This window comes from Paenarthrobacter sp. (genome assembly GCF_031180005.1).
Classification (GTDB): Bacteria; Actinomycetota; Actinomycetes; order Actinomycetales; family Micrococcaceae; genus Arthrobacter.
Map to the genome: position 1 here is coordinate 1 of NZ_JAPSHI010000002.1, position 112,947 is coordinate 112,947.

114 protein-coding genes (1 of these 114 only partly in view) are annotated in these 112,947 nt (G+C 61.3%); 60 read left to right on the plus strand and 54 right to left on the minus strand.

Annotated elements, in window-relative coordinates; all coding sequences use genetic code 11:
• The 13 genes from RIF72_RS02290 to RIF72_RS02350 all read left to right on the plus strand — a co-directional run.
• Positions 1-464: hypothetical protein (locus RIF72_RS02290; RefSeq protein ID WP_309073244.1), on the plus strand; the 464-nt coding region annotated here is incomplete at its 5' end.
• Positions 465-555: 91 nt separating this feature from the next.
• Positions 556-867, plus strand: coding sequence for a hypothetical protein (locus tag RIF72_RS02295; protein WP_309073245.1), 312 nt, complete (start codon positions 556-558; stop codon positions 865-867).
• A gap of 141 nt (positions 868-1,008) precedes the next feature.
• Positions 1,009-1,338 (plus strand): hypothetical protein, encoded by a 330-nt coding sequence (locus RIF72_RS02300; protein WP_309073246.1) that lies wholly within the window; start codon positions 1,009-1,011, stop codon positions 1,336-1,338.
• Complete coding sequence (locus RIF72_RS02305) at positions 1,335-1,520, plus strand: hypothetical protein (RefSeq protein WP_309073247.1); 186 nt, start codon at positions 1,335-1,337, stop codon at positions 1,518-1,520. Before RIF72_RS02300 ends, RIF72_RS02305 begins: the two co-directional genes overlap by 4 nt.
• Complete coding sequence (locus RIF72_RS02310) at positions 1,517-1,678, plus strand: hypothetical protein (protein WP_309073248.1); 162 nt, start codon at positions 1,517-1,519, stop codon at positions 1,676-1,678. Before RIF72_RS02305 ends, RIF72_RS02310 begins: the two co-directional genes overlap by 4 nt.
• Positions 1,675-1,836 (plus strand): hypothetical protein, encoded by a 162-nt coding sequence (locus tag RIF72_RS02315; RefSeq protein WP_309073249.1) that lies wholly within the window; start codon positions 1,675-1,677, stop codon positions 1,834-1,836. Before RIF72_RS02310 ends, RIF72_RS02315 begins: the two co-directional genes overlap by 4 nt.
• Complete coding sequence (locus RIF72_RS02320) at positions 1,833-2,096, plus strand: DUF6221 family protein (protein WP_309073250.1); 264 nt, start codon at positions 1,833-1,835, stop codon at positions 2,094-2,096. Before RIF72_RS02315 ends, RIF72_RS02320 begins: the two co-directional genes overlap by 4 nt.
• A gap of 56 nt (positions 2,097-2,152) precedes the next feature.
• On the plus strand, positions 2,153-2,332 hold the full coding sequence (locus tag RIF72_RS02325) for a hypothetical protein (protein ID WP_309073251.1): 180 nt from the start codon (positions 2,153-2,155) through the stop codon (positions 2,330-2,332).
• Positions 2,333-3,842: 1,510 nt separating this feature from the next.
• The gene (locus RIF72_RS02330) at positions 3,843-4,379 is read left to right on the plus strand and encodes a sigma-70 family RNA polymerase sigma factor (protein WP_309073252.1); all 537 of its coding nucleotides are present in this window, start codon (positions 3,843-3,845) and stop codon (positions 4,377-4,379) included.
• Positions 4,366-5,307 carry a hypothetical protein gene (locus RIF72_RS02335; protein WP_309073253.1) on the plus strand — a complete coding sequence of 314 codons (942 nt, stop codon included), beginning with the start codon at positions 4,366-4,368 and terminating at the stop codon, positions 5,305-5,307. Before RIF72_RS02330 ends, RIF72_RS02335 begins: the two co-directional genes overlap by 14 nt.
• A 13-nt stretch (positions 5,308-5,320) precedes the next feature.
• Positions 5,321-5,755, plus strand: coding sequence for a sigma factor-like helix-turn-helix DNA-binding protein (locus RIF72_RS02340; RefSeq protein WP_309073254.1), 435 nt, complete (start codon positions 5,321-5,323; stop codon positions 5,753-5,755).
• A complete protein-coding gene (locus RIF72_RS02345) occupies positions 5,742-6,692 on the plus strand; it encodes a hypothetical protein (RefSeq protein ID WP_309073255.1) in 951 nt (316 codons plus the stop codon). Before RIF72_RS02340 ends, RIF72_RS02345 begins: the two co-directional genes overlap by 14 nt.
• 406 nt (positions 6,693-7,098) lie before the next feature.
• Positions 7,099-9,354: a glycoside hydrolase family 3 C-terminal domain-containing protein gene (locus RIF72_RS02350; protein WP_309073256.1), complete on the plus strand. Its 2,256-nt coding sequence runs from the start codon at positions 7,099-7,101 to the stop codon at positions 9,352-9,354.
• A 17-nt stretch (positions 9,355-9,371) separates the two neighbouring features.
• Here the strand turns inward: RIF72_RS02350 and RIF72_RS02355 are convergent, their stop codons facing one another.
• The 11 genes from RIF72_RS02355 to RIF72_RS02405 all read right to left on the minus strand — a co-directional run bounded on the left by RIF72_RS02355 (position 9,372) and on the right by RIF72_RS02405 (position 19,293).
• Positions 9,372-9,605: a hypothetical protein gene (locus tag RIF72_RS02355; RefSeq protein ID WP_309073257.1), complete on the minus strand. Its 234-nt coding sequence runs from the start codon at positions 9,603-9,605 to the stop codon at positions 9,372-9,374.
• Complete coding sequence (locus RIF72_RS02360) at positions 9,598-10,836, minus strand: glycosyltransferase (RefSeq protein WP_309073258.1); 1,239 nt, start codon at positions 10,834-10,836, stop codon at positions 9,598-9,600. Before RIF72_RS02360 ends, RIF72_RS02355 begins: the two co-directional genes overlap by 8 nt.
• Positions 10,837-10,950: 114 nt before the next feature.
• Positions 10,951-11,865 carry a diacylglycerol kinase family protein gene (locus tag RIF72_RS02365; RefSeq protein ID WP_309073259.1) on the minus strand — a complete coding sequence of 305 codons (915 nt, stop codon included), beginning with the start codon at positions 11,863-11,865 and terminating at the stop codon, positions 10,951-10,953.
• A gap of 245 nt (positions 11,866-12,110) precedes the next feature.
• A complete protein-coding gene (locus tag RIF72_RS02370) occupies positions 12,111-13,097 on the minus strand; it encodes a cyclase family protein (RefSeq protein WP_309073260.1) in 987 nt (328 codons plus the stop codon).
• Positions 13,094-13,336, minus strand: a complete 243-nt coding sequence (locus tag RIF72_RS02375; RefSeq protein ID WP_309073261.1) for a hypothetical protein — start codon at positions 13,334-13,336, stop codon at positions 13,094-13,096. Before RIF72_RS02375 ends, RIF72_RS02370 begins: the two co-directional genes overlap by 4 nt.
• Positions 13,337-13,346: 10 nt before the next feature.
• Positions 13,347-14,684, minus strand: a complete 1,338-nt coding sequence (locus RIF72_RS02380; RefSeq protein WP_309073262.1) for a TRAP transporter large permease subunit — start codon at positions 14,682-14,684, stop codon at positions 13,347-13,349.
• Between the two features lie 76 nt (positions 14,685-14,760).
• Positions 14,761-15,552, minus strand: a complete 792-nt coding sequence (locus RIF72_RS02385) for a DUF1932 domain-containing protein (protein ID WP_309073263.1) — start codon at positions 15,550-15,552, stop codon at positions 14,761-14,763.
• Positions 15,553-15,567: 15 nt separating this feature from the next.
• On the minus strand, positions 15,568-16,200 hold the full coding sequence (locus RIF72_RS02390) for a methyltransferase (protein WP_309073264.1): 633 nt from the start codon (positions 16,198-16,200) through the stop codon (positions 15,568-15,570).
• A gap of 48 nt (positions 16,201-16,248) precedes the next feature.
• Positions 16,249-17,250 (minus strand): tripartite tricarboxylate transporter substrate binding protein, encoded by a 1,002-nt coding sequence (locus RIF72_RS02395; RefSeq protein ID WP_309073265.1) that lies wholly within the window; start codon positions 17,248-17,250, stop codon positions 16,249-16,251.
• Positions 17,251-17,287: 37 nt separating this feature from the next.
• Positions 17,288-18,790, minus strand: a complete 1,503-nt coding sequence (locus RIF72_RS02400; protein ID WP_309073266.1) for a tripartite tricarboxylate transporter permease — start codon at positions 18,788-18,790, stop codon at positions 17,288-17,290.
• Between the two features lie 2 nt (positions 18,791-18,792).
• A complete protein-coding gene (locus tag RIF72_RS02405) occupies positions 18,793-19,293 on the minus strand; it encodes a tripartite tricarboxylate transporter TctB family protein (protein WP_309073267.1) in 501 nt (166 codons plus the stop codon).
• 122 nt (positions 19,294-19,415) lie between these two features.
• Between RIF72_RS02405 and RIF72_RS02410 the strand changes: the two genes are divergently transcribed.
• From RIF72_RS02410 to RIF72_RS02420, 3 genes are all read left to right on the plus strand, one after another.
• Positions 19,416-20,216 (plus strand): IclR family transcriptional regulator, encoded by an 801-nt coding sequence (locus RIF72_RS02410; RefSeq protein WP_309073268.1) that lies wholly within the window; start codon positions 19,416-19,418, stop codon positions 20,214-20,216.
• A gap of 358 nt (positions 20,217-20,574) precedes the next feature.
• Entirely contained in the window at positions 20,575-21,675 is a 1,101-nt protein-coding gene (locus RIF72_RS02415) for a ferredoxin reductase (protein WP_309073269.1), read from the plus strand.
• A 13-nt stretch (positions 21,676-21,688) separates the two neighbouring features.
• The gene (locus RIF72_RS02420; protein WP_309073270.1) at positions 21,689-22,840 is read left to right on the plus strand and encodes an acyl-CoA desaturase; all 1,152 of its coding nucleotides are present in this window, start codon (positions 21,689-21,691) and stop codon (positions 22,838-22,840) included.
• Here the strand turns inward: RIF72_RS02420 and RIF72_RS02425 are convergent.
• The 3 genes from RIF72_RS02425 to RIF72_RS02435 are packed head-to-tail and all read right to left on the minus strand — an operon-like array spanning position 22,821 to position 25,077.
• A complete protein-coding gene (locus tag RIF72_RS02425) occupies positions 22,821-23,360 on the minus strand; it encodes an acyltransferase domain-containing protein (RefSeq protein WP_309073271.1) in 540 nt (179 codons plus the stop codon). The two genes, RIF72_RS02420 and RIF72_RS02425, sit on opposite strands and share 20 nt — an antisense overlap.
• Entirely contained in the window at positions 23,357-24,235 is an 879-nt protein-coding gene (locus RIF72_RS02430) for an ABC transporter permease (RefSeq protein ID WP_309073272.1), read from the minus strand. Before RIF72_RS02430 ends, RIF72_RS02425 begins: the two co-directional genes overlap by 4 nt.
• Positions 24,232-25,077, minus strand: coding sequence for an ABC transporter ATP-binding protein (locus RIF72_RS02435; RefSeq protein ID WP_309073273.1), 846 nt, complete (start codon positions 25,075-25,077; stop codon positions 24,232-24,234). Before RIF72_RS02435 ends, RIF72_RS02430 begins: the two co-directional genes overlap by 4 nt.
• A gap of 1,654 nt (positions 25,078-26,731) precedes the next feature.
• On the opposite strand from RIF72_RS02435, the gene RIF72_RS02440 reads away from it, so the two are divergent.
• The gene (locus tag RIF72_RS02440) at positions 26,732-27,874 is read left to right on the plus strand and encodes an ABC transporter substrate-binding protein (RefSeq protein WP_309073274.1); all 1,143 of its coding nucleotides are present in this window, start codon (positions 26,732-26,734) and stop codon (positions 27,872-27,874) included.
• A gap of 406 nt (positions 27,875-28,280) precedes the next feature.
• On the opposite strand, the gene RIF72_RS02445 is transcribed toward RIF72_RS02440, so the two are convergent.
• The 3 genes from RIF72_RS02445 to RIF72_RS02455 are packed head-to-tail and all read right to left on the minus strand — an operon-like array spanning position 28,281 to position 30,915.
• Positions 28,281-28,853 carry a flavin reductase family protein gene (locus tag RIF72_RS02445; RefSeq protein ID WP_309073275.1) on the minus strand — a complete coding sequence of 191 codons (573 nt, stop codon included), beginning with the start codon at positions 28,851-28,853 and terminating at the stop codon, positions 28,281-28,283.
• A 2-nt stretch (positions 28,854-28,855) separates the two neighbouring features.
• Positions 28,856-29,902 carry a methionine synthase gene (locus RIF72_RS02450; RefSeq protein WP_309073276.1) on the minus strand — a complete coding sequence of 349 codons (1,047 nt, stop codon included), beginning with the start codon at positions 29,900-29,902 and terminating at the stop codon, positions 28,856-28,858.
• A gap of 20 nt (positions 29,903-29,922) precedes the next feature.
• A complete protein-coding gene (locus RIF72_RS02455; protein ID WP_309073277.1) occupies positions 29,923-30,915 on the minus strand; it encodes a DUF1852 domain-containing protein in 993 nt (330 codons plus the stop codon).
• Between the two features lie 120 nt (positions 30,916-31,035).
• Here RIF72_RS02455 and RIF72_RS02460 point away from each other — a divergent pair, with 120 nt between their 5' ends.
• Positions 31,036-31,977: a LysR family transcriptional regulator gene (locus tag RIF72_RS02460; RefSeq protein WP_309073278.1), complete on the plus strand. Its 942-nt coding sequence runs from the start codon at positions 31,036-31,038 to the stop codon at positions 31,975-31,977.
• A gap of 67 nt (positions 31,978-32,044) precedes the next feature.
• Here the strand turns inward: RIF72_RS02460 and RIF72_RS02465 are convergent, their stop codons facing one another.
• A complete protein-coding gene (locus RIF72_RS02465; RefSeq protein ID WP_309073279.1) occupies positions 32,045-32,182 on the minus strand; it encodes a hypothetical protein in 138 nt (45 codons plus the stop codon).
• A 32-nt stretch (positions 32,183-32,214) separates the two neighbouring features.
• On the opposite strand from RIF72_RS02465, the gene RIF72_RS02470 reads away from it, so the two are divergent.
• The gene (locus RIF72_RS02470) at positions 32,215-32,583 is read left to right on the plus strand and encodes a Fic family protein (protein WP_309073280.1); all 369 of its coding nucleotides are present in this window, start codon (positions 32,215-32,217) and stop codon (positions 32,581-32,583) included.
• Between the two features lie 830 nt (positions 32,584-33,413).
• Here RIF72_RS02470 and RIF72_RS02475 read toward each other — a convergent pair.
• Both RIF72_RS02475 and RIF72_RS02480 read right to left on the minus strand, forming a co-directional pair.
• Entirely contained in the window at positions 33,414-34,781 is a 1,368-nt protein-coding gene (locus tag RIF72_RS02475; protein ID WP_309073281.1) for an MFS transporter, read from the minus strand.
• A 117-nt stretch (positions 34,782-34,898) separates the two neighbouring features.
• Positions 34,899-36,464, minus strand: coding sequence for a helix-turn-helix domain-containing protein (locus RIF72_RS02480; protein WP_309073282.1), 1,566 nt, complete (start codon positions 36,462-36,464; stop codon positions 34,899-34,901).
• Positions 36,465-36,631: 167 nt separating this feature from the next.
• Between RIF72_RS02480 and RIF72_RS02485 the strand changes: the two genes are divergently transcribed.
• The 14 genes from RIF72_RS02485 to RIF72_RS02550 all read left to right on the plus strand — a co-directional run bounded on the left by RIF72_RS02485 (position 36,632) and on the right by RIF72_RS02550 (position 48,836).
• Positions 36,632-36,943 carry a pyrimidine/purine nucleoside phosphorylase gene (locus RIF72_RS02485; protein ID WP_309073283.1) on the plus strand — a complete coding sequence of 104 codons (312 nt, stop codon included), beginning with the start codon at positions 36,632-36,634 and terminating at the stop codon, positions 36,941-36,943.
• Between the two features lie 497 nt (positions 36,944-37,440).
• Positions 37,441-38,382, plus strand: a complete 942-nt coding sequence (locus tag RIF72_RS02490) for a 3-carboxyethylcatechol 2,3-dioxygenase (protein WP_309073284.1) — start codon at positions 37,441-37,443, stop codon at positions 38,380-38,382.
• Positions 38,379-39,239, plus strand: a complete 861-nt coding sequence (locus tag RIF72_RS02495) for an alpha/beta hydrolase (RefSeq protein WP_309073285.1) — start codon at positions 38,379-38,381, stop codon at positions 39,237-39,239. Before RIF72_RS02490 ends, RIF72_RS02495 begins: the two co-directional genes overlap by 4 nt.
• A gap of 5 nt (positions 39,240-39,244) precedes the next feature.
• Positions 39,245-40,039: a fumarylacetoacetate hydrolase family protein gene (locus RIF72_RS02500; RefSeq protein WP_309073286.1), complete on the plus strand. Its 795-nt coding sequence runs from the start codon at positions 39,245-39,247 to the stop codon at positions 40,037-40,039.
• Complete coding sequence (locus RIF72_RS02505) at positions 40,032-40,484, plus strand: nuclear transport factor 2 family protein (protein WP_309073287.1); 453 nt, start codon at positions 40,032-40,034, stop codon at positions 40,482-40,484. The genes RIF72_RS02500 and RIF72_RS02505 overlap by 8 nt, the downstream gene beginning before the upstream one ends.
• The gene (locus tag RIF72_RS02510; RefSeq protein WP_309073288.1) at positions 40,481-41,233 is read left to right on the plus strand and encodes an aldolase/citrate lyase family protein; all 753 of its coding nucleotides are present in this window, start codon (positions 40,481-40,483) and stop codon (positions 41,231-41,233) included. Before RIF72_RS02505 ends, RIF72_RS02510 begins: the two co-directional genes overlap by 4 nt.
• A complete protein-coding gene (locus RIF72_RS02515) occupies positions 41,230-42,873 on the plus strand; it encodes a bifunctional 3-(3-hydroxy-phenyl)propionate/3-hydroxycinnamic acid hydroxylase (protein ID WP_309073289.1) in 1,644 nt (547 codons plus the stop codon). Before RIF72_RS02510 ends, RIF72_RS02515 begins: the two co-directional genes overlap by 4 nt.
• A 125-nt stretch (positions 42,874-42,998) precedes the next feature.
• Positions 42,999-43,994 carry an ABC transporter substrate-binding protein gene (locus RIF72_RS02520; protein WP_309073290.1) on the plus strand — a complete coding sequence of 332 codons (996 nt, stop codon included), beginning with the start codon at positions 42,999-43,001 and terminating at the stop codon, positions 43,992-43,994.
• A 72-nt stretch (positions 43,995-44,066) separates the two neighbouring features.
• Positions 44,067-44,927, plus strand: a complete 861-nt coding sequence (locus RIF72_RS02525; protein WP_309073291.1) for an ABC transporter permease — start codon at positions 44,067-44,069, stop codon at positions 44,925-44,927.
• Positions 44,924-45,697 (plus strand): ABC transporter permease, encoded by a 774-nt coding sequence (locus RIF72_RS02530; RefSeq protein ID WP_309073292.1) that lies wholly within the window; start codon positions 44,924-44,926, stop codon positions 45,695-45,697. Before RIF72_RS02525 ends, RIF72_RS02530 begins: the two co-directional genes overlap by 4 nt.
• Entirely contained in the window at positions 45,687-46,523 is an 837-nt protein-coding gene (locus RIF72_RS02535; RefSeq protein WP_309073293.1) for an ABC transporter ATP-binding protein, read from the plus strand. Before RIF72_RS02530 ends, RIF72_RS02535 begins: the two co-directional genes overlap by 11 nt.
• Positions 46,520-47,221 carry a TetR/AcrR family transcriptional regulator gene (locus tag RIF72_RS02540; protein WP_309073294.1) on the plus strand — a complete coding sequence of 234 codons (702 nt, stop codon included), beginning with the start codon at positions 46,520-46,522 and terminating at the stop codon, positions 47,219-47,221. The genes RIF72_RS02535 and RIF72_RS02540 overlap by 4 nt, the downstream gene beginning before the upstream one ends.
• Positions 47,218-47,931, plus strand: coding sequence for an SDR family oxidoreductase (locus RIF72_RS02545; RefSeq protein WP_309073295.1), 714 nt, complete (start codon positions 47,218-47,220; stop codon positions 47,929-47,931). The genes RIF72_RS02540 and RIF72_RS02545 overlap by 4 nt, the downstream gene beginning before the upstream one ends.
• Positions 47,932-47,960: 29 nt before the next feature.
• Entirely contained in the window at positions 47,961-48,836 is an 876-nt protein-coding gene (locus tag RIF72_RS02550; RefSeq protein WP_309073296.1) for a VOC family protein, read from the plus strand.
• A gap of 18 nt (positions 48,837-48,854) precedes the next feature.
• On the opposite strand, the gene RIF72_RS02555 is transcribed toward RIF72_RS02550, so the two are convergent.
• Positions 48,855-49,559: a GntR family transcriptional regulator gene (locus RIF72_RS02555; protein ID WP_309073297.1), complete on the minus strand. Its 705-nt coding sequence runs from the start codon at positions 49,557-49,559 to the stop codon at positions 48,855-48,857.
• Between the two features lie 125 nt (positions 49,560-49,684).
• Between RIF72_RS02555 and RIF72_RS02560 the strand changes: the two genes are divergently transcribed.
• Genes RIF72_RS02560 through RIF72_RS02575 form a run of 4 tightly spaced genes read left to right on the plus strand, consistent with a single transcriptional unit; the run spans position 49,685 to position 55,559 of the window.
• Positions 49,685-50,527 carry a fumarylacetoacetate hydrolase family protein gene (locus tag RIF72_RS02560; protein ID WP_309073298.1) on the plus strand — a complete coding sequence of 281 codons (843 nt, stop codon included), beginning with the start codon at positions 49,685-49,687 and terminating at the stop codon, positions 50,525-50,527.
• A 20-nt stretch (positions 50,528-50,547) separates the two neighbouring features.
• Positions 50,548-52,143, plus strand: a complete 1,596-nt coding sequence (locus tag RIF72_RS02565) for an FAD-dependent monooxygenase (protein WP_309073299.1) — start codon at positions 50,548-50,550, stop codon at positions 52,141-52,143.
• Positions 52,144-52,161: 18 nt separating this feature from the next.
• Positions 52,162-54,144 carry an NAD(P)/FAD-dependent oxidoreductase gene (locus tag RIF72_RS02570; RefSeq protein WP_309073300.1) on the plus strand — a complete coding sequence of 661 codons (1,983 nt, stop codon included), beginning with the start codon at positions 52,162-52,164 and terminating at the stop codon, positions 54,142-54,144.
• Positions 54,141-55,559 carry a carboxylesterase family protein gene (locus tag RIF72_RS02575; RefSeq protein ID WP_309073301.1) on the plus strand — a complete coding sequence of 473 codons (1,419 nt, stop codon included), beginning with the start codon at positions 54,141-54,143 and terminating at the stop codon, positions 55,557-55,559. Before RIF72_RS02570 ends, RIF72_RS02575 begins: the two co-directional genes overlap by 4 nt.
• A gap of 335 nt (positions 55,560-55,894) precedes the next feature.
• Here the strand turns inward: RIF72_RS02575 and RIF72_RS02580 are convergent, their stop codons facing one another.
• On the minus strand, positions 55,895-56,905 hold the full coding sequence (locus tag RIF72_RS02580; protein WP_309073302.1) for an Lrp/AsnC ligand binding domain-containing protein: 1,011 nt from the start codon (positions 56,903-56,905) through the stop codon (positions 55,895-55,897).
• Positions 56,906-57,099: 194 nt separating this feature from the next.
• Here RIF72_RS02580 and RIF72_RS02585 point away from each other — a divergent pair, with 194 nt between their 5' ends.
• From RIF72_RS02585 to RIF72_RS02595, 3 genes are all read left to right on the plus strand, one after another.
• A complete protein-coding gene (locus RIF72_RS02585) occupies positions 57,100-58,662 on the plus strand; it encodes an AbgT family transporter (RefSeq protein ID WP_309073303.1) in 1,563 nt (520 codons plus the stop codon).
• Positions 58,663-58,702: 40 nt separating this feature from the next.
• Positions 58,703-59,971, plus strand: a complete 1,269-nt coding sequence (locus tag RIF72_RS02590) for a M20 family metallopeptidase (RefSeq protein ID WP_309073304.1) — start codon at positions 58,703-58,705, stop codon at positions 59,969-59,971.
• 1,148 nt (positions 59,972-61,119) lie between these two features.
• Positions 61,120-61,425, plus strand: a complete 306-nt coding sequence (locus tag RIF72_RS02595; protein ID WP_309073305.1) for a DUF3040 domain-containing protein — start codon at positions 61,120-61,122, stop codon at positions 61,423-61,425.
• Between the two features lie 77 nt (positions 61,426-61,502).
• Here RIF72_RS02595 and RIF72_RS02600 read toward each other — a convergent pair whose 3' ends face one another.
• The 4 genes from RIF72_RS02600 to RIF72_RS02615 form a co-directional block, all read right to left on the minus strand.
• Positions 61,503-63,122 carry a polyketide antibiotic transporter gene (locus RIF72_RS02600; protein ID WP_309073306.1) on the minus strand — a complete coding sequence of 540 codons (1,620 nt, stop codon included), beginning with the start codon at positions 63,120-63,122 and terminating at the stop codon, positions 61,503-61,505.
• Positions 63,119-64,024 (minus strand): ABC transporter ATP-binding protein, encoded by a 906-nt coding sequence (locus tag RIF72_RS02605; RefSeq protein WP_309073307.1) that lies wholly within the window; start codon positions 64,022-64,024, stop codon positions 63,119-63,121. Before RIF72_RS02605 ends, RIF72_RS02600 begins: the two co-directional genes overlap by 4 nt.
• Positions 64,025-64,204: 180 nt before the next feature.
• Entirely contained in the window at positions 64,205-65,548 is a 1,344-nt protein-coding gene (gene nhaA / locus RIF72_RS02610) for a Na+/H+ antiporter NhaA (protein ID WP_309073308.1), read from the minus strand.
• Between the two features lie 92 nt (positions 65,549-65,640).
• Positions 65,641-67,467, minus strand: a complete 1,827-nt coding sequence (locus RIF72_RS02615) for a BCCT family transporter (RefSeq protein WP_309073309.1) — start codon at positions 67,465-67,467, stop codon at positions 65,641-65,643.
• A 385-nt stretch (positions 67,468-67,852) separates the two neighbouring features.
• On the opposite strand from RIF72_RS02615, the gene RIF72_RS02620 reads away from it, so the two are divergent.
• Positions 67,853-69,130, plus strand: coding sequence for a glycosyltransferase (locus tag RIF72_RS02620; protein WP_309073310.1), 1,278 nt, complete (start codon positions 67,853-67,855; stop codon positions 69,128-69,130).
• Between the two features lie 47 nt (positions 69,131-69,177).
• On the opposite strand, the gene RIF72_RS02625 is transcribed toward RIF72_RS02620, so the two are convergent.
• From RIF72_RS02625 to RIF72_RS02635, 3 genes are read right to left on the minus strand one after another with little or no spacing between them, the layout of a single operon-like run.
• Positions 69,178-69,945: an SCO1664 family protein gene (locus RIF72_RS02625; RefSeq protein WP_309073311.1), complete on the minus strand. Its 768-nt coding sequence runs from the start codon at positions 69,943-69,945 to the stop codon at positions 69,178-69,180.
• Positions 69,945-70,475 carry a DUF3090 domain-containing protein gene (locus RIF72_RS02630; protein WP_309073312.1) on the minus strand — a complete coding sequence of 177 codons (531 nt, stop codon included), beginning with the start codon at positions 70,473-70,475 and terminating at the stop codon, positions 69,945-69,947. The genes RIF72_RS02625 and RIF72_RS02630 overlap by 1 nt, the downstream gene beginning before the upstream one ends.
• A gap of 24 nt (positions 70,476-70,499) precedes the next feature.
• Positions 70,500-71,192 carry an MSMEG_4193 family putative phosphomutase gene (locus RIF72_RS02635; protein WP_309073313.1) on the minus strand — a complete coding sequence of 231 codons (693 nt, stop codon included), beginning with the start codon at positions 71,190-71,192 and terminating at the stop codon, positions 70,500-70,502.
• A gap of 80 nt (positions 71,193-71,272) precedes the next feature.
• Between RIF72_RS02635 and RIF72_RS02640 the strand changes: the two genes are divergently transcribed.
• Positions 71,273-72,313 carry an AAA family ATPase gene (locus tag RIF72_RS02640; RefSeq protein WP_309073314.1) on the plus strand — a complete coding sequence of 347 codons (1,041 nt, stop codon included), beginning with the start codon at positions 71,273-71,275 and terminating at the stop codon, positions 72,311-72,313.
• A gap of 55 nt (positions 72,314-72,368) precedes the next feature.
• Here RIF72_RS02640 and RIF72_RS02645 read toward each other — a convergent pair whose 3' ends face one another.
• The 5 genes from RIF72_RS02645 to RIF72_RS02665 form a co-directional block, all read right to left on the minus strand.
• Positions 72,369-72,773 (minus strand): heme-binding protein, encoded by a 405-nt coding sequence (locus tag RIF72_RS02645; protein WP_309073315.1) that lies wholly within the window; start codon positions 72,771-72,773, stop codon positions 72,369-72,371.
• 54 nt (positions 72,774-72,827) lie between these two features.
• Positions 72,828-73,787, minus strand: a complete 960-nt coding sequence (locus tag RIF72_RS02650; RefSeq protein WP_309073316.1) for a D-glycerate dehydrogenase — start codon at positions 73,785-73,787, stop codon at positions 72,828-72,830.
• Complete coding sequence (locus tag RIF72_RS02655; RefSeq protein WP_309073317.1) at positions 73,784-74,983, minus strand: aminotransferase class I/II-fold pyridoxal phosphate-dependent enzyme; 1,200 nt, start codon at positions 74,981-74,983, stop codon at positions 73,784-73,786. The genes RIF72_RS02650 and RIF72_RS02655 overlap by 4 nt, the downstream gene beginning before the upstream one ends.
• 252 nt (positions 74,984-75,235) lie before the next feature.
• On the minus strand, positions 75,236-76,255 hold the full coding sequence (locus RIF72_RS02660) for a DUF808 domain-containing protein (RefSeq protein ID WP_309073318.1): 1,020 nt from the start codon (positions 76,253-76,255) through the stop codon (positions 75,236-75,238).
• Positions 76,256-76,379: 124 nt separating this feature from the next.
• Entirely contained in the window at positions 76,380-77,159 is a 780-nt protein-coding gene (locus RIF72_RS02665; protein ID WP_309073319.1) for a type 1 glutamine amidotransferase domain-containing protein, read from the minus strand.
• A 105-nt stretch (positions 77,160-77,264) separates the two neighbouring features.
• On the opposite strand from RIF72_RS02665, the gene RIF72_RS02670 reads away from it, so the two are divergent.
• The 9 genes from RIF72_RS02670 (at position 77,265) to RIF72_RS02710 (ending at position 87,588) form a co-directional block, all read left to right on the plus strand.
• Positions 77,265-77,393: a hypothetical protein gene (locus RIF72_RS02670; protein ID WP_309073320.1), complete on the plus strand. Its 129-nt coding sequence runs from the start codon at positions 77,265-77,267 to the stop codon at positions 77,391-77,393.
• 186 nt (positions 77,394-77,579) lie between these two features.
• On the plus strand, positions 77,580-78,647 hold the full coding sequence (locus RIF72_RS02675; RefSeq protein WP_309073321.1) for a LacI family DNA-binding transcriptional regulator: 1,068 nt from the start codon (positions 77,580-77,582) through the stop codon (positions 78,645-78,647).
• A gap of 79 nt (positions 78,648-78,726) precedes the next feature.
• Positions 78,727-80,400: an ABC transporter substrate-binding protein gene (locus RIF72_RS02680; protein ID WP_309073322.1), complete on the plus strand. Its 1,674-nt coding sequence runs from the start codon at positions 78,727-78,729 to the stop codon at positions 80,398-80,400.
• Between the two features lie 88 nt (positions 80,401-80,488).
• Positions 80,489-81,466 (plus strand): ABC transporter permease, encoded by a 978-nt coding sequence (locus RIF72_RS02685; RefSeq protein ID WP_275779180.1) that lies wholly within the window; start codon positions 80,489-80,491, stop codon positions 81,464-81,466.
• A gap of 10 nt (positions 81,467-81,476) precedes the next feature.
• Complete coding sequence (locus RIF72_RS02690) at positions 81,477-82,403, plus strand: ABC transporter permease (protein ID WP_309073323.1); 927 nt, start codon at positions 81,477-81,479, stop codon at positions 82,401-82,403.
• Entirely contained in the window at positions 82,400-83,362 is a 963-nt protein-coding gene (locus tag RIF72_RS02695; RefSeq protein WP_309073324.1) for an ABC transporter ATP-binding protein, read from the plus strand. The genes RIF72_RS02690 and RIF72_RS02695 overlap by 4 nt, the downstream gene beginning before the upstream one ends.
• Positions 83,359-84,453 (plus strand): ATP-binding cassette domain-containing protein, encoded by a 1,095-nt coding sequence (locus RIF72_RS02700; RefSeq protein WP_309073325.1) that lies wholly within the window; start codon positions 83,359-83,361, stop codon positions 84,451-84,453. The genes RIF72_RS02695 and RIF72_RS02700 overlap by 4 nt, the downstream gene beginning before the upstream one ends.
• The gene (locus RIF72_RS02705) at positions 84,450-86,000 is read left to right on the plus strand and encodes a glycoside hydrolase family 32 protein (RefSeq protein WP_309073326.1); all 1,551 of its coding nucleotides are present in this window, start codon (positions 84,450-84,452) and stop codon (positions 85,998-86,000) included. Before RIF72_RS02700 ends, RIF72_RS02705 begins: the two co-directional genes overlap by 4 nt.
• A 163-nt stretch (positions 86,001-86,163) precedes the next feature.
• Positions 86,164-87,588, plus strand: coding sequence for a glycoside hydrolase family 32 protein (locus RIF72_RS02710; RefSeq protein ID WP_309073483.1), 1,425 nt, complete (start codon positions 86,164-86,166; stop codon positions 87,586-87,588).
• A 37-nt stretch (positions 87,589-87,625) separates the two neighbouring features.
• On the opposite strand, the gene RIF72_RS02715 is transcribed toward RIF72_RS02710, so the two are convergent.
• The gene (locus RIF72_RS02715; protein WP_309073327.1) at positions 87,626-89,149 is read right to left on the minus strand and encodes a SulP family inorganic anion transporter; all 1,524 of its coding nucleotides are present in this window, start codon (positions 89,147-89,149) and stop codon (positions 87,626-87,628) included.
• Between the two features lie 186 nt (positions 89,150-89,335).
• Between RIF72_RS02715 and RIF72_RS02720 the strand changes: the two genes are divergently transcribed.
• Positions 89,336-89,719, plus strand: coding sequence for a MerR family transcriptional regulator (locus RIF72_RS02720; RefSeq protein WP_309073328.1), 384 nt, complete (start codon positions 89,336-89,338; stop codon positions 89,717-89,719).
• A gap of 72 nt (positions 89,720-89,791) precedes the next feature.
• On the opposite strand, the gene RIF72_RS02725 is transcribed toward RIF72_RS02720, so the two are convergent.
• Positions 89,792-91,078 (minus strand): hemolysin family protein, encoded by a 1,287-nt coding sequence (locus RIF72_RS02725; RefSeq protein ID WP_309073329.1) that lies wholly within the window; start codon positions 91,076-91,078, stop codon positions 89,792-89,794.
• 195 nt (positions 91,079-91,273) lie between these two features.
• On the opposite strand from RIF72_RS02725, the gene RIF72_RS02730 reads away from it, so the two are divergent.
• Entirely contained in the window at positions 91,274-91,957 is a 684-nt protein-coding gene (locus RIF72_RS02730; protein WP_309073330.1) for a hypothetical protein, read from the plus strand.
• 110 nt (positions 91,958-92,067) lie between these two features.
• Here RIF72_RS02730 and RIF72_RS02735 read toward each other — a convergent pair whose 3' ends face one another.
• The 14 genes from RIF72_RS02735 to RIF72_RS02800 all read right to left on the minus strand — a co-directional run bounded on the left by RIF72_RS02735 (position 92,068) and on the right by RIF72_RS02800 (position 101,530).
• Positions 92,068-92,376, minus strand: a complete 309-nt coding sequence (locus RIF72_RS02735; RefSeq protein WP_309073331.1) for a hypothetical protein — start codon at positions 92,374-92,376, stop codon at positions 92,068-92,070.
• Positions 92,377-92,396: 20 nt separating this feature from the next.
• Entirely contained in the window at positions 92,397-92,867 is a 471-nt protein-coding gene (locus RIF72_RS02740; RefSeq protein ID WP_309073332.1) for a GyrI-like domain-containing protein, read from the minus strand.
• Positions 92,868-92,968: 101 nt separating this feature from the next.
• Positions 92,969-93,337 carry a DUF5655 domain-containing protein gene (locus RIF72_RS02745; protein ID WP_309073333.1) on the minus strand — a complete coding sequence of 123 codons (369 nt, stop codon included), beginning with the start codon at positions 93,335-93,337 and terminating at the stop codon, positions 92,969-92,971.
• Positions 93,334-94,500: an ABC transporter permease gene (locus tag RIF72_RS02750; RefSeq protein WP_309073334.1), complete on the minus strand. Its 1,167-nt coding sequence runs from the start codon at positions 94,498-94,500 to the stop codon at positions 93,334-93,336. Before RIF72_RS02750 ends, RIF72_RS02745 begins: the two co-directional genes overlap by 4 nt.
• Positions 94,497-95,669 carry an ABC transporter permease gene (locus tag RIF72_RS02755; protein ID WP_309073335.1) on the minus strand — a complete coding sequence of 391 codons (1,173 nt, stop codon included), beginning with the start codon at positions 95,667-95,669 and terminating at the stop codon, positions 94,497-94,499. The genes RIF72_RS02750 and RIF72_RS02755 overlap by 4 nt, the downstream gene beginning before the upstream one ends.
• Positions 95,670-95,671: 2 nt before the next feature.
• Positions 95,672-96,628, minus strand: a complete 957-nt coding sequence (locus tag RIF72_RS02760; protein WP_309073336.1) for an ABC transporter ATP-binding protein — start codon at positions 96,626-96,628, stop codon at positions 95,672-95,674.
• 24 nt (positions 96,629-96,652) lie between these two features.
• The gene (locus RIF72_RS02765) at positions 96,653-97,123 is read right to left on the minus strand and encodes a pyridoxamine 5'-phosphate oxidase family protein (RefSeq protein ID WP_309073337.1); all 471 of its coding nucleotides are present in this window, start codon (positions 97,121-97,123) and stop codon (positions 96,653-96,655) included.
• The gene (locus tag RIF72_RS02770; protein WP_309073338.1) at positions 97,098-97,610 is read right to left on the minus strand and encodes a hypothetical protein; all 513 of its coding nucleotides are present in this window, start codon (positions 97,608-97,610) and stop codon (positions 97,098-97,100) included. The genes RIF72_RS02765 and RIF72_RS02770 overlap by 26 nt, the downstream gene beginning before the upstream one ends.
• 149 nt (positions 97,611-97,759) lie before the next feature.
• A complete protein-coding gene (locus tag RIF72_RS02775; protein ID WP_309073339.1) occupies positions 97,760-98,710 on the minus strand; it encodes a polysaccharide deacetylase family protein in 951 nt (316 codons plus the stop codon).
• Positions 98,707-100,152 carry a DUF4389 domain-containing protein gene (locus tag RIF72_RS02780; RefSeq protein WP_309073340.1) on the minus strand — a complete coding sequence of 482 codons (1,446 nt, stop codon included), beginning with the start codon at positions 100,150-100,152 and terminating at the stop codon, positions 98,707-98,709. The genes RIF72_RS02775 and RIF72_RS02780 overlap by 4 nt, the downstream gene beginning before the upstream one ends.
• 2 nt (positions 100,153-100,154) lie before the next feature.
• On the minus strand, positions 100,155-100,289 hold the full coding sequence (locus RIF72_RS02785; RefSeq protein WP_309073341.1) for a hypothetical protein: 135 nt from the start codon (positions 100,287-100,289) through the stop codon (positions 100,155-100,157).
• A gap of 1 nt (position 100,290) precedes the next feature.
• Positions 100,291-100,737 (minus strand): universal stress protein, encoded by a 447-nt coding sequence (locus RIF72_RS02790; RefSeq protein WP_309073342.1) that lies wholly within the window; start codon positions 100,735-100,737, stop codon positions 100,291-100,293.
• Positions 100,737-101,204 carry a flavodoxin domain-containing protein gene (locus tag RIF72_RS02795; protein ID WP_309073343.1) on the minus strand — a complete coding sequence of 156 codons (468 nt, stop codon included), beginning with the start codon at positions 101,202-101,204 and terminating at the stop codon, positions 100,737-100,739. Before RIF72_RS02795 ends, RIF72_RS02790 begins: the two co-directional genes overlap by 1 nt.
• Positions 101,201-101,530, minus strand: coding sequence for a DUF3040 domain-containing protein (locus RIF72_RS02800; protein ID WP_309073344.1), 330 nt, complete (start codon positions 101,528-101,530; stop codon positions 101,201-101,203). The genes RIF72_RS02795 and RIF72_RS02800 overlap by 4 nt, the downstream gene beginning before the upstream one ends.
• Positions 101,531-101,656: 126 nt before the next feature.
• Here RIF72_RS02800 and ppsA point away from each other — a divergent pair, with 126 nt between their 5' ends.
• Positions 101,657-104,080 carry a phosphoenolpyruvate synthase gene (gene ppsA, locus RIF72_RS02805; RefSeq protein WP_309073345.1) on the plus strand — a complete coding sequence of 808 codons (2,424 nt, stop codon included), beginning with the start codon at positions 101,657-101,659 and terminating at the stop codon, positions 104,078-104,080.
• Positions 104,081-104,534: 454 nt separating this feature from the next.
• Here ppsA and RIF72_RS02810 read toward each other — a convergent pair whose 3' ends face one another.
• The gene (locus RIF72_RS02810) at positions 104,535-104,843 is read right to left on the minus strand and encodes a hypothetical protein (RefSeq protein WP_309073346.1); all 309 of its coding nucleotides are present in this window, start codon (positions 104,841-104,843) and stop codon (positions 104,535-104,537) included.
• Positions 104,844-104,887: 44 nt separating this feature from the next.
• Here RIF72_RS02810 and RIF72_RS02815 point away from each other — a divergent pair, with 44 nt between their 5' ends.
• Both RIF72_RS02815 and RIF72_RS02820 read left to right on the plus strand, forming a co-directional pair.
• Positions 104,888-105,334, plus strand: a complete 447-nt coding sequence (locus RIF72_RS02815) for a universal stress protein (protein ID WP_309073347.1) — start codon at positions 104,888-104,890, stop codon at positions 105,332-105,334.
• 1 nt (position 105,335) lies between these two features.
• Positions 105,336-105,779 carry a pyridoxamine 5'-phosphate oxidase family protein gene (locus RIF72_RS02820; protein ID WP_309073348.1) on the plus strand — a complete coding sequence of 148 codons (444 nt, stop codon included), beginning with the start codon at positions 105,336-105,338 and terminating at the stop codon, positions 105,777-105,779.
• 87 nt (positions 105,780-105,866) lie between these two features.
• Here RIF72_RS02820 and RIF72_RS02825 read toward each other — a convergent pair whose 3' ends face one another.
• Positions 105,867-106,730 (minus strand): universal stress protein, encoded by an 864-nt coding sequence (locus tag RIF72_RS02825; protein WP_309073349.1) that lies wholly within the window; start codon positions 106,728-106,730, stop codon positions 105,867-105,869.
• A 353-nt stretch (positions 106,731-107,083) separates the two neighbouring features.
• Positions 107,084-107,446, minus strand: coding sequence for an SPW repeat protein (locus RIF72_RS02830; protein WP_309073350.1), 363 nt, complete (start codon positions 107,444-107,446; stop codon positions 107,084-107,086).
• A gap of 230 nt (positions 107,447-107,676) precedes the next feature.
• Here RIF72_RS02830 and RIF72_RS02835 point away from each other — a divergent pair, with 230 nt between their 5' ends.
• Positions 107,677-108,375, plus strand: coding sequence for a response regulator transcription factor (locus RIF72_RS02835; RefSeq protein WP_309073351.1), 699 nt, complete (start codon positions 107,677-107,679; stop codon positions 108,373-108,375).
• Positions 108,376-108,379: 4 nt separating this feature from the next.
• Here RIF72_RS02835 and RIF72_RS02840 read toward each other — a convergent pair whose 3' ends face one another.
• Positions 108,380-110,095 carry a GAF domain-containing sensor histidine kinase gene (locus RIF72_RS02840; RefSeq protein WP_309073352.1) on the minus strand — a complete coding sequence of 572 codons (1,716 nt, stop codon included), beginning with the start codon at positions 110,093-110,095 and terminating at the stop codon, positions 108,380-108,382.
• A gap of 154 nt (positions 110,096-110,249) precedes the next feature.
• Between RIF72_RS02840 and RIF72_RS02845 the strand changes: the two genes are divergently transcribed.
• The 3 genes from RIF72_RS02845 to RIF72_RS02855 form a co-directional block, all read left to right on the plus strand.
• The gene (locus RIF72_RS02845) at positions 110,250-110,720 is read left to right on the plus strand and encodes a pyridoxamine 5'-phosphate oxidase family protein (RefSeq protein ID WP_309073353.1); all 471 of its coding nucleotides are present in this window, start codon (positions 110,250-110,252) and stop codon (positions 110,718-110,720) included.
• A 118-nt stretch (positions 110,721-110,838) separates the two neighbouring features.
• The gene (locus tag RIF72_RS02850) at positions 110,839-111,906 is read left to right on the plus strand and encodes a zinc-dependent alcohol dehydrogenase family protein (protein WP_309073354.1); all 1,068 of its coding nucleotides are present in this window, start codon (positions 110,839-110,841) and stop codon (positions 111,904-111,906) included.
• Positions 111,907-111,915: 9 nt separating this feature from the next.
• Positions 111,916-112,947 carry the 5' portion of a heavy metal translocating P-type ATPase gene (locus RIF72_RS02855; protein WP_309073355.1) on the plus strand. It continues 897 nt past the right edge of the window, so only the first 1,032 of its 1,929 coding nucleotides appear in the window; it begins with the start codon at positions 111,916-111,918; its stop codon lies beyond the right edge, outside the window.

Below are 112,947 nucleotides of genomic sequence, written 5' to 3' on the forward strand. Positions count from 1 at the left end.
GGGCTGACGCGAGGGTAATGGGGGACAGCCTAGTGGCTTTGGTGTACAGGGTTCGGATGCCTGACGGGGTTCCTGCGCGGACTGATGGTGTGGATATTTGGGTGGATGATCGCCTGGATGAGATTGGCGTGAACTGCGCCGTGGCTCACGAGATGGTCCACATTGAGTATGGTCATTCGACGTTGCAGTCTGAGGCTGTGGAGATGGCTGTCAGGTATGAAACCGCGAAACGACTCTTGCCGTTGGACAAGATTGTGGGGGTTTGTAAGAACGGCAAGAACCTTGGAAGCATTGCGCGTGAGCTTGGTGTGACGAAGCAGGTTCTTATGGACCGCGCCGCCACGCTGACTGATGAGCAGGCGAGGGTTGCGGGGTGCATGGCGTGTCATTTGTGCCCCGCAATCCAGGCCCGCTACTCAGGCCACCCTGTTGGTTTGCGCCGGCCCCAAATGATCGCCGCCTGAACCTACTTTGATTCTGCTGGTTTCTACTTACAAATCAAGTAGGTTCGCGGTAGACTCTGCTGTAACAACCCCCAATGAGCAGAGGATACAGATGAGCGACACTGACTGGGCAGCTCGCGAGGAGCTGACTGAGATTATCGGCTACACGATGAATAACAACTTCCAGGATCCATCGGGCCGGACTGCTGATGCTGTTCTGGCTGCTGGTTACCGTAAGCCACGGCGCATCACGACGCGCAAGGAAGTTGAGGCTTTGCCTGTTGATACTGTCCTCCTAAGCGACACCATCGCATATCAGAACTGCGGCGACGACCTTTGGGCGGCTGCCGGTCGGTTCTACGGTTCAACGCAGATCACCCTACCTGCTTACGTGCTGCACGAGCCAACGGTTCACGCAGCATGACCGTCCCTGAAGAAGCGGCTAAGCCCGAGACTCACTGGTTGGTGAACCGCGATTTCGGGTGGGCTTGCCAAGGTTGTGACTGGACCAGCGCGAAGCTGGACTTTGACAGTTTCCGAGCTGCGCACGAGAGGCCCGACACAAATGTCCCCTTCTGAGATTAGTGACGAAGCGGTAGAAGCGGCGGCGAAGCGTGCTTGGTTGGATAGCGAGTTAGGGCGGCGCTCGTGCGAGTCATGGGCGGCGTTAGACCCGCTTGAGCAGGCCACCTACCGCCTGTACGCCGCAGGAATACTCAACGCTGCTGCCCCGTTCATCGCCGCGCAAGCACCCTCGGTGTCACCAAAGGTGACGGGCAACACTCCGCCAGGACAGATCCGTGAACTACTCAAGCACCTTGACTCTTGGGAGTCGCAGGAGCATAAGACTGTGACCATCGCTTACCTTCGCCGCCACTTCAAGGACGCAGCATGAGCGCGTTTGTGGTGTTGTGGCTGATAGTCGGGGCGTATCAGGTGTTCGAGGCTCTGCGGGCCGCGCATGCCCTACTGGTCACTCCTAGCGCGGTGACAGTCACCTTTCGCTGGTCTTTCCTAGTGCTCGCCGCAGCAAACGCCAGCCTCGGAACCCTCTACCTCACAGGAGCCATCCGATGAGCCGGTACGAGTTCGTGGACTGGACGCCTGCTAAGCACCCGGCAATCACGGTCGATCCGAAATGGACCCCCCGAGCGCGCCGCAACCTCGCATTCCTACTCAACATGAAACTCCGCAAAGTCGGAACAAAGTACATCCACAACGGAGGCAAGCGATGACCACGTACCATGTTGAGCCGGTGAATGACCTGATCGAACACTTGGACCATGACTGCCCGTGCGGACCCGATGTGGAAGCAGTGTTCCGTGAAGACGGGTCCAACGGCTGGCTCATCACCCACCACTCACTCGACGGACGCGAAAGGAACGAGACATGAACATAACCGAGTTCCTTGAAGCCCGGATTGCTGACGATGAAGTTGACGCTGCACGCGATTCGGCAGAAATGGAACGCAGCACTGTGAGCATCCAGTACGACTGTGACACTCAGGCACGATTCACCCCGGCCCGTGTTCTTGCTGAGTGTGCGGCGAAACGGGCACTCATGGAACTCTATGAGGACGAATGGGAACTACACATTCAACTCGCGTCCGTTTACTCTGACCATCCGGACTACCAGCAGGAATGGGCGATATGAGGAACGCTGCGATCCGACGTAAGCACGCGCGAGCCGAACGGTTATGGGTCAGGTTCATGACACAACCACAACGGCTCATCATCCCTGACTACCGAGACGTGAACACGGAAGCGTTGCAAGAGAACCGCATGTGGGTTGTGCCGCCAGCGCAAGTCAGGCAACTCTCGGACGTGGCAGCCAAAGCCATGGTCACCAGGCCGCCCCTGATGCGAGACCCGCAAGCAAACATGCTCTGACGCACTAAGCGGACATCCTGGCCCTCACCAAACGGTGGGGGCCTTTCGCGTAACAAAGGGGGCGGTTGTCGGCGTCAACGAGTGTTGTCGGGTGCAAAACCGCCTGTTGACGGCTGTTGACCGCGTAACCAAAAAATGACGCTTTGAGTAAACGTTGAACACTGTGGACACATCATAGCCCCCGGATTCTAGCCAAAAACCCCTAGAAGTAGGGGATCGGCGGTGGGTTCGAGTCCCACCTCGGGCACAGCATACCCCCTCGTCAGAGGGGGTATTTGCTTCAACGTGTTGACAATCGTTGACACGAGTCTCTGATGTGTGGTGCCGGCTTGTGCCTGGCCGCCGGTTAGTCTGTTCAATTGTGGGGGAGCGGGTTCAGGGGGTTGGCTGGTTGGCCCTCCGCTGGCGTTGACTGGAGCTCTGTGTTCCTCTCTTGGTTCGTCCGGTAGGTCGTGGTGTGCCTACACCTCTTCATGGGTAGGGGACTGAGCGCAACATGACTTCGAAGTCCTGTGTCAAAAATTCCAGCTTGGGCTCGTTCCTGGAGTGAAGAGAATTGGCTGGACGGTGCTTTGTCAGGCCAAAGTCGGTGTGAACAGTGTCCACACTTAAATCTTCTTTCTTCTGATTGATTGCGGCCGTTCCCATGTCCCTCCTCCTGCCTTCATCTACTCATCGCATGTGAGTGGCCATAGCGACATGACGCAATTCGCAAGCGAACCACACGTCTACGGCATGAGAGTTCAGTGGCTGCGTCGGACGAGGTGCATTCGAATTGGTCTCCTCCGTGTCACCGACGCGAAACTTGAAATAGAGACGTGAGATCGGACGCGGATGACTATTCCGAGCGGTGCCTCCGGAGCGCTTCCGATCCTAACCTGAGGTCGGTTTCCGTCGATGACACGACGTCAGGTTGAGGTGGAGTTCAAGCTGATAGCAGGACTCAAGTTTGCATCGAGTTCGCCGATTCTCGCTTCAAGCCTCCGCGGCTTGCCTCTTTCAGTACCAAGTTCCGGAGCAGATCAGTCCGTTTGTCTTTACCGCTGCCAGCGACCTCTCCCCTCAGCAAGGGGCGGTCACGGTTCTGCTGAGCGATGCAGTGACCATAGAACGAAGTCGCGTTTGGGGTCGCGAAGGCTCCCCGATGAGTCGCTGATGGTACTTCTGTTCCAGTGGCACTTGAAGGGGAGATCGACAAGGGTGTAAAACGCTGGCATGACCGCGCTGTCTCCGAAGGGGAGGAGTGCATCCTTGCCCTGAGTCTGGGAGGCGATCTCCGCAGTATTCAAGGCTCAGAAAGGTTGTATGCGCAGGGAGGATTACCCTCTAGGCCCATAGCGAAGCTGGCGGTTGTACTGGAAACTGTAGCCGTTGTGCGACGGGCTGTAGACGCATTCGCCGCTGTGAACAGGATCAAGTTTCTGTCCGTTGGCTGTAAGAATTCGTGGATTGGCGGAAACATGAGGGTTTATAGGGCATTCTACGATGATTCAGTGATCGGGGCAGCGTCATGTTGTTGCAGCGGGAAGCGGAGTTCATATCTCTCCACGCAGCCCACTACGAACGTGTTTTGCACTATGTCCTCCGCCGCGTCGGTGATTTGGAGGTAGCCAAAGACCTCACCGCGGATGTTTTCCGAATCGCGTGGCAGAAATCCAGGCACGAGCACACGACTGAAACGGCGTGGCTGTTCACCGTCGCCCGAAATGTCATTGGCAACGAGTACCGGGGCAGGCGGCGCCGACGCGAGCTGATTCTCAAACTTGCTGAAGGGGTTCGCTCTGAAGCTGCCCCCGCCGGAGGCAGCGTGGAGGCCGCCGTCGCGGAAACGCTGGGCAAACTTCGAGCCAAAGACCGGGAGATTCTCATGCTTCATTTCTGGGACAAGCTCTCCATTCCGGAGATCGCAGCGGTCTCTGGCTGCACGGAAAACACCGCTGGAGTCCGACTTCACCGTGCCAAGCGGGCGTTCGAGGCAGCCATGCCCGCAGAGCTCAGAGGCCGTCCGACGGACAAGACAGGTAGGCGTTCCCATGGACAGGATTGACGAACTGCTCGAAGCAGCCAACCCCGTACGTCCATCAAATGCCCCCCGGCTGGATGCGCATACAGAGTTGCGGGCAGCCCTCGACGGCGCTCCTGGACTGGATGCTGCCGGGCAGGACTATGTTGATGCGGCGGCCCGGATCCGTCAGGGCAAAAGCTCCCGGAGGCCTTGGACTGCGGCCATCGCCGTCGTGGTGGCATCCCTGCTGGTGATCGCCACCGTCGTATTGACCCAGGTCCTGGCTCCGTTAACCCCCGCGCCACCGGCGGGAACCTCTTCCCCGACGACGAGCGGTGCCGCTATCGGATCGGACCAGTGGAGGGTTGTCCGAATGCCAACGACCGAGGAAGGTGGAACGGCTGGCCCGCAAATAGAAATCGATGTGGCCCCGGGTTTCGTGGTCAGCAGCGACGTTCCCAACGAAAGCTACGACTCCCTCTCCACCAAAATCCTGCCGGATGGGCCAGGCGAGGACGTTCTTGCACAGATCTACTACGGAAAGGTTTTGCCCCAGCGCGATCCCCAAGCCTGTGTTGCCGCATCGGAGGAGTACGTGGAGCTGGACAGCGTTCCCGTCGATGTCCCAGTCCAATTGGCAGCTTCCGGCACGGCGATACCCCGATTCGTCTACCGCATCGTTCAGGGGACGACCTTGAAAGCCTCCTTCGGATTTACGTCCCTGCCGTCAGGGACCACGTCGGACTCGTGCACTGAGTTCCACCACATCAACTCCACCCCGGAGGGGACGATGCTTGCGGTCTCGGACCACTACCAGTTCAACGGGTTGGCCCCCGGGTGGCTGTCGACGGCAACAACTTCGTTGACCCCGACCTTCGCATCCCTGGAGGAAGCGCGGGCATTCATGGCCACGGAGCAATACCGAACCTACAAACGGATGTTTACGTCCGTTCGCATCGTGCAGCCGTAGGGAGAGACCAGCCATGCGCTCCGAAGCTGATTTTCAAAGGCTCAGCCTGTTCCTGGCTCGTCGAACAGGGGACCCCGACTACGCCCAAACCCTCGCCATGGACTCGCTCCGATGGGCCAGCGGTCAGGAACAAGCAGGTGTAGATGTGCCCTTCGGGTCGCTCCTGGCGGTCTCCGCAGGCACGGCCGCGGCAGCCATCGCCGACAGAGACAAAGCCTTGGCCGGGCAGAAATCCATGGCAGGCATCGTCGCTGGCCTACCCCGGGAAGAACGGGAAGTGCTCCGATTGATCTACTGGGACCACCTCAGCATGGGCGAACTCGCCGATTTCCTGAACTGCACGATGGCACGCGCCGGCGTTCTTCTGCACAAGGCCTACCGGCACGCTCAGCGTCGAGCAAAGCGGCTTGGGAACGACCTCGAAAGCTCTCCTGATGAACCCTACTGAGCAACAGATAGCTGACGCCGCCCCACACACAGAACCACCAACGTTCCCAGCTGACCCCACGGCGATACCGGCAGACGATGGAATAGAAACCGTCGGGTTCAATCCCGCAGGCCCAACGGCCCGGAAGACACTGCCATGGCGGGGGATCACGCGCGCGATCTTAGCCGCCGCACTCTTCGTGGCAGGCGTGCTGGCCGGATCGGCCACGCTTGCTCCGGCTCCCACGCTGGCCTCCGTCCAAGCAAGCCGTGAGTCAGGCGAGGACCTATCGCCTGACAGGACATCAGCTGAAGTCACCGGAGTACAGGAATGGCGCACTGCGGCGCTGCTCATACCGTGGGCGGATTCTTCAGCCTCGGTGGAGGCAACGATTGAACTTCCTGCCACCTGGACGGTGGAACGGCATGCCCCCTCCCCGGATTTTCCCGGACTGCACGCCACCGTCGCAGACGAATCAGCTCTACCTGTGGCCCCCCTCTACCTCGGGCCCACGCCCGAAACACACGCATGCCCCCTGCAGCCCGGCCCTGGGCTCCAACTGCAGCAGAGAGATGTGACTACCGGGGCGGAACTACTGGACCCGGCATTGGCTGCAGCGTCCGCCTTTGGGCTTTCGCCGGGGCTACAAGCGAGGGGATTCTTTGGACTCGTGTCGCGGACGTCGGCGAACAAGGCATGCCGAGAGGGCCCGCAGTCCTCAGCGACAGCAATCCTCAGATTCGGCACCGTCTTAGGGCATGAGGGACGTGCACAAGCTGAAGCTGCCCCCAACAGCAGCTATGCACGGATGTTCTCTTCGGTGGAGGAAGCGAAGCAGTACATGAGGTCCCAGGAATTCAGCATCCTCGAACGAGTCATCAGCTCGCTAAGGATCTCGGTCCCGGTGGACCAGTCCCGACTTTGGCAACAACCAGTGAACCGGCATCCTTCGAACTGACATGTACATCAATCCATGCCAGCCACTGAAACAAAATCATGATGAGCTACTGCGTGGCCAGAGCCCCGCCGCCAATTTCCCGACGGGCCTGATCATCAGTTCCTGCGATGCGTCCGGTTGGATCGGGTCAGTCCGCTGAGGTCGTTCAGTGAGGTGGAATCGAGGAAGCCCGCGACTTCAATCGATCCGTCGAGGCGGACCCGGATGTCGACCCTGTTGCGCACAAGTTCCGGACGATAATGCTCGTACAGGGCTACTGCAACTTGAGACTTCAGTCGTTACGGCCTCTGATGTCACCGCGGCGTCAGCCTGGCATTGCAGTCGTGTCTGGGGTTGTCGGTGGAACGCTTACCCAGGCAAGGATGGGCAGCGGGCGAGCGCACTCAGAGGGTGCAGACTTTAGTACATGAAGATGACTGCGGGACGACGGGCAGTGCCAACGCAAAAGCTGGCTTTATCGGAGACGGCGACGGCGCAGGGCAGTGTTTATGACGATGCCGTCCGGGCAGTCCGAACGGGTGAGCTCACCGCGGACGTAGCGGCGAACCAGCTGATCACCATGATGACGGATGGGGAGATCCTCGGGCTGCTTGACGGCGACTCCCCCAGGTTGGTGCTCCCGTTCATCCCGATCCTGCTGGACAGGCTGCCGTTCGTGGCCGGGGCGGTCCCGCGGCTCGGCATACCAGGCATTCGGTTCAGCGACGGGGGCCGCGGCGTAGTGATCGGCGCCTGCACGGCTTTCCCGGTCACAATTGCACGGGCAGCGACTTGGGATCCATCGCTGGAAGAACGCGTCGGGGTCGCCATCGGTCTGGAAACCAGGGCGCGGGGAGCGAACTACTCGGCCTCGGTCTGCGTGAACCTGCTTCGCCACCCAGCATGGGGCCGGGCGCAGGAGTGCTACGGGGAGGATCCGGTACTCACAGCCCGGATGGGATCGGCCCTAACCCGAGGTGTCCGGGTGAACACGATGGCGTGCGTGAAGCACTTCGCGCTCAACTCGATGGAGAACGAGCGCTTTGAGGTGGACGTGGCGGTGGACGAACACGCATTGCACGAGGTTTACTTGCCGCACTTCAAAGCGGTCGTTGACGCCGGTGCAGACTCCGTCATGAGTGCCTACAACCGTGTGCGCGGCGAGTACATGGATGTAAATCGAGCCCTGCTCACGGACATTTTGAGGCGCGAGTGGGGCTTTTCCGGGTTCGTCACGAGCGACTGGGTGTTCGGGACGCACGACGCGATGGGCAGCCTCGAGGCGGGAATGGACGTGGAGATGCCGCTCCGGTTGCTGCGCGCCCGCGCGCTGCCGGCGGCGCTGCGCCACGGTGACTTGGCCCGCGCCACAGTGCTGGAGTCCGCACGCCGCATTCTGCGCACGTGTATGCTGCACGCCGCGGCCCGGGACTCGGCGGTGCCTTCCCGCGCCGTCATCGCCTCTCCGGCCCACCGTGCGCTTGCCCATGAGGTCGCTACGGAGTCGATCGTCCTGCTGAAGAATGAAGCCGTCGGTGCAGCGCCGGTGCTGCCGTTGGCTCCAGCTACTCGGCATCTCACCGTGATCGGACGACTTGCGGCACAGACGAACCTCGGCGATCATGGCTCCTCCCGCGTAAGGCCCCCCTCCACTGTCTCGCCGCTTCAGGGCCTGCGGGAGGCGCTTCCCGGGGTCCGGATCACCTCTACCACCGGCAAGAATGAGCGGCGGGCAGCAGCGCTGGCAGCCGCGGCGGAGACGGCCATCGTCGTCGTCGGCCTGGACCAACACGACGAGGGCGAATCCGTCGTCACCGGAGGTGTTGACGTGGGTGTGCTCGGTCGGGAATTGGGTTCAGGACCTCTCCGTCGGTTGCTCATCGGACTCGCACACCTGGCTTCCCGCTTCGTCCGGGGTGGCGACCGCAGCTCGCTCAACCTGCGCCCCTCGGACGAACGGCTCATCCGTTCGGTGGCCGCCGCGAACCCCCGGACCGTCGTCGTGCTGATCAGCGGGAGCGCGATCCTCACCGAAACGTGGCGGGACCGCGTGCCGGCGCTCCTCTTCGCCTGGTACGGCGGTATGGAGGGCGGCCGCGCGCTGGCGAGCGTGCTGACCGGTAATGAGGAGCCAGGCGGACGTCTGCCTTTCGTGCTGCCAACGGACGCCGCGCACCTACCGTTTTTCGACTCCGCGGCAAAGGCCGTTGTCTATGACGACCAGTGGGGTCAGCGCAGGCTCGACGGCGAGGGGCATAGGCCTGCGTACCCGTTTGGATTCGGCCTGGGCTATACCACCATCGAGCACCGACTCATTGCCCACACGTTCGACGACTCAGGCGGCCATGCGGACGTGCTCGTAACAAACAAGGGTGGCCGCAAGGGCTCCACCGTCGTTCAAATCTACGCCGCAAATGTGTCCCTCCGCAGACCTGTGGCTCAGCTCCTGGGCTTCCGGAAGGTAACCCTGCAACCCGGTGCAGAAACCACTGTGAGGGTCGTTTTGGATGCGGGACCCACCCTGCAGCGCGATCCGAGCACACGGCGCTGGTCTCCCCGTTTGGGGGAGTGGGTCCTGCAAGCGAGCCAACACAGCCCGGACAGCTGGGAGAACGCCGGCCGCTTGCGATGTACGGAGGGTCTGATGGACCAGGAGGGTATTTCAGACGCCAAGCCGGTTTGATGTCCGGACGGCGCCTACTACCCGGGAAGATCGCGGGACGGCGCCAAGGGCCGTTCGACACGGACCGGCAGTTCGTGGTCGCCCCGCAGCATGGCGCGGATCAACCGGCGTTCCTCCCAATGGAGAAGCAGCGACGCTCGGCCGTGGCGCAGGACCAAGTCTCCGTCCGACGTCGTGTACCGCTTTTGCAGGTCCGCCAACTCCTCCTCTTGCAGCAGTGCAACCGTGCTGCCCGAATCTTGGTCAACCAAGCGGACCAATGAGGTAGGCCCCGTGAGATCTGTTGCGACGAAGCGCTCCTCGCTGGCGGCAAGAATTGTCCTTTGCGCTGCCCGTGTTACCACCAGCGGGCGGGATGGCCCACCCCAGCAGAGCGCTTAGTACGTCGGCCGCAGCATCGGGGCGTCCTGTTCTCTGCGCCGCCGCCTGCATCATCTGTAAGCGGCCGGGTTCGCGCAGCACTTTATCGATTTTCCAGCCGATGGTTGCCGCTGCGTTGCAGCGGACGGCTGCCCCCTGCTCCATGAGGTAATCGCCGTTGCGAACTTCCTGACCAGGGATCGGGTTCACAAGCACCATGGGGAGCCCCGCAGCCATGCACTCCGACGCCGACAGGCCGCCTGGCTTGCCCACGAACAAATCTGCCCGTTGCAGTAGCTCCGGCATGTCGGTCGTGAATCCGAGCACGGTGTAGCGGTCACCAGCCGACGCGACGAGCGTCTCGATGCGCTGACGCAGCGCATCATTGTGTCCGCAGACAACCGTGGCCGTGAACGCCGAGCGCATATGCATCGTCTGCCGCACCACCGAGACTGCGTAGTCGCCACCTGTCGCGCCGGCCGAGATGAGCAGCATCGGTGGCTTGTTGGCATCGCGTACGGGCGCAGGACTGAGTTGCTTGTTAATCGGGATTCCAGTGGCAGCCACACGGTCGGGAGGAAGGCCGAGCGCCATCAATTCCACTTTGCCCTCTTCCCTGGCCACAAAGATCTTGTGGAAGGCGCCCGTGAGCGACAAGCCTTGGAAGTCATAGTCGGTGGTCACCACAGCTGTTTTCGCATCGACCACGCCACGAAGAAGCAGTGAGGCCAACAGCTGTGCAGGGAGGAAATGCGTGCATACAATCGCGGTGGGCCGGAACCGCTTGATGGCACTGACAACTGGACTGGCGTTCACCCGCGTCCAGGGATCTATGGGCCCACGGCGCCGGAACGGCGGGTTGCTGATGTCGTAGCCCCACTCGACCAGCCACGGCAAGTCCTCCACCAGGACGAAGTAACCCTTACCCAGGAGAGCGCGGTAGAGAACGCTGCTCACCTGCAGCACGTCCAGCACCTGCACCTCGGCGATGTCATCGCGTGCGTCACATGCGTGCTGCACCGCCGCCGCAGCGCTGTTATGCCCTGATCCCACGCCTGCGGACAGGATGAGTACGCGCTCTCCGCTGGCGGTGGCCTTGGTTCGTGCCGACGTTGTGCGCATGAGGAGAGGCTAGCAGGCTGCATTTCCGTGGGGGGCGCGAGTAGCTGTGGACTTCTGGGCCGCGGAGCCCAGCAGTTTTTCTTCCGGGATCAGGCAGTGGTACCGCCAGTAGCGTCAGATGGTTGTAAGGGCGTGTCTGGCGCTTTCCACGAAAATCTGGGTGTTGGCCGGAACGTGAACTACTTCTCCATCGATCTGGCAAGGAATGGCGTTTCGCGTCGTGAAGGAATAGCTGCTGACGCTGGGCTGTCGTCCGAGGCCCAAAGTCACCGCTCGCAGCGTCATCAAAGCCATCCGCCAGCGACCGGAGTGGGGCAATGTCACTACTTCGAATTGACCATCGTTGGGATTGTTCTTCTCGCTTACCGTTCCGTATTTCGCCATGCGGGAGATGATAGCCAGGACAAGACTGTCGAACTGTGCAGTTGCTCCGTCTGGCCGCTCAAGCTCAAACGGCTCCAGGCCTGACAATGTTCTGGTTACGGAGAAGAGCTCACGAATCTTGCCCTTCCCGCCCTTCTCAATTCCGATTGCCATCAAAGGGGTCAGCCCGAAACCTATATAGGAGTGGGCGTACTGGATTTGATCCGCTCCTTCTCCACTCAGGGTGATGCGCAGCAGATCCATACGACGGACCGAACCATGACGGACAGCTTCCGTCAGCTGCCGTACCGGCATGCTCCTGAAGTGGTCGTTGGCGTTGCCAGCGGGTAGAACCGTACACACTGCGCGCGTAGTTGAAACGTCCATGACGCCGTTGACCACCTCGTTGTATCCGCCGTCGCCGCTGACGGAAATGATGAGCGGAGATCCCTTACTGGCCGCTGAACGGGCAAGGTCGCGGGCGTGCCCCGCGAAAGCCGTTGGCTGTATCTGAACTTTCATATCAGGCAGCGCGGCGAGCAGTTCCTGCTCAAGGACTTCGATCCGCGCTCCCATTCCGGGTCTGGCCGGATTGAAGATCAGGACCGCTCGGTCAAAGTGTGGTGCAAGGCCGTCAGTCACCACCTCGTGTCCCTCCAAAGTCACTTGCAGCTACTAACCGCTTATCGGTGGTGAATAGCTCCTACTGGTGTCGGTGTCGGTACTGCACATGGGTTTCTAGCCTAGGCAAAGGAGGAAGTGTGGACAATTCCCCAGCGGCGCCTGCGGAACATTGCAGCTCACGCGATCGTCCGCTGAGCACGCTAAGCCGGCCAGGTTGCCGATCAGCACCCTTACGGCAAACCGAACGGAGGTCACTGCATCAGACGTAGCGCACCCGGATCTTTGCCTCAGACCAGCGCCGTTGCGTTGGCAGGTGAGCCTGTGGCTCCGATGATGTTGAGGGGCTTGACGCTGACCAGGGCGTCCCAGCTCCCTGTGGTGCGCATGTGCCGGCTGAGGGGACCCAGCTTCCAGAGTTCGCCGAGGGGCATACCGAGTTTGGCGAGCAGTTGCTGGTGCATCATGCCGTGATCGTTGGGTGCCGTGTGCTTGAAGGGACTGTCGGGAACGGCGGGAAGGCACTCCACGGCAAAGTTGTCGGCCGCCACGAGGGCAAGCTGGTTGTCCCACGCCCACGCCACGAATTCTTCGGATTGGGCGATACCCGTGGCTCGGCGGCTTTCCCGCAGATCCTGCTTATGGCCGTGGGACAAGGCCAGGAACCATTCGCACCAGCCGGTGTGGAGCATGAGGATGTCGCCTGGTCGGAGGGTGACGGACTGCTCTGCCAACGCCGACTGGATCAAATCCAGGGAGAGCGGTTCCCCGGCGGCGTGGTGGATCGGCGCTCCGTGGGCTGACCGGTAGCCGTCAAGGTCCACCAGCACGCCGCGGCCCACGATGGGTGCCTCGGCCCAGCCTTGTATCCCCAGTTCCGGTGTTCCTTCTCGCACGAGATCATCCGGGGTGCCGTTGTAGAAACCGACGTCGTCCGCCCTTCGGTGCCTGAGCCCGTCGATCTGCGTAGAGCCCTGAAGGTAGTAGCCGTCCAGGTAGTCGTCCCTGTGGGCAGGGTGCGATGAATAGATCGTGTGGTGTGGGGCGCTGCGCTTCAGCGACATCCCGGGGTCGAAGGCGTCCGCGGGATAGTCCAGGCCAAAGGCCGTCCCTGTCCGGACGCAGTCCCGCGCCTGTAAAACGGCGTGCGGGTTGATGAACGACGGCGTCCCGCGGGTCTCCTCGGGGAACAGCCCCCAAGAAGTGCCGGCCAGCTTCCCGTCCCGTCGGAGCAGTTCGGCGAAGGTTGGATACTCACCGTTGAAGGTATTCGTCACAGGGTCCGGGCCTCCTCGGGTTGGCCCTGCTTTTGATGGCGTTTATAGCTGAGGAGGAAACCGGCGATTGCGCAGATGGAGGCGGCTATGCACATCGGGTCCTTCAAGGAATCGTTGAGGAACGTTAACCACTCGCTGTTGCCCACTATGAGGGCGATGGCTTGTCCCGCCACGAACACCACCCCGCCCACGAGCAGGGCAGCGAGAGTGAGGACGAAGATGGTTTGGATGAGTTTCACGGGAGCTTCCTTAGATGGGCAGGATGCCGAGGATGATCAGGACTCCGATGCCCAGCAGCGGAAGTGCGTAATGGGTCAGCAACCGGGCGAACGTCGCGATGGGATTGACGTCGGCGATCCCGCAGGCAACATAGAGGGGCGCACCTCCGGGCGGAACAGCGGCTTCACACGATGAAAAGACCAAGACGGCGACGGCGGCGGTGGTGGCCGGGACACCGGCCGCTACCAGCGTTGCAACGCCAACGGTCCCGACGGCGGCCATGGTCGCCGTCGCGGAAAGGGGCGCAGCCACGGCGATCACGATCAATCCAATAAGGATCGCGAGCAGCCACAACGGCAGGTTCATCCGATTGAGCAGCGCGGTCATCTGCTGCGGCAAACCGGTAGCTGCGAGGGCGTTGGCACCGGCAAAGGCGAACACCACGGTGATTCCGACAACGCCGAACCTGGGGGCGGAACTCTCCAGGAGCTTCCACCAATCCCGTCCTCCACGCGGCAGGCGCTTCCAGCCGAGCAATGCCCCGGTGATGATCAGAACCACGGGTATCCAGACAATGACGCTGACTGACTTGGTGATATCAGCGCCTATCCAGTCGGACAACGCCGTGGCGATGGCCCCGGAGGTGATGATCAACGGAATCGCCACCACGACGAAGAGCAGCAGGGTGGCCCATCCCTGGCCGAAAGCCGTTTTCACCGTCAGTCTGTGTGCCGCGTCCAGTGGTGCCATCCCACTTTTGCGGATCAGCAACCACGTGACGATCAGCCGGTGCAGGAAGCACCACAGCCCACCGAACAACAACGGCAGCACAAGATCGTTGATGTTCAGCAAGGGTCCCACGGTGGCGGATCCCACCAGGACGAACATGGAGGCGCTGAAGGGAAACGTGATGCCCATCCCGGCGTTGCCGGCCACCAGTGTGGCGGCTGAGGGTTTGTCCAGCTTGGATTTTTCCATCCAGGGAATGGTCACCGAGCCGACGGTGGCTGCGATGGCTGCCTGGTTGTGGACCACTCCTCCCAGTCCGGCGGAGGCCACGGTGGACACCCACGCGGGCCCACCTTTGACCCCGCCAATCAGGGAGTTCAGCAGGTCGATGAGCCGATCCAGCACACCGGACTTGTCCAGCAGGTATCCCATGAACACGAAGGCCATGGTGGCGTATACGATCTCATCGGTCATGGCCGAGTAGAGCGCTGTCCAACCGATTTCAAGGGCAGCGGCTCCGGTGAAGGGGAGCACTACCAGGAAGCCGATGATCATGGCTTCGCCGACGCTGCGTTTGATGAGGGTTGTCCACAGCAAGATGACGGCCAAGTAGGCGCCGAGGGCCCAAATGCCGATCATGATGCTGCTCCTGAAAGAAGGTGTGCTGGGGAGTGGTTCACCGGTTGTCCTGTCCTGATTCTTCCCGATGCCCGCTTCAGCGCAAGGGCGCGGCGGCTTCCGCGCGTTCGGAAGCCATACGGGTGAGGGCAGCGGCCGAGGCTGTGGTCATCTCTGCAGGAACCTGCAGGTCGGATGACAGGTAGTCGGCAGTGTCCTGCATTTCCTTGGAGCGGCGCTGGGCGTGTTTTGCCGTGCCAGTGAGGAACCGGTCTATCACCGCTTGCCCATCACCAGCCAACTGCCGCCCGATCTGGCCGCGGATCCATTCTTCAAGTCCGGCAGCCCGTCCAGCCGTCACGGCTTCAACCACCACGGAGGCCAGGCCTTTCATCAGGACGCTGCGGAGCAGCTTGTGAGACATTGCCGCTCCTGGCTCACCGTCGGCGATTTCGACGTCGGCACCCAGCGGACGGAGCAGGTTAGCCACGGCGGCAGATCCGGGTCCGCTGACCATGAGCGGCGTTTTGGCGCCTTGGGTGGGGACGGGGCCAAGGATGGCTACATCGGCGAAGAGGGCTTCACTTGGGAACTGTCCGAGTTCCCGCATTACGTGCGGCGAGGACGACGTGAAGTCTGCGTAGCAGCTTCCTGCCGGCAACACAGGCAGACATTCCTGGGCCACGGCCCGGGCTGCTGCAGCGCCTGTGAGCACCAGGACGATGTCCGCATTTGCGCAGGCTTCCGCAGCCGTGGCGGCCCGGGTAACGCCGGCGGGGGTGTTTGGGGCGACGGGGTCGAATCCGTTGACCTGGTGCCCCGCGGCAACCAGGGCGGCCGCGTAGGTGGCTCCGGCCTCACCGAGGCCGATGACTGTGCAAGCTGTCATGTTTGTCTGTCCTTCTTACTTGGCCCGGTCCGCGATGATGGCGGCCCTGCGGTTTGTTTCGTCGGCGAATACGGCCTCGGCTGCCTCGGCGACGTTCGCTGCCTGTTCGCGGGGGATGATGACGACGCCGTCGGAGTCGCCGATGATGATGTCGCCGGGCATGACGGGTACTCCGCCGAAGGAGATGGGGGTGCCCAAACGGGAAGGACCGTTCTTGTAAGGACCAGCGGGGGTGGTGGCCCGGGCGAAGACCGGCATTCCGATTTCACCGAGAGTTTCGGCGTCCCGGGCAGCCCCGTCCAGTGCGAAGCCGGCAATGCCGAGATTGATGGCACGTTCCCCGATGAGTTCTCCCAGCAGGGCCCGGGACTCGTCTCCGCCACCAGCGACGACGATGACGTCGCCGGGGCGGGCGAGCTGCAACGCGCGGTGGATTCCTTGGTTGTCTCCCGGGCGGGTCCAGACCGTGAAGGCCGGGCCTGCAATGCGGGCGCCGGGCCAAATGGCCTGGATGGCCGAGTCGGCAACGCCCAGGCGGTCCATGGCGTCGCCGATGTTCGCTGCCGGGAGCTTTGCGAGACGTTCCAGGACGTCTCGCTCGGGGCGGGGGAAACCGGCGTCGAGGTCTTCAAGGACTGGAGTTGTCATGATGAGGTTCTTCCGTGTGGGGTGGCGGGGGTCGGAGAGCGGTTTGAATCAGTCGGTTTTCTGAACCAGTGGGAGGACCTTCTTGAAGTCCTCTTCCTGGCTTGCCCAGAATTCCTGGTAGTCCTTGCCGGAGAGGTAGCTGGTCTGGAGTCCGAGGTCTTCCATCTTCTTGACTACAGTGGGATCCTCGATCGCTTTTTGGAAGGCGGCCTCCAGCTTGGTGGCTACGGCGTCCGGCAGTCCCGCTGGGGCGGAGTAGCCGCGGACGGTACCGGCTTCGATGTTGTAACCGGATTCCTTGAAGGTAGGGACGTCCGGAAGGGAGGGGGCGCGTTCGGCCGTCATGACGCCCAGTACCCGTGCTTTACCCTGCTTGGAAAGGTCGGTGACATCGCTGACATTGGCCACCAGAATGTCCACGTGCTTGCCGAGGAACGCGGTGGTTGCTTGTGAGGCGCCCTCGGAGAAGTGCACTGGGGCAAATTCGGCGCCGGTGGTTTCCTGCAACTGCGCCATGGCGAAGTGCTCTCCTGTTTGCAGGCCGGTGGTGCTCGCGGTCATGGACTTCGGGTCAGTCTTGGCGGCGTCCAGGAGGTCCTTCAGGTTCTTGTAGGGGCTGTCCGGCTGCACGGCAATCACGGTGGGATCGATGACCTGGCGTCCCAGGGGTTGGAAACTTTCGCGCGTGTATTTCGCACCGCGTGCCGGGTCCAAGGGCGAGACGACCACGGACGGGGACCCTGTGGCGCCGATGGTGTAGCCGTCGGCCTTGGCGCTGGTCAGCTGGGTGTAGCCGATCTGCCCGCCCGCTCCGGGCTTGTTGATGACTTCAACGTTGGTGCCGAGTTCTTTCTCAAGAATTGGCTGGACCAGGCGGGCGGCTGTGTCTACGGCCCCGCCGGAGGAGAAGGAGACGATCAGCTCGATCGACTTGCCCTTCCTGGGGAAATCGTCCCCGGCGTTGTTGGCGGCGCCTGCGTTGGCGCCACAGCCGGTGAGTCCGATGAGGGCGGCAGCAGCGAAGGCTGCCGCGATGCGTGTGCGGGTCATGGTTCTTCTCCTTTGAAGGGGGTGTGGCAGGGGGTGTTTACGTTTCGGGATCTTCGTTGAGGGCTTTGGGCTTACGGAGCTTGAGGAGCGGGCTCAGGATGATGAGAACGCCGACGCCGATCAGGACCATCGAGATGGGGCGGTTGACGAAGATGCCGAAGTCTCCTTGCGAGATTTCCAGGGACTCCCGAAGTGACCGTTCCATCAGCGGTCCCAGCACAAGCGTGAGGACCATGGGAGCCAGCGGAATATCGAGGTGTCGCAACGCCAGGCCCAGCAGGCCGAAACCGATCATCACGAAAACATCGAAGACATTGAAGTTGATGGTGTAGGCGCCGATGACCATGAAGAGCAGGATCAAGGCGGTGAGGATTGAGGCCGGGACTCGAAGGATTGAGGTCCACAGGCCCACCAACGGGACGTTCAGCAGGAGCAGCAGCAGGTTGCCAATGAAGAGGCTTGCGATGATTGCCCAGGCAATTTCCGAGTGCTCCGTGAACAGGGTCGGCCCCGGCGTCAGGCCTTGCTGAAGGAAGGCGCCCATCAGTACAGCGATGGTTGGCGAGGCTGGGATGCCCAAGGTGAACAAGGGGATCAGTGCAGCGTTGGCGTGTGCGTTATTGGCGGTTTCCGGGCCTGCGACACCTTCGATCGCTCCCTTGCCCAGCTCGTTGCGGTGCTTGGAGAACTTCTTTTCGGCACCGTAGGCCAAGAGCGAGGACACTGATCCGGTCATGCCGGGGATCAGGCCAAGGCCGAAGCCGATGCCCGTTCCGCGTGCCATGGACGGTCCGCTTCGGCGCCACTCCGTTCCGGTGGGGAGCAGGGAGCGCAGGCCTGGTGCATGGACGGCAGCAGCTTTGGAGTCTTTCCGGTAGGACAGGATTTCGGAGAGGCCAAACACTCCCACGATCACGGCTACAAAACTCACGCCGTCCAGCAGGTTGTCGGAACCGAAGGTGAAACGGGGTGCGCCGGCCACGGGGTCGATGCCCACCATGGAGATCAGCAAGCCAAGGGCGCCGGAGATGAGGGCCTTGACCATGGACTTGCCGGCCAAAGCCACCAGCAGCGAGATGCCGACCACCATAAGTGCGAAGAATTCCGGGGGACCCACCAGCAACCCCAGCTCGCCGAGGGGCTTGGCGGCGGCCACCAGGCCAAGTGTTGCGATGGTACCGCCAACAAAGGATCCGACGGCGGCGATGGTTAGGGCCGCGCCTGCCTTGCCGATCTTGGTCATGGCGTAGCCGTCGATCGTGGTGATGGCTGAAGCCGCCTCGCCGGGGGTGTTCAGCAGGACACTGGTGATGGTTCCGCCGTACGCCGTGCCGTAGAAGATGGCGCACAGCATGATGATGGCACCGGTGGCATCGAGGTTCATCGTGAGGGGGATGAGCAAGGCGACGCCGGCCACGGGGCCGATGCCGGGAAGCACGCCGATGATGGTGCCGAGGAGGCAGCCCAGGAAAGCGAAAATCAGGTTCTGCCAAGTCAACGCAGAAGCGAAGCCGTTGGCCAGTTCGTTGAGGGTATCCACGGTTAGAGTCCGATCGAGTTCAGGACGGAAATTCCGGCGGTGGGCAGGGCCACGTTGAGGCCATAGTTGAAGGCGTAGAAAGCGCCGACGCTTCCCGCCAGGGCGATGATCAGCGATGAGATCCAGCCGCGACGGCCGCGGATTTTCAGGTGGTACATCAGGAAGATGAACATGCTCAGCTGGAAGCCGATCAGGTCCATGACCGCGGCCAGCAGCGCAAGGCTGACGACGACGGCGATCACCAGGCCGCGGTCGACGCCGCTGGCGGTTTCACTTGGTTGGCGTAATTCCTGGACCAGCCAAATGGCGGACATGGCAACCAACAGCCCGCCCATCGCGAAGGGGAACATCCCGGGGCCCGGTCCGAGGGACGTCCACAATCCCAAATCGAGGGAGCTGACCAGCACGTAGACGCCGACGACGACGAACGCGCCGATCCCTGCCAACACTGTGGGTGCAACGCGGGTGCGCTGCGGCTCGGTCATAACTGACTCCGTTGTCATGGTCTTCCTTCTTACGTTCCGTGGTAGTTCATTTCATAGAATGAAAGAATATTGCGTCTGAAGAAATAGTGACAGGAGCCACATCTGATGTCAAGCGCAAGGAACTTACATACAATGAAAGAATGACCGTGAGCTCAACGCACTCCGCCAGTTCAGCCGAAGATGGCCCTAAGGCGGCCAACATGCGCTCGCTATCAAGGGCGCTCGAGGTGTTTGCCGAGCTGCAGCGGGCAGAGCGGCCTCAGCGATTGAGCGATCTTGCAAGGACCTGCGGCATGAGCCTGCCCACCACGCTTAGGATCCTCCGCGTCCTCCAGGATTTCGGCATGGTCAGCCAGACGGACAAGACATACCGGGTCGGGCCGGCGGTTCTCCCTGCGGCCCGAAGCTTCCTGGAAAATGATCCCCTGGTGGTTGCGGCACGGCCCATTCTGCAGCAGGTTGCCACGCAGACGGCCCGAACCGCGTCCTTGTACACCCGCCTTGGCTTTGAGCGCATCCTGGTGGCCCGGGTGGACGGCGATTCGCCCCTCCGTTACGACCTCCCTTTGGGTAAACGGCTGCCACTCACGGTGGGCGCCGCCGGAAAAATTCTCCTGATGTCCGCTTCCCCCGAGGAGCTGCACCAGGTGGCGTTGGCTGCCTCCGCCTCGGGCCACGAAGAGGCTGGTTTCTCTGCCGACGATTTGCAGGCACGACTGCCCCTTCCGGGTGAGGATTTTGCCTATTCCGCCGACGAGCGCGCCACCGGCGTCTTATCCGTCGCGGTGGCAGTCCCCAACAGGACCGGCCGTCCGAGTGAATCGATTGCCCTGACGAGTCCGGTGGAGACGGCCACTGAAGCAGAGCTGAAAGCAAGCGTTCCGGAACTCCGGCGAGCTGCCGGCCGCCTGTCAGAACTACTGATGGGGTCTGTGTACTAATCCCAGCCGGCGGGTTCCCGAAGAGGGCCACTACTCTCGAGTAGCGCCGCAAGGAAGTGGGCAGTGCTTCTCTGGATCACCGCATTCGGGTTTGCATGGAATCCGGTGGACGTATTACTGTCTTGCTACTAAACCGGTATGGGCGACAGAAGCCCGGAGAGGAGGAGCGCATCACCGCTGACCAATCCAAGCACCACGTCCCATTTCCGTTGAAAGCCCCTCCCGGGGGGCTTTCCCTATGTCTGACAGTAATTCGGGGGCGAAGGGTATCGTAAGCATGCTTATGATATTCGGTAGTTTGGATGTCCCGACAGATTCGGTCGGGGTCTTGGTTCTCTGTCGTTGTGAGGAGTAGTCCATGGTCAGCTTTCGGCCCCTGGCCCGCATCGCCGCGGTTTTGACCACCCCACTTGCGCCGGAAGACGTTCTTGCCCTGTTCAATCCGGTGTATTCGTCCCGGCAGTTACGTGGGATCGTGACCAGGGTCGTCCAGGAAACTGCGCAGTCGGCCACTATTTTCTTCCGTCCCGGCCGCGGCTGGCACGCCCACCTCGCCGGTCAGTGGGCGAGGATTGGTGTAGAGCTGAACGGGGTCCGCCAATGGCGCTCCTATTCACTGAGTGCTCCAGCCGGCGAGGACCCGGCCATTACGGTCACGGACGTTGGATCCGTTTCAGGGACCTTGGTCCGCGACACCAAAGTCGGTGACGTCCTCTTCCTGGCTCCGCCTCAGGGCGACTTTGTCCTCCCGGAGCACCCGCGTTCGCTCCTAATGCTCACTGCGGGAAGCGGCATCACACCCGTCATGTCAATGATTCGCACACTTGTCCCAAGCCGCCCCGACGCAGACGTTGTGCTGATCCATTCCTCCCGCGACGAAGGCGACAGTATCTTCCGCGAGGAACTGGCTGAACTCGCTGATCAATTTCCCAATTTCCGCTTGGTGCAGTGGCACACCAACGGCCGCGGCCGCTTGAACTTCACGTCCACGGCCATCATGGAAGAGGTCTGCCCGGACTGGCGGAGCAGGGCAGCTTATGCGTGCGGCCCTGAGTCTTTCCTGGATGACGCCGAAGCCATGTGGAACCAGGCCGCGTTGACTGCCGCCGCAGCATCAGGGACGAAAACAAATAGTGGAACAGGGCACGGCTCGCTCACTATCGAAAGATTCAGCACCGAGCTCCTGGGAGGCGAAGGCAGCGAAGGGGGCGTGGTTACGTTCGAAGCTTCTGACCGCGAGGTCATGGCCGACGGCGGGGTCCCCATCCTCGACGTCGGTGAGGACGCAGGGGTGCTGATGCCCAGCGGCTGCCGCATGGGCATATGTCACAGCTGCCTGACTCCCTTGCTCGCCGGAAGAGTCCGCGACCTGCGCACCGGTGAGATTCATGGGGCGCCCGGGGAACTCATCCAAACCTGTGTCTCGGCAGCCGCCGGGCCCGTCAACCTGGAAATCTGAGGAGCACAACCGCATGTCAGAAGTTTCAACCAAAAGCTCTGCCGCCGCCGTCGGACTTAAGACACGTCCTGGTGCGCTCGCCGATGCGGGCAGGCCTACGGTGCGGCCTCCGGCGGCCGCGCACCTGAGCGACGATCAAGTGGCCCAACTGGGCCGCGAGCTCGACGCGCTCCGTGACGAGATCCTTGCCAAGCGCGGTTCCAGCGACGCCGCGTACATCAGGCGCATGATCAAGATCCAGCGTGGGTTGGAAATCTCTGGTCGTGCTGCGCTGCTGGTGGGCAGGAACAAGGCCGCCTGGTTCACCGGCACAACATTCCTCAGCATGGCCAAAATCCTGGAGAACATGGAACTTGGCCACAACATCCTCCACGGCCAATGGGACTGGATGCGTGACCCGGACATCCACTCCACCACGTGGGAGTGGGACTTCGTTACCCCGTCGCGGTCGTGGCAGCACACGCACAATGACCTTCACCACCGCTGGACCAACGTGGTTGGCAAGGACCGCGACGTCGGTTACAACCTTCTGCGCATGGACCCCGATCAGGAGTGGAAACCCTTCAACCTGGGCAATCCGATCTACAACGCCCTGCTCGCGCCCGTTTTCGAATGGGGTATAGCCATCTATGACCTGGAGATCCCCGAGTACAAAGAGGGCCTGAAGTCGAAGGCGGCGATGAATAAGGACCTTAAAGCGTTGGGTCGGAAGGCGCTTAAACAGTTCGCCAAGGACTATGCAGCCACTCCAGCTTTGGCCATGCTGTCGGGTTCGGGGAAGCAAGCCCTTTACGGCACGCTCGCTGCCAATGCCATCCGCAACGTCTGGGCCCATGCGGTCATCTTTTGCGGCCACTTCCCCGAAGGAACGGACACGTTCACCGAAGAAATGGTGGAAGGCGAAACCCGCGGCGACTGGTACGTCCGTCAGATGATCGGCTCCGCCAACATCTCGGGCCCGAGGTTCATGCACCTCATGACAGGGAACCTGTCGCACCAGATTGAGCACCACCTCTTCCCCGACCTTCCCTCCAACCGGTACTCCGAGATCGCACCCAAGGTCCGCGACATTTGCGAACGTTACGGCCTGAAGTACACCACGGGACCGTTGCTGAAACAGGTCGGCTCTGCGTGGGCTAAAGTCTTCAAGCTCGCCCTGCCTTAGCTCTGCCGCTTGAGCGCCCGTCCGAGGCGCGCTGCCGCTTCCTCGAGCTTCGGGGCTGGAACGTTCCCATAGGCCAGGCGTAGATGATCGCCTCCACCAGCGTGGAGCTGTGCGAGTCCTGCCTGTTCCGCAATGCCACGAGATCGCTGGACAGTTTGATGCCCTCTGCCAACGGTATGTATCCACCGGCCATCGCCGCTGACAGCGCCCCGACGCTGTGTCCGGCCACTGCATGGGGCAGGTTACCGCCTACGCGGGTCCACACCCGCCACGCGGCGATGCTGGCCGCGACGAGCGTCACCTGGGTTTTTTCGGTTTTACCCAGTTGCTCCGGGGACGAATCCCAGGCCAGTGCCCGGACATCCATGCCGAGGGCATCGGAGCATTCATCGAAGACCTCGTCGGCCTCCGGGAAGTTCTTTGTCAGGGCTTTGACCATTCCTGGGCGCTGGCTGCCTTGGCCCGGAAACAAGGCGACGGTGGACTCGAGGCCTCCCCACAGGTCCTCGTTGCCGGTCACCGTATACGCCGACCGATTCGCCAGGAACCGAGTGCGATGAAGACGGCAACCATTCCAAGGAGAACGGAGGTCGCCAGTGTGTTCGTCACGGCAAGATCGCCGACTGAAGCTGTGATGCCGTAGAACGTCTGGACTGCGTCAACGGCCTGGTCTTGGTTATTTGTCAGCGCTTCGAGTGCCTGCGACGTGTAAGGCTGGCGGATCAACATGGCTGATTGCGCGAAAGGAAGTGCGTTCAGGACATTGACCACACCGGCGGGCAGGGTGCCGGCCGGGATGTAAGCGCCGGCGAGGAAGCCGATGATGGTTCCAACGATGGTGCTCAGAGCTGAGAAGGCGGTGCTGGACTTGATGAACGTGACGACGAAGCTGGACAGCGCCGCAAACGCCGCAGATGAAACCAGGACGACGGCGGTGCACTGCCCAAGCTGGGCCCAGGTCATCAACGGTTCCCCCCGAAAGAGAATGTACAGCTGACCTACGAGGATCACCACAGCCGTCATCATGACAGAGATAACGAAGCTCGCGATCAAGTAGCCGAGGATCATGTTCGTCCGCCTGATGGGGGAGACGAGGAAGTCGCGGAAACGCCCGGTTGATGCATCGTCAACGAAGACGTTGAGGGCGGCCAGTCCGGTGGTGAGGGTGGTGATCATCGTGATGCCTGCAAAGACCCAGGCGTTGACGAAAGCGCTGATTTCCGAGCTGCTTGCATCAGGGAATTTTGTCTGCAGGTTATCCACTTGGAGGTTGCCGAGGAACAGGGCGTAAAGGGCGATGAGGATCAGCGCTGAGAGCAGTGAGAAAAATACCCCGGCTCTATCGCGGAAAAAGATCATCAGGTTACGGCCACTGAGAATCATGACGCTGTTCACGGTTCGCTCCTCTTGGCTGTCAGGGCAAGGAAAACGTCGTCCATGCGTCCGTGCCGGAACTCGAAGTCGTGGACGCGTTCCGCGCCCATATTGAGCAGGTGCCGGGCTTGCTTCGAGTTGTCTACCTCCACGCGATAAACGTCGTTATCGAGTGTCCAGTTCAGGTCGGCGTTCTTGCAGTACTCCGTGAGGAATGCGTGATCATCGGTGGTGACGGTGAGGATGCTGTTGCTGTGCTGTTCACGCAACTGCGCAGGTGTTCCCTGGGCGACCAACTTTCCGGAGTCGATGATTGAGACTTGGTCCGCAACCTCGGTTTCTTCCATGTAGTGAGTCGTGAGGAAAACGGTCAGGCCGTCGTCGTCGCGAAGCTTGTGAATGGTTTGCCAGACTTGTTCCCGGCTTTGCGGGTCCAAGCCAGCCGTCGGCTCATCGAGGAAAAGAATCTCAGGCCGGTGGATGAGAGCGCGGGCGATGTCCGCCCGGCGCTTCTGACCGCCGGAAAGCCGCCCGTAGTACGGCCTCTCGAGGAAAGATTCCAGGCCAATAAGGTTGGCCAGTTCAGCTATGCGTTGGGTCCGTTCGGACTTTGAGAGCCCGTAAAAGCCTGCTCGGATGTTGAGGTTCTGCCTGACCGAGAGTGTTGGATCGAGAAGCGACTGCTGGAATACGACGCCAATCTTGCGTCGGATCTCATCGTCGTCCCTGCCCACCGTGTGACCAGCGACCTGGATGCTGCCGCTGTCGAATCCAAGTGTGGTGGTGATGCAGCCGATGGTTGTGGACTTACCGGCACCGTTGGTTCCCAGGAAAGCGAAGATGGATGCGCGCTCCACGTCCAAGGTCAAATCCTGGACGGCATGCACTGGGCCATATCTCTTTGTAAGATTACTGATCTTAATGACGTTACTGATCACGCATAGCCCCCACTGTGTGCTTTGAAACAGTTCGCTGGGGCAAGAAATGTCGCCCCCGTTCGACAAAGTAACCACAACGTACCCGACGGATAAGTGTGCTGCAAAACGGCATCTTCGCGAGGTGTGCGCGGTGGATGCCAAGCAACCGGGAGTAACCTGGCAGTTAGAGCGTTGTAGCGAACAGTCGCTGCATTTTAGTAGTGGTGCCATTTTGGAATAGATGATGGAATGCAAATGTAGACGCTGCGACCCGGCGCTTATCCACCCATCTTCGCAAATTTCTCGCAAGCGTGAGTTTCTCGATAAGTTTGTGCAGTTCGGCCCAACCTGTGACTGGCAACGGCCTCGCAATGCTTGAGGGCTGGTGCCTTGCCTGGGATGCCTTTGTTAGCGGGGCTCAGCTCCCGCGAGCGGCGATCTTCGAACCCTCGTAAAAAGAGGATGGGTTTTCAAGGTCTTAATATTCGGCTTTTTGAAGGAGATTGACTGTGTGCACTTCTGTCATTTACAGGACAAGTAACTCAAACGGTTGGGTAAAGCCGCTCAGTTTGCACCGTTGTCGAGCCATGGCAGGCCTTTTCGTATCAACGAATGTGGACGGCGACGTATCCCCTTGCATCGCCACTTGGTCAGCCATTGGTCCCGACAACCCAGCAGATCAACTCCAATCCGGGATTTCTTCCGGCGTGGACATCAAAATTAGAAACTTGTGCACTAATCAAAGGTGTACATGATGTGAACAGTGATCTTTCAGCCCGCAACCGCTACACATATGGACTGGTCGGGAATCCTCTCCCAGAGCCGATTCCCCCAGCGTGGGGGAGCAGTGGCCCGACCGCGTCCTGCTGATCAGCTTTTACTGCAAAGCTTAGGCGTCGACCTATGCACTGCATCGCTCGACGGCGGTGCCGAACTCAGCAAGGGTGCCCAGGCGGCGCGAAGCCACGGCATAGAGGTCAAAAGCCGAATCCTCGAGAACGCCCTCGCGTATCGATCAGCGGCGAAGCGACAACGTCACAATCGAAGCCGCCCGCCCATGCTACTCAAGCGCCATTGAAACGCGCCATTGAAACCTCGGAAGCTCTGAAAGCCGAAGGGCTAAGGGCTGGGCATTACTCAAGTGCCCGATGGTGCATGCGGAAGTCGCTAACGAAACCCTTGACTTGCTGGATCTGGCCGCGCAGCAAGGCGTTCCCTCAACTGTCGGACGACCCGCCGCTCGTCGACGAGTTTAGCGGCATGATCCGACGGGCCGTCAGGGACTCCGCGCTTACTTGGCTGATCGTTCCGTCCGCCCCCTGCGAATGACGTTTCTTGTCTCTATGTGAAGCTGCACGACAATGCGTTAACTCACGCGTACACGCGTTACCGGTGATGTCCCTCCCGTTGCCACGATGCAGCGAGCTACGTAATCTCGAGCATGCATCGGCTCTGAAGAAGAGCAAACTCTGCCGCATGAGGATCCCTTAGGACGTCTTTGCTTTCCGCGTCCGCTGGGTGTCGGCGGGTCATCCCCAGCATCCTCACCATCTCCGTTCATGGCCTGGAGCTTTTGCAGGCCAGCCTCTCGCAAAGGAATATGTCCGTGTCTTCACCCCAAGACAACTCGTCCACCCGCATCGTTGCTGGTGAGACCGCGCCCAAGCCCAAACGCCGCCGTGCCGTTGAGATCGCGCTGGCCGTTGGCCTGGTCCTGCTGATCGGTGCAGGCGCTGCAGTAGCTTCCGCAGTTTCCCGCGGCAATGAGACTGCGCCGGTTCCCACGGCGTCACCCGCCGCTGAGTTGAAGCTTGGCTATTTCAGCAACGTGACCCACGGCCCGGCGCTGGTGGGCACCAGCCAGGGCATCATCGCCAAGGAACTTGGCGATACCAAGCTCAGCACCCAGGTCTTCAACGCCGGCCCCGCCGCGATCGAAGCCCTGAACGCCGGCGCCATCGATGCCACATACATCGGCCCGAACCCGGCCATCAACTCCTATGTCAAGAGCAACGGCGAGTCCATCAGCATCATCGCCGGTGCCGCAGCCGGCGGTGCCCAGCTCGTGGTCAAGCCGGAGATCAACTCCGCAGCCGACCTCAAAGGCAAGGTCCTGAGCTCCCCGCAGCTCGGCGGGACCCAGGACGTGGCCCTCCGCGCCTGGTTGGGTGACCAAGGATTCAAGACCAACACCGACGGCAGCGGCGACGTCAACATCAACCCGACCGAAAACGCCCAGTCGCTGAAGCTCTTCACCGACGGACAGCTCGACGGCGCGTGGTTGCCGGAGCCGTGGGCGTCCCGGCTTGTACTCGAGGCCGGAGCGAAGGTCCTGGTGGACGAGAAGGACCTGTGGGAAAACGGCGACTTCACCACCACCATCCTGATCGTGAACAAGAAGTTCGCTGCCGAACACCCTGAGACGGTGAAGGCTCTTCTGAAGGGCCATGTGGAATCCGTGAACTGGCTCAACAGCGCTTCGGCTGAGGAGAAGGCCACCACCATTAACGCTGTCCTCAAGGACACTGCAGGCAAGCCCCTTCCGGCGAACGTGATCGAACGGGCGCTGCGGAACATCAAGTTCACCACCGACCCGCTGGCCGGAACGTACAACAAGCTCCTCGAAGACGGCGTCAAAGCGGGCACCACCAAGCAGGCCGACATCAACGGAATCTTCGACCTCCGCACCTTGAACGAGGTTGAAGGCAAGAAGACCTCGGCCGCAGGTCTTGGCCAGGACTAAGCAGCAACAGGCTGGTCCGCTTCCGTTCATCTTCATGGGGGGATGGACGGGCCCTGCGGCGGTCTGCACCGCTCCGGATCACAATCTTCTTCTGTGAAGCGTAGTTGGAGTTTGTGACGTGCTTTCAGTCGTGCATGTTCTTGACGATTCCGTGAAGAAAGCTCGTACTCTCTCCAATGGGAAGACAGCGACGGGAATTCTCAGGTTTGGATCGAGGGCTTTCCAGACTTCAGACACCAGAGACTCCCATGCGGACTCGATCCTGACCACCGCGGGGTTGCCGTCCGGTTGTGGGTCGTCCAAATCACCAGAGTAGGTCTCCGTTTTTAACGAGGACGACGGCGGGAGTTGCCCTCCCGCCGTCGTGCGCCGTTCGGCGTGCCGCCCAGCATTGTTGGCGCGGCGCTTAGCCTTCGAGCTTGGAGTGCTCGCCCAGACGGTGCCATGAACGGTTGTGGTAGACCAGAGCGTCGCCGGGTTCGCCCGCTGGGACGTCACGCATCACGCGGGACTCCAGGGCGTGAACGGCGACGATGGTGGAGGTCCCTACCTCCATGCGATTGATGACGGCGCAGCGCACCCAGGCGCGGACATCGTCATATACCGCTTCGCCGGTTGCAAGGGCCGACCAGCGGTGTGTCTGGTTGAAGCGGTCGGCGCCGGGGGTCGCTCCAAACTTCGCCAAGTCGACGTCGTGCGCGTCCAGCAGGTGCACCACGACGGTTTCAGCGCGCGAAAGCACCTCGGACGCCGAGGACAGTGCCGAGACCGAGAAAATCAGCAACGGAGGTTCCGCACTCACTGACACCACCGACGATACCGTCAGCGCCACCGGTCCTTCGCCGGCATCCGCCGTGATGACGGCGACACCTCCCGGGTGGCCACGGAACAGTGCTTTGAATTCGTCGGCCGAGAGGGAGGACGGGAAGCTTTGCTTCGGATCCCCGAGCCAAGTGTCCGGGGGGTAGGCGTGAAACATCGTTAGGACACCCTGGGGGCGGAGCGGGCGAGTTCCTCGCGAACGATTCTCGTCCCTGCGCTGAGGGCACTGAGCTTGGCCAGTGCGACGTCGCGGGGGAACGGGGCCATGCCGCAGTTGGAGCTGGCAATGAGCTTGTCCGCATCGACGAACTGCAGGGCCTTGCGGAGGGTGTTGGCGACGTCCTCCGGGGTCTCGATGGTCTCGCTTGCGACGTCGATGGCCCCGAGCATGACTTTCTTGCCGCGGAGGAGCTCGATGAGGTCCATGGGCACGTGGGAGTTCTGGGATTCCAGCGAGATGATGTCGATGCTGGAGCTCTGAAGCAGCGGGAACGTTTCCTCGTACTGCCGCCACTGTGAGCCGAGCGTCGCCTTCCAGTCATTGTTCGCCTTGATCCCGTAGCCGTAGCAGATGTGCACGGCGGTCTCCGCACGCAGTCCTTCTGCCGCTCTCTCAAGCGCAGCCACGCCCCAGTCCTTGACCTCTTCGAGGAAGACGTTGAACGCGGGCTCGTCGAACTGGATGATGTCCACGCCGGCCGCCTCCAGTTCTTTCGCCTCCTGGTTCAGGATCGCAGCGAACTCCCAGGCCAGCTTCTCGCGGCTCTTGTAGTGGTCATCGTAGAGCGTGTCCACCATGGTCATGGGACCGGGAAGAGTCCATTTGATCGGCCGGTCGGTGGTTGCGCGGAGGAACTTTGCGTCTTCGACGAATACCGGCCGCTCGCGCCGCACCGCTCCGACGACGGTCGGCACGCTCGCGTCATAGCGATCGCGGATGCGCACGGTCTTGCGCTGTTCAAAGTCGACCCCGCTGAGATGCTCGATGAAGGTGGTGACGAAGTGCTGGCGGGTTTGCTCGCCGTCGCTGACGATGTCGATGCCGCGTCGGCTCTGCTCATGGATGGCGATGCGCAGCGCATCCTGCTTGCCCTCGAGAAGTGTGTTTCCGTCCAGCTTCCACGGGGACCAAAGAGTCTCCGGCTGTGCGAGCCACGATGGTTTCGGCAGGCTTCCGACAACAGTGGTGGGCAAAAGTGTGTTCATGGTTGACGATTCTCCGTGGGTCAGTTGACGAGAGCGGGGTATTTGGCGGTCCACTGGTCCAATAGATCCTTGTGGGGCGTGATGAAGTGTTCCTCCGTGTACTTCGCCTGAATGACCGCGAGCTGACTACGCTCGACGCGGTCGTAATCGATCTGGGTCCGCGAGTAATCCTGCTCTCCCAGGCTCGGCTGGTAGACGACGGCGGCGGCGGAGTTCGCGTTGTAAATTTCCGGGCGGTAGATCTTCTGGAACGTCTCCATGGTGCTGATCGTGCCGATGAGCTGCAGGTTGGAGTAGTCGTTGAGCAGGTCGCCGCGGAAATAGAAGGCGAGCGGCGCAACGCTGCCGCGTGGCATGAAGTAGCGGACCTGCAGCCCCATCTTTGCGAAGTAGGCGTCCGTCAGTGAGAACTCGTCCTGCTGGTACTCGACGCCCAGGACGGGGTGATGGTTCTCCGTTCGGCGGTACGTCTTGGTCGTAGAGACGCTGATGCACACCACTGGCGGCTGCGGGAAACGTTCCTGGCATGCCGGGGAATCGAGGAATTGCTGGAACAGTTTGCCGTGCAGATCGCCGAAGTCCCCGGGAACGGTGGGCTTGCCTGCCTCCGCTGCTGCCGCTGGCAGTACCACGCTGAAGTCGAAGTCACGGACGTAGGAGGAGAAGTTGTTCCCCACGATCCCTTGGTGGCGGACGCCATTCAACTGGTCCACGATCTGGATGTCGAGAACCTCGAACAGGGGGAACTCTTGATCCGTACCTTCCGCAGTGAACTCTATCTGCACGGAAACGATCTCAAGCTCGAGCGTGTAACGGTCCCGGTCCGGGTTGTCCCAGCTGGCAAGATCGTTGAAGCGGCGCCGAATCATGGTCAAAGCGTTGCGGAGGTTCTCCTGGCGGTGCTCGCCGCGTGCCAGGTTGGCGAAATTCGTGGTGATCCGCGAGCCTTCCGACGGGGAGTAGTCCTCGTCGAAGGGGGTCGTGGTGATGCTGAAGGTGAAGTCGTCTGCCATGTGCTGCCAATCCGTTGATCGGCCGGAGACGGCCTTTCCGAAGGGGATGTATCCATGGTGCAGCCTATGGCGGGGTATCAGGTAACTAGTGGTTGCTATGCATTGATATAGAATCTGCCTATGGCCCAGATTTCGAGCGGATTGACCCTGCAGCAGCTCCGCTACTTCATAGAAGTTGCAGCGGAGGGGTCGATCTCCGCGGCTGCTGATCTTCTCTACGTAGCGCAGCCGACAATGTCTGCTTCGATGAAGGACCTTGAGGCCCGGGTTGGCCGTGCGCTCCTGGTTCGCTCCGCCCGCGGGGCCACCCTCACCGCTGACGGGGTAGAGTTCCTCGGCTACGCGAGACAGGTCGTCGAGCAGTTCGCTCTCCTCGAGCAGCGCTACCTTGGCAGGCCACCCCGGCGACGTCTGCTCGGGGTGTCAACACAGCACTACTCGTTCGCGGTGGACGCCTTCGTCCGGATGGTCAAAGCCACTGACGTGGCCGAATACGAATTCTCGCTCCGTGAGTCCCGCACCTGGGACATCATCGAGGATGTCCGGACGCTCCGCAGCGAGATAGGCATCCTCTACCGGAATGATTTCAACCGGAAGGTCATCGACAAGCTGCTCCGGGAATCCGGGCTCGCGTTCACTCCGCTTTTCCTCGCCGATCCGCACATTTTCATTTCACGGAACAACCCGCTCGCCACAAAAGAGCGTGCGACCCTCGACGATCTCGCCGGCTTACCGCGGCTAACCTTCGATCAAGGTGCGAACAACTCCTTTTACTTCGCGGAGGAGATTCTCTCCACCATGTCCAGTAAGCAGGAGATACGGGTCTCTGACCGTGCCACGATCTTCAACCTCATGATCGGGCTTCACGGCTACACCATTTCGACGGGCATCATCAGCGGGCAGCTCGACCCAGAGATCGTCGCCATCCCGCTCGACGTTGACGAACGCATCGAGATCGGCTGGATCGGCCACGCAGCGATCCCGCTCACCGACCAAGCGCAGCACTACCTCAGGGAACTACGGGCCGTCGTCACCGAGTTCGGCGTAGCGCTACTCGACTGACCGCAGTTGAACGCGAGGGTCTTTACCCCTTCGGGACTGAGGGCGGCATGACCTTCGAGATCCTGCGCTAAAGTTCTTGATTTCGGCTCGATACTGATGCGCGGAAACCGGCAAGACTGATTTCTTGCAGGGTGCCGAGCTTGTCTTGCATCGCCACGCGCGCCGGCGTGAGATCAGTGCGGGCCTTGATTTCGTCATGGGCCATGACGCCGAGCTGTTGACCCGCCTTGAGGACGCGTGACCGCGTACCTCGACATTGAGGATGCACTGCAGGTAATCGACCGGTACGGGTTCCACATCCGCGACGTGGGCCTGCTCGCCTCGGCACTGGCCAGGCCGGCGACAACAGTCATGGGTGCTGAGGCCTATCCGGAGTTGGCGATGAAGGCGGCCGCGTTGCTGGAGTCGGTGGCCCGCTTTCATCCGCTCATTGACGGTTACAAGCGCAGCGCCTGGACGCTCATGGTCCTGCTGTTGTGGATCAACGGCTACCGCCACGACTTCACGACGGACGAGGGGTTCGACCTTGTGGTCGGAGTCGCCGAAGGAGCTGTTGAATTGCGGGACTCCGCCGTGCTCATTTCCAAGCATCTGGTCTCGCGCTAGCTCCGACTGCTGTCCGGCCAAAGCCATTGAAGCAGTGGGATGGGGGTGTGGACACTGTCCATACTTTGTGTCTCGGACCGGGTCGTACCGGAGCCGGATTGCCCGGATTCCGCATGTTTCCGCAATTTCCAAGTATCTTCAAGGCTCAGAATCCCGTTCGAGTTCAACCTCGGGCACAGCACACCCCCCTCGTCAAAGGGGGCTATTGCTTTAACGTGTGTAAATTCTGGGTGGTCAGGTCCCACTGACACTGGCGCGGGGTGTGCCTGGCGCCGCGGGTCGCCTGTCTGGTTGTGGGGGAGCGGGTTCAGGGCCTTGGCTGGTGGACCCTCCGCTTGCTTTGTGCCGGTGTCAGGCGGTCCTCTCGCAATTCGCCGGGCAGGTCGTGGTTGGCCTACACCTCTTCATGGGTAGGCATGCAGGTCACGCCATGACCTTGTGAACCACTCAGGGACCACATTTTCGACTGGATCGTCCTGTGAGGAAGGGCCAAGGCATCTTTGTTCTGCCTGATGTGGTGCGTGGAGTCTCCCCACCTCAGTATTCTTCTTACTGAGCAGCATGGATTCAGCTCTGTGTGCCTAACACCCTTCTACTGCCTGGTCTGCGCAATATGATTGCGCCTGTGTGTCAGCAGCCTTGGGTGACTGCGGTGTTGCCCCTCTGTGGGCGCGGCCGGCTGGTGGTCAAATGCTGGTAGCGGAGGACTCATGCGAGCGGCAATCGACTGCCTTTCCCCTGGTGTGCGGCGATGGCCGGACAGCGCTCCTCAGGGGTGCTGTCCGGCCTTTGCTCGGTGGTTACTAGAGGGCACTTTGCGGCGTGACTGGTTAGACCGAAGAGATAGATGGCCTGTTCACGTCAGCTTGCTCGTCGGCGAGGGGGCTACGTGCAGTTTCCGCGCTCATCAGCAAGCCCACCAGGGACAGTACGCCGATACCCATCAGGAAGAACGCCGGCGAGCTGGGGTTGCCTGTCGTGGCGATCAGCCAGGTGCCGATAAGCGGCGCTACGCCGCCAAAGAGCATGGCGCCGACGTTGAACGGCAACGCGAATCCGAGGTAGCGCGAGCGGGTGCCGAACAGTTCGGTGAAGAAGGAAGGAAACACTGCATCGTTCATGGCGAAGAACATGAGCGAGACGATGAGGACCGCGGAGGCGAGGACCACGCCTCCGAAGGAAAGCAGGGTCATGATCGGGTAGCTCAAGACGATGAAAGCGATGCTTGAGATCATCAGGGTGCGCTTACGTCCGATCCGGTCGGACAGGCGCGCGGCAAGGGGGATGAAGATGATGTGCGCCACAAGGCCAATCGTGACAACCAGTGTTGCGGTCGCTTCGCTCATTCCCGCCTCCTCGATGAGGAACGAGGGCGTGTAGCTGAGCAGGAGGTAGTAGGCGCCAGCGTTGAGCGACATGACGAGCAGTGCCTTGAACATCGACGGGAGGCTTTTACGGGTCTCGGACCAGCGGTTGGAGGTCGGAAGCTGATCAACTGCGTTCTGACGCTGCATTTTTTCGAGTTCCAGCACCCGGCGGAACTGCGGGGTGTCTTCCAAACGCAGGCGAAGCCAGAGGCCGACGATGCCGAGCGGGCCCGCGATGAGGAACGGGATCCTCCAGCCCCAGTCCTGCATGAATCCCGGTGAGGTGCTGGCGTAGAGGATGGTCGCCATGAGCGAGGCTGCCAGGAACCCGGCGGCAGCTGCGATGGGTACCACACTGGTGAGCAGTCCGCGCTTGGCGGCGGGGGCGTACTCGGCGACGAAGGTGCCTGCGCCGGCGTATTCGCCGGAGGCTGAAAAGCTCTGTGTTAGGCGGAGCAGCAGGAGCAGGATGGGTGCTGCGATGCCGATGGTGGCGTAGTTCGGTATGAATCCGATGAGGAAGGTGGCTCCGGACATGAGGATGATGGTCGTGGCGAGGATGCTCTTACGGCCGATTTTGTCTCCTAGGCTGCCCCAGACGAAGGCCCCGAGCGGGCGTACGAGGAACGATAACGCGAAGACTGCGAAGGTGCTCATCAGGGCAACAGCGCGGTCCTCCGGGGGAAAGAAAACTATTGCGATGGTGGTCGCGAGGTAGCTGTAGCTGGCGTAGTCGAAGTACTCCAGCAAGGTGCCGAGCCCGCTGGCGATGACGACTCGGCGGAGTATGGACCGGGGGACGGAATCTGTGGTGGCTACGGTGGTGGGCATGATGTCGTTCCTCATTTGAGTACCGGATCTTCGCGGTGGGTCCGCAGGATGTGACGACCATCATGGCAGCTAACCTCAGCCCGGAATATGGCCTCAGCGGAGAACTCCCAATGATAGTTATGGCCCTGATGGTGAAGTACCTGCGCTGTCGCGGAAGCCTCGGACTTTCAGGGCGAGCCAGAGCTCGGTTTGTGCATCGATGCCGTCCAGGTCGTGACCGGTGATCTGGATGATCCGCTGCATCCGGTTCCGCACTGTGTGCCGGTGGACTCCCATACGTTCGGCTGTCGCTTCGACGGATCGGCGCTCGAGAAGCCAGGTGTGCAGCGTATTCAGGAGGGCTTCGCCTCCGCGCGAGTTCTCGATGGGGGCGAGGACAGCGATGGAGAAAGCCTCCAGGTATTCGGATGGAGCGGCGCTGATCAGGAACTCGTGCGAGGCTCCGTCGACGTACTCAATCGGGGTGCCCGCCCGGCGGCTGGTCTCCAATGCCAGGGTTGCCTGCCTGATGCTGCGGGCGGAGTGCTCGGGAGCGCCCCTGGTGCCGATCCCCGTGGGGACGTCAAGGCCGTAGTCAGCCAGAGCCTTTCGGGGGTCGACGGTTGCCAGACATTCGACTATGCGGTGACGGTGCCGTATGAAAGGGGCGGCGAGGACGACCGCGAGGTCGTCGATGAGCACTTCCGCATGGGTCTCATTGCGCGCTTCGATGCTCACGCCCCGCAGCGGGCCTGGGTCTATGCCGATGCTCCGGAGGAATGTCCGGGCGCTGCCCGGCTCCGTGAACGTCAGGAGGCGCGCAAACCGTTCGGCGCGCTTACGGCGCGCAGATTCGTCGAGGAACCACACGCGTTCGAATTCGAGCGCCAGCAGCGAACGCAGTGCCGGCGCGGCGAGCTCTGCCGTCTCCTGGCCTGTCGGGATACGGACGCAGAACCCCCGGACAGTGTCATTGCCTGCGAACGGGAAGACCTCGACCGTCTCTTCTACGCCGGCGGATGTTTCGTCGGGACCGGCGACCAGCTCGGTGGCTGACACGAGGAGTTGTTCTCCAAGTCGTGGTGCTTCACGGCCGGCGAGGCGTTCGCTCAAGGGCGCGAGCAAGGTCGAAGGAAAAGCCGAGCTTCTGGCCATGACCCTCCCAAGACGGTCGAATACAGCCACCGGCTCCTCGGTCCGTTGCTGCCAGCCGGACAGCAGGTCCCCAAACGAGCCGCCGCGGGCCACAATTGCTGTGATCTCCATCTGCAAGTCGAGCGGCCGTCTGAGCGCTTCCCGTTGTCCTTCCGCGTGCAGGACGGCGATGGTGTGGGCCATTCGCCCGAAGTCGGCGATGTCACCGGTCAGCAGTGGGAGGTCATACTCGCTTGCCAGGGCCAGCACCTGCGCCGGGAGGCGCTCGAAAGCTGCTTCTGTGCCGAGGCCAATGATGAGCCCTGAGACACCCGCGTCCGCCGCTTCTGACAGAAGAACCTTCCAAGCGATCCAGTCCTCGCCGATGTGCCGCCCGCTGGTCAGGACTATCTCGCCGCCGTGGAGCTTCGGTAGTGACCCGTTCCGCTCGATGGAGATCGGGATTCCAGCGGCTCGTTCAACGCGGCTGCCCCCATGCATCACCGTCAGGCCTAGGCTCGGTGTGGTGGCCAGCTTGGCTACCGTGAACGCCTTCGATTCATATGCCATGGCCCCATATTAGTCAGGAACTGCACAAAGATCTGTACACTGCGGCCACTATTCTCTCTGCAAAGAGTACGCCCCGGCGATGGTCTGGGAAGGGTGGCTTCAATAGTGTGATTCGCAGCAGGCCGCACCAGCGAGCCGAAGACCGCAACTGCGAATGGGAGCATGTCATGATCGGCCAGAACGAGTACTTCGAGGGACAGGTACGAAGCCTTGAATTCAAGAACGAGCAGGGAAACTTCACCGTCGGGGTGATGGAGCCCGGTGAATGGAAGTTCGAAGCTCCCGTCAAAGAATGGATGCACCTTGTCCGCGGAACCTGGGACGTGCAGCAACCCGCCGGTCAGGGGGAGTGGACAACCTACAAGGAAGGCGAACGGTTCGAGGTCCCGGGTGGAACCGACTTCACCGTCCGCATAAAGGACACCGTTGCCTACCTCTGCCCCTACACCGGAGAATTCCTCGGTCACTTGGACATGTAGCATTCCCAACTGCCTGAGTACTGACACAAGTGAATATGTGTTGGACTGACCTCAACAAAAGGAGCCTGGCGCCAAGCCGGGCTCCTTTTAGTTGCGTCCGTTCTGCACGGTCGTCCGCCTGTTCGGAGACGAGCTGATCGTCGGCCGAGCATGCCAAAGCAGACCAGCTTGCCGATAAGCACCCATATTTCGGGTATTGGAAGTTTCACATCTGGATCCTTGAGGCGCGCAGCCCAGGCCCGGAACGGGCTTCCGACTCTATCCTGTCCGCCGACGGGCATGTGGAGTAGTGGAGGAGCGGATTCAGGGCGGTGGCAGACCATGCTCATGCCATCAGAGTGAAGCGGCCGCGCCTGAACAGCAGCTCGCGGCGGTTTCCGGAACCAGAGACGCCTTTAGAGCCCAAGCCACTTCATCATCTCTTGCGAATGCTGAATCTAGAATCTACACTCTAGGGAAGCGGCCAAGTGTGGCCGCTGTCACTGAGAGGGAAAGCAATGTCGCTTGCGCTAGCCGCGTTGTCACACGCGCCGTCATTTGGAAACGTCGATCCGGGTGGAACGATTTTCGCGGAAATCAATGATGCCCTGAGCGAGGTCCGGTCATTCGTAGAGGATTTCGCACCAGATGTCACCGTGATTTTCGGCCCCGATCATTTCAACGGCGTTCTGTACTCGATGATGCCGCCGTTCGCGATTGGCGCCCAGGCTGTCGGTGTTGGTGACTACGGGACCTCCGCAGGTCCCCTTCCGGTCGACTCGGAAGTGGCGCGCCAGTTGCACGCGTTGACCCTGGCCCAAGGGATTGACATATCCCGTTCCGAGCGACTCGAAGTAGATCACGGTGTCATGCAGCCGCTGGAGTTCCTTTTCGGCTCAGGATTCACGCGCACGTTCGTCCCCGTCTTCGTGAACGCCATCGGCAAGCCGCTCACGCCCATGGCTCGCATCCGACTGATGGGTGAGGCGTTGGGTCGGGCTGCGCAGCAACTCGAAAAGCGCGTGCTCCTAGTGGCATCCGGTGGACTGTCGCACAACCCGCCGATTCCGGAGTATGACGGCTCCCCCGAACCTGTCCAGCAGCGCTTGGTCTCCTACTCGCCGTCGATAGAAGACCGCGCAGCCCGCGAAGGGAAGATCATCCAAGGCATTCAGGCGATCGCCGACGGACGCGCATCGAGTGCACCTCTTAATGAGGAATGGGACCAAAAGCTCCTAAAGGTCTTCCGTTCGGGTTCACTGCATGAGGTGGATGCTTGGGACAACGATGAATTCATCGCCGAGGGCGGAAGCGCCGCCCACGAGATGCGTTCCTGGATCGCGGCGTTCAGCGCACTCTCGACGGCGGGCGACTACGACATGGTGGTGGACCGCTACTGGCCCGTGGAGACGTGGGGTGCCGGATTCGGTATCACAGCGGCAATCCCTCACGGCGCATGACCCAGGTGACGATGTGGGGAGAGATTGCCGATCTGCCCCACACTCTTGACTACCTGCAGGTGGGAGAGTGGCGCACCCGCGTTCTGACGGTTGGCGTGGGTGAGCAGACCTTGATTCTCCTCAACGGCACCAGCGGTCACATCGAAGCGTGGACCCACAACATACGTGCCCTGGCGAAGCAATACCGTGTGATTGGCTACGACTATCCCGGCCATGGCTATTCGACGTTGGCCGAAGCTGACCTGGAGATTCCCCACTACGAGGCACACCTGCTGGAGCTCCTAAATGTGCTTCAGTTGGACAAGGTGCACCTGCTCGGAGAATCGCTGGGAGGATGGATCGCCATCAAGTTCGCAGCGCACCACCCTGAACGTCTGCACAGCATCGTCCTGAGTGCACCCGGTGGCCGAATGATTGGTCCGATGTCGATGGACCGCGTCAGCCCGGTGAGCCGGAAGGCCGTGGAGGAACCGACTTACGAGAACGTCAAGGCACGCCTCCAAGTGGTTATTCACAACCCGGAGCAAATTACCGATGAGCTCGTGGAGGTAAGGCGATCCGTTTACGCCCGGCCCGACTTTATCAAGTCCATGGAACACATCATGGCGCTCCAAGTTCCCGATATCCGGGCCCGAAACCAGGTCACCGAAGAGGACTACGCAGCCATTTCCGTGCCCGCATTACTCGTCTGGACCGACCACGAGCCGACGGGTGGCGTAGCTACCGGGGAGACCTTGGCCGCTGCCATACCGGACGGCGAGTTCGCACTGATCCGCAACGCTGCCCACTGGCCACAGTGGGAAGACCCCATGACTTTCAACGAGAAAACACTCGACTTCCTGCGCAGAAAGGCCTGAGTCAGATGTCGGACATCATTACGGAGATCGCTGGAGATCTCTACAAAGCGCGCACTTTGCGCACCCCTATTGAGTTTGTGCGCCATCGCTTGCCTGACAACGACAAGGATGCGGCTTACCGCATTTCGGAGTTGGTGACGCAACAGCGCGAAGCCGCGGAAGGCCGCCGTCGTGTAGGCCGAAAGGTTGGCCTGACCAACCCGATCGTTCAGAAGCGGGCCGGAGTAGATGAGCCCGATTATGGCATCATCCTGGACAACATGACGTTTGAGTCGCCCATCGAAAGGCCGGCGTCGGACTATTTCCATCCCAAGATCGAAGCTGAGATCGCCTTCGTCCTGAAGTCCGACATTCTGGATTCGGACTTGGCCTCAGTCGAAGCCGCCATCGATTACGTCACGCCCGCAATGGAGCTCGTGGACAACCGCTACTTCAGCTACAAGATGGGCATTGTTGACACGATCGCCGACAACGCCGCGTGTGAAGGCATCGTGACGGGATCAGTTCGCGTGCCGTACGGAGAGATCGACCTTAAAAAAGTCGAGATGGTCTTGTACCGCGGTGAGGAAGAACTGACCCGTGGCATCGGTGAGAACGTCATGGGGAATCCCGTCCACGCGATCCAGTGGCTGGCAGAGACTTCCCTGAGGATCGGCAAGCCACTGCGGGCCGGGGAGATCCTGCTTTCAGGGTCCATTGGCCTGATAGTTGACTGGGATCCGAATATCACTTACACCGCCAAGTATTCGCACGGGCTCGGAGATGTTGTTGCACATTTAACGGAGGCCGTCGATGCGTGAGGTCACCGTCGAAACCCGTGTAGCGATCGAACATCTGGTTGCGGAACTATTGTGGCGGCTCGATCATGGCAAGGCCGACACCACGTGGGAGCTCTACACCGAGGACGCAGTCACCACAGGACCGCTGGGGGTCATGGATGGTCGGGAAGCCATCAAAGCCTGGGGTGAACGCCGCGCGAAAATTACGGGCGTCGTGGGACGGCACCTCATTGGTGGGACTCGGCTGGCTTGGGTGAATGAGGAACTTCACGGCTGGACCCAATACATGACGTTCCGCGATTCATCTGACAACCCACTGCTGCCGGCAAGCGTCGGCGAATTCCGTGAGGTTTACCGGGAAGTCGACGGGGAGTGGAAGATCGCACGGCGCGAGATCGGCCCCATTTTCGGTGGAATGAATGCCGCAGCGCACGCTAAGCGGCTCACGGAAAGCACTGCAGAATGAAGTGGGACAGCCTAGGCGGGCAGCCGCCGGTGCTGCTGCATCAGGCGCTCCCGTCCCTGTCGGTGACCGAGTGGGCTCTGGCCGCGGGCTACGACGGCATGGTTGTAGATCTCCAGCACGGAGAAGTCGGATTGGAGGCAGCCTGCACTATGTTGCGCGCTGCGCCGAGGGGGTCGGCATACAGCTATGCCCGAGTGGGCGGCTTGGACCCAGCCCCTATCCTGCGGCTGCTCGATAGCGGTGCGCGCGGCATCATCGCTCCGACCATAGAGTCCGGGGAACAGGCTCGAATGCTGGTGGAAGCAACCAAGTATCCCCGAGTGGGGAACCGGAGCCTCGGCCCCAGCCGCCCCAACCTATACCCGGGCCAGTCCTACACCGAGGCGGGAAACCTGGCGGTGTCCACGATCGCCCAGATAGAGACAGTTGCCGGCGTCGAGAACGCGGAAAGCATCATCGCCACTTCGGGACTCGACTCGATCTACATCGGGCCAGCTGATCTGGCAGTCTCCTACGGACTCCCGGGAAGAGGAGACTGGGAGGACGGGCCGGTGCGCGACGCAATAGTGCATCTGTCCACGTTGACAAAAGCGCACGGCGTGACGCTGGGCATCTATTCGGGATCCAGTCCCTATGCAGCTGACCTTCTAGGCCGGGAGCTCGTCGATTACGTGGGCCTCGGCATCGACCTTGTCTTCGTCAACCGCGCGGCCCAGGAATCCATCAAGACCCTGAGGGGCACAAAATGAGCGACCGCAAGGACGTAATTATCATCGGAGCGGGCCCCGTGGGCCTGACGCTCGCCAACCTCCTTGGCCAGTTCGGCGTCAGCACCGTAGTTTTCGAAAGCCGCGATGAACTCATCGACTACCCACGCGCTGTGGGCATCGATGATGAGGCGCTGCGGACCATGCAGACCATCGGGCTGGTGGACAAGGTACTTCCGCACACCGTCCCGGACCAGAAGATCCGAATTGTCAATGGCGACCGAAAAGTACTGGCGGAGATCAACCCCACGACGCGTGAGTTCGGTTGGCCCCGCAGGAACGGCTTTATCCAGCCACTGGTGGACAAGGCGCTCCTTGAGGGCCTTGAACGGTATCCGCACGTCGACGTGCGCTTCGGTTCCCAAGTGCTGGCCTTCGAATCGGATTCCGACGGGGTGACGGCCACGGTCAGCACGGCGTCGGGCGAAGAGAGGGCGACCGCCAGCTACGTCGTCGGCTCTGACGGCGGCCGCTCCCTGACCAGGCAGCACCTTGGGCTGGCCTTTGAAGGCGAAACGCGCTCGACCCGCGGACTTGTCATCGACGTCGCCAATGACCCCATCGGGACTCCACATGCAGTCTTTGGTGGGGATCCTAGCCGTGGATACGCCACGCTTAGCCTGCCGCATGGCATCCGCCGCTGGGAATTCACCCTTTTCGAGGGTGAATCGGAAGAGGTGGCAGAGGACGATGCGTTCGTGTTCGCCCTCCTTGCACCGCATGTGCCTGACCCCGCCGGTCTCAACATCATTCGCCGCCGGGTCTATGCCCACCACGCTCGTGTTGCGGAGAAGTTCCGGGTAGGACGATTCCTGCTGGCCGGGGACGCCGCCCATGTCATGCCGGTGGTGGCTGGCCAGGGTTGGAATTCCGGCATCCGGGATGCCCTGAACCTGGCGTGGAAACTCGCTGCAGTGGTTCAAGGGAAAGCCAGCGACGAGTTGCTGAATTCCTACGAAACTGAGCGGCGTGAACACGTCAAGGCCATGGTGGCGTTGTCATTGAATATGGCGAACCTCGTCACTGACCACAACAGGCTGCGGACGGCGGTGCGCGACATGGCCGCTGCGGTTGTCGACAAGCTGCCGAAAGCTCGTGCACGTCTGAACAGCCAAGGCTACAAGCCGATGCCCAAATACGAACACGGCGTAGTGGTTCCGTCCCGGCTCCCCACGTGGAAGTCACTGCCGGGCCGGGACGATGCACCACGAACGGTAGGCACCTTGTTCCCTCAGCCTACGGTTCGGAACGAAGAGGGCCGTTCGGTCCTCCTGGACTATGCAACCGGCCAAGGGTGGCGCGTGATCATGTGGAATAACGATCCCATGGCGTTCGTGAGTGAGGCTGAGGCTCAGACATTGGCAGGCCTTGGCGGAATCATGATTCAGGCCGTACCGGCCTCTCAGCTTCCATGGGCGAAGGATGCGGCCGCGCCCGGGGTGCGGGTGGTAGGCGATGAGAGTGGCAATCTGAAGTCCTGGTTCGACCAACGGCCCTTCTCTGCGATCATTGTCCGCCCTGACCATGTGGTGGCCGCAGAGTGTCTAGCCCAGGAACTGAATGAGGTCCTTAAACAGGTCTTCAGCGTGGCAAACGTCACGCCTGCCTACCAAAACGCATAGTAGCTAAAAGAATGCATAATCTGTTGACAAAGGCATTATCTCGAAATACTGTTGCTGCAACTCGCCAGTACAAGGCGGTAGGCGGGAAGGCCCGCGCAGCGTTCACTCAAGGGAGAGCGAATCTTATGAACATCAAACAAACCCGTGCAACGGCCGTCGGTGCCTTGGCCCTTGCACTGACACTCAGCGGTTGTGCTTCCGGATCGGTCGATGGCAGCAGTTCCACAGCGGGCCCGAGCGGCTCCGCCGGGCTCACCAAGGTCACCTACGGCATCTTCCCGTCCAATACCGTTGCGGCCCTCCAAGTTGCCATCGACAAGGGCTACTTCGAAAAGCAGGGCATCGACCTTGAACTGGTGGTTGGCGCAGGCAGCAGTGCGGCACAATTGCCCGCGCTGGCCACCGGGGAGCTCGACTTCATGCTGGCCAGCCCGGTCACGGCCCTAACGGCCACCACGCAGGGCCTCGACGTCCGCATTGTTGACGGTTTCACTCAGAACGACCCCAAGATCGTGGAGGACTCCACCGCCGTAGTTGTTGGCGCCGGATCGAACATCAAGACTGCCCGTGATCTGGAAGGCAAGAAGGTGTCGGTCAACGCGCTGGGCAGCATTGGGGAAATCGGCATCCGTGAAGCCGTGGCCAAGGACGGTGGGGATCCGAAGAAGGTGACTTTCGTCCAGCTGTCCTTCCCCGAGGTTGCAGCACAGATCGAAGCCGGCCAGATTGATGCAGGGATGGCGGGTTCGCCTTTCATGCAGCAGGTCATGGCTAAGGGTGGCCGGGTGGTCAGCGACTTCATCCACGATACGGGCCTGGGCGCCAATGAACTTGTGACGATTTCCAGCGGCAAACTCGTTGAAAGTGACGCTGACATGGTCAAGAGGTTCTCGGCGGCCATGGATGAGGCATTGCCGTTCCTGACCGAGAATAATGATCTGATCCGGGAGGCAATGCCAGCAGCGCTCGGCACCGATCCGGCCGCCGCGAAGAAAGCGCAGCTCTCCCTCTACAGCTCGGACGTTTCGAAAGAGACCATCCAGTTGTTCGCGGACCTGCTCGTAAAGTACGGCATCGTGAGCACCAAGCCTGACGTCGACAAGGTGATCTGGAAGCCGTGAGCCCGACGTCGGGGGACGCGCGACTGCCCCCGGCCGCAAATTAATCGCAACAACTGAGAGCAGAACAAAACCGTGGAAACGCAAACTCCAACCCTGAGCAGCGTGTCTGTGACCGCCCTGCCTACACGGGAGCACAGAGTGCGTCGTGCTGCCCGGTGGACTGCTGTCGGGCCCTACGTCCTGGGTGTCGCCGGCATCCTCGCCGCACTCATTGTCTGGGAACTCTTCTCAGTCTTTGGCCCGGTCAGCCAGCACCACCTGCCACCGCCGTCAGTGGTGCTTCCAACATTCCTCACCAACTTCGCCTTCACCCAGTTCTGGCTGACCGTAGGCCAGACGATGTGGGCATGGTTCCTTGGGCTCGGTATCGCTACCCTGGGTGGTGTCGCAGTTGGCCTGCTCATCGGTTCAAGCGCTTTCCTGCGGTCCGCAACGCACACTACTATCGAGTTCCTCCGGCCTATTCCGGCCGTGGGTCTGATCCCATTGGCTGCGCTGCTGTTCGGGCCGAGGATCGGCGCCGAGCTGTTGATCGTCGTTTACGGTTGCTTCTGGATCGTCCTCATCCAGGTCATGTACGGCATCACCGACATTGACAAGGTGGCAGATGACACGGTGCACACGATGAGGATGACATGGCTGCAGCGGGCCCGCCACCTCGTGCTACCCACGCTTTTGCCGTACCTGATGACCGGCATTCGGATCGCGGCCACAGTAGCTCTGATCCTCGCGATCAGTTCCGAGCTCATCGTCGGCACTCCGGGGATCGGCCGTGCGGTGGCGCAAGCCCAACTCAACGACAACCCGCCAGCCATGATCGCCCTGATCCTTACCTCCGGCCTTCTGGGCATTCTGGTAAACCTGATTTTTCGCTTCATTGAGCGCAAGGTGCTTTTCTGGCACAGCTCAGTCCGTTCGGAGGTGGCGGCATGATCGTGCTCAAACGTATTGGTATGTGGTTCGGCCTTCCGGCCATCCTCATCGCCATCTGGTGGGCGTCCACCGCCCAAGGTGTTAACTTCTTTGTTCCCAAGCCGGACAAGCTGGCCAGCACTTTCGTCAACGTGTGGCTCAGCGAAAAGTTCTTCACGGACGTTGTCCCCAGCATGGTCCGGCTCCTCATCAGCCTCGGCATCTCGCTGGTGCTCGGGGTGTCGCTGGGAATTGCGATTGGCTTGTCACGCACGCTGCGGTGGCTTCTTGAGCCACTGCTCGAGTTCATCAGGGCCATACCATCTACCATTCTCATTCCGGTCCTGCTCCTGCTGATCGGAATCAATGACACGATGAAGGTCACGGTCATCGTTCTGGGCTGTCTGTGGCCCATCTTGCTCAATACCGTGGAAGGCGTCCGATCCCTGGATGAAGTTCTGAAGAATACAGCGCTCGTCTACCGGCTTCGTGGATTTAACCGCATCCGTTACCTGGTGCTGCCAGGGTCCTCACCACTCATCATGGCCGGCATGCGGCATAGCCTTGCGGTGGGGCTTATTCTCCTGGTTGTCTCCGAGATGTTCGCTTCGACCGATGGCATTGGCTACTCGATTATTAACTTCCAAAACCGCGTCGCGATTCCCGAAATGTGGAGCGGCATAGTCCTCCTGGGCATCATTGGGGTGCTTCTTTCGATAGCATTCCAAGCGATTCAGAAGCGCGTTTTGGGATGGTACTACGGTCTTAAGGAGGCCTCGAATGACGGCTAACAAGTCGGACGTCCGACTCAGTGTCCAGCAGGTGCGCAAGGTCTACGGCGTAGGCTCCCGAAACGAAGTGGAGGCCGTGCGGTCCCTTACTTTCGATCTGCACGCCGGTGAGTTCGCGTGCTTGGTGGGGCCTTCCGGCTCGGGCAAGACCACGCTGCTGAAATGCATCGCCGGCCTTCTCGATCCGACCTCGGGCGAAGTGGTGCTCGACGGTCGGCGCGTTGCCGGCCCCGCTGAAGGCATGGCCGTGGTCTTTCAGGAGTACAGCCGCAGCCTGTTCCCTTGGCTGAGTGTTGAAGACAACGTTGAACTGCCGTTGAAGACATCCGGCGTGCCAAAGGCCGAGCGCAAAGTCCGTGTCAGCGAGGCGCTCGAGGCCGTCAGTTTGTCTCACGCGACCAAAAGCTACCCATGGCAGCTCTCCGGCGGCATGCAGCAGCGCGTCGCGATTGCACGCGCTGTCGCCTCCAACCCAAGCGTGCTTCTCATGGACGAGCCCTTCGCAGCGGTCGACGCGCAAACTAGGGGAGAACTCGAAGACCTTGTACGGGACGTCTGGAAGCGCCTGGACATGACCATTCTGTTCGTGACCCACGACATCGATGAGTCCGTGTACCTCGCGGAACGGGTGCTGGTGCTTTCCAGCTCACCGACCATCGTCCAGGCAGACATCCACATCGACCTCCCGGACGTACGTAGCCAAGCTGACACCAGGTCCCTTCGCCGCTTCGGCGAACTGCGCCATCAGGTGTATGAGGAAGTTCAGTTTGCCAAGACCAATCCTGGTGGCGAACGGACCACAACCCGTGGAGAGTTGCACGCATGAGCCCCCGCGCAAGCGCTGACGTCAGCACTAATGGAGCCGTTAAGCCGGAGGCGGGTAAGCGTCGCCGGGTCCACCAGTCCACTCCGGAAAATGAACGCGCCATCCTGGAGGCAGTGCTTCAGCTCGCGGTCAAGGTGGGCTACGAAGGCACCACCATGGCCGAGGTGGCACGGGTGGCCGGGCTGCCGATCGGCTCGGTCTACTGGCACTTCGAAAACAAAGAAGGCTTGTTCGCCGCGCTCATCGACTACTGCTTCGAACATTGGAAGACGCGTCACCGCGGACCGGAAAACAGGGCCATTCTCCGCACGAGCATCGCCGGATCTGCAGCTAACTCCGCCAACCCGGAGAACGCGCACGAAGCATTCTGGATCATCGGCTTACTGTTTGCGTTGGAGAAGAGGCTGGCGGGGAACGCTGCACGCCAGAAGTATCTGGAAGTGCGCGAAGAGATGTACGAACTCATGGTTGAGGCAGTCACTCCGGGTCTCCCCGCCGCAGCCTTGAGCGCGAAACCAGACCTCGCCCGCAAGGTTGTCATGCTGGGCCGCGCACTGACGGACGGCTTCTACATCTCGGCCTCCGCAGGAGACGAGATCGACTTTGCGGAGGCGGCAGAGCTCTCGGCGCTGGCTATGGAGAAGCTCGTACAGCACTACGCCGATCTCGGGGCCTCGGCCGACGCGGACCAACCGTGAGCGGTTCGGACCGCGCAGCCCTGGTGATCGGCGGCGGCCGCGGCATCGCAGGCGCCGCCATCCGCGGTCTGGCGGTTGATGGGTACGGTATTGTAGCGCTTTCTCCTTCCGGAAGCGCGATGGATCTGGCCCACAGCCTGGGCGGGGTAGGAATCAAGGGTTCCAATCGTTCCGTTGCGGACCTGACAGCGGCCGCGGACTTGGCGCTGACCACCTATGGACGTATCGACGTCGTGGTTAACAGTTCCGGACACGCAGCCAGAAAGCCGGTGCTGGAGATCACCGACGAGGAATGGGCGGAAGGCTACGAGATGTACCTGCTCAGCGTCATCCGCATGACTCGAATCGTCAGCCCTCATATGGTTGCGGCAGGCGGCGGGGCGATAGTCAACGTCTCCACCAGTTCCCCGTATGAACCCAACCCAAACTATCCGGTGTCGGGCACATTTCGTGCGGCACTGGGTACATTCACCAAGTTGTACTCCGACGAGTACGGGCCATCTGGAATCCGGATGAACAACGTCCTTCCGGGCTTCACGAAAGAGGATCCGGCCACAGTGCCGGGGGAATGGACCACCCGGATACCTTTGCGCAGGGCTGCCAGCACCGAAGAGGTGGCCCGAGTCATCCGATTCCTCGCCAGCGAGGAATCCAGCTACATCACAGGCCAGAACATCCGAGTGGATGGCGGCGCGTCCCGCTCCGTATAGAAGCCGGCGCTGAAAGAAAGGTTCTAACTATGACTCTTGGTGTGATCGCCGAAATGGGCTATCTCGCGATGCGGACCCGCGACTACGATGAGTCGCTGGAGTTGGCTACTGACGTCCTCGGTCTGCGCATGACACTCAACAACGACGACCGGGCCTATTTGTCCGCAGCGGACCGTCACCACGAACTCGTCTACGTAAAGGGCGAGGAGGACGGTATCGACCACATCGGCCTTGTCGCGGACAGCGCAGAGGGTTTGGAGATCATCCGCAAGCGCCTCGAGGCCGTAGGGTTTCCGATCCTCACGCGGAGCCCAATGGAACGTGAAATAGGTGAGGGCTTCGCTGTCATGGGCCCGGAGGGGTATGTCTATCACGTCTACGTCGGCATGAAGACCTTCCGTCATGGTCCAGCGTCCTTCGGACCGGACCGCTACGGCCACATCAACATCCACCCCCAAAATCCGACGGCGATGAAGGACTTCCTGGTGGAGTTCTTCGGCTTTAAGGTATCCGACGTCATCGGTAAGGACTTCGGGTATTTCCTGCGCTGCAACCCTGACCACCATGGCATCGCCCTCATCAAGGGCCGCGGCACACTGCACCACCATGCATGGCAGACGCAGTCTGTGGCGGACCTTGGGCGCCTGGGTGACCGTCTGTTCGCCAAGGGACGCCGACTGATCTGGGGTCCGGTACGTCACGGTGCAGGCCACAATATTGCCGCCTACTATGTGGAGCCCAACGGCACCGTGGTGGAGTTGTACACGGACCTTGAGCAGATCCATGAGATTGATCGTCCGCCCATCGAGTGGAGCCAGGATGACCGCACATGGTTCAACCGGTGGGGCGTCTACAACGGCGAGGATTTCCGCTCACATGGAGTCTTCCCAGTCTCGTTGGGCTAAGCGGCTGCCGTGCCGTTCCTACTCTTGCGACGGCGCGGCCTCTGCGGCGGCGCGGAATTCAGCGTCTTCAATGACGTCAATGGTCCTCATATAGTGTTCACGCAGCAGTTTGGTGGCCGCCGGCGCATCCCTCGCGATGGTCGCCTCGAGGATCGCACGGTGCTCGGCCTCGATGTCCCGGGATTGGGCGCGCCTGTCCGGAGCGGTCCAGAGTCGGTAAAGGGCGGTAGCCTCGCCCAAGGTGGCTGCGAAGTCCTGCAACAACGGGATGGGGCAGGCTTCCAGCAACTTTGCGTGGAACGCCTGGTGGGCCAGGAACCATTCGACCGAGATGTGGTTTGGGTCCTCACTGGTGCGGCGTGGGGTCCGCTCCAGGCGGTGGTGGACCGCAAGAAGATCGGATTCCCAGGCAACGTCGCCCTGTTCGATGGCCAGAGTAAGGCCATACTCCTCCACACGGCAACGAAGTTCACCCAAGCCGCGCAGTTCTTCCAACGTGTATTCGGAGACGAAAAAGCCTCTGTTGGGACGGAACTGCAGAAGTTTTTCACCAGCCAAACGCACTAGTGCTTCACGGATGACGGTGGAACTGGCGCCGTACCGCTTGGTGAGCTCACCAATCTGGAGGTTTGTACCCGGGGCCCACTGGCCGGCAAAGATGTCGGCTCGTAACTTGCCCCGAACCACTTCGCTGATGGTTTCTGCGTTTGCTTGTCGTGCCATGAAAACAAGACTACACATACGCACTAAGGCAGGTAAAATATATTCTTGACTCAAGAATGCATTCTTTGTATAGTTCAAACACCGGCAAGCCGGAGGCAATGACGCCGGCACTCGAAAGGATTCACATGCGCTACGCAAGCTACTTGAACCAGGAAGGCCAGCCCACGTGGGGTCTTGAGGCCAACGGAGAGCTGTTGGACCTTGGTCCCAGTGGCGCCAACGTCAGCCCTTCGCTGCAGACTGCCATCCAGGAAGGCGTGCTGTCAGCTCCCATGACATGGGACAAGGCGCCTGCCCAGCCGGTCGAAGGAACCACCTTCCTGCCGGTCCTTTCCACTCCCGGAAAGGTCATCTGCATCGGCGTTAATTACCGCAGCCACCGCGAGGAGACCGGGCGGGACGAGGTAGGCAAGCCCACCGTCTTCGCACGCTTCTCCGACACCTTGGCTGCCCATGGCGCAGACCTGCCGATTCCCGCAGAAAGCTCCATGTATGACTACGAAGGCGAAGTCGCGCTGGTGATCGGAGCTCACGCGAACCACGTCAAACCGGAAGACGCTTGGAATTACATTTCCGGCTACGCCGCGTTCAATGACTTCAGTGCCCGCGACTGGCAGCGTCACACCGGTCAGTGGACCCCGGGCAAGAATTTCCCGCTCAGCGGAGCCTTCGGCCCGTACTTCATGGCCGCCGAAGAAGTCGGTGACGTCACCGAGCTCGTGGTGGAAACCCGTGTTAACGGCGAGGTCCGGCAGCGTGCCGCCGTCGCTGACCTGATCTTCGACATCCCCGCCATCATTGAGTACGTCACCGCGTTCACGCCGCTGGCACCGGGCGACGTCATTGTCACCGGCACGCCCGGCGGTGTAGGGCTGTTCATGGAGCCGCCCACTTTCCTGGTTCCCGGTGACGTCGTTGAGGTTGAGGTCGGCAAACTGGGCACCCTTCGCAACGTCCTCGTTGCCTAAGGATGCGTGGAGGTAACGCCATGGAGGACTTCGATGTTGCGGTTGTGGGAGCCGGGCCGGTTGGACTGACGGCGGCGCTGTTGCTGGCCGACGGCGGTGCACGCGTTGTGCTGCTCGAAACCGCCAAGGTGCCGATGGACTTGCCGCGGGCCATCAGCATCGCCGACGAGACCTTCCGGACGATGGACCGGTTGGGCCTCGCGGAAGCGCTGAAAGCGGAATCGCTCCTCGGAACCGGCAGCCGCTACTTCGGGCTGAATGACCGGCCCCTTGCGTCGTCTACGCCTGTTCCCTCCCGCATCGGGCATCCTGCCAAGTCGCAGTTCGACCAGCCCGTGTTGGAAGAACTGCTGTGGAACAAGGCACGCAACCACCAGGGGATCGAATTCCTCGCCGGTGCCCAGGTGACTTCCACCAGCCAGAACGCCGATGGAGTAACAGTCGGATTCGAATCCGGCGCCGGAGCGGGCACTGTCAAGGCCACATGGCTGGTCGGGGCTGACGGCGGGCGCAGCTTTGTCCGGGAGAGCCTGGGCATCGACCTGGTGGGTTCCACCCAGCAGGAACGATGGATTGTGGTGGATCTGCTTAACGTCCCCGGAGCACGCGAGCCCTTCGCCGAGTTCCACGGCAACGGCACCCGTCCCTACGTTCTGGTTCCGGGAATCAAGGGCCGCCTCCGCCTTGAGTTCATGCTTTTCGATCACGAAGACGCGGACGAAATGACGACTCCGGAGAAGATCCTTGAGCTCTCCAGGCCCTTCCACCCGGAGCTCCGCACGGAGGACGTCCGGCGTGCCGTGGTCTATGTAGCCCATCAGCGGCTGGCGCGGACATACCGTTCGGGCCGCGCCTTCCTGATCGGAGATGCGGCACACCTGATGCCTCCCTTCTCCGGACAAGGACTGAACGCAGGCCTGCGGGATGCCTTGAACCTGAGTTGGAAGCTGCTGGAAGTGCTCCGCGGCGTGGGCACGGACCGCCTCCTATCCACTTACGAGTCCGAGCGACGCACCCACGCGGCCAAGATGGTCAAGGTTTCGCGCCGGACCGGTGCGGTAGTCATGGCGGTCGGCCCTTTCCGGACCAACCTTCGGGATACTGTTTTCCGCACGGTCAGCCTGATTCCCGCTGTGCACCGGTACCTGGGGTCTATGCGGTTCATCACGGCGCCGGACTACCGCAACGGTGTGGCGATCAAAGCCGATCGCGACGTTGATCGCCGGGTCGCGGCTTGGGTGGGTCTTGCCCTGAGCCAACCGTCCGTAGTTGACCAGGACGGATCGGCGGCACCTTTGGACTCGTACCTGGGGAGCGGATGGGCGCTCATCACCCTTGGAGCAGGCAGCACCGGAACAACGGTGGGCGACCAGTTCTGGTCCTTGCTGGGCGCTCGCCGGATCAGGCTGACGGGGAACACCCACGCGTCGCGCCGGGACAGTGATGAGCAGGTGCTGGTGGATGCGGGCAACGGTCTTGCGGTCCCGGGATTGGCCACACCCCACACCGTGGTCGTCCGTCCCGACCGTTACGTCGCTGCCGTGTTCACGGACCAGAGTGAGCCGGCCGTGATAAACAAACTGCGTTCATACGTCGATCCGCTGTCGCGGCCCTGACGAATCAAGGAGGAAAAGATGCCCAGCATGCAGGACATTAGGTCTGAGACAACGCGGTTTGACGACCTCTACTGGGAAGCAAGCTCAGAGCCGATCGTCGAGGACGACGTCGAACTGGAGGAGATCGTCGCTCGGGCGGAACTTCCTGTGCTGCTAGCTGCACTTGCGGCGGCGCTGGGCGATCCCTCTTTCCTTGCCAGCGATCTGCGGCCTCCGTTGACCCTGGTGGATACCCAGCCCCATCCCCACGGGGGAATGTCACCAGAGCAGCAGGATCGTGCCAGGGCGCTGGCTTTGGAGGGCTTGCGCCAGCTGCGGGATAAGGCGATCACCAGTGTTGACTTGCTGGAAGACAGCGCCGTGTCCGCCCTCCTCGGCTTCCTTACAGGCCGGCGTGAGCACTGGTACCCGTCGCTGAAGCATGAACTTGACCTCGCCCCGGACAAAGGCCGAGCTCCCGGGTGGGATTTTAACGAGGTAGCTGCCGGCCGTGATTTCCCAGTACTGATCATCGGTGCAGGAATTGCCGGGATCGCCGCGGCCTACCGGTATTCGCAGGCGGGCGTGCCCTTCACAGTCGTGGAGGACGCACCCACCTTGGGCGGGACCTGGGCCAAGAACACCTACCCGGGTGTCCGTCTCGATACCCCAACGTTCGGGTATTCGTATTCCTTCGCCCAGCGGGGTGACTGGCCCCACCAGTTCGCCGAGGGCGCCGACGTCCTTGACTACGTCCGGGACGTGGCCGAGCGCGCAGGCGTGGTGGAATGCATCGAGTTCTCCACTCGTCTTGTCCGCTTGGTGTGGGACGATGAATCCCGCACCTGGCAGGCGACCACCCGCCACAGCGGCGGGCAGGAGCGGGTCCGGACCTTTGCCGCCGTCGTAAGTGCGCTTGGCCAACTGGACCGGCCCAACATCCCCGACTTCCCGGGCGTTGAGCTGTACCGGGGGGTGACCATGCACTCGCAGGAGTGGTCGCACGACGTCGATTACCGGGGGAAGCGCGTGGCGGTCATTGGCACCGGGGCCAGCGCTTACCAGATTGTGCCCGCCCTGGCTGATGAGGTTTCCGGGCTGGTGCTCTTCCAGCGCAGCGCACCGTGGATGCTGCCGGCACCTAATTATCACGACGGCGTCAGCGAGACCTTCACATGGTTGCGGCGCAAGGTTCCGCACTACGCACAGTGGTACCGCCTGTGGGTGACGCTTCAAGGCATCCCCGGCCGCATGCACACCGTGACCGCCGAGGACGGATGGCAGGGTGCGCCGCTGAGCGTTTCTGCCAAAAACCAGGAAGTCCGGGAGGTGTTGATCGAGCGCTTGAAGGAGCAGTTCGCGGACCGTCCGGAACGGCTGGAGAACGCCATCCCCAACTATCCGCCGGGAGCGAAACGGATGCTGCGTGACAACGGAGTGTGGGCAGCTGCCCTCAAGTCCGCGCGTACCACTGTGGTCACCGCCGGGATTGATGGGTTCTCTGAAAACGGGATCATCGACAACGCAGGCGTTGAACACGAGGTGGACATCGTCGTCTTCGCCACCGGCTTCAAGCCTTCGGAGTACCTCGACGAGGTGGAAGTGATTGGCCGTGACGGTGTGGAGATCCACGATTTCTGGAAGGGCGACGCCAGGGCCTATAACGGCGTCACCGTCCCTGGTTTCCCCAACTTCTTCCTGATCTATGGTCCCAACGTCGGGGGCGTCGTCGCGGGAAGCCTGCACTTCATGATCGAGCGGGCCGTCGAGTTCTCACTGAAGGCCGTCCACGAGGTCCTGCAGCGCGGCGCCTCCGCGATCGACGTCAAGCCGGCGGCGCTGGACCGCTTTGTGAAGTGGGTCGACGCCGGAAATCGCCGGATGGCGTGGGGGCAGCCCTACGTGAGCAGCTGGTATCAGAACGCGCGCGGCCGAGTTTCCCAGGTATGGCCCTACACCAACGTGGAGTACTGGGAAGCAACCGAGACGGTCAAGGCGGACGATCACGAGTTCTTTGCATGACGGTTGTGGTGATCGACACCCCGGCAGGGCAAGTCCGGGCGGGTCTCTGCGCAGGAGTAGTGGACGCGTCCGGACTTCGTTACGGCGCGGCCTCCGCGCCCCGCACGGGTGAGGTTTCCAGTGTGGTTGCTGGTGAACCACAAGCCCGTCCCGCCGCATTTCCGCAGCGGCCGGGCATGTTGGACGAGGTGCTTGGCACTGCGCTAAGCGAACTTGAACAGCGTGAGGATGCGTTCACCTTGCGGATCCAGGCACCTGCCGGTGCCCAAGGGCTGCCCGTGCTCTTCTTCATCCCTGGAGGCGGTTTCACCACCGGTTCCGGGGAGTGCCGGTGGTACGACTCCCCGGACTTCGTGCGGAACGGCTGCTTTGTTCTGGTGACGGTCAACTACCGGCTTGGGGTTGCCGGGCACTTAGGACCGCTTGGAGATCCTTCGGAATCCACCAAACCTGTGCGCGATCTACAAGCCGCACTGGCTTGGGTACGGGAGAACATCAGTGCCTTTGGTGGAGACCCCGCGAAAGTCACCTTGGCCGGGGATTCTGCCGGTGCCTGGTACGCCTATGTGCTGAGCACGGATCGGTTGGTGCGTGGTCTGGCGGCGCAAACCCTGTTGATCAGCATGCCCCGCTTGGCGCCTTTGCCCGTAGAAGTTTGGCTTAGCCATCGTGCGGCTGTTTTCGAGGCGTTGGGACCGAGTCTGGAGACTGCGCCTGTTCGCGCGCTTCTGGATGCCCAAGAGGCTGCGAGGGCAGGGCTCCGGGCGTTCCCGTACAGGCCTGCGGAGTCTGGGCAGGCTCCCGGCGACCTGGTGAGATACGCGAATTCGGTGCAAAGGATCCACACCAGTGCCCTGCTCATTATCACCACCGGCGAAGAATCCGCGGCGTTCCTGCGCAACCAACCGCGGCAGCAGTTCTCCGATGAGAGCGTGGACGGGTTCCTTGAGCGAACCTTCAAAGACCCGGCCCGGGTCGCACAAATGCTGCTGGCCGAAGGTGAACAGCCCGACGCCTACCTGCGGATGGTTCGAGCCGCGACACTGGCCCAGTTCCGCCTCCCCGCGTTGGAGATCGCCGCGAACTCACCTGTGCCGGCCCAAGTGGTCCGGTTCGACCACCGAAGCGGACTCGATGGAGCCTACGCGGCGCACTGCTTCCCGCTCGCCTTTATCTTTGACGGCACCGATCGCTGGCGGGATTCTCCGATGATGGTCCACGCCTCGGAGGCAGAAACCGCGAGGGTGACTGCTTCGACGCGCGAGCTGATTTCCCGGTTCCTGTATCGCGGAGTTGCTGAAGACAGCCGGTATGAAGCCAGGGCTCCGCAGTCGTTGATCATTGATGCCGATGGCGTGCGGTGGGAGCTGGCGCCGGAGGCGGAGCTGCGGGTAATTGGGCGCTGGAAGACGTGAAGGCGGGTCTGCCGGGTCCCCTCCGCGGTTCGGGTGGTGGCTTTCCAGGTCCTGCTTATGGAGCGGGTTCAGGGTCTTGGTTGTTTCGCCTTCTGCGTGCTCTGTACTGGTTGTAGGTTCTCTCTGGGTTCGTGGGGATGGTCGTGTTTGGCTTACACGTCTTCATAGGTAGGGGTAATGATTGCTTCGAGATCCTGCCCGCCAACCTGGTACGGGGCCGCGGCTGGTGAGCGTGAAGTGCTTCGGCAACCTCCTCGGTGACGGGAGCTTTCGGATGGGCAAGCATTGCCATGGAACGACGCTCCTTCATAGTCATCCAAGGAAGGCGACCGTCATCATCCGATGGGCACGTAGCTCACGTGCCGGCCAGCGTCGTCGAGTATGTGGCCCTGGAGCTTTGGGATCTTAGGGACGATCCAACGGTCGCGTACGTGGACTGGCGGGTTTAACGCAGCAAGTCGGGCCTCTACTTCGTCCAATTCCTGCAGGCCACGCAGGCGAAGGGTGGCCATGAGGTTGTGTTCTCCGCTGACGGACGCGCACATACGCACCTGTGGATAGGCGGTAAGGATCTTGGCTACGTCTTCCAGTCGGTCCTGTTCCAAGCTCATCCAGATGATCGCCGAGCAGGACCAGCCGGCGTCGAGATAGGCGAAGTCCACCCGCCAGCTAACCCACGGGGCTCGTAGGAGCATGTCCACGCTTCGTGAGGCGGTGGCGAGGGAGCCACCTACGCGTTCCCGCAGGGTAGCGATTGGCGTTCTTGCATCTTGGCGGAGTTCATCGATAAGTGCCAGGTGATAAGGGCTGGGGTTCGCCGAAAACTCGATTCCCGCGCGCTGGTTCCGCAGCGCGGCCACTTGCCTGCTGTTCAGGAGCGGCAGCCGCCAGCTTGCACCGTCCTGATGTAGCCGGCTGGCTATGTGGACGGTTGTTGAGACGATGCCCGGGATAACCGCGATTTCCCGTTGAACAAAGTCGTCTATGTCCTGTAGCGACTGCGCGCGAACGGTTGCCGAAAGGTCCCTGCGCCCGGTAGTGCACTGGACGCCCAAGATATTTGCCTTGGACACCAACTCCTTGACGACCGCGTCGCGATCCCCAGGTATGCAGGTTATCTCCACGAAGGCGACGAACCGGGCTTGGAAGGCGTCCGTCAGCTCCGGCAGGTAGTCGCAGGACGTCCACACCAAGCGCTCCTCCTTGAGTCGGTTCCATCGGCGCGACAGGGTGGACGAGTCCACGTTCAGGATCCGGCCCAGAGCGGTCCACGAGACACGTGGGCTGACTTGCAATGCGGTGATAATCTCCAGTTCCAGACCGTCGATTAGTTGATTTTCGTGCATGGCACATCCTCCAGGGCGAATAAACCGGCTATATGTGCATGATAGATGCAAAAGTGTTCCTCACCACACATACTGGTGTGGATATCACTGATGGTTCGTTCGCGATCCCGGACTCCGGGCGAATCAATACGTCCGGGGACCCCCCCCATCGGATGGGGCCCATTCAGCGCCCTCCATTGTCGTAGAGGTTCCAAATGTCAAACACCCGTGTAAAAAAGAAATCGCCGAACAACCGTTCCCTCGCCGCACGCTTAGGCTTCGGATTCCTGAACGGCGTCGAGAAGGTCGGCAACCTGCTGCCTCACCCGTTCATTCTCTTCGTCATGATCGCTGCCGGAATCATTGTCGCTTCCGCCATCGCTTCGCTGGCCGGGGCAGAAGTTACCAACCCGGTCACTAACGAGACCGCCCCTGTGAAGAGTCTCGCGTCGGCTGAAGGCCTCGCGTTCATGTTGACTTCCATGCTGGACAACTTTCTCTCATTCCCACCGCTGGGCCTGGTGATTGTTCTGCTCTTGGGGCTGGGACTGGCCAATGAGTCGGGGATACTGAATACGGCCCTGCGCTTCCTCGTTGCGCGGGTGAAACACCCGCGGCTGATCACCTTCGTGGTGATCCTCGTAGGCATACTCAGCAACCTCGCCTCCGAGTCCGCCGCCATCGTGGTTCCTCCACTGGCAGCCTTGTTGTTCCTCTCCGTCGGCCGTCACCCAATTGCCGGTCTGGCGGCGGGGTTTGGTGCCGTGGGCGCTGGTTTCTCCGCGAACGTCATCATCGCTGGCACGGACGTTTTGCTCTCCGGCATCAGCACGTCCGCAGCCGGCATCGTGAATCCGCAAGTCTCAGTAACACCTGTGTCCAACTGGTACTTCATGAGCGCCTCAACAATCGTGCTGACAATCGTAGGCGTGCTGGTCACGGAGAAGATCGTAGAACCGCGCCTCGGCAAGTACGACGGACCATCCCCTGCAGGCTCAGAGGTCGCTGCCCCGGTCACCGCCTTGGAGAAGAGAGGCCTGCGCAACGCCGGGATAGCAGCGCTGATCTTCCTTGCCGGTGTCGCGCTGCTCATCATCCCGGAGAACGGCATCCTCCGAGGAGAGGACGGAGCTGTGGTCGAGTCACCGTTTATGTCATCCATCGTGCCCCTTCTTTTCCTGCTGTTCCTGATCGTCGGCATTGCTTACGGCAAGACGACCGGAACCATAAAGACGATCAACGACGTGCCGCGCTTGATGATCGCCTCCACCAAGGATCTCGGCAACCTGCTGGTGCTGATATTCGCCGTGGCGCAGGCCATTGCCTATTTCAGCTGGTCGAACCTGGGTCTCTGGTTCGCCATCCTCGGCGCCGATGCGTTAAAGGGTCTGAATGTCGGCCCCATCGGCAGCCTGCTCATTGTTAGCGTCGCGACCTTGTTCTTCAGCCTGATCATCTCCAGCGGATCTGCCTTGTGGTCGTTGCTGGCCCCGGTCTTCATCCCCATGCTGATGATTAACGGAATCGACCCGGCCTACACGCAGCTCGCTTTCCGCATCGCTGACTCGTCCACCAACATGCTGGTGCCGCTGAGCCCGATCCTCGCCGTGGCGCTGGGCTACATCCAGCAGTACAACAAAAAGGCGGGGATCGGCACGGTGTTCGCCTTGATGATTCCGTATGCGGTGTGGTTCTTCCTTGTCTGGAGCGTTCTGTTCGTCGTTTGGGTGTCAGTGGGCATACCGATCGGTCCTGGTGAAACGCTGCACCTCGGATAACCCAGACCCCAACTCTCACATCCAATCGATAGGAAATGACATGACCGAGAAAACCTTGGAAGTCACCCCGCGCACCGCTGACTTAGACGATGAAACATTCCTCCGCAGTGTGCTAGGTGAGCTGATCGATGACCTGCTGTCCGTGAGCCACCGCATTCACGAGCGTCCGGAGACCCGCTTCCAGGAGTACTTCGCCGCAGATCTGCTCAGCACTGCTCTGAAGGATGCAGGTTTCACGGTTGATGCCGGCATCGCCGATCTGGACACTTCATTCCGTGCAGAAGCCTCCTTCGGCGAAGGGGGCCCAACCCTCGCCTTCATCTGCGAATACGATGCTCTGGAGAAGATAGGCCACGGTTGTGGCCACAACATCATTGCCGCCGTCGGACTCGGCGGAGCCCTCCTGACCAAACGCCTACTGGAGCAGGACGGCATGCTTCCGGGCCGCATCGTCGTCATTGGAACTCCCGGGGAGGAGGGTGGAGGTGGCAAGTCCTACATGGTTGAGGCCGGGTGTTTTGATGATCTCGATGCCGCCCTCATGATCCACCCGGGCGGCGAGAACCTCTCGGCCATGAGCACGCTCGGACGCGTCGCTCTTACGTTCGAATTCACGGGTAAAGCTGCGCATGCAGCCGTCAATCCTGAGTTTGGCATCAACGCTCTGGACGCATCAATCCTGACCATGAATGCGATTGGATTGTTGCGACAGCAGTTGCCTACGTCCGCGCGAGTCCACGCCGTCATCGAGGACGGCGGCGACGTACCGAACATCATCCCTGAACGTTCCCTTATCCGCGCCTTTGTCCGTGCTCCGGACACCGGAACCCTCCTCAACGACCTGGTGCCGAGAATTATCAATTGTGCCCGTGGCGCAGCGCTGGCTACCGGCTGCACAGTCAGCATCGACCTTCCAACCCCTGCTTACGCGGCACTGAATTCGAACCCGGTACTCGGCCGCATGATCGAGGACAATTTCGCCCGCATCGGCCGAAAAACCGTTCCGCTGCTGACAGAAGCATTCCCCGGATCCACAGACATGGGCAACGTCAGCCAGGTCATTCCGGTAATCCACCCGAACGTCGAAATTCAGCCGGGGATTAACATGCACAGCCACGAGGCCACAGAAGTGGCCGGCGGCCCAAACGGTGACAAAGCAGTCCTGGACGGCGCACTCCTGCTTGCACTCACCGCAGCCCAACTCTTCCGCTCCGAGTCTTTGCTGACCGAGGTCAAGCAAGCATTTCGTCCCGGACTGAGAATCCCTGCGCAAATCAACAACCTGGAGAGTCTGAGGGGCCTGATGTGAAAGGCTCCTGCCCGACGTGGTAATAGCTTGACGGTGCGCTCGACGACGACGGCAAACGAACTAGTCTTGCCAGGGCTAGCATCCTCTCGGCCTGGAAGTGAACTCCCGGGACAGTAGCCGTGCACGGGCAAAGCTGCGCACGGCTACTGGAACGCCGTAGCGGACGTTCAGTCTCTCCCGCTGTTATTGTGGCTGTTGCCGGATGTTCCTTGCCGATTCGCTCGTTGGTCACTCAAGTTGAAGCCCAAAAGTAATACATGCGTGACCAACCGATGAGCCCTCGTAGATACGCTGTTTAAATGGCAGCTACCGGGATCCGGAGATGGCCGCGCTGAGTTGGTCCTCACTGGGAATGCTTCGCAGCCCCACTTCGTTGCGAAGCCTATTCGTGTGGCTCCTTCTGACCCTTCTGCTAGCGGGAGCCGCGTCCTATACCCACGGCACGAGGTACGCTATCGTTCCCGGGTGTTCCCCGATTCAGGCAATACACAATCCGGGTCCTACGGAAGTGCCGCCCCAAGCGAAACCCGCAGTCAAAGTCTCCGGGACTTCAATATCTTTCTCGCAGGCAACGGACACCGGACACGTCGCCGCACCATCCTCCGGGACTGAAGAATCCGGCAAAGACTGCGGCCAGAGCCGGCATGCGCCTCGCGGCGAACCGACCCCGAGGACCGGGTTCGGTGATTCGCCATCCGTGGCTCACCAATATCCCGGCGACGCTTTGATCAACAACACGGCACCCCCGGAGCCGGATCTGCCCGCGCTGACCGTCGTGGAGCTTTCCATCAGCAGGACGTAGGACGGTTCGCCGACCAGCCTCACCAACCCCTGTTGTTACACCTGGAAAGAGATTGCAATGACGCACATACAGTCCACGCGGACTGATCACCCACAGCTTTCACGGCCAGCCCGTCGGGCACGCAAGAAGGAACGACTAGAGCGCGCCGGACGCAAAAGACCTTCCGAGGATCCGCAAATGCGCCGCATGTTGGCGTCCCACATTCACTGTGGCCAGGAAATGGAACTGATCGTCGTTCATCCAGTCCTGCCCAGCCAGAAGACATCAGCCGGGAATAGGCGCACCCTCCTTACCTACCGATGCACCTGTGGATTCAGCTTCGATCAACAAACCTAGCGAGGTGCCCATGGCACTGTCAGAGGAAGAACGCAGACGCCTTGAAATGCTCGAACAAGAGCTCGCGTCCACCGATCCGGATCTGGACCGGACACTACAAACCGGGGCGCACAGACTCCACTCGCGGGAGGGTTCCACGATGGTCCGTGGAATTCTCACGACGGTAGCCGCATTCGCCCTGGTCATAGTCGGCATAGCAACAGAGCTCATCATCATAGGCATCCTGGGCTTCGTGCTGATGCTGGCCGGCGCCCACTGGTTCATCAAAGGGCTCGGTCCTGGATCAAGGCCAGAGGAGACACTTCACGACGCCTGAAAGGCAACGACGTCGCCACCTGGCCACGCAGGCCGGTGCGCCGCCGTCGTGGTCGCCTCCGTGACGGGAGCGGCCACTCAAACGGTCAGGTCCCTCCTGCGGACAACCCATCCAGCAAGGAGCGCACCCAAGACGGCGATGCCTGTCATCGTGAGGGAGGGGAACGGTTCAAAAGGCTCCACGGGCATGGCAGGGGAATGTCGGAAGGGGCTCACATCCTGCAGCCAGCCCGGGAGGCGGAGAAGTTCGCCAAACTGTCCCAGCACCAGTCCGGCGGCCAGCAAGCCCCAGGCCAGTGGAATGCTTAGTCTTGGAATTGTTGCGAAAAGGACCGCTGTTGCTGCCACGAAGACGGCTGCGGCGGGTAGGTGGGCAGCGGCAGCAGCCACTAGCAGGCCGGGCGAATCGGTGCCGATGCCGGCCACGGTCAGGCCCGCCGAAGCTGCGACCCCGGCGACAACCGACACCACCACCGTCGAGACTGCTGCAACAATCACGTTTGCTCCCAACCATTGTGCTTTGGTTCGTGGCGCGGCCAACAGAAGTTCTGCTCTGCCCTCCGCTTCTTCGGCGCGTAAACGAAGCATGGCTTGAATGCCGGCGGCAGCAGCCAGGACACCGGCTATTCCTAGCAGCGCGGTGGTGAATAGATCAATGATCGTTCCCGTGGATCCTGGAACGAGCCTGGCAATCAGTTGTGAAAGTGATTGGTTTCCGCCAATGACGTTGGAGACCGTCGGGCCAAGACCGCCGGCAATGCCTCCCAAAAGGGCAGCGAAAATGCTCCAGCCGATCAAAGTAGGAAGTTGAAGCCGCCAGCCAAGACCTAGGAGGGAGGTACTTCCTGCCGCTGCGCGATCCCGGCCCGGGCGTTCAGGAACAAGGCTCACTCCGAGGTCCCTGTTGCTTCTGAGCCAGAGCACCCCGACCATCAGAACGGCTGCTGCCGTTGCCAAGATCATGAGGGGACCGGCGTCGGCAACAGTGAATGGTCGTGTCCTTTGACCCCAACCGATGGGAGAAAGCAGGGAGACCCACGCACTGGTGACGTGCGTCAGTCCGTCATCAGGGGTGCCTAAAGCATCTCCAATGCCCCTCACGAAATAGGCGGCTCCCACCAATCCCGCCGCTGCTCCGTTGGCTCCTCGGGCTGAGGGCATGACCTGAGCGAGAACGGCCGCAACAGCCAAGAAGAAGCCTCCGACAACTCCTACTGCAAAGCCCGCAGTCAAAGAACCGCGGGCGGGAAGCCCGGCAGCAGTGAACGCGGTAAAGACGCCCAAAGCCAATACGAGATTGGCTGCCATACCCAGGATGAGTGACGCCGCAAGGGGAGTGGCCCGCCGGATGGGCGTGGACGTGATCAGTTCCTCGCGACCCTGTTCTTCATCAGCGCGTGTGTGCCGGATAACGAGGAAAGTGCTCATCAGGGCGGCGAGTACTGCTGTGAAGGCGTAGCCCTGGAAGAAGACCACCGCTCCGGTGCTGGTGCCGTCGGGGAGCCCCCTTATGAAGAGGAACGCGGGGCTCGTGGTGGCCACCACAATGATCGATGTCCGCTCGGCAACGCCTGCAAACTCTGCTGATACGGCTGACGCTACGGCGAAGCACAGAAACGAGATGCCGGCGATCCAGATGGGCAGCACGATTCGCTCTCGTCGAGCTTGAACCAGCAACAGAGCTCCGAGGCCGGTCATGAGGGTACCTTGCCCGTTGAGTCGCTGTAATGGCTCAGGAACAGAGACTCCAGCGATGGCGGTGAAACCGTGAGTCCGCTGATCCCGGCTCGCGCGACAGCCTCCAGAACAGGGGTGAGGTCCGCCGCCTCGACGTCGAACTCGAGAGTCCCTCCTTCGGCGTGGGCATTTTGAACCCCCGGCACAGCGATGAGCTGGACAGATTGAGTGCCTTCGACCCTGAAATGCGTAAGTTTAAGATGCCGCAATTCATCGAGGCTTCCTGTTTCAACAGCCTGGCCTGAACGAATGATGGTGACTTTGCCGCATAGTTGCTCCACCTCGCTGAGGATATGGCTTGAAAGCAGCACCGTGGCTCCCTCAGCACTCACTCGCCTGACCTGACGGCGGAACACTGACTCCATGACTGGATCCAGCCCGGCACTGGGCTCATCCAGGAGATATAGCTTGGCTGGGCGGGCAAAGGCCGCAATGAGGGCAGTTTTCTGACGGTTGCCTTTCGAATAGGTTCGTGCCTTGCGCCGTGGATCGAAGTCGAACTCTTCGATCAACGCGCGCCGAAGTTGTTGGTCTGCTCCTCCGCGAAGGCCTGTCAGCAGGTCAATGACTTCCCCGCCCGAAAGATTGGGCCACAGGCTGACATCGCCAGGGACATAGGCAATGTCCCTGTGCGTCAGGACGGGTTCTTCCCATGGATTCAGGCCGAGGACATTCGCTGTTCCTGAAGTGGGCCGGATCAGGCCCAGCAGCAACCTGAGGGTTGTTGATTTTCCGGCGCCGTTGGGGCCGAGGAAGCCGTGGACCTCGCCGGCCTCCACTCGGAGATTGAGGCCGTCAAGAGCACGAGTACTGCCAAATTTCTTCACTAAGAGGTTTGCGTGAATCACTGGGTCGCTTGTCACTGCTTACTCTCCCTCGGTCAGGCAACAACGACCGAGGCGGCTGCCACGGCGTTCCGCGGGCAAATTGCTGTGCGGGCCGACCAGGCTTCCCGGCTCTCCAATCGAAGCCTACGTCCGGGAGCCGACGCAGGGAAGACTTTCACTGACGCAGCTCGCCACGCTGCGCCTCGCAACCGGGGGTCAGGGATTCTGTTCCCGTTCGTAAACATCGGGGATACCATCCTGGTCCGAATCTATGGCTTCCTCAGCTTCTGCGATGCGGTATTGGCGGTTCCGCGTGCTCAACACCACCGAGGCCATCAAGGCCGCGATCAATGAGGCCGCCAGGATCCCTACCTTGGCGTGGTCATCATGGGCGCTGCCCAGTCCAAAGCTCAGTTCCGCGACCAGCAGCGAGACGGTAAAACCGATGCCGGCAAGGACTGAAACGCCGAACACATCTACCCATTTGAAAGATTTATCCAAGGACGCCCTGGTCGCTTTTGTCAGAACCCATGTCGTCCCGAGAATGCCAATGGGCTTTCCCAGCACCAAGGCCAGGATGATGCCTAGAGCCACGGGGTCTGCCAGCGCCGAACCCAAACCGTCCCATCCACCTACAGCGACGCCGGCGGAGAAGAAGGCAAAGATCGGCACAGCGATACCGGCTGAAATTGGACGGAAGCGGTGTTCGAAGATTTCGGACAAGCCGGGACCTGCTTCGGGGCCCCCGCTGGCCTTGGACCGGATCACCGGAATGGCGAATCCCAGCAACACACCGGCTACCGTGGCGTGGATCCCCGAAGCATGCACCAAGGCCCAGGTCACGATTCCCAGCGGAAGCAGAATCAGCCATGCGGCCGCTGGTTTGGTGCCGAAGAAGCGCCGATATTTTTGGGCCAGGAACGTGTACAGGGCCAATGGGACCAAGGCCAACAGCAGCGGGGGGGCTTGCAAATCACTGGTGTAGAAAATGGCGATGATACTGATCGCTATCAGGTCATCGACCACCGCCAGAGTCAGCAGGAAAATTCGGAGCGCACTGGGCAGGTGCGAACCGATGATCGCCAGCACGGCCACCGCGAAGGCAATGTCAGTGGCTGTGGGAATGGCCCAACCGCGCAGTGTTTCGGGGCTACCGACATTGATTGCAACGTAGACCAAAGCCGGGACGGCGACACCTCCGGCTGCCGCCGCCACCGGAACAATGGACTTGCTGAACTTGCGAAGGTCTCCAGCTACAAATTCCCGCTTAAGCTCAAGCCCCACGAGAAAGAAGAAGATTGCCAGCAGACCATCCGCCGCCCAAGTGCCCAAACTGAGTTCCAGATGCCAGGGTTCGTAACCGATTTTGAAATCCCGTAAGGCGAAGTAGCTGTCCGCCGCAGGTGAGTTCGCCCAGATTAATGCGATCACGGCAGCAGTGACCAGAAGGGCTCCGCCTACGGTTTCCTTCCGGAGGATGGCACCGATACGTAGCGACTCTGCATAACTGCCACGCCCTAGAATCGAAGGGCGCGGGGTACTGGTGGGGTTCTTGCTCATTCAGGGAGTCCTCTGCAATGGGTCGACGACATCATGCCGACCAGACTTCCCGGCGCACCTGCCATCATTCTATCGGGGGAGTGGATGTCTTTTTACCGTCCGGGTTTCTTCGGCGGGGTGGCCCGCGGGGGTGTCACCGGGATTTCTGATGTAGCCAATCGTTCGGTGAACTGGGCTTCCACCGCCTCGGCGACTTGGTCATGGACCTGCTCCGCGACGTGCTCCTGGTAATGCTCCTGTACGGAATCGGCCATGGTGTCTTGCATATGCTCGGTGACATGGGCGGTCATCTGGTCGCGGGCCAGCTTCCTTTGCGCGCGCATCAGGGTGGCGTGCTCCACATGGAAGGCTTTGGCCGTGGAAATACACATGAGGATGATGACCACGCTGAATGGCACAGCAGTGAGGATTGCCGCGGTTTGGATTGCTTGGAGGCCGTTTGCCAGGAGCAATGCAATGGCGACGGCGGCGGCTGACAAGGCCCAGAAGATCCTTAACCAGTTTTTGGGTTCCACGTCGCCACCGGTGGAGATCATGCCCATCACCAGGGCTCCGGAGTCAGCGGACGTAATGAAGAAAATTGCGATCAAGAGGATGGCACCCACGGTGAGGATCGCGCCGCCCGGGAGGCTGCCAAGCAAGTTGAACAGTGCGCCCTCGGTGTCCACGCTGCCGTCGTCGCTGATCAGGCCGCCGGCGCCGAACAATTCGCGATAAATTGCGGCGCCGCCCAGGACAGAGAACCACAGGAAACCCACCGTGGTAGGAACCAAAAGGACCCCGGCAACGAACTGACGAACGGTACGGCCCTTGGAGATACGTGCGATGAAGATGCCCACAAAAGGCGCCCACGAAATCCACCAGCCCCAGTAGAACGTGGTCCATGCAGCCTGCCAGGCTTCGCCCTCGGCACCGGAAAAGGCCAGCGTGTTAAAGGTCAAACCGACAACGTTCTGCAAGTAGTTGCCAATGGATTGCACGAACTCACGCAGCAGGAACAGCGTGGGACCTGTGAACAACACAACCAACATGAGCAAAGCAGCGAGGATCAGGTTCGTGTTGGAGAGCCACTTCATGCCTTTGCCCACGCCGGACACCACGGAAACGATGGTGAGCGTGATGATGCAGAGGATAAGGCCGATCTGCGTCATGGTGGTGGCCTGCACGATGTTGGCCTGCTCAAGCCCGGCCGAGATCTGCAGCACGCCGAGACCCAGCGAGGTTGCGACTCCAAAAAGTGTTCCGACCAAGGCGACGACGTCAATGAGGTTGCCCCATCCGCCCGAAACCCGCTTTCGGCCCATCAACGGCTCGAGTGTCCATCTTATGGAGATGGGTCGGTTCTTGCGGTGCACGGCGTAGGCAATGGAGACGCCAACAACGACGTAAATGGCCCAGGCATGAAGGCCCCAGTGCAGATACGTTTGGGTCATCGCCTGCTGGGCGATCGCCAAAGGTGAGCCCTCCGTGCCCGGCCGGGGCGAGGCGAAGTGATTCAGAGGCTCAGCCACCCCGAAGAAGACCAGCCCGATTCCCATGCCGGCTGCAAACAGAAGGGCGAACCAGGACATGACAGAAAACTCAGGTTCGTCCTCGTCCTTGCCCAGTTTTATGTCGCCATAGCGGCTCAGGCCGATCCACAGGGCGAACACCACGAATAGGGCAATGGCGGCCACGTAGTACCAGCCGAACCACTTAATGACGTTTCCCTGGATGGTGCTGAACATCTCGGTTGCGGCCGCCGGGAAAATTGAGGCGAAAAGGACGAACACTACGATGACTGCGGCGGCGGGCCAGAAGACCCACGTGGCGAGTTTTTGCTTCTGCTTTCCGGGCGGGTGCGCTCCCCTATCCGGCAGGGATGGCTTCTGTTTCCCCTGTGGTTGGCTGTTGGTCCTGATGCCTTCTGTGGCGGACATTCCCAGTTTCTCCTTTTGCGTTCTTCAACGCTCAGACTTCTCTTTTACGTTCAGCTCTTTGTGAATTCGTCTGGTGTGTGGTTCCTGTGCAGCCTGCAAGTTTACTTAACCGCCTGGCTGCACGCGCTTGAAGAAACACTTTCCCACGGTATTGATGCGGGATTGAGACGTGACCGCGGAGAGCCTCATCAAAAAGCATCCTGCAGAAGAGGCGGCAGCGCCAGCCTTGGAGAATCCGTGGTGAAATGATGATCGACAAAATCATCCACCTGCCGCCTCATCGTGCGTGAAGGTGTAGCATCCGAAGTGGTGTGCCGGGAAGGCTGGTCGGCGGCGATGCCGCCCCGTCTCCGGGCGGTCAAGAAGCCGTCCTGAGGAGCCTGCCATGCATGTCCTTATTATGTCGTTCGGAACCCGCGGTGACATTCAGCCCTACGCCGCTCTTTCCGGGGCTCTTGCCCGCGCGGGACACGACGTCACCCTCGCTGTCCCCGAAGGTTTCGCAGATCTGGTGCCACATGGCGGACCCGGGACCATCAGGCACCAACCGGCAGGCTCCAGGATGCTGCGCCTTCTTCAGGAGGTCATGCCCGAGCTAAGCGGTCCCCGGGATGCGCTCCGAACGCTCGGCATCATGACCTCGGCCATGCGCGAACTGAACGCGGAGTGTTGGGCTGCCGCCCAGGCTGCGCGCCCCGACGTCGTGGTCTACCACCCCAAGTGTCTTGCCGGCGCGCACATCGCTGAGGTCTTGGGAGTACCCGGCGTGCTTTCCCTCCCGATACCGTTTTTTACCCCAACGCGGGCGCACGCCATGCCGTTCTTCGGCGGCGCCTCCTTCGGATCGCTGGGAAACAAAATGTCGTACGAGTTCCGCAGAATGAGCGGGATTATGTACGGCGGCATGATCAATGACTTCCGACGCGACGTGGGGCTGCGTCGGGTCCATCGCCTAGCCGACCCACTCAGGAACTCCGACGGAAGCCCGGTTCACATCCTGTACCCCTACAGCAGGCACGTCGTCCCCATCCCCGATGACTACCCGCCGTCGGCCCATGTCACCGGCTACTGGTTCCCGGAGCACAGCGACGATTCCTGGGAGCCACCTGCCCGGCTGGTGAACTTCCTGGCGGCGGGCGAACCGCCGGTTTACATAGGATTCGGCTCCATGGGCTTCGGCAAGGGAGCGACCGGGCGTAGGGACGCGGTGCTTAAGGCTCTGCGGGCTCATGGACTGCGTGGAATCGTCGCTACAGGATGGGGCGGTATCGCGCCCGGAGAAGCAGATGCCGACGACGTCCTGGTGCTGGAGGGCGCTCCCCACGAATGGCTGTTCCCGCGGGTCGCGGCAGTGGTTCACCACGGCGGTGCGGGCTCGACGGCGGCCGGCATCCGGGCGGGTCGGCCCACCTTGGTTGTACCGTTCCTTGGCGACCAGCCCTTCTGGGGCGCACGGGTCCGCTCGCTCGGTGCAGGGCCCGCCCCGCTTCCGGCCAGACAACTCCGCGAGGGCCTGACCGACCGGCTCGGCGACCTCGTACACAAAGCCTCTTACGCCTCACGCGCCGATGAGTTGGGTGCAGCAGTTCGGGCGGAACACGGTCTCGCTGCCGGAGTGCAGGCCTTGGAGCAGATCACGGGTGCTGCGGTCCTGGAGGGGTAGAGCTACCGGTGAAAGCCCTTGCTCCGTGCGCACGAAAGGGCAACGCCTTAGAACAGCGGCCAAGGAACCGCAGGCATCCCACCGCTCGGAGCGGGGAACCGCCCTGCTAAGCGCAACCGGGCGCAGCGCGTGGCCAGTGATGCGAGTTCTTCGGCACTTAGCAGCTCGGCCAAGTCTTGGCCCAGCCCACCGTGCAGCCCTTCGGCGACACGATCGATGCCGTCGCGTTCCTCGGCGGCAAGAGGCTCTCCCAGCCATCCCCACAACACGGTGCGCAGCTTGTGATCATGGTGGAAGGTCAGCCCATGGTCCACGCCGTGCCGGTGTCCATCCGTCATAGCGAGAATGTGGTCGCCTTTTCGGTCGGCGTTGTTGACGATCATGTCGAAGACTGCCATACGTCGGAGTGCTGGCGTGTCTTCGTGAACAAGGGCGACCATCCGTGCGTTCTCATCTTGTCCCTCGAGAACGTGTTTCCAGCCTGTCTCGGGCACTTGGTCCGTCGCAATCAGGTTCACGGCGCGTTGGGACGGGTCTTGCTCCTGCCAGAGCTGCACCATTCCTTCGCCGAACGGGCCATCGCGCAGCCAGGTTCGTGGAACGATGTCCCAGCCGAAGACTTGCGAGACCAGGAAAGCGGCAACCTCCCGGTGGGCAAGGGTCCCGTGGGGAAAGTCCCACAGCGGGCTTTCGCCGGCTATCGGCTTATAGACGACGTCGAGGTCGCCGATGCTGCCCAGGAAGGTAGCGTTCGAAGCCGTGGTGATGCGCCCGGTGAGGGTCAGCTCGGCGGTCACCAGGTCCGGCGTCGGCATCAGACCTCAGGAAGGGTGCAGATGTGCCCATCGGCGTCGATGGGGTAACCGCAGATCGAACACGTCGGACGCCCGGCCCCTACGATCTCACGGCTTCGTTTGGCGAATGCGCGCGCGGTGCCGACAGGCATCCGCACCAGCAGCATCTCGTCGGCAACGTCCTCGTCATCAGCATCGACATCGGTGATGGGGTATGCCTCAATGACCACCTGAGCCGTGGTTGGATCCCAACCCAGGCTCATGGCGCCGGCGCGAAACTGCTCCTGAACGGACTCAAGGGGGTCGTTGTCGACAAGCTCAAGGGGAGTACCTGTGGGAATGCTGAACGGGTTGCCCTCGGCAGTAATCAGCTGGTCGAGAATGTCGTCGACCTTCTCCGCGAGCAGTGCCGACTGCTGCTTCTCCAAGGCGATACTCACGATCTGCTTCCCTGCGCGGACCTGCAGGTAGAACGTGCGTGCCCCCGGAAGGCCAATGGTGCCAATTACCACCCGATCAGGCCAGGCAAACTCGTGAACACGTGTAGGCATGTCAGTATTTTAGGCACATAAGGTTCATAGCGCGTTCTGCCCTGCACCGCCGCCGACCGGCGCATCGCCCGAATGGATACCGTTCGACAGCCAGGACAGGTCACCCGCGTCGGTGTTGGTCGCGTAAACGCTCGGCCGGCTGGGGCCGTAACTCACGATCGAAACTGACGCAGGGCCTACGTTGATACGCTGGAACAGATCAAGGTGCATGCCGAGCGCGTCGGCGAGGATGGCCTTGATGATGTCACCGTGGCTGACCGCAGCCCACACGGCCCCCGGCCCGTGCTCCGCTTCAAATGCTGCATCATGGCGTCGAATCGCTGCCACGGACCTGGCTTGCATCGCGGCCATGGATTCACCGCCGGGAAACACGACGGCGGACGGTTGCGATTGCACCGCCGGCCACAACTCATCGCTCGCAAGATCACTGAGCGCACGGCCCTGCCACTGGCCGTAGTCGCACTCGGTCAGGTCAATATCAACGGGCGCGTACGGCGTGCCAGCTTGGCGATCGAGGATAAGCCGGGCCGTCTGCCGGCAACGCTCCAGAGGGCTTGACACCACACCGACTACCGGCACGGCTGCGAGCCGGTCTGCCATCAGAGTCGCCTGTTCGTGTCCGATCTGGTCGAGGCTGACGCCAGCCGCCCGACCCGCCAGCAACCCAGTGGCATTGGCTGTGGTGCGGCCGTGCCGCACGAGAATAACTGTCGCCATCCACCCAGCCTAGCCACCCGTACGACGGCGGTGTGAACCGTTCCGCGCCGTGCTCGGAAATCGAGGACTACAGTGGTTATATGGCTGCAAGCCGCAATCCGCTCGATGACCTGCGCGAAACCGTAGGCCATCTGGCCAATCAGCTCAAGCTGTCAGGTTCAGAGCGCGTCGATGACCTGATGGGCGATTTCATCGGTGCGAGGCCCGGGCCGGCGAGGCCCCTGTCCGAAGTGCAGGCGGAACTGGACGCGCTGGTCGGGCTGGAGACGGTGAAGGAACAGGTGCGGGCCCTTGTCGCCTTGCTACAGGTCCAGGCCCGCCGGAAAGCACATGGGCTGCCGGAGGTGGCCACATCACAGCATCTGGTGTTCCTCGGAAACCCGGGCACGGGCAAGACGACGGTGGCACGGCTCCTGGCCGAGATGTATCGCGCGGTCGGCCTGCTACAGAGGGGCCACCTTGTGGAAGTCGATCGTTCGGGCTTGGTGGGGCAGTATGTCGGGGCGACCGCTATCAAGACGGACCGGGTGATCCGGCGTGCGCTGGACGGTGTCCTGTTTATCGACGAGGCCTACGCTTTGGCACCGGAGGATGGACGGATGGACTTCGGTCCCGAGGCGATCGAGGTCCTGCTCAAGAGGATGGAGGACCATCGCCACCGTTTGGTGGTGATCGTGGCCGGGTACCCGCGGCTGATGGAATCCTTCTTGCTGTCCAATCCCGGATTGCGGTCCCGGTTTGCCCGGGAGATTACGTTCCCGGACTACTCCGTCGACGAACTCCAGACAATTTTCCACCAGATGCTGGCCCAGCACGAGTACACCTTGGAGCCTGGTGCGGACCAGATGTTGCGTCGCATCCTCACCGGGCTCCACGCTGGCGAGGACTCGGGCAACGCACGGTTCGCCCGCACGCTGTTCGAACAGGCGCTCAACCGGCAGGCGCTGCGGCTCTCACGCGACGAGGAACATAGCCTCGATGCGCTCGATCGTGATGCTGTCATGACGCTCACGTCGGACGACGTCGTCGAGGCTGCGCTGGCCCTGGGCGAGGAACCGGAGCCGGAACTGGAAGTGAGGACGGAACCGGAACGTTCACGCTGGTGGCGCTGGCTGGCCTGACCGGGGCCTGCGGAATGACAGGGGGCGTCCCGTGGAACCCGGACGCCCCCTGCTATTAGAACTCGACCGCGGCTCCTGCAGAGGCAACCGCATGGTCATTTTCTACGGTGCTTCCGCTGACACCCACGGCGCCAATGATGTGGCCGTCCTTGTTGTGCAGGGGAAGGCCACCGGGGAACGTGATGAGTCCACCGTTGGATACTTCGATGTTGAAGAGAGAACCCCCGGGCTGGGAGAGTTCTCCAATCGAACCTGTCGGCATGTCGAAGCATCGGGCAGTACGGGCTTTTTTAATTGCTATGTCGATGCTTCCCAGCCATGCATCATCCATTCGAATGAAGCCTTTGAGGTTGGCGCCTGCGTCCACGACGGCAATGTTCATAGCTGTTCCCTGTTCGATAGCAGCGTTTAGGGCTGCCGCGAGAACGGCTTCGGTCTGGGTTTGGGTGATGTCACCCATAGTATTCTCCCTTGCGAAATCTACTTGGAATGGCAACAGTTCTGTTAGGTTCGCCTAGGCGATCGGTGCCGGGGGTTGTTCGCCGCTCAGGACTGCGAGTGCGTTGTCGGCGGCGAGCATGGCCATGGCTGTACGCGTTTCCACTGTGGCCGAGCCGAGGTGCGGCAGGAGGGCAACATTGTCCAGCTCCAGCAGCCCGGGGTGGACTCGGGGTTCTTGCTCGTAGACATCAAGCCCGGCTCCAGCAATTGCACCCTTCTGGAGTGCAGTCGCCAAGGCGTCTTCGTCGACGATCGGTCCGCGCGCAGTGTTGACGAGGAACGCCGAACTCTTCATCGCAGCGAATTGCTCGGCCCCGATCAGGTGGTGGGTGGCTGGACCGTATGGGCAGTGCAGGGAGACGACGTCTGAGACTGCCAGTAGTTCGTCGAGGTCGACACGCCGGGCGTCCAGTTCGGCGGCGATCGCAGGATCGATTTCGCTGCGGGACTGGTAAACGATGTCCATGCCGAAGGCTTTGGCCCGACGCGCGGTTGCCTGGCCGATTCCACCCATGCCAACGACGCCGAGTGTCTTACCCTGCAAGCTGCTGCCGAGCAGGAAGAACATGCCCCACTTCCAGGCCTGGCCGGAGCGGATGAGTCGTTCACCCTCGCCGAGCCGGCGGGTCGCCATAAGGATGAGGCCGAAGGCGATGTCCGCTGTAGCTTCCGTGAGCACGCCGGGTGTGTTGGTGGCCACGATGCCGCGTTCGCTGCAGGCGGGCACGTCGATGTTGTCATATCCGACAGCGACGTTCGCGACGACCTTAAGCTGCGGGCCGGCGGCGTCGAGCAGTTCGGCGTCGACACGTTCGGTGAGCAGCGACACGATCGCATCGGCGCCGGCTACGCGGCGGAGGAGTTCTTCGCGGGTAATGGTTTCGGGACCGTTCCACGCCTCGACGTCGTGTTCGGCGCGGAGCTTTTCAATTGCAGTTTCGGGGATGCGTCCCGTGACGATGACCCGGCTCATGCGGTCACGATCCAGTCGCGGAGGCGGCCGAGGCCCTCGCGGATGTCGGCGACGTCGATGCCTGAGTAGGCGAGCCGGATGTACTGCCTTTCTTCGCCGGGTAGGCGTCGGCCGAAATGTTCACGCGTGCAGAAGGAGACTCCTGTTTTGTAGAGTGCGTCGCTGGCGAAATCGCCGACTGCGGTGTAGCCCATTTTCTGCATGACGTCGGTGACGTCGGGGAAGAGGTAGAACGTCGACTGGGGCACTGCGACGTGCATTCCGGGGACAGAGTTCACGAGTTCGCAGGCAGCATCCCGCCGTTCACGCAGGATGTCGAGCATCTGTTGGACCGGTTCCTGGGTGCCGCGGAGGGCTTCGATGCCGGCCCACTGCACGTAATGGGTGGTGCATGACTCGTCGTTGGTGTTGAGCGTGCTGAGTACTTTGGCGATCTCAAGGGGAGCTACAGCACAGCCGAGGCGGGAGCCGGTCATGGCGAACTTCTTGCTGAACGTGTAAAGGATGACGGTTCGTTCTGCCATGCCCGGAAGCGACGTGATCGAGCTGGAAACTCCCTCGTAGCGGGTCTCGAAGTAGGCCTCGTCGGAGAGCACCCACAGATTATGCTCCTGCGCGATCTGGGCAATGGCCTCGCGCTCAGCTGCAGTGGATTCCGCGGAGATAGGGTTCTGCAGGTCGTTGTAGATGATCGCAACGGTGTTCGGGGTGATCGACGCGCGCACCTGGTCAAGGTCGATCGAGAAGCCCTGGCTTGTGGGGAGGTAGCGGTACGGTACTGCTGTGCCTCCGAGATATTCGATCTGCGATTCGTAGATCGGGAAGCCAGGATTCGGGTACAGCACTTCCTGCCCGGGGTTCATGACTGCCTGCAGGAATTTCGTGATGACAGGCTTGCCGCCCGTCATGACCACGACGTTGTCGGGGGAGAGGGTGATGCCGCGGCGTGAGCCGATGTCCTCGGCGAGGGCTTCGCGCAGCTGGGGGATTCCGGGGCCGGGGCAGTAGCCCGTGTAGCCGTCGGCGATTGCCTTGGTCATGGCTTCGACGATGTGTGGGGCGGTGGGGATGTTGATGTCACCAAGGTGGAAGGGGTAAACCAGGTTCCCCTTCGCCTTCCAAGCCGCCGCCGCTTGGGCGACGCTAAAGGCCGTTTCAGTGCCGAGCCGTTCGAGTCGATGCGCGAGTTGCTGCATGCTGTGTACTCCTCGTTGAGTTAAGAGTCATTCATAGACATCTAATACATGACTAATATATCAAAGCGTCATGTGGCCTGCAGCACAAGAGTGCGACGCACTGTGACTTCCACATATGGGAGTGGCGCCGCATCCGGATATTAACCTGGATGCGGTGCCACTGTATTCAATGTCCGGCCATCGTTACCGAGGCTGCGCACCCAACTAGGTCGCAGTACATGCCGTTTAGAGCCCTCAGAACGGCCTGATCTGCTACTTACTTGGGTCGTGTTTGGCTGGCCGATAACCGGCGATCGCGGCACGGACATCGCCCTCTTCGTGTCCGTCCTTCTTCTTGCCAAGCGGCAGCACCTTAAGCAGCGGGTGCAGGATGAGCATGATGACCAGGCCCCACACGGCGCCGAGAATGGCTGAGCAAATCGTGTTCACGAGCCAGGCAAGGAAGCCGCCCACTACAGGGATCCCGACGAAGGGTGTCTCCAGGACATGGACAAGGTCATAGGGGCCATGCCAGCCGAGGTCGTAGGCACCCTGCAGCATAATGTGACCGCCAACCCACAGCATGGCGATCGTCCCGATGAGGGTGATCGCGGCCAGCACGGCCGGCATCCCCTTCACGAGCAGCCGGCCAAAGCGCTGGGAGCCCTCGGAAGCCTTGGTGGTCAGGTGCAGGCCAATATCGTCCATCTTGACGATGAGGCCGACGGCGCCGTACACAAGGACCGTGATCGCGATCGCTACGACGACCAGGATGAACGCCCGGACCCACAGGGATTCAGCGGCCACTTCATTCATGGCGATCACCATGATCTCGCAGGACAGGATGAAATCGGTGGTGATGGCACCCTTGGTAACTTTCGCCTCCGCTTCAGGCCCGCGCTGCACAGCCGGCGCCTTTTCGGCAGCAGTATGGTCGCCGCGGAACTTGTGCCACACCTTTTCGGCGCCCTCGTAACAGAGGTAGCTGCCACCCAGCATGAGGATGAACGGAATGACTCCCGGGATGAAAGCGCTGATGAGCAGCAGCGCCGGGAGGATGATCACTAGTTTGTTTCGCAGCGAGCCCCAGAAGATCCGTTTGATCATCGGCAGTTCGCGGGACGGGTCCGCCCCGGAGACGTATTGTGGGGTAACCGCGGCGTCGTCAATAACGACGCCGGCAGCCTTGGCCCCGGCTTTGGCGGCTCCTGCCGCGATGTCGTCCACGGAGGCAGCCGCTATTCGGGCCAGCGCTGCGACATCGTCCAACAGTGCGACGAGGCCGCCGCTCACAGGAGAGCTCCGTCCTGCTTAAGGTCGGGCAACTGGGGGTGAACACCTGGGTAGAGGCGCAAAAGAGGCATGTTCGGAGTATACGATGACGGGCGTCTTGGGCTGCAGTGACGGTGCCGGCGGCCTAATGTTCGGTGTCCGCCGCAGCCTGTTTCTTGGCAGCTTTTTCCGCGTCCTTCCCGGCGCGCAGCGCCTCCGCCTCGTGCTGCTCCTCGGCCTTTTCCTGATGGATGACCTGGGCGAAGAGCTTCTCCATCTCCTTGGCTACCCCGGCGGCTGAAGCAGGATTCTGACCGGTGACCAGTCGCTCGTCTACCGCCACTTTTTCTTCAAAGACGCCCGCGGAGACATGTCGTGCTCCCTGTTCCTCCAAGCGGTCTGCCAGGAAGAATGGAATGACCTTGTCTTTCCCGGCGGCAACTTCCTCGTCATTGGTGAACGCGGCCACGTCCCGGCCTTGGACAAGACGGAATCCGTTCTCCAACTCCACATTCAGCAGTCCAGCCGGACCATGGCAGACCGCGCCCACCAAGCCGCCGGCGTCGTAAACGCTGGCAACCAGGCGCTGCAGCCCTTCGCTGTCCGGGAAGTCCCACATAGTGCCGTGTCCTCCCACGAGGTAGACGGCATCATATTGCCCGGGATCAATAACATCCACGCGGGCAGTGTTGTAGAGGCCGGCGCGCGTGGTTTCGTCCTTCGTAAAAGCAACCTGGATGGGATCATTCGTGTCTACCTCGTCGCTGGGAGGCTGGCCGCCCTTGATGGAGGCAAAATCGACGAAGTGACCTGAATCTTTGAAGACCTTCCAAGGATGTGCGGCTTCGGCCACGTTGTAGCCGGTCTTCTCGCCCGTATCGCCGAGCTCGGAAACGCTGGTCAGTACCATGAGGATTTTCTTCATGAAGTGCTCCTATCGTCCAACGTCCACACTACGCCCCACGCATTTCAAGGCTCTGGCAGGCTGAAGAATCCATCGACTTTCAGCACGCGCCCCTATGCTTGCCTCATGTCTACTGATGAAGAGAAGGACCCTCCCGTACCTGCCGACGTTGAGGGCAAGATCCCGAAAAAGGTTCACGATGTCCCGAACGAAGAACTGCCCGACGCATCTACGGACGAACCCGGCGCGAAATAGACGGCAGACGGCGCGGTTTTGAGCCTCCAATTTTGTCAAAACCCCCTGTTGACAGACTTGAAGTAACGCGGGTAACCTAGGTCACATGCTCAACAAGTAACGCGCGTTACCAACAGCGTTGCCTGTCGATCAGCCAGTCAGAGATTGCCTGGCACCACACTCGGACCAAGAGCACCGGAGCATTCAATGGCGAAAACCACCCCTGGCGAGGCCGTACCTGTACGGCAACGGGGAGTCACCATGAAAGACGTCGCCAAACATGCCGGCGTCTCCCGGACTGCAGTCTCGTTTGTACTGAGCAACCGTGAAAATGCCAGTATTTCCGAGGAAACCCGCACTCGGATCAACCACGCTGTGCAGGAACTGGGTTACAGGCCCAACGCCGGTGCCCGTGCGCTGGCATCGCGGCGCAGCGATTGGTACGGGATCGTGACGGAAATCGTCACGGCACCGTTCGCCGTCAACATCATCAAAGGAGCCCAGGACCAAGCCTGGCTTGACCGTCGGTTCCTGCTCATCGCGCCCTCCGACCAGGCCGATGCCGTAGGACCCAACCAGGGCCTGGAAGATGCTGCAACTGAAAAGCTGCTGGAACAACGAGTGGAAGGACTTCTCTACGCAGCTACTTTTCACCGGGGCGTCCACGTTCCGGCGAGTGCCAATGAAGTACCCACCGTGTTAATCAACTGCTTCGATGCAGACGGTAAGCTTCCCTCGATCGTCCCTGACGAGCGTGGGGGAGGCAGGATCGCCGTCGAACGTTTGCTCCAAGCCGGCCACACCAGGATCGGCGTCATCAACCTTGACCCGGTCATCCCGGCCGCAGTGGGGCGATTGAAAGGTGCACGCGAAGCACTGGCCGTCGCCGGACTGGAGCTGGACCCGGAACTGGTGGTGTCCGGATATGCCACGGCCGACGGCGGCTATGAAGCCGCTTGCCGGATCCTGGACCGCTATCCACAACAGGACAGGCCAACGGCACTGTTCTGCCTCAATGACCGCATGGCGATGGGCGCATATGACGCCATCAAGGAACGGGGCCTGACCATCCCCGGGGACATCGCCGTGATCGGCTTCGACAACCAGGAACTCATCGCGGCCTACCTACGGCCAAAGCTGACTACGGTTGCGTTGCCCTTCGAAAAAATGGGCGCCTTAGGTGTCCAAACCCTCGCAGCACTAACAGCAGGACAGCCGATCATTGCCGACCAGCAACTGGTCGACTGTCCGCTGCTAGAACGCTCTTCGGTCTGACCGCGAAATCAACGTCGAAGAGCAAACCCCTTACCCACCCCTTCACCTTGCTGATGAAGACAGGAAAGAGATAACCATCATGACACAACCCCGATATTTCAGGGCTGCCCGGATGACGGCGGCAAGCCTTGCAGTGGGCGCGATGCTGCTCACCGGCTGCACGGCCAATGTCACCAAGACAAGCACTTCCGACGCCGGAGCGAACGCCAGCGCCTTCCTCACCATCCCGCGTGAGGACATGGGTACGTTCGTGCAGAACTTCAACCCGTTCGCTCCCACAGTGAACCCGATGGTCCAGCAGTCCATTTACGAGTCCCTCCTGATCTTCAACCCGGCCAAGGGAGACACGGTGCCGTGGCTCGCCACCGAGTGGACGGCGGCCGAGGATGGCAAGTCGGTCACCTTCACCCTTCGTGATGGTGTGAAGTGGTCCGACGGGCAACCCTTCGTCGCCGACGATGTTGCCTTTACGTTTGAACTCCAGAAGAAGATCAAGGGCGGCTTCGAATATCTGGACACCGTCACGGCGGAGGGCAACCAGGTCACGTTCAACTTCAACAAGCCGTGGTCGCCGGCCCTTTACGACGTCGGCCAGCTCGTCATCCTGCCCAAGCACGTCTGGTCCGCTTTGCCGGACCCGGAAAAGGACGCAAACGCCAAGCCGGTGGGTACCGGTCCCTACACCGAGGTGGACAGTTTCCAGGCCCAGTCCTTCGTGCTGACGAAGAACCCCAACTACTGGCAGCCGGAGAAGCAGAAGATCGCCGGGATCAAGATGCTCGCGTTTGCAGGAAACGACGGCGCCAACCTCGCCGCCGCGAACGGTGACGTGGACTGGGCTCCGCAGTACATCCCGAACATCGAAAAGACCTTCGTTTCAAAGGATAAGGAACACCGTCAGTACTGGTTCCCGGCCACCGGTGCCATGATCAACTGGCAGCTCAACACCACCAAAGCTCCGTTCAACGACGTTGACGTTCGTAAAGCGCTGAGCATGGCCGTGGACCGCGAACAAGTCACCAAGATCGGTATGAGCGGCTACGCCAAGCCGGCGGACTGTACCGGACTCTCCGGCAACTACGAGACCTGGAAGAACGCCGCGGTCAAGGACAACTGCACGTGGACCAACCACGATGTGCAGAAAGCCAACGAGCTTCTTGACAAGGCGGGGTACGCCAAGGGAGCTGACGGGAAGCGCACCTTCAAGGACGGAAAGCCCTTCGAATTCAAGATCTCCGTAGGCGCAACTTCCTCCGACTGGCTGTCTGTGGCCAACGTGATCGCACAGAACCTCGCAGACGTCGGCGTGACTGCCAAGGTGGAATCTCCGGACTGGGCTGCAGTGGTTGCAGGCTACGAGACCGGCGACTTCGACTCGGGAATCGTCTGGAGTGCCAACGATCCCAGCCCTTATAAGTACTTCAACACTTCCATGGGCACGGCCACTGTGAAGCCGGTAGGCACCAAGACGTTCGATAACTATCACCGCTTCGGCGACACCAAGGCCGATGCCTTGCTGGCCGACTTCGTCGCAGCAGCAGACGAGTCCAAGCAAAAGGACATCGCCAACAAGCTCCAGGAAGAGTACAACGACGTCGCGCCGCTGGTGCCGCTGTTCTCCGGCCCTGAATGGGGTGCGTTCAACGACACCCGCTTCACCGGCTGGCCCACCGAGGACAACCCGTACGCCACGCTCTCCGTCCGTTCACCCACAACGGTGCTGATTCTGACCACGTTGGAACCGCGCAAGTAGTTCCCACCTCCACCGCCTGCCCGGCGGGGCCCTAAACCCCGCCGGGCGTGTGCCCCCACTTTCCGCAATTCCCGAATGGAGGGAAACCGTGCGCTTCATCCTGCGCCGTCTGGGTTTCTACCTGATCGCCTTCTGGGCATCCATCACCCTGAATTTCCTGCTCCCGCGTTTCATGCCCGGAGACCCCGTGTCCCGCATGTTCGCCCGCTCCCAGGACCGAATGCAGCCCGAACAGATTGAGGCCCTGCGCAAGCTGCTGGGTGTTGATGATCGGCCCATTTGGGAGCAATACATCGACTACCTGCACAACATCTTCACCGGGCAGATGGGTGTTTCCATCTCCCGATTCCCCACCCCGGTCACCGAGGTCATTTCGTCCCAGATCGGCTGGACACTCCTGCTCGGCGGAACCGCTCTGGTGATTGCCGCCGTCGTGGGCAACTTGCTGGGTATCCTCGCCGCTTGGCGGCGTGGCGGCGCGATCGACTCCGCGCTTCCGCCGGTGCTGGTTTTCATCGGCTCGTTCCCGTACTTCTGGCTTGCCATGGGTGCGCTTTACCTGTTCGGTGTGGTGCTGGGTTGGTTCCCGATCCGGCATGCGTTCACCGACGGTTTGGAGCCGGCGTTCACTTGGGAGTTCATCGGCGACGTCGGCGCTCACCTGGTGCTGCCGGCGCTGACGATTGTGCTGGTTTCCATCGGCGGTTGGATGCTGGGCATGCGAAACACCATGATTGCCACGAATTCCGAGGACTACATCACCATGGCCGAGGCCAAGGGACTCCGCCCCGGCCGCATCATGCTCCGCTACGCAGCACGCAATGCCATGCTCCCGTCGGTAACGAGTTTCGGCATGGGACTGGGATTCGTGGTGGGTGGTGCGCTCCTGACGGAGGTGGTGTTCGCTTATCCCGGCGTCGGCTACCAACTCCTCAACGCCGTCCAAGGCCTGGACTATCCGCTCATGCAGGGCCTGTTCCTGACCATCACTGCCGCTGTGCTGCTTGCCAATTTCCTGGTGGACATCCTCTACGTCCGCCTCGACCCGCGCGTGCGCAGCAACTAGAGGACCGACCATGACAACCGCACTTCTGAAGCAGCCAACTCAAACCCCGGCTGCCCGCAAGCCCAACCGCAGCTTCGTCCACGGCCTCCTCACGAACAAGAAAGCGCTGACGGGCATGGCCGTGATGTTCATCTTCATTGCACTGGCCCTGCTGGCCCCCGTGCTGTTCCCGGGCGACCCTTCGAGGATCACCGCGATGGCCTCCCTGGAACCATCCGCCGAACATTGGCTGGGTACCACCGCCAAAGGACAGGACGTGCTCGCACTGACCGTCCACGGCTCACGAAGTTCCCTTTTCGTGGGGCTGACCGTCGGATTGGCGTCCACTTTCATCGGCATTCTGGTGGGCCTCGCCTCCGCGTACTTCGGCAAGTTCATCGACGAAGCCCTGTCCTTGGTCACCAACGTCTTCCTGCTGCTGCCCGGACTGCCGCTGCTGGTCATCCTGGCCGCATTCCTTCCGCCCGGCCTGGGCACCGTGATCCTGGTACTCGTGGTCACCGGCTGGGCCGGCTCGGCACGTGTCCTTCGCTCACAGGCGTTGTCCATCCGGTCCAAGGACTTCGTGGCCGCGGCCGTGGTGTCCGGCGAACGGGCGGGGCGGATCATGTTCCGCGAAATCCTGCCCAACATGGCCTCGATTGTCATGGGCACCCTGCTTGCCTGCGTCATTTACGGAATCGGCGCCCAAGCGGGCCTGGAATTCCTGGGCCTCGGCGATGTCAGCACGGTGTCCTGGGGCAACAACCTCTTCTGGGCCGGCAATGAGGGCGCACTGCTCACCGGCAGTTGGTGGGTGTTCGTACCTTCCGGTGTCTGCATCGCGCTGGTGGCCTTCGCCCTTGCCCTCATCAACTACGCCGTGGATGAGGTCACCAACCCGCGGCTACGGAAAATCAAAGCACCTAAAGATACCGAAAGGAGCGCCGGCAAATGACCATTTCCCAAGTTTCCTTCGGCTCCCATGAACCCGTCCTGGACGTCAAGGACCTCACCGTTAAGTACATCGGCGACACCCGCTCAACCACCGCCGTCGACCGTGTTTCCTTCAGCATCGGCACCGGCGAGGTGTTTGGGTTGGCAGGGGAGTCCGGCTGCGGGAAGTCCACCATTGCCAACTCGATCATGAGGCTCCTGAAGGATCCAGCGAAGATCGCAGGCGGCAGCATTTCCTTCGGCGGCAAGGACGTCCTGGCCATGAGCCCGGAGGAGCTGCGGCGCTTCCGCTGGCAGGACGTTGCAATGGTCTTCCAGTCGGCCATGAACTCACTCAATCCGGTGCTGACCATAGGCGAACAGATCGTGGACATCTTCACCACGCACGCCGGCTACTCCCGCAAGGAATCGCTGCGGCGTGCCGGTGAACTGCTGGAACTCGTGAGGATCGACCCGGCACGGCTCAAGTCCTATCCGCACCAGCTCTCGGGCGGCATGCGTCAGAGAGCCGTGATTGCCATGGCGGTGGCGCTAAAGCCGTCACTGTTGATCCTGGACGAGCCCACCACCGCACTGGATGTGGTGGTGCAGCAAGAGATCATGGCGCAAATCAAGGAGCTCCAGCGTGAGCTCGGCTTCTCCGTCCTCTTCATTACGCACGACATGTCCCTCATGGTGGAACTCTCGCACCGCATGGCCGTGATGTACGGCGGGCGGATCGTGGAGACCGCAAAAGCCCAGGACGTCTACGCCAACCCTCGCCACCCCTACACCCAGGCGCTCATGGGCGCGTTTCCGCCGCTCACCGGTCCCCGCGTTCCGTTGACGGGACTGCCCGACGGCGTGAAGTTCCGGAACATCCCGGACCTCACCGAGGTAGCACCCGGCCATTTCGTGGCTCCGTTTGGTGCCGACACTCCCGCGGTTGATTCAGCAAACCTGGAAGGAGCTGCACGATGAGCCACTCACTCGTGACCCCACCGGCCGTGGCCGGCACCGGCACCCCGGCACTTGAAATCCGCGGTCTGGGGAAGTCATTCCCCGTTGGCGGGCTTTTCTCCCGCGATTCCGTCCGTGCCCTGCATGGCGTCGACCTGAGCATTGGTCGCGGTGAAATCGTGGCGCTTGTAGGGGAGTCCGGTTCCGGCAAGAGCACCCTGGCCCGCTGTGTCGCGCGGCTCGAAAAGCCGAGCTCCGGTGCCATCCTGATTGACGGCGTCGACGTCCTTAAACGAGATCGTTTCCAAGCATCGCGTGCATTTCGCTCGCAACTGCAGATGGTGTTCCAGGACCCCTTCGGCTCATTGAACCCGGCCCACAGGATGGACCATTTCCTGCGACGGTCGTTAGCGATCCACGGCAAGAGCGGTGGCTCCGAGCAGGAGACCCAGCGGCGGCTCGCAGAACTCATGACTACCGTGGGCCTGCAGGCTGACATGCTTAACTCCTATCCGCACGAGCTGTCCGGCGGCCAGCGCCAACGCGTTGCCATAGCCCGGGCCCTTGCGGTTGAACCGCAGGTCATCCTGGCCGACGAGCCCACCTCCATGCTGGACGTTTCTGTCCGGATCGGTGTGCTGAACCTGATGCGGAAGCTCCGCGACGAGCAGGGCATCTCCATGCTCTACATCACCCACGACCTCGCGTCCGCCCGCTACTTGGCGGACCGGACGGCGGTGATGTTCGCCGGTGAGCTCGTTGAGGAAGGGGAGTCCCTGGACTTGCTGTCCAATCCTGCGCACCCCTACACGCAACTGTTGGTTTCGGCCGTACCGGACCCCGCCCGGGCAGGCTCGTACGACCCCGTCCGCAGGGCCGAATTGCGGCAGGCGGTCATGGCCTCAACGCACTGCGCGTTCCACGGCGATCCGCACCAAGCATGTTCGGCCGAAAAGCCCGTTCGCCACCAAGTTGGAGATCCCGCGAACCGTCACTGGGTGCGCTGCCACCTTTACCGGCCGTGGGCAGCTGCCGGCGGCCACGCCTTGGCCGCCGAACCAATCCAATCCAGCCAACCGGCGTCGAACGCTCAAGAAGAGGCTTCCGCATGACTGAACTGACCCATCCGCTCGCCACCGTTCCACGGGACGAGTTGCTGTCCCGCGCCGAGGCCGACCCCCTCCGTCCACGATTCCATTTCGTGTCACCGGCGGGCTGGCTCAACGATCCCAACGGCGTCAGCCAGTGGAACGGCACGTACCACCTTTTCTATCAGTACAACCCTGAGGGTGCTTTCCACCATCGCATCCAGTGGGGGCATGCCGTCAGCACCGACCTCGTCACGTGGACAGACCTGCCCGTTGCCTTGGAACCGTCCGCGGGACCGGACGCCGATGGCTGCTGGTCGGGGGTATTGGTGAACGACGGCGGCACGCCCACCTTGGTCTATTCAGGGCGCCTGGACGGGCGCGAGCTTCCGTGCGTTGCCGTGGGATCCCCGGACCTGCAGGAATGGACCAAGGACCCCGGGAATCCCGTGATTGCGGCCCCTCCCGTTGGTGTGGAGATCACTGCTTACCGCGATCACTGCGTATGGCGCGAAGGCACCAAATGGAGGCAGTTGGTGGGGTCAGGCATCCGTCACCGCGGCGGAACGGCGTTCCTGTACGAGTCTTCAGATTTACGGTCCTGGGATTACATCGGGCCGCTGTTCATCGGCGATGCTTCGCAGGGTGATCCCACGGACACTGACTGGACCGGCACCATGTGGGAGTGCGTTGACCTGTTCCGTGCAGGACAGGGTTCGTTGGGTTCTGCCCCTGCGGACGACTCGCCGGATGTTCTGGTCTTCTCCGCTTGGGATGACGGCGAAACCCGCCACCCGCTGTACTGGACCGGCCGTTATGCCGGGGATACCTTCGAGCCGGAGGCGCTGCACCGGCTGGACTACGGAGGCCGCTTCTTTTACGCACCGCAGTCTTTCCAGGATGAGTCCGGCCGGCGCGTCATGTTCGGCTGGATGCAAGAAGGCCGAAGTGATGAAGCAATGGTGGAAACCGGCTGGTCGGGTGTGATGAGCCTGCCGCGGGTCACCACCATGGGCAACGACGGAACCCTGGAGTTCGCGCCGGTTCCCGAAGTCGAGAAGCTGCGCCGAAACCACGTCAGCGTCCCCGGCCAGGTGCTGGTGGGGGCTGGAAGGTCCCTCGATAGCGGTGTGACCGGCAACCAGCTGGACCTTGAGTTGGACGTGCAACTGGCACCTGGTGCGGAGGTTCGTCTCGGCGTGCTCACGTCGCCGGACGGTGCCGAGGAGACCGCGATCGTGCTGAGCCGGGCCGCCGATGGAACCCCCGTCGGCACTCTCCGCTTGGACCGTACCCGCAGCAGCCTCGACCCTGCCGTCGATGTGGAGGACAAGTCCGGACCGGTTCCGATGACGGACGGTCGAATCAACCTGCGCGTGGTGGTGGACCGGTCCACCGTCGAAATCTTCGCCAACGGCAAGCCCCTCACGGCCCGTGTCTACCCGACCCTCGGCGGCGAGCGCGTGACACTGGCCGCCACTGAAGGTTCGGTGCGACTCCTTTCTTTCGACGCCTGGACTATGGCTGGGATCTTTGAAAGCAGCCGGAGCCTCTTGCCGGAAGGGAAGTAGACCCATGGAAAAGTCATCATCGGTCTCTCGCCGTGGGCTGCTGACTGGCGCCGGAGCGGTCGCGTTGGGTGGATCGATTGCTCTCTCCGTATCCACAGTGCAGGCTGACTCCTCGGGGCCGGCTTTGGCAACGGGTGGTTCACCCTCGAAAGGAAGATCCCGGATGCGGCCGGCCTACCACTTCAGCGTGCCAGACAACTGGAAAAACGATCCCCAGCGCCCCATCTACCTGGATGGGGAGTACCACTACTACTACTTGTACAACTCTGACTACATCACTGGTGGGGGTGGCACGTCATGGCGTCGGGCCACCACCACCGATCACGTCGCCTTCCGGGATCGTGGTGTCGCTATCCCGAAATTCAGCAACAGCAACGGCGATTGCTGGTCCGGATGCGTGGTGGTGGATGATCGAAATACCGCAGGGTACGGAGCGGGCGCGGTCATAGCACTTGTTACCCAGGCGCCGGAGGGCCGCCAAGCCCAGTATCTTTGGTACTCAACGGACAGGGGTCGCTCATTTCAGCCGGGGGGCTCGGCTCCGGTGCTGCCCAACCCGGGAGTGCACGATTTCCGCGATCCCAAGGTGATCTGGGACGAGGACCGAGGGCGATGGTTCATGGCCAACGCTGAAGGGCAAAAGCTCGGTTTTTACACGTCACCGGACCTGCGGTCCTGGGCGCGTGTTGGTGATTTCCTGCGCAACGATTTGGGGCTGCTCGAGTGCCCTGACCTCTTTCGAATGACGGCCGACGACGGCACCTCGCGTTGGGTTCTCGGTACGAGTGCGAACGGCAAGGGCCGAGGACTGCCTGCGACGTATGCCTACTGGACCGGAGCGTTTGATGGCAGTTCTTTCACCCCGGACCATGACGAGCCGGAATGGCTCGACTATGGCTTCGACTTCTACGGTGCAGTGACCTACCCGCATCATGTCGCATCGGGTGCTGAGGACCCAACCCTCCGCCGGGCGATCGGCTGGGCAAATTTCTGGGACTACCCCCACAACACGCCTACCTTGGCAACTGACGGCTACAACGGCGATGACATGATCGTCCGCGATGTCCGGCTCAAGCGTGGAAAGGATGGTTACTACCTTGCCTCCGCCCCTACGTCTGCGCTGGCTGACCACGTGAAGCGCACGCACCGGCTGGGCGATGTTGCGGTTGCCGGCACCCATGACCTGACGATCCGGTCGCTCGCCTACGACCTCACCTGCGAGTTGGTGTGGGATCCTGCCGCGCCGCCGGCCAATCTGGGGCTGGAGGTATGTCGTGCACCAGGCGGAGGCAGGCATGTGGCCGCGGGTGCCTTCCTCCCCGGACCATTCACCTACGTCAATCGCCGCCCCACCATCAACCCCACCGCGGGCGAAACCCAAACACCGGTGGACCCCTCCACCGGGCGCCTGGGCATCCGCATCCTCGTGGATCGCACCAGCGTGGAGATGTTCATCGGGGATGGGCGTGTGGTGCATTCGCACCGGGTCTTCCCGCTTGAAGGCGATGACGGCATCCGCCTCTACGCCCATGAAGGAGCGGCCACGTTCCGGGACCTGACCATCCGTGAATTAAGGGTCACGCCATAGCCCCGGATGTCCGGGTCCTTCGTAGGAGTTGAAGGTGCTAGTGGCCTGCACCGAGTTTGCCGCCGAGGCGTTGGCGCATGATGGTGCTGGCTTCGTTCAGCCCTACAATCTTCACGTCCTTGCCGTGCTGGTGGTATTTCTCGGTGATCGAGTCCAAAGCTGCGATGGTGGAGGCGTCCCAGAGGTGGGAGGCGTGCATGTCGATGATGACGTGGTCCGGGTCCAGCGCGTATTCAAACTGTGTGTAGAGGTCGTTGGAGGAGGCGAAGAACAGTTCACCGTCCACCACATAAGTGGCGGTTTCCTGGCCGTTCACGCTTTTCACGGTTCGTTCTACTGTGACGAAGTGGGCCACTCGGCGAGCGAACATGACCATGGCTACCAGAACGCCGACGCCGACGCCGATGGCGAGGTTGTGGGTGGCAACGGTGACAATGACGGTGGCTAGCATGACGAGGGTTTCGCTCTTGGGCATCATTTTCAGTGTGCGGGGGTGGATGCTGTGCCAGTCGAAGGTGGCCCAGGAAACGAAGATCATCACGGCCACGAGGGCGGCCATGGGGATAAGCGAGACGATGTCTCCGAGGGCGACTACGAGGATGAGCAGGAAGACACCGGCGAGGAAGGTGGAGATGCGGGTGCGTGCCCCTGAGGCTTTGACGTTGATCATGGTCTGGCCGATCATGGCGCAGCCTCCCATGCCGCCGGTGAAGCCGGTGACGATGTTTGCTACGCCTTGTCCCCAGGCTTCGCGGGTTTTGTGGGAGCGGGTGTCGGTGACGTCATCGACGAGTTTTGCGGTCATCAGTGATTCCAGCAGACCTACGAAGGCCATGGCCAGGGCGAACGGGAAAATTACTTGCAGCGTTTCGAGGCTGAAGGGCACGTTCGGGATGAACAGAGACGGCAGCGATTCGGGCAGATCGCCCTTGTCGCCTACGGTCGGAACGGCAACAGAGGCCAGGACCGTTATTAAGGTCAGGACTACGATCGCGACCAGCGGGGCGGGGACGACATTGGTCAGTTTCGGCAGGCCGAACACGATCAGCAGCGCCAATGCCACCAGCGGGTAGACCAGCCAGGGGACTCCGAGCAGTTCCGGGACCTGCGACATGAAGATCAGAATGGCCAGCGCGTTGACGAACCCCACCATGACCGAGCGTGGGATGAACCGCATCAACTTGGCCACGCCTGACAGGCCCAGGATGATCTGGAAGATCCCGGCGAGGATGACGGCGGCGATGAAGTAGTCCACTCCGTGGGATTTCACCAAGGGTGCGACGACGAGGGCGATGGCGCCGGTGGCGGCGGAGATCATGGCCGGTCGCCCGCCAACGAAGGCGATGGTCACTGCCATGGTGAAGGAGGCGAACAAACCGAGGCGCGGATCCACGCCGGCGATGATCGAGAACGCGATCGCTTCGGGAATCAGTGCCAGTGCCACGACCAGGCCGGCAAGGACCTCTGTTTTGAGCCGTTTGGGCGACTTGAGGGTTTCCCGGACAGACTGCAGCTGCTCGGGCGTGAATGCCGGGGCATCCGTGGCTGGTTTAACGGCCAATGCTGGCTCCGTTTCATGCTCAAGAAGACACGCCTGAGCGGCTTCGTATGTTTGGGGGAAACTGAGGGCGCACCGCAGCGCCGTGAATGAGAACGCCAGCAACTAGGCTTGTACGTCTACACCCATTTCCCCAAGTCTACCCTAACGTAGCGGTAGAGTTAGTTCGGGCAACGCAGGAGGTCTTTCATGACGGAACGGATCAGCAGCCGCACCATGCATATTGGTGAACTGGCCGAAAGGACCGGGCTGTCCCTGCGGACCATCCGCCACTACGACGAGGTGGGACTCCTGCCGGCTACGGGCCGCACCGATGGCGGGTTCAGGGTCTATGCCGAGAATGACGTCGAGCGCCTGACCCTGATCAAGCAAATGAAACCCCTGGGCTTTTCCCTGGAGGAAATGGCCGAAATTCTGGAGATCCTTTCAGCATTGGAATCCGGTAGCGGAAGCGGGGCCGGCCAAGTGAAACTCGCCGAGTTCATGGAAAAAGCCAGAGGCCAGCGGGCAAAGATGGCCCGGAACCTATCCCAGGCTGATGAGTTCATTGAACGGATGGGTAAAAACACCTGAGTCAGTTGTTGAGCCAAGTGCAGCGGTTGCTTGCCCCTCCCCGGGCGAACCAGGCCAAGTGAAGGCATCTGGCTATTCCCCCAAGGCGGTAACGCGGATCCGTCCTATACGTAGCCGTTCCATGGAGATGACCGTCAAAACGTGGCCATGCACCTCCACTTCATCCCCAACGCGGGGTAGCCGACCCAGACGATCCATCATGAAGCCGCCGACAGTCTCGTAGCGCCCCTCGGGAAGATCTACGCCGGACGCGAGCGCGAACTCTTGCAGAATGAGGCCACCGTCGACATCCGCCGAGCCTTCGTGGACATTGGTGCGGTCCTCGGGGTCGACCTTGGTGTCGTACTCGTCGTAGATCTCGCCGACCAGTTCCTCCACCAGGTCTTCCAAGGTGACGATGCCGTCGGTGCCGCCATACTCATCCACCACCAACGCGATGTGGTGGCCTTCCCTCCGCATACGCGCCAGCGAGGGCAGCACTTTGTTGGTACCCGGAAGGGGAAGGATCTCGCGGACAAGCTCCCTCACCGGCGTCTCAGCTGATTCTTCATCGCCCAGCATCAGGTCGCGGATATGTACAAACCCAATGACGTCATCCGATGTTCCGTCAGTGACCGGGTAGCGGGAATATGGGCCGTGACCAACCAGAGACCGGGCATCGGACAGGCTCATGCCGCCAGCAATGAAGGCCACCTCAGTTCGCGGGCGCATCACTTCCTGCAGGGTGCGGTCGCCGGCCCCGAACACGTCTGACAAGATGTTTCGACTGTGGGCCTCAAGCAGGTCGCTTTCGGCCACCATGTCCCACAACTCTTCGGACGTAACGCCTTCATGCTTCACCTCAGGGTCTCCTCCGAAGATTCGGACCACGGCGTCGCTGGAAACGGACAAGAACCAAATCACAGGCCTCATGAGCTGGGACAGCGCATTCAACGGTGGGGCAAGTGTCTTCGTGAAACCAACTGCGAATTGCATGGCAAGCCTCTTAGGGGCCAGTTCGCCCAGTACCAAGGACAGATAAGCCACCAGCAAAGTCATGCCGATAAAGGCCGCAGGTTCGGCCGCCGACCCCAGCCCCAAGCTCTCCAAAATAGGCTCCACGTCAGGGGCGATCGTGGAAGCGCCGTAGGCAGCCGAGAAGAAGCCCGAAAGTGTTACCCCGATCTGGACAGTGGACAAGAACCGGTTGGGGTCCCGGGCCAACGCGGCAATTCTGGCTCCACCCTGGCCTGCCTTCTCGATCTGACGCACCTGCGTCTCCCGAAGGGAGACAAGTGCCATTTCCGTCCCGGCGAAGACTCCCCCCAGCAGCACAAACAGAAGAACCAACAGAAAATTCACGAATGTGCCGCTGTCCATTACCTGACACTACCGAACCGGGCGAACTCCGGGGAGGCTGGAATCACAGGGACCGCGCAAAATAGCGAGCAGCAAGCACCTGCGGTGGCGGGCCGCGTTCAAGCCGGGGCTTTGTGCCCTACCTCCGGTAGGGGCAGGACCCTAGCCTTGAATGAGCAGAGCGGCGGGGCTGCCCGCCCAGCATGGGAGCCGAAAATGAAATCAACAACCATCAGCATCATTGCCGGGATCGCCCTGATGACGATGGGCATGATGTTGCTTCTCGATCAGCTTGGCATCGTGGAAGACGGAGTTTACGCGACGTTGCTCATCTTTGCGGCGCTGGGAAGCGTGTTTGTAGTCCTCTTCTTCCTCCGGCGCGACAACTGGTGGGCGGCTATCCCTGGTTCCGTGTTCCTCGGCCTGGCCGCAGTCATCGCTGCCACTTGGTTCACGGAGGGAAATGCTGTTGGCGCCCTGCTGTTCCTCTTCATGGCAGCCGGATTCGGAGCAGTATATCTGCGTGAACGTGCTTACTGGTGGGCCCTGATTCCGTGCGGCATCATGTTCGTATTGGCAGTAGTAGTCGCCCTCCCAGCTGAGCTGCAAGGCACACCTGTTGCCGCAGTCCTGTTCCTCGGACTAGCCGCAACTTTCGGCGTGCTATCAGTGGTCCCCGTCAAGCTTTCCGGTGGTACTGAGAGAATGAAGTGGCCGTTGGTTCCAGCCGCAGTGCTCGGATTGGTGGGTGCGGTTTTCGCTTTTCAGTCCGCCGTCCAGCTCATTTCCGGGGACGCCGCCGTCCTTGTGGTGGTGATCACGGCAGGCATCGTCTTGCTGGCCTACGGGTACCGCGCCCGTAACTCTGAACAGGGGCCTAGAGGAAGTACGACTCTCTGAGATGCGATGCAGCGCCCCGCCGCTGATGACACCAAGCGTGCCCCCGGAACGTTCGTCGTCGACCTCCACCAACACCGTGCTGGATCCGACTTCGTACCTCAGTACCTCTGTCACAAGGAAACGTCCCGGAGCTGTTCCAAGGCTTCGTCCGTGATGCCGGCATGGCCGAGATCCACGGAGATGGCGGCGCCGGGAACAGCAGCGTTGATCCTGCGGGCAACGGCGAAGATGACCAGGATGCTCTGCGTTGAGACCTTTCCGCGGACGATGATGCACGCTGCCGGGCAATCCGGCTCCACCTTCACCACCAACTGCAATTTCCCGCTGGTGTTGGAACGTTCTTCATAAACGCTTGCCGCCCGGTAGTGCAGGTGGTGCCCCCGTCCGCCTTTTCGCGAGCCATTTGATGGCATGCTCATGATCGGGAAGTCGTTTCTGTTCAGATGACGGGCCAAACCACCCGGGTCTGCCATTTAGCCGGGTCTGGCTCCTTTTCGGGGTCGGTCAGATAGAACTCCCACATGGTGTCCGAGGGCGTCATCCCTTCTGCGCTCATGCGCTCGAGGATGAGCGCGTACGTCTGCTCCAAAGTGTCGTAAGGTCCCTGGTGCACAGCTTCAAGAGCGTCCGACTCCGGCAGCAGGCCGCTGATAACCTCTCCGGCAGCGGAGAAATCAGGCGTCACGGGAAAGCCGGCCTCTACGTCGACGGTGTCCGTTGGCATCCCGTGGTACATGGCGAACGGTGGGCCGGTAGGACTGGCATTCTGCGCTTGGGTAGCGGCCATGACTGCCCCAAAGGCTCGGCCGAAGAATTCCGTGAGATTCGCCATGGGGACACGCTCGCGGACCACTGCAGTTGGCTGGTCGGCGGTTCGAATCACCGTGGGTTGCTGGTCAAGGATGCTCATGCTTCAAGACTTCCCTGATCGGGTTGCTGACAGTAGGGTCGAACGACTCTAAACAGGGGAAGAGGCGGTAGCTGCGCCGGCAGCCCCCGGGGGCGATTCAGCTATGCCGCCTCAAAGGCCTCCCTGATCCATTGCCTCACTTCGGCATCAACCATGCTGGGATTGTGGAGTTCCATGTGATGCATCCACACGGAAGGAGCGGGATGAGCTACTTCTTTGAACCTTGGGGAGTCGAGCTCATAGGGTAAAGCCAACGACAACACGGCCGGTATCCTCGATCGGACGTACTGGTCGGGCCGCCACAAATAGGCGAATTCACGATGCCGTCGAAGGGCGATCTGGCTCTTGGAGACGTGGACCTGAATATCACCGAGTCCACCGGCGAAGGAGAAGACGGCCTCGCAGATGGCCAGGCCTTGAGGAGACCCATCAAAAAAGGAAACTGCGTCCGGGGGAGGAGCTGCGGTCATAGCGCCCTTTGGAGGCTGCGCCGGAGGAGCCACGCACCACTCAAAAGGAGAGTTGCGGCCATCGCTGCCAGGACGCCCAGGGCAGGCAGGATGTCCGTGAAGGAAGCATCCCGTCGTTGGATGGCGGCCAAAGCGTCGTAAGCCCACCGATGCGGGGTGAGCCACGATATTGACTGTAGTGGTTCGGCGAAGAACTCCGGTGGCACCATGCAGCCTCCCAGTCCAGCCAATACGAGACCTGCGCCTATTCCGATACCTGTTGCGGCGCCGTCGTGATCCAAGAGCGAGCCGATGATCATGGCGCCTGCGGCGGCCACGGCGCTGAAGGCCACCAGGACCAGCGCAGTGAGCCAGAGGTTGCCCCAATCGACGCCGAAGAGCAGGGCGGTGCCAACCAGGATGTAAGCACCTTGTACTGATGCGATCCCGAACCTTCCCACTGCCTGTCCGGCAATCGTCTGACCGCTGGATACCGGTGCTGCCATGGTGCGCGAGATGACGCCGTACCGGCGGGCCTGGATCAGCGTGGCGGCGCCGGTCAGGGAACTGAGGAAGATGAACAGCAGCAGCTGCTGCACCGCTCCAAGATCGAAAACCCCAAGTCCACGGAACTCCTGCGCGGTGTTGTCGGTGTCGAGGATGTCTACCCGGGGTGCCTGGACAGCTTCTCGAGCCTGCGCCAAGGCGGCCGCCGCGGCCTCTGCCGGAAGGCCTGCCCGTTCCAAAGCTGCGAGCTGACTGTTTCGCATGCTGATGGCCTGCAGGGAACCCCTCACCTCCTGTAGGGCGGCTTGGGCTGATGCTTGCGACGCAGTAAGTATCTCCAGCTCCGCTCGGCGTCCGTCGTTGAATGCGGCGGCGGCTTCGGTGCTGATAAGGAGCCCGACGTCAGCCCTTCCGCGCCCCAGCTGTTCGCGCACCACTTGCGAGGTGCCGGATTCCACCTGCATGCCGTCGGCCACCAGTTGTTCCGTTACCGCGGATTCGAGCGCTGTTCCGGATCCTCCGGCCAGGGCAACCCGGGTTTCTGCACGGCTCGAACCGAACTGGGTGCCCAGCAACAGAATCAACAGGAGCGGGAAGATGAAGACGAAGAAGATGTTGGAGCGGTCCCTCAGGAAGCGCCGCACCTCCACGCCGGCGATGGCCAGGATCGCTTTCATGCCCTGGCTCCCCGGTCCGGCAGGAAACGGGAAACGAGGACGCACACAACCGCGAATCCCAACATCGTCATCAACGGCACGGCGATTTCTGGGACGCCGCCGCCGCCGGCCGAGATTCCAAGGCCCCGGATGAACGCTCCCACCGGGTTCAGGTCCATCAGGACCGCCATGAAACCTGACGCTTGGATGGGAAAGAAGGCACCTCCCGCTATACCCAACACCATGGCAACAATGGATTGCGCCACATTGGCTTGTTCGGCTGTCCGAACCACCTTGGCCACAATAAAGGTCAAGCTGGTGGCCGCCGCCGCTGCCCCGAGGACCAGCAAACCCACAACGGCAGGGGAACCGAAGTCAACGCCGAAGAGGAGCGTGCCACTGGCAAGCAGCACGGCACTGGCGACGACTCCCAGTGAAAAACCAGCAACCGCTTTGGCCGCGACAATGGTCCATTGCGGCACAGCTGTGGACCTGATCCGGCCGAGGGTTCCTTGTTCCTTCTCCGCCAGCAGTCCAAGAACACCGAATCCCACCGTGAACAGCAGAAACAACCCCGTTTGGCCGGCCACCAGGCCGGCCCGAAGCGACAACTGCCCAGCTGGCGCGATTCCTTCCGTGATATGGAGAATCGGTTCGCCGGCCACTACTGTCCGCCCTATGCCTGCCGCCGCATCAGGGGGGACTCCACCCAGTCTTGCGGCCGCCTCCGTTACTGACGCAGCGGTGAACTGGTCTACGATTCCGGTGACGATCGAAATCAGGACACTCGTCTCGAGGACGGACCCGCTGCCTTCGATAAGTTGGAGCGTGGACGGCTGCCCTGTAGCCAATGCGGAACTGAAGTCGGCCGGGATGACGATGCCCAAGGCGGCACCGGTAGTGCGGGTTTCGGAGCTCACAGCATCCGCTGGCACCTCACGGACAGTGACCTGCATGGCCTCGACCGACCCAAGCGAGTCCAGCAGCGCAGCTCCGAGCGGACCGGAGTCTTCGACGCTCGCTACGACCGTGGCTGGTTGCAGGTCGACGCTGCCGGTACCCAGCCGGCCAAAAGCCAAGCTCAGCACGCCCATCAGCGCCAAGGGGACGATCAGCGAAAAGATGAGCACCGATTTGTCCCTCAGCCGTTGACGAAAATCATTGCCGACCATGGTCCACAGCGCTCGCACGGTCAATCCCTGAGCGCTTTGCCTGTTAAATGCAGGAAAACTGATTCGAGATCCGGACGTGTCACGGATACCGATGCCAGTATCATTCCTGATCGGGCTGCGGTGGTAACGATGCCTGCGAGGAGAGCTGCACCGTCCGTGACGGTGAGGATCAACTCGGTTCCCCCTGAATCGGTGACGCGATGAACGCCGTCGAGTGACCCAAGTGCTTCAGCGGCTGCCGTGGTCCGACCGGTCCCCATGAGGCTGATCCGGTCCACTCCGCCGGTTAGCGTGATGAGCTCGTCCCTGGTTCCTTCGGCCTGGACCTGGCCTTGGTCAAGTATGGCTATCCGGTCGCAGAGACGCTCGGCCTCTTCCATGTAGTGCGTCGTGTAGAGGACAGCGGTGCCCTCCGTCGAGAGGTTTCCCACCGCCTCAAGAATCGAGTTCCGGGACTGAGGATCAACTCCCACTGTCGGTTCATCGAGGATCAGCAACCCGGGGCGGTGCAGCAAACCGATACCAATGTTCAAACGACGCTTCATACCACCTGAATACTTTTTGGTTTGTTCATCAGCCCGCTCAGTCAGTCCAAGGAGATCCAAAACTGTATTCACCCTGGAGGACAATTCCTTCCGGCCCAGGCCCTGGAGCCGACCGAAGAAGTTAAGGTTCTCGCGGGCCGTCAGATCCGGATAAATGGCAAGCTCTTGAGGTACCAGTCCCAGATGACGTTTTGCCGCAGTGCCTGCCGGGTCCATCCGGATACCGGCCACGTCCACTGATCCGGAATCGGCGGGGACCAGACCGGCCACCATGTTGATGATGGTGGTCTTTCCGGCGCCGTTCGGGCCCAGGAGACCGTAAGTCTCACCGGGGCGGATGGCGAAGGAGACGTCGTCGACGGCGGTCAGGTCACCGAATCTCTTAACGAGCCGGTCTGCCGACAAGACTGTTCCGGTGCGAGGAGGTGCCACCTGATTCTTCAAGAACGCACCAGACTATTCCAGGCCGGCCCGTGTTGCGTCGTTGAGTGACGTCCCCAGCGACATCGGTGCCGAAAGGTCGAATCGTCTCCCGGTTACCGAGGCCGGAACGATCCTGAAGAGGTGGTCCTGGCCCACTCCCTGCCACGGGAAAAGGGCTCGCCTGATCTCATCAAGTCGAGGGCCTTCGGACCCTGCCTCCTCAACTGTGCCTTTCACCACCACACTCCATGCAATCCCGAATTCGGCACTGACGGAGTCTGCCTCGATGGCTACCACGGCGTCATCCTCCATGGCCCACTGTTTGGTTCCCGGTCCGGTCCTGAAAACCACAGTGTTGTTATCCACCGCGAAGTTCACGGGAAAGATGTCAGGGTGGCCGTCGACGATCACAGAAAGCCGCCCGACGTTGGCCTCGCCAAGGAGCCTCCAACAATCGTCCGATTCAAGTACTTCTGCCTCAGGCACTATGTTTTTGTCGCTCATGCGGAGATCCTACGGCCGCTTTCCGGTCCCCAACAGGGCCCAAAGGCCCGAGTGATCCCGGAACGTCTCCCGCCGGCTCCGGGGAGGCGACACCAAGCAAAAGCAGGAGCAAACCTACTTCCGCCAAGCCAGCTCCAAAGTAGACCGCCTGCAGTGCACTGAACGGGATCAGTGCCATTTGGACAAAGATCCACACGAGGATGGAATAGCCCGCCGTGGCCGCCGCCACGGATGCCAGTCCACGTCGCCGAAGGAGCAGGACGAACGCCAACGTGTGTGAGCCTCCTACAATGATGGCCAGCAGAAGCCCCGGAACCAGGTAGGTGCTGAACGGAGACCCCTCCAGGTATTCCTCGGGCAGCTGAAGCCCGGGCGGTAGAGCGCTCTTGTCAACTCCCGGCCACGATCCGACAGCCATGACCAGGCCGCCGGCAATCGATGTCGCCGCGACTGACGCTTGCACGGTCAGAAGCATCACTCGAATCATCGTTCCTCCTAAGGGGTGCGGTGTGGAAGAGATGGTTCATGACCGGCAGATAGGTGATTGCTCCCTGCCCTGCGAGCTGGACCAGGACTCCGGTGACAAACCATGATGAGCGGAGTCCGTGGTGCCGTGATTCAGCCTGGCGGCCATCCCTAAGCAACCAGCAATTGGTCAAGGGTCACGAAGCCGTATCCGGCCGTCTTGATCTCTTTGATAATGCCGGGCAACGCGTCAGCATCCAGGGTAGTTCCGTCTTCCGGATTGGAACCTATGTGCATCAGGATGATGGCGCCGGGGCGAAGTCCGTCAACAACGCGCCGAAGGACTGTTTCCTCAGTTACTCCGCCGCTGGTTCCCTTCCAGCCGAGAGTGTCCACGCTCCAGCGCACAGCAACATAGCCGAGCCTGTTGACGGTGGCGATGACCCGGGAATCCCGTTCGCCGAACGGGAACCTGAAGAACGGCCGGGGATCGCCGCCCGCAGCCAGGATCGCTGCTTCGGCTCCCCGAATCTCCTCTGTGATCTGCGCATCCGTCAGCTGTGTGAAACCCGGATGACTCATCGAATGGTTACCCAGTCGGTGTCCGTCCGCCAAGATGCGGTCCACGCTCCCGCTGTTTGCCTGCACCCAGCTGCCGGTCAGGAAGAATGTTGCCTTCACCTGCTCCGCTGTAAGGGTTGACAGAATGCTCGCCAGGGCAGCTGAGTTGGCCCCCGCGTCAAACGTCAGAGCGACCACATTCCCGGCCCCCGGCAGTTCCTCAAGGTCCCGTCCCAACAGTGCTTCCGGCAGCGCTGCAACCGGCGGTCCACCGGTCTCAGATTCACCAGGTTCAGGCCCAACGCTCGGGGATTCATCCGGCTCCGGCGACACCGTCGAAGCACTTGGCGTAGGTGAAACGGAATCGGCGGTTGCGGTCGGCGTCGACTTTGCTGACGTCGTCGTTAGCGCTCCCGGTACCCCCTGCGGTTCCGCCGTGATCAACAGCGTCAGCCCCACGGCGAGCACCGCCATGGCTGCCACAACCACGACGGCGGCCACTTGCCGTCGTTCGTTTCTTCGCGACGCCGGTGCTACTCCGGATGCGCGGCCGTTATTCACGGCAGGCCGGCCGTCCCGTCAGCGTTCGGGGGCTGGAGTGGCTCGGGTTCGAAGGCACCCTGATCCAAGCGGAAGGGCGGATACTCGTCGCGCAGTAGGGCGCCGTAGACGAGCACACGGTAGACCCATCGGTTGATGCCCATGATGAAGCCGAACAGCGGGCGCGGGTAGCTGCCGGTGAACAACAGGATTACCAACGCGATGAGGACCAGTAGACCCAGCAAGGACAGTCCTCCGCCGCGATCGTTGACCACGCCGGCGGGTCCGTCCTCGGTTCTCCAGGCCCACGTCGCCGTTCCGGTGAACGCCCCCACGATCAGCAAGTGCGGTATGAGCAGCAACCAGGACTTTACAAGAACCAGGCCCCGGGAGAGGCGGGTCGGATAATCCACCTCCACGTTCGCCGGGTAGTCCTTCCGGGAGAGGCTGAACGGAGGATAGTGGTCGGTCCCGCCTGCGGCGTAGGCATAGAAGGCCACGCGCCAGTTCCATCGGAGGACGCCAACGTTGAAATGAAAGAGGGACAGCGGGTAGCGGCCCGTGAAGAGGATGGCGAACCAGGCAATGATGCTGGTGACGGCGAACGCGAACCAGAGGAAGAACAGCACGAAAAAATGGGGGATGGCGAGGAACCATTTCACCAGCCACATCCATGGCGACAGTGCGGGGTCCAGCTGGCCAGTGAAATGAAGCGGTGAGTTCATGGGCCTTGCCGGAGTGGAACCTTGTGCTAGCGCAGAGGTCGAAGGTGGCTGCCCCGGCGATCCTCCGCCACGGCCCAAACCTACGGCGCCCAACACCAACAGCGGCACGCCGATGAGTACGGCCGCGAGGCCCCCGAACAGCAGGCCTGTGGCTGCGGGCTTGATGAGGTCGGAACGAAAACCGGCTTGCAGGTCTGCGGAGACCCCGCCACTGGCGTCAGCGTTCATCACCACCACCGTCCAATTACCGGAGGCTATGTTCCAGGTAAGCTCTTGCTCGCCCGGCCCGGAGGCTGAAGCTGCCCAGAACTGCCGGCCACCGGGCGGTGCGGGGGTGGATGATCCTGGAATGTCCCTGTAAACAGGCCGGAAGGGTTGGAACTTCACTTCACGCAACTCGGTATGGTGTACTCCTGCAAGGTACGCTTCCACCTCATTCTGGGGGGCGATGCCGATGAAGACTTCGCGGCCAGGATCTGTCGCAATGGCACGGAGCCTGAGGGTTCCGACGTCGAAGGGAAGCCTTTCGGGGGTGCCCTCGCCCACGGCATCGAGCTGGGGGGAGACCAATGCCCGGGACGAAACCGTGTAGCGCTCAGTGGGGGAGGTGAAGAAGGCTCCGTCGTTTTGGGAAGATGCAAACCATGCCGCTACCGCGCCTGCCGCTGCCAGTGTGAAGCCGACCAAGGAGAGAACAATACCGACAACAAGAAGGACAATATGACCTGGCTTTTTCATGGCTAGAGTTCTTTCCGGTTGAAGATCAACGAGGCAATGCCGACGGCCGCTGCAGCGGCGGCGATGCTGCTCACTGCAGGCGCGCCGGCCGCCGGTCGCTCTGGAGCTGCTGGGACGGCCATCTGCCCTGTGGTCATCTCAATGGCCCTTTTCGGGGGAGTGGACCACCAGAACGGGGCAGTGCGCGTGCGCGACGCACGCCGAACTGACCGAACCCAGGAGAAGTCCCCCAAAACCACCGTGACCGCGCCGGCCTACCACCAGAAGTGACGCATGCTTGCTGCCTTCAACGAGCCCTGCACGGGGCGAGCGTTGAACGAGTCGGGAACTAACGTTCCTGGGCTTCTCAGTACCGAAAGCCTCCACCACTGCCTTATCGAGTCGCTCTTCGGCATCATGGGCAAAACCATCTATGCCCATCGCCAGATATCCCTCGTATCCCAGCGGCATCTCCCAGCACCCCCACGCTTCAAGCGGTGCGTTGAGAGCCAAGGCAATGCGCTGTCCTTGGCGTAGCGCCTCCACCGATGCTTGGGACCCGTCGACGCCAACAATGATCTTGCTCGGGTCAAGCCAGCTTGCCATCACGCACTCCTCTGGGTTGTATACGCTTTGGCAATGGCCAGGAGTTCTTCACCCCACGCAGTTGCGCGGGACGTCTCCCCATCAAGCAAGGGCCCCTCAGTTCCCTTGACGTAGAAGGCCATGGGCTTGGCAATAACGCTGGCTCCGGCGTCTTTCAGGGTTTTTGTGATCTTTTTGGCCGCATCGCCATGAATGAACAACTTGACTCTCGTATCAAAGCCGGCAGCAACCACTCCGGAAAGTCCCCGGCTAGCTACACGGGACAGAGCCTCCATCGTCTTCTGGGTCGGGCGCCAACCATTGATGGGGCTTCCCACCACCAGTAGGTCACCGGAGGAGATATCTTCGGATCGGAGCTGTCCGACGGGCAGCACTTTCGCGTTGAGTGAGTTGAGGCCCGCTGCAATGGCCTCGGCGATCGACTTCGTGTTGCCAAAGCCGGAATCGTAAACGACGAGTGCTTTCATGACTGTTCCTTTTTGTTCTCGTGGGCGTTTGTCCGGGAGCGCTGTCTTCCGCGAAGGGGGCGGTCACCTATGAAAAGGGTTGCCCAGTACGTTCCTCCACCCATGATGAGGAATCCCAGGACACCCAGTGCCAGGCTGCTCAATGGGAAACTCACCAACATCAATCCGAGACCGGCAAGGGCAGCAAGGACACCGCGCCTTATGCCCTTCCAACGGCACCGACCAAGGTCTTCCAAGCTCATGAGTGCTGCCAGCCTGGGATCCTCTGCCAAAAGAGCCTGTGAAATGTTGTCCAGTTCGAGCCGCTCGAACTCCGAAAGTGCCATGGTGTGCCTCCTGCCTTCCCTCCCAGCATGTGTGGTGTCGGAATCAGGAAACAGGGCCGAAAGTCACTCCAGGGTTCGGGACCAAAGACTCTGCCCGGGTTGTCCCGCGCCGCCCAGAATCAAGGCATGCAGCCAGCCAGCGAAGAGTCACGTGTCAAATGGTTTGAGGACATCGGAATGGGGGATGTTCCCGAAGTAGGCGGTAAGAATGCATCACTGGGCGAGCTCACCACATCGTTGAGCTCAGCGGGGGTTAAGGTACCCGACGGCTTCGCAACGACGTCCGGCGCGTACAGGAAGTTCTTGGCTGCCAATGGACTCGAATCTGTCATCAGTGATTCCATCAGTGAACTCAGGTCAGGGAGGTTGTCTCTTCGTGATACGGGATATGCCATTCGAGAGTCGATGTTGGCCGGGGAGTTTCCGGGCGGGCTTATCGAGAGCATCAGGCAGAACTATCGGCGGCTTGGCGAACGAGCCGGGCAGGAGCAGTTGGCAGTAGCTGTTCGCAGTAGCGCAACGGCAGAGGACCTGCCGGATGCCAGCTTTGCCGGGCAACAGGAAACATTCCTGAACATCTCAGGTGAGAGCGCACTTCTGGACGCCTGCCGACGTTGTTTTGCCTCCCTATTCACTGATCGCGCCATTAGCTACCGGGAGATTAAAGGGTTTGGGCACTTGGACGTGGCACTGTCCGTGGGTATCCAGCGCATGGTGAGGTCCGACGTCGGTGCTTCAGGAGTGATGTTCTCCATCGATACGGAGTCGGGCTTTCCACAGAGCGTCGTCATCAGCGCGGCGTGGGGATTGGGCGAGACTGTTGTCCAGGGAACCATCAACCCGGACAAGTACCAAGTGTTCAAACCACTGCTGGATAACCCCGCTCTGGTGCCCGTGATCGAAAGATCCGTGGGATCCAAAGAACGGAAGATGATTTACCGCCTGGGTGGGACCGTCTCCACGAGGATGGTGGAAACCACAGACAAAGAACAACGTGCCACTGTTCTCCCGGATCACGACATCATTAAGCTCGCGCGCTGGGCCGTGTCCGTGGAAAACCACTACGGACGTCCCATGGACATGGAGTGGGCCAAGGACGGCATCACAGGCGAGTTGTTCATGGTGCAGGCGAGGCCGGAAACAGTTCAGGCCCAAAAAAGCGGGACGCTCTTCCGCATGTACCATCTGGGGCAGGATGGCCGTCTCCTGGCATCCGGTGCCGCGGTGGGGAATTCCATTGCCGTGGGCCCTGTGTGCATCATCCAGGATGCCAAGGACATCGAGGCGTTTGTTGATGGGGCCATTCTGGTAACCCGGATGACGGACCCGGACTGGGTTCCGGTGATGAAGCGGGCAGCCGGGATTGTGACCGACCATGGGGGACCTACCAGTCACGCGGCGATTGTGAGTCGTGAGCTAGGCGTTCCCGCTGTGGTGGGCACTGGCGACGCGACTGACGCGCTGGCAGGTAGGGAAGTTGTCACGCTCTCGTGCGCCGAAGGAGAAGAGGGACACGTCTATGACGGGATGCTGGACTTCGACGTAGAAGAGGTGGACACCGGGAGCCTTGCCACAACGCGCACGGACATCATGGTCAACATCGCCAGCCCGGCCGCAGCTTTCACCTGGTGGCGTCTTCCTGCGGCAGGAGTCGGTCTCGCGAGGATGGAATTCATCATCAACAACTTGATCCGTGTTCATCCGATGGCCCTTATCCATCCCGAGCTGGTGAAGGATGAAGCCGAGTCCGGAGTTATTAAACAACTGACCAGGGACTACACCAGCCCCGAGGAATACTTCGTCAGTGTCCTTGCCACAGGCCTAGCCAAGATTGCTGCCCCTTTCCATCCGAAACCAGTGGTTGTCCGGCTCAGCGATTTCAAGAGCAACGAGTATGGACATCTCATCGGAGGCAGCTTCTTCGAACACCATGAGGAAAATCCCATGCTGGGATTCCGAGGGGCTTCCCGTTACTACGACAAGCAATACCGTGAAGCTTTCGCGCTGGAATGCCGGGCCGTGAAACGCGCGCGTGAAGTGATCGGGTTCTCAAACGTCATCGTCATGGTTCCTTTTTGCCGAACAGTGGACGAAGCGGACAAGGTGCTCAACGCGATGTCGGAGAACGGACTTGTGCGTGGAGAGCATGGGCTGCGCATCTACATGATGTGTGAGATCCCCTCCAACGTGGTGCTGGCGGAACAATTCGCCCATCGCTTTGATGGTTTCTCTATCGGCTCCAATGATTTGACCCAGTTGGTGCTTGGCGTAGACCGTGATTCAGAACAATTGGCAGGGCTCTTCGATGAACGCGATGAAGCCGTCACCACCATGATCTCGGAGGTCATCGGGAAGGCACATGCAGCCGGAATCCGGATAGGGATTTGTGGCCAAGGTCCAAGCAACCATCCGGACTTTGCGGAGTTCCTTGTTCGAGAAGGCATTGACTCGATTTCACTGAACCCCGACACCTTCATCCGGACAGTCCCCCTGGTTGCTGATGCAGAAAAGCACCTCCGTACGGCTTTGATAGTCAGCGATCCGTGTTGAATCAGGGGTGGGACTTCCGGCCCTTATGCCGCCACCCAGCTGCGGTCATGCTGGTGGAAGGCATAGTGGGGGGACCGATGATGCCGTGATCAGCAAGTGCAGAAGGAGCGGCCCCATGAACGGGACCTTTGAGCTTTTTACGGATGACCAAGCAAACGTCAGGTTCCGGTTGCTGCGACCCGGCACATGCGCAAGGCTGGTGAATGATGATCGACAGCACCTCTGAGACACCGGACCCGGTCAGACCTCAACGCCCGTCGGAGGCGGTCGAGCCAGAGAAAGGAAATAATGCCCGGCCACTGCAACGCGGAAGGCTTCCTTCAATCCCACAGAATCCGTTGGTTCAGCAGTTGTTCCGGCTGGGCAAACGCCGCGAGGACGCGGAAGCGAAACTAGAGAAACGGTTTGCCAAGAAAAGGAGAACCTGACGTCCAAGCACGGTCACGTTGACCCCTCATAAAATCTTCAGCACTGCGGCGCCGGTAATCCTGGGGTTGGCGAGGTCGTCCAGTGCGCGGTCCGCTGCTGGGAAGTCGTATGCAGTGGTAGTAGGAATCAGGGGCATGTCGGCTGCAAGGGCTAGCAATTCCGATCCATCAGCCCCGGTGTTGGTCGTGACGCTGCAGATTTGTTTCTCGTAGAAGAGTTCGTCGGAGTATTTGACGGCGGGTATGTCAGTGAGGTGGATGCCTGCGATCGCAAGAGTTCCGCCCCTGTCCAGCGACGTCGTGACCTTCGGCCCTGTTCGAGGGGCGCTGTTCACGGCATTCTGGCAGGACCTATCGTCACAACTGTCAGGAGGGCAGCATGGAGCAGGAAGGATCATGGGGCAGGATCGTTGTAGGTGTGGATGGTTCCGAGGCATCCATTGAGGCACTTCGCGAGACACAACGCCTCGCCGTGCCTTTGGGGGCATCCGTTGAGGCCGTAGCGTATTGGGATTTCCCGCCGGTCTACGAGGGCTATGTGGCCGTGGGGATCACGGGCTTTGAGGAAGCTGCCGGGCAAGTGCTGAAGGAGTCGGTTGAAAAAGCATTCGGCATTGACGTGCCGGACAACGTCAGTTCCCATCTGGAGCAAGGTCATCCTCGGCAAGGACTGATCAAAGCCAGCCGCGGAGCAGAGATGGTAGTGGTCGGCAGGCGTGGCCACGGTGGATTCGGTGGTCTACTGATGGGCTCGGTCAGCTCCGCCTGTGTCGCTCACGCACATTGCCCGGTTCTTGTAGTGCACACCCCCGAAAAGGAAGCATGAAATGAGTGTTCCCAGCCCAGAACCTGTACGCATCGATGGTGCCCGCCACGTCAGCGAAGACCTTAGTGAGGTGCAATGCTGGGAGCGTTTGCGTGTGCAGGACACAGGAAGGGTAGGTTTCGTCCACCATGGCAGGGTGATGATCTTGCCTGTCAACTATCTGGTTCACGATCGTGCCATCTACTTCCGCACCTCTCTGGAAGGGTTGATTGGTGGGCCCGTGGCCCGAATGCAGACGTCGTTCCAGGTCGACGAGGCCAGGGCTGACCGAAGCGAAGGATGGTCGGTGTTGGTCAGCGGCTCCTCGTCCCATGTTGTTGACCGGGAGCTACTCACGCGCCTGTGGGGTCATATGACGGCAGAACCGTGGGCCGGTGGGGACAGAGGTCTCTTCGTTTGTATCCAGCCCTCCATCGTTACAGGCAAGCACGTATATCTCGCCTAGCTTGCATGGGGAAAGTGCGGGTTTTGCCCGGAAAAAAGGCGAAACCCGCACTTTCTGTGCCCCCAGTTCGGAGAATAGCTGCTGCCTTCAGCCGGAGTGCTTGACCGGACTGATCCGCGCGATAATCGTGGGACACGGCAATTTGGTGAGAACCGCGTGCGCTGTCGAACCCAACAAGAGGCGTTTGAAACTGCCCCGCCCGCGGCTGCCAACCACGAGCAATTGTGCAGTGGCCCCGGCAGCGAGCAGTGCTTCGGCGGGCCGTGTGTGGGTGTCGAGGACTTGGTGTACCACCAAATCCGGGTATTTGTCTGCTAAGCCGGCGACAGTCTCGGCCAGGACGACGCGCTCTTCTTCCGTGATGACCTCGAAGTAGTTGGTGTGGGGTACACCGCGGGTAACCCACGGTTCCGGTGTGAGGAAGGCATGGAGAACAGTCAGCTCCTGGCCTTGGCGGTCGGCCTCAGCCGCGGCGAATGCGACGGCCTGTGTGGACTCTTCAGAACCATCCACCCCGACCACAATCCCTTTGCGGTTTGTCATGTCGTGCTCACCGATAACTGCTACGGGACAACGCGCAACGGCAGCAACCTGTAGAGCGCGATCGGTCAGGGAACCGCCAACCCAGCCATGGCCGGAACCAATGACCACCATGGCGGCCTTTTTAGACCTCTTGCCCAAAGCGTAGCCGGCTCCGCCAGAGACGAGGTCGGTGGTGACATTGACGGTGGGTTCCATCTTGGCGGCCCGGTCCTTGGCGGCAGCAAGAAAGTTGATGCCGGATTCCCGGATCCACTCGTTGTATCCCACAGAATCGTACGCCCAGCGGTCATCCACGGCATGGACAAGCTGTACCGGCAGCTTCAAGGCGGCTGCCCGATGCATGGCCCACCCCATGGCAGCCTCGCTGCTGGGTGAATCGTTGACGCCTACGACAATTGCTTCATTCATGGCTGGGCCCGTTCTTCGTTGATTGGTTCCCCGGACGTCGGCCCGGGTCTTGTTGCCAGTTTGCACCGGGTTCATAGGGCAGGTTAGGGCCGGAAGTCCTTCTTCCGGTGTGGCCATGGAGATGGTCTCCAGTTATTCCGGGACCAGGGCGTTCCAACCCAACTCGTGTTTGATGCGGAGGCGCAGCCAGGGCAGCGCCCCTGGTGCCGGCGGCCTGGTAGCGGCTCACGACAATGGCATTGTTGGGGTCATTGCCGTATGCCTCGATGTGAAAGCCGGGACGTTGGGCCTGTTCACTGCTATGCGGCCAGTGGCGCCGCGCGGTGACGCGGCGCCACTGAGTGGTTTGGTGATTACGGCGTAGACGCCACGTGGTGATGCCGGTATTCCTCCGTGCTTGGCCTGATCGCCAGAGCGGTAACCACCAAGGCCACTGCGCCAGGAATCCACGCGCTCCAGGCGGCGCCCGTTGCCGAGGTGAAACCCCCCACCCACGGTGCCAGCAGGAGAGCTACTGCAACTATTGCCTGGGCCCACTCAGCGGCGGGCATGCCGGGCATTGCCAGGTTCACGGCACCTCCAATGACCAGCAGGACGCCGAGCGTGACCATGATCGCCGACGACGATCCTTCCGGCGTGGTCCAAAGGACCGACAAAGCTGCATAGGCTCCGGCAGCGACAACAGTCCAGTCCTGCCATCGTGTCCATTTCTTCATGTGGATCCAGCTCCTTCTTGTTCTCTGACACTGCACTCTTCGCCGGGTGCTTCGTGTGCCCTGTTCTTCCAGCGTCGGCACATGGACCCGTTCTCAACAGGGCCGAAAGTCACGGGCCGATGGAGGGTCCTTGGACCCTTGTGGCCAAGGGGTGCAGTCAGCAAGAATTTGGCAGAGCCGCCCGCCCGGGCCAAAGAGAATGCGGCCATCAGCCGCCGGACAGGAGAATCATGGATCGCCCAGAAACAGCCGGCCACACCACCGGTGTTTCACCAGGAGAACCAATCCGGGTGTTTATACTCGATGACCACGAATTGGTCCGTAGGGGTCTCCAGGAGCTTTTGGAAGGTGAAGGTTTCGTGGTTGTCGGCATGTCCGGGTCCGCCGAGGAAGCGACGCGCCGTATTCCTGCATTGCACCCGGACGTCGCTGTTCTTGATGCACGGTTGCCGGACGGGACGGGAATTGAGGTTTGCCGGGACGTGCGTTCCGTTGACCCTGCATTGAATTGCCTCATCCTGACCAGTTACGACGACGAACAGGCACTCTGCGGGGCTGTCCTTGCCGGTGCTGCCGGGTACGTCCTGAAGGAAATCGGCGGAATGGACCTGCTGGGTGCCCTGCGTAAGGCTGCCAAGGGCGAGTCGTTGTTCGATGAGGCAGTCAAGACGAGGATCATCGAGGGCCTCACGGAGCCCAAGAAGGAGGATCCCCGAGTCTCGTCACTCACCCCGCAGGAGCGCCGGGTCCTTGAGTTCGTTGGACAAGGTATGACCAACCGTCAGATCGGTGAGGAAATGCTGCTTGCCGAGAAAACGGTGAAGAACTACGTCTCATCCCTGCTGGCCAAGCTCGGATTTGAACGTCGAACCCAGGCGGCGGTTTTCATGGCACATTCTCCCGACGAGGACGCCGGGACCCTGCGCTGAGGGATCAGGCCAACGGGACCGACCATGTCAGGGACGTCCCCTTGCCTGGAGCACTGGTGACAGTGCACATGCCGTTCATTTCCGCAGCGCGGCGAGCCATGTTCGTTAGCCCGTTCCCCGGGGTGGGATCCTTGAAGCCGCAACCATTGTCCATCACTTCAAGGGTCAGCCGGTTATTGTTCACCGCCACCGATATATCGATGGACCGGGCTTCTGAATGGCGTACGGCATTGCTGAGGCTCTCGGAGACAACAGCCAGCAGGTGTTTGATCATGGTTTCGTCGGTCAGGGAATCAACGGGGCCGGCCAAGGTCAGATGTGGCGCGTAGGGCAAGGATTTGGCACCGGCCTGTATCGACTGGAGGATGCGGCCGCTCAGAGGCTCTAGCTCGTGGGTACTGGCTTGAAGGGAATAGATGGTGTTGCGTAGATCACGGATGCTGGTGTCCAGCTCTTCAGTGACAGCGTCGATCCTGTTCAGGGCAGAATCGCCCGTAGTAAACCGGCGGAGGCTCTGGATACTCAACCCTGCTGCGAAAAGTCTTTGTATCACCAGGTCGTGGAGATCCCGGGCGATCCTGTCCCGGTCCGAGAACACCATCACTTGTTCCCGGAGCCTATGAATTCGTTCCAGTGCCAGCGCGAGGGCCACGTGCGAGCCGAAGACCGCCCCCATTTCGACGTCGGTCTTGGAGAAATTGCCTGTGCCTGGATTACGGGCAAGGATCAGGAGGCCATGATGGGCCCCTTGGGCACTGAGATCGATAATAAGGAGCTTTGCTGGCCCTGCATTGCCCGCTAGACCAAGGAGATCCTCGGAGTCATCAAGGCAAACAGGCGTCCCGTTTCGTCCAACCCCACGGACTTCGGGGGCATCCATTGTCAGTGACATGCCAGCGAATTCAGTGCCGGATTCCCCAGCCGTACCAGCGACTACATGCGGCCCTCCCGGGGAAGAGGGAACCAGGATCAAGGCGAGATGGGATGCCGATTCCCGTAGAGCCCTGGCAGCGATCAAGTCCAAAGCTGAGTTCTCGGCCTGATCCATCTGGTCGCCGCCGAGCATTCTTCCTGTGACGTCCATGCAGGCTTCGAGCCAGGAAGCCCGACGTCTGGCATCTTCATACAGGCGGGCGTTCTCGATTGCCACGCCGGCCGCCGCAGCCAAAGCCACGGCAAGGTCTTCATCCTCCGGCGTGAAGTCTCCGCCCCCGTCCTTTTCGGTCAGGTAAAGGTTCCCGAACACCACGTCCCTGACACGCACCGGAACTCCGAGGAACGACTTCATGGGCGGGTGGTGCTGTGGAAATCCGTAGGCGTTCGGGTGTTGGCCCAGATCATGGAGGCGAAGTGGTGCAGGCTCGGTGATGAGCAGGCCGAGTACACCGTGTCCGGTAGGAAGCGGGCCGATGCGTTGAGCGAGTTCCTCGTCTATCCCCACGGTGATGAAATGACTGAGTGCGTTGTCCTCACCAAGGACGCCCAGGGCCCCATACCGGGCCTGAAGCAGTTGGCAGGCGGAGGTCACCACGCGGTTGAGCACCGCTTCGAGACTCAGGTCCTCCGCTACGGCGACAACTGCTTCGAGCAGACCCCGCGTTCTTTCCTGTGCTTGCAAAAGCTCCCCGGCGCGCCCAACGAAGTCCTTCAACAGGTCATCAATGGGGATCCGCGACTCGGGCTTGGGCTGACGGGGCTCAGGAGCTTCGGATTCGTTCACCAATGCCTTTCGAATAATGCATGAAATTCTCCGACGGGGCCGGAAGGCTCCTTGCTGCCAGACTACTCTGGCGTTTCTGAACGGGCTACGGCGCGAGGCATGTGTGGGCCTTTGTGCCCTGTTGCCCCGACGCCAGCAGACCTACGGTCTAACCATGACGAATAAACCCACTGTTCCGGAAGCTGAGATCTTGGACAACAAGCAGTGTTGGGAGCTGCTCCGCAGTGTCTCGGTGGGCCGCCTCGCAGTCTGGGTGCAGGACCATCCCGACATCTTTCCCATCAATTACAAAGCAGACCACGGCACGCTTGTCTTCCGCACCGGCGAGGGGAGCAAGCTCCACGCCGCCCTCACCTCCACACCGGTAGCGCTGGAAGCTGACGGAGTAGACCCAAATTCGGGAGTTGCGTGGAGCGTGGTGGTCAAAGGAACGGCAGAGAGCATCAAGCTGACCCAGGAAGTGCTGGACACCGTTGGTCTGCTGCTCTTCCCATGGCAGGCCGGGCGGAAGGATCATTTTGTCCGGATCGTTCCCACCTCGTTGACCGGGCGCCGCTTCAAAGTGACCCCACCGCTGACGTGGTGGAGTCCGCTCGACGACGCCACCCGGGCCGGTTTGGAATGAAAACAATCTTTCCAGTGAACTATGTGCTGCACCCCCTTGAACGACGCTCGCCTGGGCGTGTTCCACTAGCATCCACGCCCGGTGTTTCAGCCAGGCACTACAAGGACGGACTAACACAATGAAGGCTCTCGTCTACGGTGGCCCCGGCGAAAAGTCCTGGACAGAGGTTCCGGATCCCGTCATCCTGCACCCCACCGACGCAATCGTGCGTATCGACACCACCACCATTTGCGGTACGGATCTGCACATCCTCAAAGGAGACGTGCCTGCGGTCCAGCCAGGACGCATCCTCGGGCACGAAGGGGTAGGGACCGTCACCGATGTTGGGAGTTCAGTGAGTTCACTCCGCCGGGGGGACAGAGTGATCATCTCCTGTATCAAGTCATGTGGGCATTGCGGCAACTGTAGGAAGGGCCTGTTTTCCCACTGTCTCGGTGACGAAGGACAAGCTGGAACCGGTTGGATCTTCGGCCACCTCATCGACGGTACCCAGGCCGAATCCGTTCGGGTTCCCTATGCCGAGAACTCCCTGCATAAAATGCCCCACGGCGTGAGCGACGACGAAGCCGTGATGCTCTCCGACATACTGCCTACGGCCTTCGAAATCGGCGTCCAGGCCGGGCACGTGGCCCCGGGAGACGTCGTGGCCATCGTGGGGGCGGGACCCATTGGCCTGGCGGCCATGGCAACAGCCGGACTCCACGGTGCAGCCACCGTGGTGGCCATAGATCCAGACGAGGGCCGCCTCGCCAAGTCCCGCGACTTCGGAGCCACGCACACGGTCAATCCCAGCAACCCCGAATGGATTGCGGACGTTCTCGCCCTCACTGATGGCGCCGGGGTGGACGTGGCCATGGAAGCAGTCGGACTACCGGAGACTTTTGACATGGCCTTGCGCTTGGCCCGCCCCGGCGGGCACGTAGCCAACATCGGGGTCCACGGAAAATCCGTCCAACTGCCCCTCCAGGATCTGTGGATTCAAAACATCAACATCAGCATGGGACTGGTCAACACCAACACCACCCCGATGCTGCTTCGCCTGGTGGCCCAACATAAGCTGCCCGCCGACAAGTTCGCTACGCATCATTTCGGGCTGGAACAGATCATGGATGCCTATGACACGTTCTCGCGTGCAGCGGAAACGGGGGCCCTGAAGGTAGTTCTGAGCCGAAACCCTCATGACTGATTCGCGGACATGAGACGACGGCTGCTGCAGCTGTCCTTGCGCTTTCCGCTAGTGACAGCAACCTTGGCGGTGCTCGTCGCCGTCGCGGTCCTGACAGTCACAGGACAAATTCCGGCAGCGCAAGGTCTGGCGATTATCTTTGCCCTCGGTGTCGCCCTCTACCGGGCCGGCACCATGATCAAAGGGCTCCTGCACGGACGCTGGGGCATAGACCTCCTGGCCGTAATGGCCATCTGCTCGACTGTTGCAGTGGGGGAGCACCTGGCATCCCTGATCGTGGTGCTGATGCTGACAGGCGGCGAAGCGCTGGAACAATTCGCCCAAGGCCGCGCTACCAAGGAGCTCCGTGCACTCCTGGATCGGTCCCCACGGAACGCGCACCGTGAACGGCCAGGCCCGCCCGTGGAGGATATCTTGGTGGATGCCGTGGTTCCGGGGGACGTGCTGCTGGTCAGGCCGTCAGAGTTGGTTCCGGTGGACGGTACCTTGCTGTCCGACGTCGGAATCTTCGACGAGTCAGCGTTGACGGGCGAGAGTCTGCCTGCTGAGCGAACCAAGGGCGAACTGCTGCTCAGCGGCTCGATCAACGGGGCCGATGCCGTGCGTATGATGGCCACGGCCACCGCGGCGGATTCCCAATACAGCCAAATAGTTGCCTTGGTCCAGGAAGCTGCGGCAAGCCGCGCGCCGACGGTACGGCTCGCGGACAGATATGCGGTGCCGTTCACTCTGGTGGCCTTGGTGCTGGCCGGCGCTGCGTGGTTCTTCAGCCAGGATCCGGGACGGTTCGCTGAGGTTTTGGTGGTAGCCACCCCGTGTCCTTTGCTGATTGCCGCACCTGTCGCGTTCCTCGCGGGGACCAGCAGGGCCGCACATGCCGGCATTATTATCAAAAACGCGGGGACGCTTGAGCAACTCAGTAGAGTCAAAACCGCCGTCTTCGACAAGACCGGGACTCTCACCCAAGGCAACCCTTCCCTGGCCGGAATCCGGGTAGCCCCAGCCTCGAATCTGTCCGAAGACTCCCTGCTGCAGTTAGCC

Coding starts and splice junctions, on each gene's coding strand:
- RIF72_RS02560 (WP_309073298.1), top strand. CDS start 49,685: ATGCGCTACGCAAGCTACTTGAACCAGGAAGGCCAGCCCACGTGGGGT.
- RIF72_RS02415 (WP_309073269.1), top strand. CDS start 20,575: ATGGTCAGCTTTCGGCCCCTGGCCCGCATCGCCGCGGTTTTGACCACC.
- RIF72_RS02395 (WP_309073265.1), bottom strand. CDS start 17,250: ATGACCCGCACACGCATCGCGGCAGCCTTCGCTGCTGCCGCCCTCATC.
- RIF72_RS02570 (WP_309073300.1), top strand. CDS start 52,162: ATGCCCAGCATGCAGGACATTAGGTCTGAGACAACGCGGTTTGACGAC.
- RIF72_RS02310 (WP_309073248.1), top strand. CDS start 1,517: ATGAGCCGGTACGAGTTCGTGGACTGGACGCCTGCTAAGCACCCGGCA.
- RIF72_RS02650 (WP_309073316.1), bottom strand. CDS start 73,787: ATGAGCCGGGTCATCGTCACGGGACGCATCCCCGAAACTGCAATTGAA.
- RIF72_RS02490 (WP_309073284.1), top strand. CDS start 37,441: ATGTCGCTTGCGCTAGCCGCGTTGTCACACGCGCCGTCATTTGGAAAC.
- RIF72_RS02695 (WP_309073324.1), top strand. CDS start 82,400: ATGACCATTTCCCAAGTTTCCTTCGGCTCCCATGAACCCGTCCTGGAC.
- RIF72_RS02585 (WP_309073303.1), top strand. CDS start 57,100: ATGTCAAACACCCGTGTAAAAAAGAAATCGCCGAACAACCGTTCCCTC.
- RIF72_RS02330 (WP_309073252.1), top strand. CDS start 3,843: ATGTTGTTGCAGCGGGAAGCGGAGTTCATATCTCTCCACGCAGCCCAC.
- RIF72_RS02615 (WP_309073309.1), bottom strand. CDS start 67,467: ATGTCCGCCACAGAAGGCATCAGGACCAACAGCCAACCACAGGGGAAA.
- RIF72_RS02485 (WP_309073283.1), top strand. CDS start 36,632: ATGATCGGCCAGAACGAGTACTTCGAGGGACAGGTACGAAGCCTTGAA.
- RIF72_RS02455 (WP_309073277.1), bottom strand. CDS start 30,915: ATGGCAGACGACTTCACCTTCAGCATCACCACGACCCCCTTCGACGAG.
- RIF72_RS02320 (WP_309073250.1), top strand. CDS start 1,833: ATGAACATAACCGAGTTCCTTGAAGCCCGGATTGCTGACGATGAAGTT.
- RIF72_RS02410 (WP_309073268.1), top strand. CDS start 19,416: ATGACCGTGAGCTCAACGCACTCCGCCAGTTCAGCCGAAGATGGCCCT.
- RIF72_RS02780 (WP_309073340.1), bottom strand. CDS start 100,152: ATGAAAAAGCCAGGTCATATTGTCCTTCTTGTTGTCGGTATTGTTCTC.
- RIF72_RS02595 (WP_309073305.1), top strand. CDS start 61,120: ATGGCACTGTCAGAGGAAGAACGCAGACGCCTTGAAATGCTCGAACAA.
- RIF72_RS02445 (WP_309073275.1), bottom strand. CDS start 28,853: ATGTTTCACGCCTACCCCCCGGACACTTGGCTCGGGGATCCGAAGCAA.
- RIF72_RS02565 (WP_309073299.1), top strand. CDS start 50,548: ATGGAGGACTTCGATGTTGCGGTTGTGGGAGCCGGGCCGGTTGGACTG.
- RIF72_RS02735 (WP_309073331.1), bottom strand. CDS start 92,376: ATGAGCATGCCATCAAATGGCTCGCGAAAAGGCGGACGGGGGCACCAC.
- RIF72_RS02800 (WP_309073344.1), bottom strand. CDS start 101,530: ATGGCACTTTCGGAGTTCGAGCGGCTCGAACTGGACAACATTTCACAG.
- RIF72_RS02345 (WP_309073255.1), top strand. CDS start 5,742: ATGAACCCTACTGAGCAACAGATAGCTGACGCCGCCCCACACACAGAA.
- RIF72_RS02360 (WP_309073258.1), bottom strand. CDS start 10,836: ATGCGCACAACGTCGGCACGAACCAAGGCCACCGCCAGCGGAGAGCGC.
- RIF72_RS02540 (WP_309073294.1), top strand. CDS start 46,520: ATGAGCCCCCGCGCAAGCGCTGACGTCAGCACTAATGGAGCCGTTAAG.
- RIF72_RS02460 (WP_309073278.1), top strand. CDS start 31,036: ATGGCCCAGATTTCGAGCGGATTGACCCTGCAGCAGCTCCGCTACTTC.
- RIF72_RS02640 (WP_309073314.1), top strand. CDS start 71,273: ATGGCTGCAAGCCGCAATCCGCTCGATGACCTGCGCGAAACCGTAGGC.
- ppsA (WP_309073345.1), top strand. CDS start 101,657: ATGCAGCCAGCCAGCGAAGAGTCACGTGTCAAATGGTTTGAGGACATC.
- RIF72_RS02850 (WP_309073354.1), top strand. CDS start 110,839: ATGAAGGCTCTCGTCTACGGTGGCCCCGGCGAAAAGTCCTGGACAGAG.
- RIF72_RS02305 (WP_309073247.1), top strand. CDS start 1,335: ATGAGCGCGTTTGTGGTGTTGTGGCTGATAGTCGGGGCGTATCAGGTG.
- RIF72_RS02625 (WP_309073311.1), bottom strand. CDS start 69,945: ATGCCGACGCCGGACCTGGTGACCGCCGAGCTGACCCTCACCGGGCGC.
- RIF72_RS02420 (WP_309073270.1), top strand. CDS start 21,689: ATGTCAGAAGTTTCAACCAAAAGCTCTGCCGCCGCCGTCGGACTTAAG.
- RIF72_RS02520 (WP_309073290.1), top strand. CDS start 42,999: ATGAACATCAAACAAACCCGTGCAACGGCCGTCGGTGCCTTGGCCCTT.
- RIF72_RS02710 (WP_309073483.1), top strand. CDS start 86,164: ATGCGGCCGGCCTACCACTTCAGCGTGCCAGACAACTGGAAAAACGAT.
- RIF72_RS02325 (WP_309073251.1), top strand. CDS start 2,153: ATGACACAACCACAACGGCTCATCATCCCTGACTACCGAGACGTGAAC.
- RIF72_RS02845 (WP_309073353.1), top strand. CDS start 110,250: ATGACGAATAAACCCACTGTTCCGGAAGCTGAGATCTTGGACAACAAG.
- RIF72_RS02465 (WP_309073279.1), bottom strand. CDS start 32,182: ATGGCCCATGACGAAATCAAGGCCCGCACTGATCTCACGCCGGCGCGC.
- RIF72_RS02745 (WP_309073333.1), bottom strand. CDS start 93,337: ATGACCGCAGCTCCTCCCCCGGACGCAGTTTCCTTTTTTGATGGGTCT.
- RIF72_RS02440 (WP_309073274.1), top strand. CDS start 26,732: ATGTCCGTGTCTTCACCCCAAGACAACTCGTCCACCCGCATCGTTGCT.
- RIF72_RS02515 (WP_309073289.1), top strand. CDS start 41,230: ATGAGCGACCGCAAGGACGTAATTATCATCGGAGCGGGCCCCGTGGGC.
- RIF72_RS02580 (WP_309073302.1), bottom strand. CDS start 56,905: ATGCACGAAAATCAACTAATCGACGGTCTGGAACTGGAGATTATCACC.
- RIF72_RS02830 (WP_309073350.1), bottom strand. CDS start 107,446: ATGAAGAAATGGACACGATGGCAGGACTGGACTGTTGTCGCTGCCGGA.
- RIF72_RS02480 (WP_309073282.1), bottom strand. CDS start 36,464: ATGGCATATGAATCGAAGGCGTTCACGGTAGCCAAGCTGGCCACCACA.
- RIF72_RS02450 (WP_309073276.1), bottom strand. CDS start 29,902: ATGAACACACTTTTGCCCACCACTGTTGTCGGAAGCCTGCCGAAACCA.
- RIF72_RS02475 (WP_309073281.1), bottom strand. CDS start 34,781: ATGCCCACCACCGTAGCCACCACAGATTCCGTCCCCCGGTCCATACTC.
- RIF72_RS02495 (WP_309073285.1), top strand. CDS start 38,379: ATGACCCAGGTGACGATGTGGGGAGAGATTGCCGATCTGCCCCACACT.
- RIF72_RS02720 (WP_309073328.1), top strand. CDS start 89,336: ATGACGGAACGGATCAGCAGCCGCACCATGCATATTGGTGAACTGGCC.
- RIF72_RS02530 (WP_309073292.1), top strand. CDS start 44,924: ATGATCGTGCTCAAACGTATTGGTATGTGGTTCGGCCTTCCGGCCATC.
- RIF72_RS02790 (WP_309073342.1), bottom strand. CDS start 100,737: ATGGCAAGCTGGCTTGACCCGAGCAAGATCATTGTTGGCGTCGACGGG.
- RIF72_RS02575 (WP_309073301.1), top strand. CDS start 54,141: ATGACGGTTGTGGTGATCGACACCCCGGCAGGGCAAGTCCGGGCGGGT.
- RIF72_RS02730 (WP_309073330.1), top strand. CDS start 91,274: ATGAAATCAACAACCATCAGCATCATTGCCGGGATCGCCCTGATGACG.
- RIF72_RS02700 (WP_309073325.1), top strand. CDS start 83,359: ATGAGCCACTCACTCGTGACCCCACCGGCCGTGGCCGGCACCGGCACC.
- RIF72_RS02690 (WP_309073323.1), top strand. CDS start 81,477: ATGACAACCGCACTTCTGAAGCAGCCAACTCAAACCCCGGCTGCCCGC.
- RIF72_RS02620 (WP_309073310.1), top strand. CDS start 67,853: ATGCATGTCCTTATTATGTCGTTCGGAACCCGCGGTGACATTCAGCCC.
- RIF72_RS02380 (WP_309073262.1), bottom strand. CDS start 14,684: ATGATCGGCATTTGGGCCCTCGGCGCCTACTTGGCCGTCATCTTGCTG.
- RIF72_RS02785 (WP_309073341.1), bottom strand. CDS start 100,289: ATGACCACAGGGCAGATGGCCGTCCCAGCAGCTCCAGAGCGACCGGCG.
- nhaA (WP_309073308.1), bottom strand. CDS start 65,548: ATGAGCAAGAACCCCACCAGTACCCCGCGCCCTTCGATTCTAGGGCGT.
- RIF72_RS02340 (WP_309073254.1), top strand. CDS start 5,321: ATGCGCTCCGAAGCTGATTTTCAAAGGCTCAGCCTGTTCCTGGCTCGT.
- RIF72_RS02510 (WP_309073288.1), top strand. CDS start 40,481: ATGAAGTGGGACAGCCTAGGCGGGCAGCCGCCGGTGCTGCTGCATCAG.
- RIF72_RS02635 (WP_309073313.1), bottom strand. CDS start 71,192: ATGGCGACAGTTATTCTCGTGCGGCACGGCCGCACCACAGCCAATGCC.
- RIF72_RS02630 (WP_309073312.1), bottom strand. CDS start 70,475: ATGCCTACACGTGTTCACGAGTTTGCCTGGCCTGATCGGGTGGTAATT.
- RIF72_RS02405 (WP_309073267.1), bottom strand. CDS start 19,293: ATGACAACGGAGTCAGTTATGACCGAGCCGCAGCGCACCCGCGTTGCA.
- RIF72_RS02795 (WP_309073343.1), bottom strand. CDS start 101,204: ATGAAAGCACTCGTCGTTTACGATTCCGGCTTTGGCAACACGAAGTCG.
- RIF72_RS02680 (WP_309073322.1), top strand. CDS start 78,727: ATGACACAACCCCGATATTTCAGGGCTGCCCGGATGACGGCGGCAAGC.
- RIF72_RS02590 (WP_309073304.1), top strand. CDS start 58,703: ATGACCGAGAAAACCTTGGAAGTCACCCCGCGCACCGCTGACTTAGAC.
- RIF72_RS02385 (WP_309073263.1), bottom strand. CDS start 15,552: ATGACAGCTTGCACAGTCATCGGCCTCGGTGAGGCCGGAGCCACCTAC.
- RIF72_RS02665 (WP_309073319.1), bottom strand. CDS start 77,159: ATGAAGAAAATCCTCATGGTACTGACCAGCGTTTCCGAGCTCGGCGAT.
- RIF72_RS02825 (WP_309073349.1), bottom strand. CDS start 106,730: ATGAATGAAGCAATTGTCGTAGGCGTCAACGATTCACCCAGCAGCGAG.
- RIF72_RS02555 (WP_309073297.1), bottom strand. CDS start 49,559: ATGGCACGACAAGCAAACGCAGAAACCATCAGCGAAGTGGTTCGGGGC.
- RIF72_RS02390 (WP_309073264.1), bottom strand. CDS start 16,200: ATGACAACTCCAGTCCTTGAAGACCTCGACGCCGGTTTCCCCCGCCCC.
- RIF72_RS02505 (WP_309073287.1), top strand. CDS start 40,032: ATGCGTGAGGTCACCGTCGAAACCCGTGTAGCGATCGAACATCTGGTT.
- RIF72_RS02815 (WP_309073347.1), top strand. CDS start 104,888: ATGGAGCAGGAAGGATCATGGGGCAGGATCGTTGTAGGTGTGGATGGT.
- RIF72_RS02675 (WP_309073321.1), top strand. CDS start 77,580: ATGGCGAAAACCACCCCTGGCGAGGCCGTACCTGTACGGCAACGGGGA.
- RIF72_RS02765 (WP_309073337.1), bottom strand. CDS start 97,123: ATGAGCGACAAAAACATAGTGCCTGAGGCAGAAGTACTTGAATCGGAC.
- RIF72_RS02705 (WP_309073326.1), top strand. CDS start 84,450: ATGACTGAACTGACCCATCCGCTCGCCACCGTTCCACGGGACGAGTTG.
- RIF72_RS02770 (WP_309073338.1), bottom strand. CDS start 97,610: ATGATTCGAGTGATGCTTCTGACCGTGCAAGCGTCAGTCGCGGCGACA.
- RIF72_RS02500 (WP_309073286.1), top strand. CDS start 39,245: ATGTCGGACATCATTACGGAGATCGCTGGAGATCTCTACAAAGCGCGC.
- RIF72_RS02670 (WP_309073320.1), top strand. CDS start 77,265: ATGTCTACTGATGAAGAGAAGGACCCTCCCGTACCTGCCGACGTTGAG.
- RIF72_RS02740 (WP_309073332.1), bottom strand. CDS start 92,867: ATGAGCATCCTTGACCAGCAACCCACGGTGATTCGAACCGCCGACCAG.
- RIF72_RS02295 (WP_309073245.1), top strand. CDS start 556: ATGAGCGACACTGACTGGGCAGCTCGCGAGGAGCTGACTGAGATTATC.
- RIF72_RS02550 (WP_309073296.1), top strand. CDS start 47,961: ATGACTCTTGGTGTGATCGCCGAAATGGGCTATCTCGCGATGCGGACC.
- RIF72_RS02300 (WP_309073246.1), top strand. CDS start 1,009: ATGTCCCCTTCTGAGATTAGTGACGAAGCGGTAGAAGCGGCGGCGAAG.
- RIF72_RS02535 (WP_309073293.1), top strand. CDS start 45,687: ATGACGGCTAACAAGTCGGACGTCCGACTCAGTGTCCAGCAGGTGCGC.
- RIF72_RS02750 (WP_309073334.1), bottom strand. CDS start 94,500: ATGAAAGCGATCCTGGCCATCGCCGGCGTGGAGGTGCGGCGCTTCCTG.
- RIF72_RS02820 (WP_309073348.1), top strand. CDS start 105,336: ATGAGTGTTCCCAGCCCAGAACCTGTACGCATCGATGGTGCCCGCCAC.
- RIF72_RS02350 (WP_309073256.1), top strand. CDS start 7,099: ATGAAGATGACTGCGGGACGACGGGCAGTGCCAACGCAAAAGCTGGCT.
- RIF72_RS02835 (WP_309073351.1), top strand. CDS start 107,677: ATGGATCGCCCAGAAACAGCCGGCCACACCACCGGTGTTTCACCAGGA.
- RIF72_RS02335 (WP_309073253.1), top strand. CDS start 4,366: ATGGACAGGATTGACGAACTGCTCGAAGCAGCCAACCCCGTACGTCCA.
- RIF72_RS02315 (WP_309073249.1), top strand. CDS start 1,675: ATGACCACGTACCATGTTGAGCCGGTGAATGACCTGATCGAACACTTG.
- RIF72_RS02725 (WP_309073329.1), bottom strand. CDS start 91,078: ATGGACAGCGGCACATTCGTGAATTTTCTGTTGGTTCTTCTGTTTGTG.
- RIF72_RS02655 (WP_309073317.1), bottom strand. CDS start 74,983: ATGCAGCAACTCGCGCATCGACTCGAACGGCTCGGCACTGAAACGGCC.
- RIF72_RS02645 (WP_309073315.1), bottom strand. CDS start 72,773: ATGGGTGACATCACCCAAACCCAGACCGAAGCCGTTCTCGCGGCAGCC.
- RIF72_RS02600 (WP_309073306.1), bottom strand. CDS start 63,122: ATGACCGGCCTCGGAGCTCTGTTGCTGGTTCAAGCTCGACGAGAGCGA.